Here is a 115343-nt window from a genome sequence, read left to right as displayed (position 1 = left end):
GGCGTCCAGACCGGCACCGCGCCGCAGGACACCTACGACGCCGACCACCTGGCCGCGTTCCGGCGGCTGAAGCAGCAACTGGTCTCGCTGGGCGCCACGGTGAAGGACTTCCCGGGCCTGGACGTCACGGTCGCCGCCAACGACCCGTACTTCTCCAGCACCGACGTGCTCGCGACCGTCGACGGCTCCCCGGTCTCGCCCTCCTCGGCGGTGCTCAGCCCCAACCGCTACGAGATCCGCTACTGGGACGCGGTCAGGGACTTCGCCGCGACCCGCCCCGCCGACCAGGCCGCCGCGCTGCTCGCGCAGTACGGCCGCAAGGCGCCGGGCGAGAGCGCGGCGTCCTTCGAGTCGGCGACCCGCTTCGCCGGGATGATCCCGGCGTCCGTGCGCGTCGAGGGCGAGAAGCGGCGGCGCGCCCTCCAGGCCAACTACCAGGCGGCGCTGGACGCGGCGGGCGTGGACTTCATGCTCGTGCTGTCGCTGGGCGCGCAGATCGGGCTGCGCAGCGGCGGCGGCTTCCCGGTCTACCGGGCGTACTACCAGCTCCCCAACGCCCTCGCCTGGCCGATGGTCTCCTTCCCCGTCGGCTACGACAGCACCGTCGGCCTGCCGATCTCCGCGCAGTTCTGGGGCCCGCGGTTCAGCGAACCGCAGATCGTGCAGGCCGCGATCGACTACCAGGAGCACTTCCCGCAGTACCACCAGGCCGCCCCGCCCGACCCGGTCGCCGGTGCGCCGAAGGCCGCGCCGCGCACGTTGCGCCCGGCCGAACCGGTGACCCCGCCCGAGCTGTCCAACGACCCGCTGGTCGCCGAGGAGGCCCTGCGATGAGCTTTCTGACGGTCGGCTGGGAGCCCGTGATCAACGCCGGGCTGCTGCCGCAGCACCCCGGGGACGACACCGAGCCCGTCGCCACGGTGGGCTGGCTGCCCAAGCTCGGCACCGCCTTCTACCCCTACCCGGACGACGACCCCGAGGCGCCGCCGCCCGGCCGATGAGCGGATGAGCGGATGACCGCACCCGGGCCGCCCGCGCCGTACGGGCCCGGGTGCGGTCGTCCCGGGCCGGCCTCCCCGGGCGCACCGCCCCGGCGCAGTACGATCTGGCGCGGACGTGGCGCGACGGACCGGCGGCCGGTTCCGGCTGCCACCGGCGGGCGGCGGGAGGACCGGTGCGACCCAGGCGGCGCGGGCGGGCCCGAACCGCCGGGCGGGAGCAGGTCGGCGCGCTCGGCACCGAACCGGTGGGACGGCTGCTGCTGCGCACCTGCGCGCAGACGACCATGTCGGTGGGCGTGTTCGGGATCTACGCGCTGACCAACGCCTGGTTCGTCGCGCGCGGGGTCGGCCCGGACGCGCTCGCCGCGGTCAACCTGCTGGCCCCGGTCCTGCTGGCCGTCGGGGCGGTGTCCACCGCGGTCGGCGTGGGCGGCGCCTCCCTGGTCTCCCGCAGCCTCGGCGCCGCCGACCCGGCCGGGGCCGCGCGGGCCGCGGGGAACGCCTTCGTCTTCTTCTGGGCCTGCGCCGCCGCCGTCGGCGCCACCGGCCTGCTCGCGCTCGACCCGCTGCTGACCGTGCTCGGCGCCACCGCCGGGACCCGCGGCTACGCGCACGACTACGGGCAGATCCTGTTCGCCGGAACGGTCATGTCGACCGGCTTCTCCAGCCTCATGCGGGCCGAGGGGCGGATGCGCTTCTCCACCCTCCAGTGGGTGCTGCCGGTCGTCACCCAGATGTGCCTGGACCCGCTGCTGATCTACGGCTGCGGTCTCGGCGTGCGCGGCGCCGCCCTGGGCACGGTCGGCGGCCAGACGGTCTCCGCGGCGACGAGCGTGTGGTTCTTCTTCCTCCAGCGTCCCCGCCCCTACCGCGTCACCCTCGCGGACCTGCGGCCGCACGGACCCACGCTGCGCCGCCTGCTGGCCGTCGGCGCACCGTCCTTCCTCGTCGGCTTCGGCGCCACCGTGGTCGCCGCTCTGGCCAACACGCGGCTGGTCGCCCTCGGCGGACCGCTCGCGGTGGCGGCCTTCGCGCTGTGCGGCCGGGTGGGGACGTTCGCCGCCATGCCCCAGACCGGGATCGCCCAGGGACTCCAGCCGCTGGTCGGCTACAACGCGGGCCGCGGCCTGGCCGCGCGCGCCGAGCGGGCCACCGGCCTGGCGCTGCGCGCCACCGTGGGCTACGGCTGCGCGGTGTGCGTGGTCCTGCTGTGCGCGGCGGACCCGGTCGTCTCCCTCTTCACCGGCGATCCAGCGCTGCACGCGCAGGCGGTGGCCGCGCTGCGGCTGTTCGCCCTGGTCCCGCCCTGCGCCGGACTGGCCCCGCTGGTCTGCGCCCGCTTCCAGGCGCTCGGGCAGCCTCGCCCGGCCTACCTGATCTCCGTCGTCGCGGTCGTGGCGGTGCGCGTCCCCCTGCTGTTCGCCCTCGGCCGCTTCGGCACCCGGGGCGTGCTGGCCAGCTTTCCGCTGGCCGAACTGGTCACGGCCGTGCTGGCGCTGCTCGTCCTGCACCGCAGCCGGGCACCCGCCGCCGCGGGAACGGAGCCGCGTGGCGGTCAGCAGGGCGCGCAGGCCCCGGGGTGACGCGGGCCCCGCTGCGCGCGCGCCCTCCTGACCGCCGCGCGGGCGGAATCGGGGCGGCGGCGCGGGCGTTCCCCCTCCCGGAGCGAGCGGGCCCCGCGCCCGCCAGGCCCCGGCCAGGACCCCGTCCCCGAGGAGCGAGATGAGCCAGCCGAATCCCGACAAGCCCGCCGACACGACGCTCGACCTGCTGCGCACCCGGCGCACCGGCGTCCTGGTCACCCTCAAGCGCGACGGCCGGCCGCAGCTGTCGAACGTGGCCTTCACCTACGACGACGCGACGCGGCTGATCCGCATCTCGGCCACCGACGGCCGCGCCAAGACCCGCAACCTGCGCCGCGACCCGCGCGCGAGCTTCTACGTCACCACCGCCGACCTGAGGTCGTACCTGGTCGTCGAGGGCGACGCCGTGATCACGTCGGTCGCCGCGGACCCGCACGACGCGACGGTCGACGAGCTGGTCGAGGTCTACCGGGCCATCGCGGGCGAGCACCCGGACTGGGACGACTACCGCGCCGCGATGGTCGCCGACGGGCGGCTCGTGATCAGCCTGCGCGCCGACCGCGGCTACGGGCTGACGCCCGAGGGCCCGTCGAGCGGCCCGCTGGACTGACCGCCGGTGCGGCCACGGCGCCGCCCCCGCCGGTCAGTTCTTGAGCGCCTCGGCGACGGCGTCGGCGAGGGTGCCGGTCGGGCGGCCGATCAGCCGGGCCAGGTCGCCGCTGCCGCCTTCGAGCAGGCCGGTGCGGATGCCGTTCACATCGACGTCGACGAGGATCTCGGCGTAGGGGGCGGGCAGGCCCGCGCCGGTCAGCACCTCCTGGAGCTGCTGGGGCTCCAGGTCGTGGTGGTCGACCCGCTCACCGCTCTGCCGCGCCAGCTCGGCGGCGTACTCGGCCAGGGTGAAGGCGTCGTCGCCGCTCAGCTCGTACGCGGCGCCGTCGTGCCCACCGGTGGTCAGGACCACGGCGGCGGCCTCGGCGTAGTCGGCGCGCGGGGCGGCGCCTATGCGGCCCGAACCGGCGGCCCCGGCGACCCCGTGGGCCAGCTGCACGGGGATCTGCGCGGTGTAGTTCTCGGTGTACCAGCCGTTGCGCAGGAAGGTGTGGACCAGGCCGGAGTCCACGATGAGCTGCTCGGTCGCCTTGTGCTCGTCGGCGAGGACGAAGTCGGCGGCGGGGCCGCCGAGGATGCCGGTGTAGACCAGGCGCGCCACGCCCGCGGCCTTGGCGGCCTCGATCACGGCGGTGTGCTGGGCCACGCGCCTGCCGACCGCGTCGCCGGAGATCAGGAGCACGGTGTCGCCGGCGTGGAAGGCCTCCGCCAGCGTGCCGGGGCGGTCGTAGTCGGCGAGGCGGACCTCGACGCCCAGGCCGGACGCCTTCTGCGGGTCGCGCACGGCGGCGACGACCTGGTCGGCCGGGACGCGCCGCAGCAGCGCGGCGGTCACGAGGCGGCCCAGCTGTCCGGTGGCACCGGTGACGACAATGCTCATGAAAAGCTCCTTTTATCCCTTTTGATCGACTACCTCACTTACTTTAAGTGGGGTTCCTGCCCCTGTGGAAGTACGCACTTTTAGGTAAGCTAGGTGATATGACCACGACCTCGGCCTCCGCCCGCGCGGGCACACCGCTGCCCTTCGACGCGCTGTCCGCCGACTGCCCGTCCCGCTCCGTGGTGGACCGGCTGACCAGCCGCTGGGGCGTGCTCGTGCTGGCCGCCCTGCGACGCGGTCAGGTGATGCGCTTCAGCGAACTGCGCCGCACGGTCGAGGGGGTGAGCGAGAAGATGCTCGCCCAGACCCTGCAGGGCCTGGAACGCGAGGGCCTGGTGCACCGCGAGGCCCGCCCCGTGGTGCCGCCGCACGTGGAATACACCCTCACGCCCTCCGGCGAGGAGGCGGCCGAACTCGTCGTCGGCCTGGTCACCTGGGCGGAGGCCAACGCCGAGGCGATCGTGCGCGCCCGCGCCTCGTACGACGGCCGCCGTACGGCCTGAGCGCGGCAGGGAATCCCGGACGCACCGCCGAGGCCTGCCGTACCGTCCGAAAACCCGTACGGGCGGCGGCCCGTGCCCCGGCACAATGGCGCGCATGCCGGCCCCTTCCCACGACCCGCGTACCGCCGTCGACGAACTGCTCGCGCGGCTCGACCCCCTCGCCCACCCCGCCCGGATGCGGGCGGTCGCCGCATGGGCGCGCGAGCGCCGTCACGGCGGCGGGCCGGGCGCGCTGCCGGCCGAGCTGGAGACGCGGGGGACGTACGGGCGGCGGCTCGCCGCCGTCGCCGCGAGCGCGGCCCGGGACACGGAGCACCTCGCGGCCCGGCTCGCCGACCCCGACCCGTTCGTGCGCGGGCACGCGCTGCGGGCCGCGCACCACCTGCCGATCGGCGACGACGCCCTGGAGCGGGCGATGGCGGACGCCCCGCGCGTGGTGCGGGCCGCGGTGGAGGACACGGTCGTCGCGAGCGGGCGGACCGCGCTCGCCGAGCGGCTGATCGGACCCGTCCGCGAGCGGTGGGGGGACGCCGAGGCGGTCCGGCTGCTGCCCGGCTGCGGCGCCGAGACGGTACGGGCCCTGCTGCCGGATCTCTTCCCGGCGGTGACGCACTGGCGGCGGCTCGCCCGCCGCCACCCGGACGCGGTGCTCGACGAGGCCGCCCGGCAGCTCGCCGGACTGCCCGAACAGGCCCGCGCCGACTGGTGGGTACGCAACGGCGACCTCTTCCCCGCGGTCGCCGAGATCCGCCCGCTGCGCGTCCTGGACACACTGGAGGAGCACTGCCCGCCCCACCCGCCGGTCGCGGTGCACGCGTGCCTGGCACCGCTGCTCCGGGCCGCCCCGGGCCGGACGATCGGCCTGCTCACCGCCCCGGAGCGGGCCGCCCGGCCCGCACCCGGCCTGGTCTCCCGCACCGCGCTGGGCCGGATCGCGCGGCTCGGGCCGCCGGAGCTGGCCGACCTCGGCCGGGCGTGGAGCCGCACCCCGCAGCAGTACGCGCTGCTGCTGCGCGCCCTGCCGCCCTCGGCCCGCGAGGCCTTCCACGACACCGTGACCGCGGGCCGGGACATGAGCCGTGCCGCCCTCGCCGACTGCGTGCTGGAGGCGCTGCCGCGCCGCCGCGCCCACGCCGAGGCCCGGCGGACCGCGGCGCAGGCCGCAGAGCGCGGCGAACCGTGGTCCACGGTGCTGGCCGCCGTCGCCCACCTGCCGGTGGCCGAGGCGCGCGAGCGGCTGCTCGCCGCGACCCGCCGCCCGGCGGCGGACGACCGCGCCACCGCCTACCCGCTGCTGGTCCGCAACGCGGCCCGCTCCGGCGACCCGGCCGCCCTCGCCGTCCTCCTGAGCGACCTCCAGCGGCTGCGCAACGAGCAGGAACCGGTGCGCGGGCCCGCCCTCGTCGCTCTCGCCGAGGTGCCGCCGCGGCTCTTCCGGGACACCGACACCGCCCTCCTGGAGCGGATCACGACCGACGCCGTCGAGGCCCGCGACAGCTCCGGGCGCACCCGGCACGCCCTCTCCGCGCTGGCCGCCGCGGTGCTGCGCGAGCACGCGGTGAGCGGCGAACAGGGCCTGCTGGCCTGGGCACTGGCGACCATGGCGCTGCTGTCCGGACCGACCCGCGGCGACGCCCTGGGACCTCTCGGCAGCAGGCTGCGCAAGGGCCAGGAGTTCCAGATCCTCGACGCGCTGCGGCCGTGGCTGGCGGCGGGCGCGGACAAGGCCGACCACTCGCTCACCTTCGCGCTGGCCCGCGCGCTCGGCCGCCGCGCCCACCACATGCCGGAGCTGCGCGAACTGCTGTGGGAGGCGGTCCGGTACGGCAACGACACCACCGTGCGGCAGGCTGTCGACCTGCTGCTCGACGACCGCGCGCGGCGCGACGAGGACACCGCGCGGATCCTCGGCCTCGAACCGTCGGCGGCCGTGCTCCCGTCCGTCCTGCACGTCCTGACGCACCGCAGGACGGACCTGCTCGACGCCGTCCTCGCCGACACCCCGCCGTACGGGCGCTTCCTGACCCCGCGCACCCCGTGGCTGCCCCCCGTGGACGGCGTCCGCGCCTGGCTGCCCCGCCAGCAGGCCGCGGCCGCGCGGCTGCTGGTCCGGGCCGCCGCGGACGCCGCGCTCCCGGAGCGGACCAGGGCCGGGCACATACGCGCCCTGGCCGAGATCCCCGAGCACGGCTTCCCCGCCGTGCGCCGCTGGACCGGCTCCCCGGCCACCGTGCTCGCCGAGGCCGCCCTCGCCGCCCTGGCGTGGACCGACCGCCCCGCCGACGCGCTGCCGCTGCTGCTGGAGCACGCCGGCGACGACCGGGCGCGCGTCGCCGTGTACGCCGCGCACCGGGTGAGCCTGCGCATCGCCCCGTCCGCGCTGGAGGCGGCGCTGCGCACCGCGCTGCTGCCCGGCGCGGACGGCGCCCCCGCCGCGGCGGCCAAGGTCACCAGCCGCAAGGAACTCGTCCGGCTCGCCGCCGAAGGGCTGCCCGTCCGCACCGCGACCGCCGTGCTCGCCGACACCTTCCACCTCCCCGGCCAGCATCCCGACGTGCGGGCGGCCTGCGTGTCCGCCGCCGCCGGGCTGCTGCCCGACCCCGCCGCGTGGGAGCTGCTGGAGGCCGCCGCCGACGGCCCGCCCGTCACCCGGACCGCGCTGCTGCGGGTGCGTCCCTACGAGCTGCGGGCGTCCGAACGGCCGCGCTGCGCAGCGCTGGTGGGCCGGGTCGCGCACAGCGAGGACCGGGAGACCGCCGACCTCGCGGCGGGCCTGCTCCCGGTGTGGGCACCCTGGTACCCGCAGGCCGGGGCGGTGCTGGCCGCCCGTACCGCCGACCTCGGCAACCGGACGTCCTGGCGCGCCGCGGCCGACGGCCTCGTGGCCCTCGCCGCCACGCCGGACGGGGACGGGCCGCTGCTGGACGCCCTCGCCCGGCTCGCCGCTGTGCCCGCCGACGACCGGGACGCCGGAGCGGACCGCGACCGGCCCGCCCGCCGGCGCCTCGCCCACCTCGTGACCGGGCTCGCGGCGGCGGCCGCCCCGCGCCCCGCCGCGGCCCACCGCGCGGCCGCCCGGCGCGCCGCCGGGCTCCTCGCCGCCACACCCGGCTTCCGGCCGGCGGCGGCGCGGCTCGCCGCCGTCGCCCTGGACCTGGACGCACCCGCGCCGCACCTGCTCGGCGGGCTGGACGACCTGGCCGCCCTGCACGCGGACCGCCCCGTGCTCGCCGACCGCACCGCGAGCACCCTGCGCGGGCGCCTCGGCGGCGCCCCACACCCCGGCGACCCCCTCGTCCTGCTTGCGGCCGCCGAACGCCTCACCCTGGTCGGCACCCACGCCGCCGGGCTGCTGGCCCTCGCCGTCACCGCGGCACTGGGCGCGCGCACCTCCTGGCAGCAGGAGTGGCGGGAACGGCTGCGGGCGCTGCGCCGCCACCCCTGTCCGGACGTCCGGGACGCGGCGCTGGCGGTGGCCACCGCGGCGGAGTGAACCGGGGCCCGGCCGACGGGGGCCGTTGACAGGCGGCGGGCCCCGCGGGTGGACTGGCAGCGATCAGCCCACCCTGGAGGAGCCCATGAGCACCCACGCCGGACGCCCGCTGCCCCGCAGCACCCCGGCCGCCGAGGGGGTGGACGCGCGCGGCGTGCAGGCCTTCCTCGACGCGCTGGAGGCCGCGCCCGGCATCGACCCGCACGGCGTCATGCTGCTGCGGCACGGGCGGCTGGTCGCCGAGGGCTGGTGGGCGCCGCGCACCGCGGACCGGCCGCAGCTGCTGTACTCGCTGAGCAAGAGCTTCACCTCGGCCGCCGCGGGACTGGCCGTCGCCGACGGCCTGCTCGACCTGGACGCGCCGGTGGTCTCCTACTTCCCGGAGTTCGCGGCGGAGATCACCGATCCGCGCAGCCGGTCGATGCTGGTGCGGCACATCGCGTCCATGGCCAGCGGGCACACGTCCGAGACCTGGGAGCGCGTGTCCCGGGCCGACCGGGCCGAGCCCGTCCGCGGGTTCCTGTCCCTCCCGCCGGACCGCGAGCCCGGCACGGTCTTCGCCTACAACCAGTCCTGCACGTACACCCTGGGCGCCATCGTGCAGGGCGTGACGGGCCGGAACCTGACGGCCTTTCTGCGCGAGCGGCTGTTCGACCCGCTGGGCATCGCCGAGACGGTCTGGGAGCAGTTCCCGGCCGGGCGCGACCTGGGCTTCAGCGGGATGTACGCCACGACCGACGCGGTCGCCCGCCTCGGGCAGCTGCACCTCCAGGGCGGGGTCTGGGAGGGCAGGCAGCTGCTGCCCGCCGCGTGGGTCGCCGAGGCCACCCGGGCGCACGTGCCCAACGGCGACGGGACGGCCGAGGGAGCCGCCACCTCCGACTGGCAGCAGGGCTACGGCTTCCAGTTCTGGATGTCCCGGCACGGCTACCGGGGCGACGGGGCCTACGGCCAGTACTGCGTGGTGCTGCCGGAGCACGACGCGGTGCTCGCCGTGACCTCGCAGACCCAGGACATGCAGGAGGTGCTGGACGCGGCGTGGCGGCACCTGCTGCCCGCCTTCGGCGACGCCCCGCTGCCCGGCCGCGCGGCGGACGACGCGTCGCTGCGCGAGCGCCTGGCCCAGCTCGCGCTGCCCGCGGTGCCGGGCGCCGCCGCACCCCCGGCCGGGTCGGGGGAGTGGGACGGCGCGCGGTTCGCACCGGAGGGCGGCACATGCGCGCAGCAGCCGACGCTGACCGAGCTGACGCTGCGGCGCGGCAGCGCGGACGCCGAGTGGGTGCTCACCCTCGCCGAGGGGGAGCAGAGCTTCGCCCTCGGCTTCGCCCCCGGCGGCTGGACCACGACCGAGGGCGGCCCCGGCACCCCGCCGTGCGCGGTCGGCGCCGCCTGGGCGGACGGCGACACGCTCACGGCCGCCGTCCACTTCCTGGAGGCCCCGCACAGCCTGGACCTGCGGTGCGACCTGTCCGCCGGCACCTTCACCGCGGCCTGGCGCACCCGGCCGCTGCACCCGCGCCCGCTGCTGCACCGCATGCACGGGCCGCGCCGCTGACACCCGCGCGGCGGACCGGCCGCGCCGTCAGCGGCCGGGGACGGGCTGGGTGAGGTTCACCGCGTTGCCGTCGGGGTCCGTGACGTGGGCGACGTGCTGCCCCCACGGCATGTCGTTGGGGCCGCCGTTCACCGCGCCGCCCAACGCGGCCACCCGGCCGAGCGTCGCCTCGACGTCCTCGACGGCGATGCTGAGCACGACCCGGGGCGGCGCCTGCGTCGGCGCGTCCGGCCTGGTCACCAGCCCGAGGTCGGAGTCGCCGATGCGCAGGCCGACGTAGAAGGCCGGGCCCTGCGCAGGCTCCCGGAAGAACTCCTCGGCGCCGAACAGCTCGGTGTAGAAGCCGAGCAGGACGTCGAGGTCGGTGGTGACGATCACCGGCTGGATCGTGGACATGGCACTCCTGTCGCGAACGGTCGTCTCAGGGGACAGACCGTCCGGGGACGCCCGACTCATCGGCGGGACCGGACTCGTCCCGCGATCCGCCGCGCCGCGCCGCGGTCAGCGCGGGGGAACGGGCAGCGGCGGGTGTCCGGCGGGCACCGGGCCGGGCTGCCAGGTCCAGCGGCGGGGCGGGGCGGAGGGCGAGCGGAAGCGGTCGAAGTGGCGGCGGTAGGCGCCGAAGCGCGCGGCGGTCAGCTCGGCCCCGCCGACCGACGTCCCGCCGTCCACCTCGATCTCGGAGAACCAGAAGTCGCCGCCGGCCTCCAGGAAGTCCACGCACACGTACGGCAGGCCGATCGTCCGGGCCACCGCGCGGGCCGGGCCGAGCAGCGCCGCGGGCGGTTCGGCGAGGGCGGCGCTGCCGCCCTGGGTGACGTTGCCCGCGGCGGCGCCCGCCGCCAGGCGGCGCACCGAGCTGCGGGCGGGCTCGCCGTCGAAGCAGTAGACGCGGTGGTCCCGGGTGTCGGGGCCGAGCCAGGGCTGCACCACCATCGTCCGCTCGGAGGCGCTCGCCAGGACCAGCACCTCGTGCAGCCGGCGGGGGCCGTCCGCCACGAAGACGGCGTTGCCGCCGCCCCAGTCGGAGGGCTTGACCACGGCCGGGTAGCCGATGCCCAGCGCCTGGAGGTCGTACTGCCCCGGGTAGTAGGCGCGCGTCGGCAGGCGCAGCGTCGGCAGCGGCCGGACACCGGGGCCGAAGTCCTGGAGCCCCGCGAGGAGTTTGTCGTTGTTGACCATGCTGTGCAGAGCCGGGACCGTGACGCAGAACCCGGCCTCCTCCAGCACCGCGTACGTCGTCAGATGCCGCCAGATGTCCACGGCGTTCGCGGGCCACGACATCAGCTTGGTGTGGAAGAAGGCCTCGTGCGGCGAGACCGGTGTGCCGTGCACCCGCACCGACGGCTCACCGCGGTCGCAGGCCACCACGATGTCGTCGACCGTGGCGGACCGCAGGTCCATGCCGTGCCGCTCGGCGGCGGCCGCGCAGCGGCGCAGGATCCGGTCGCCGTGCGGGTCGGGCGCGCCCGCGGCGCGCTCCGAGCGGATCCAGTAGAGGGCGATCGGGCTGTCCATCGCGTCCGTCCTTTCCGGGGCGCGCGCCGGCCCCGCGGGTGAGGTCTGCCGGGGCGTCATACGGGCCCGTCCTGCCCGGTGGTGACCCGGCCGTAGCGCGCAGCGGCGTCGTCCGGCCCGCCCACCCGGGCGAATCCCGGGGGCAGCAGCAGGGCGGCCCCGGTCCACAGCGCCCCGCCCAGCGCGAGGACCGCGGCGAGCCCCGTCCGGCTGCCCCACAGCGCGGTGCCGGCCGTCGCCAGCCCGCCGCCGAGCAGTCCGGCCAGCGGAACCGCCGAGGAGGTGAGGGTCCGCACCGTGGCGGAGACCCGGCCGAGCACGGGCGGGTCGGTGAGGTACTGGCGCAGGCTGACGCTGGTGACGTTCCACACCGGGATGAAGAACGAGGACGCCGCGATGATCGCGGCCATCGCCGGGAGCGGCGCACCGAGCAGCGCCAGCGGCGTGAGCAGCCACGGCGCCCCCTTGCACACCCCGGCCAGCAGCAGGGTGCGGCCCACGCCCAGCCGCTCGGCCAGCGCCCGGCACACGGTGGCGCCCGCGAGCGCGGCGACGCTGCCCGCGGCCAGCACCAGACCCACCGTCACCGGGCGCAGTCCCAGGCCCCGGTAAGCGAACAGCAGGAACAGCTCCAGGGCCAGGCCGCGGCCGATGTTGGCCACCGCCGTGGCCGCGGTGAGCCGGCGCAGCAGCGGGTGCCGCCGGACCAGGACCAGGCCCTCCCGCACGTCGGGCAGCAGGTTGCGGCGCCGCCGCGCGGGGACCGCCTCCTCGGTGCGGATCAGGGCCAGGCTGAGCACCGACAGCCCGTACGAGGCGGCGTCGACGACCATGGCGCACGCCGAGCCCAGCGCCCCGATCAGCACGCCCGCCAGGGAGGGCCCGGCCACCTGGGCGGAGGAGTTGCTGATCTCCATCAGCGCGTTGCCGCCCGCGATGTCGGCCTTCGGCGTCACGCTCGGCAGGTACGCCTGGTAGGCGGCCGAGAAGAAGCAGGTGGCCGTGCCGGAGACCAGGCTGGAGACGAAGAGCAGCGGCACGCTGAGGGTGCCCGTCGCCGCCGCGACGGGCACGGCGCCGACCGCGGCCAGCCGCACCGCGTCGGCCCCCATGAGCACCCGCCGCCGCGACCGCCGGTCCACCCATGCCCCGGCGAACAGCCCGGCCACCGGGTAGGCGATGTACCCCACCACCGACAGCAGCCCGAAGGTCCACGCGGACACGTGCAGCGCGACGACCGCGATGGTGGGCAGCGCGATCAGGCTGACCTGGTCGCCGAAGCTGCTGATCGACTGCCCGGCCCAGAACCGCCGGAAGTCCGGGTTGCGCCGGATCAGCCAGTCGCGCGTCCCCGGCCCGGCCTTCTTCGCGGGCGGGGTGCCGCTGACCGCCGTCATACGCCGCCCCGTCCCGCCGCGGACAGGGCGCCCGGACCGCGCCACAGCCGGTGCGGCCGCACCGCGATCCGGGCCGGGGACAGATCGTCGAACTCCTCGGCGGTCATGCCGCGCCGCGCGATCCACCCGGCATACTTGTCGGCGTAGCCCGGCTCCGCGCTCGGCCGCGCCGGGCCGCCCACCCGCGCGGTGCCGCTCACGACCAGCACCCCGCCGCCCGCCGGCGAGCAGTTGAGATGGAAGGCGACGCCCGGACGGCGGCCGATGTTGGCGACCTTGCGGGCGGTGGGCGAGGTGAAGACCACGAGCGTCCCGTCGGCGGCGACCACGAACCAGACCGGCGTCGGCGAGGGCAGCCCGGCGTCCGTCACCGTGGTCAGCCAGCCGACCCGGTCGTCCGCCGCCCGCCGCAGCGCCTCCGCCATGACGGGGGACGGCATCAGGCCCGCTCGTAGACGGAGATGTGGCGGCGGCAGCCGTCGTGGAAGGGCTCGCCGGTCCAGCCCGCGTACCGGGTGCGCAGCCGCAGCCCCGCGAGCCGGGCCATCAGGTCCAGTTCGGACGGCCACACGTAGCGGAAGGACAGCGGCTGGAGCCGGATGCCGCTGTCGTCGATGATCAGCTGCTGGCGGTCGATGCGCTGGTTGACGGGGTCGCGCAGGGTCAGGTCGAGCGCGACGGAACCGGCCGTCATCCGGGCCGGTTCCACCGAGCGGGCCTTGGCGAGCGTGCCGACGCTCGGCACGGAGCCCTCGACGACGAAGGTCCCGTCGGCGGACAGGCGCCGGGCGACGTTCTCGCAGCAGCGGACCTGGTCGTCCTGCGAGAGCAGCATCCAGAAGGTGTTGAAGGTGACGAACACCAGCCCGTACTCGCCCTCGACGGCCACGTCGGCGAAGTCCCCCAGCGAGGTGGTCACCAGCTCGGCGCCGGGTTTCGCGCGCAGCCGGTCGATCATGGCGCGCGACGACTCGATGCCGTGCACCGGCAGCCCGGAGGCCGCCAGCGGCAGCGCGAACCGGCCGGTGCCGACGCCCAGTTCGAGGGCCGGGCCGCTGCCGGCGAGCTTGCCGAGCAGCGTGACCGCGTCGTCCACCTCGTCGGTGACGGGGTGCCAGTCGTCGTACAGGTCGGCGAAGCGCTCGCCGTAGGTCGCCGCGTCGTAGTCCCGCATGGCTGTCCTCTCAAGGGGTGTCGCGTGCAGCGTGGTCCGCGCACCGAGTCCGGTGCGCCGTCGGCCGGTCCGGGCTCAGCCGGGCGCGGCCACCAGCAGGGTCAGGTTGGTGCCGTCCAGCGGGCGCCGGGCGAGCAGCGGCAGTCCGGCGGTGCGCAGCAGCGCCGCGTACGCCGCCGCGCTGCGGTCCCGCCCGCCGGAGACGAGCCGGAAGTGCAGGTCGAACATGGGGTTGGGCGGCAGCCGCGGGTCGTCGGTGAGCCGGGCGGCGATCAGCAGCCGGGCGCCGGGGCCCATCGCGGCCCGGCAGTTGCGCAGGATGCGCAGGGCCTCGGCGTCCGCCCAGTCGCACAGCACCCGGCACAGCAGGTAGACGTCGCCGCCCGCGGGCACCCCGGACAGGAAGCTGCCCGGCCGCACCGTGCAGCGCTCCAGCACACCCGCCGCGCGCAGCCGCGCCGCCGCCTCCGCCACCACGGGGGAGTTGTCGTACAGGACGCCGGTCAGGGCCGGGTGCGCGCGCAGGACCGCGGTGAGCACCGCGCCCGTGCCGCCGCCGACGTCCACGACCGTGCCGGGCCCGCGCGCCGGGAACTCCCCGCTGCCGGCTATCGCGTCCGCGCCCGCCGCGGACGACGCCACCATGGCCTCGTCGAAGGAGCGGGCCTTGTGCGGGTGCCGTGCCAGATGGGCCCAGAACGGCTGTCCGTAGGCGTGCTCGAAGCCGGAGCGCCCGGAGCGCAGCGCCGCCAGGCTCTCGCCCCAGGCGCGGTACTGCTCCTCGGCCACGTGCACCGCCCAGCCGCGCGGGCCGCTGTCCGTGCCGTCGCGCAGCCTGGCGCCCAGCGGCGTCAGCCGGTAGGCGGTGCCCAGCGGTCCGGGCGGCGCCGCGGGGCCGGTGGCGGCGGGGGCCAGCAGGCCCTCGTCGGCCAGCACGCGCAGCAGGTCGGCGAGCGTCTCCGGGTCCGCCCCCGCCCGGCGGGCCAGGTCGGCGGCGGTGCGCGGCCCGTCGGCCAGCGCGTCGGCGATGCCGAGCCGCACCATCAGATGGATGAGCTGCGTCTGCCGGTAGCCGTAGAGCCGGGCGTGCAGCACCCGGTCCAGCGCGGCGTCCTGCTCAGACGGCACGGGCGGCCTCCTTCGGCTCCCGGCGGCCCAGCCACCTGCCGAAGTCCGCGCGGTAGGCGGCGAACCGGGCGCGCAGGATCTCCTCGGCCCCCGCCAGCCGCAGCGTCGAGGGCGACACGCAGGCGTCCGTCTCCACCTCCGACAGGTAGTACCGGCCGCGGTGCCGCAGGAAGTCCACCGCCAGCCACGGCACGTCGAGCCGCCGCGCGACCGCTCGGGCCCGGTCGCGCAGCTCCACCGGCACCGCGGTGATCTCCGCGCGGCCCCCGGAGGTCACGTTGGCCGCCGCGCCGCCCCGGGCCGGGGTGCGGCGCAGTGCTCCCACCGGGCCGCGGTCCACGCAGTAGACGCGGACGTCGGCGAAGTCCTCGGCCGCGCCCAGGTCCGGCTGCACCACCATGGTCAGTTCGGCGGCGGCGGCCAGCCGCAGCGCCTGGAGCAGCTGCGTCTCGTCGGCGGCGCGCGCCAGCCCCATGCCCGCCCCCCAGCTCGCGGGCTTGACCACCACCGGATAGACGATGCCGGCCTGCGCGAGCCCCGTCCGCAGGCCGGTGAAGTCCCGGGTCGGCACGGTGAGGGTGGGCAGCCAGCCGCCGTCCGTGCCGGCGAGATGGGTGAACGTGAGCCCCTTGTCGTTGGCGATCAGGTTGAGCGGCTGGGGGATGAGCGTGCAGTGCCCCGACCGGGTCAGCACCTCGAACAGCGCCAGGTGGCGCCAGGTGTCCGCGACGAACGCGGGCCAGGTGTACAGCTTGTTGTGGAAGACCGAGCGCGCCGGGTCCACCTCCTGGCCGCGCACCAGGACCCGGGTGCCGCCCGGCGTCGTCACGACGTCCACGTCGTCGACCGTGACGACGTCCAGCACCATCCCGGCGGCCTCGGCGGCCGCCGCGTAGCCCGTCCACACCGTCAGGTCGTCGTGCAGCGTGGCCAGACGGCCCCGCTCGGGCCAGAAGTAGTACAGAGTGAGCATCACAGTCCCTTCCGCGGCGTGCCCGCCGCCTGTCCGGCGACGGGCGCCAGGTCCATCTGGGCCCGCACCGCCGCGAGCGCCGCCGCCGGGTCGGCGGCCAGCGCCCGCGCGCGGGCCAGCTGCTCGGCGGGCACGTCCGGGCCGCCCACCGCCCGGACCGTGCGCTGCCACCCGGCGTCCAGCAGCGCGTCCCGGCGGGCGGTCAGGCCCGTGTGCAGCCCCGGGACCGCCGCGCCGCCCGCCGCGGCGACCCGGTCGCGCAGCAGCGTCACGGCCGTCAGCGCGCCCCGCGTGCCGAGCGCCGTCAGCGGGTCCAGGAAGTAGCCGCTGTCGCCGACCAGGCACCACCCCGGGCCCGCCATCGGGCGGCGCAGCAGCCGCAGCTTCCCGGCGCCGCCCACCCGGGAGAGCGGCTCCGCCGCCGACACCGCCGGTCCCACCAGCGGATCGCGCCGCACGACCTCGGCGAAGGTGCGCACCGCGGCGGCCCCCGACCGCTCGATCAGCTGCCGGTGCAGGCTGGCCGACACACACCAGGAGTCCGGCCCGCAGGGGACGACGACCACCATCGCGCCGGGCTGCCGCGAGTAGTAGCCGCGCCCGGCGTCCAGGTCCAGCGGCCCGCAGTAGTGGAGCAGCGACGTCCACGGCGACGGCACGGTGGCGTAGGGGGCGGCGCCGAGGCGGTCGGCGTTGCGGGAGACCCGCCCGTCGGCCAGCACCACCAGGTCGCAGAGCGCCTGACGCGTCGTCCGCCCGTCCCGGTACTCGACCCCGGCGACCCGGCCGCCCTCGTACAGCAGGCCGGTGACGGTGGCGGGGCGGCGCAGCTCGACGTTGCCGCGGCCGAGCGCGGCCGACAGCAGCGCCGGGTCCAGTACCTCGCGGGCCACGCTCATCCGGTAGCAGTGCTCGTCCTCGCGCGGGTAGCGGTACTCGACCTCCGTCCCCAGCGTGCGGAAGACATGCCCGGTGAGCTTCGGGGCGCCGCAGCCGAGCACCGTGTCCAGCAGCCCCAGCTCCTGCCACAGCAGCGTGCACGAGCGGTCCCAGCTCGCGGCCTGCGGCCAGAAGGCGCCGGGCGCGGCCCGCTCCAGCACCAGCACGTCGCGGACGTACGGCGCCAGCGCCCACGCCGCGGCCGCCCCCGCGATCCGGCCGCCCACGACGACGACGCCGAACCGCTCCCGTCCGCGGGCGGCGGACACCGAGACGGCCCGCACACCCCTTGCCCGCAGGCCCGCGGACCCGCGCGCCCCGGCGGCGGGCGGGCCTTCGCCCCGCGGGCCGCCCACGGCCGGGCCCCCGCTCCGCGCGGCGCTCACGGCCGGACCTTCGCCCGGCGGGCCGCGACGGCACGGCACGCCGTCAGCAGCGGCCGTACCGCGCCCTGGATCAGGCCGGTGCTGTGCGCGTCGGTGAACTCGCCCGCCGTGTCCAGCCGCTGGCCGGCGCGGTCCAGGGCCACGGCGGGCGCCGCGAGCCGGGCGCCGCAGCGGGAGAGCACACCGCGCAGCCGCGCCTGGGCGTTCGCGCCGCCGCCCGAGCCGGGGGAGGCGCTGATCGTCGCCACGGGCAGCCCCAGCAGCGGCCCCGTCGCCAGGTCGCGGGAGAGCCAGTCGAGCGCGTTGAGCAGCAGGCCGGGCGGGTTGCCGTTGTACTCCGGGGTGGCGACCAGCAGGCCGTCGGCCGCCCGCAGCGCCGCCGTCACCCGGGCGACCTCGTGGACCGTGCCGGGCCCGGCGGCATCCTGCCGGGCGACGGCGTCCGCGAGGTCGGCGTCGAAGAACGGCAGCCGGTCGATCAGCAGCGGCTCGATCCGCGCGGTGCCGTCGGCGGCGGCCAGCAGCCGGGAGGCGGCGCGCAGCGCCGCGGCGTTGAGGGAGCCGGCCCGGACGCTGCCCGACAGCACCAGCAGCCGCACCCCCGGGGCCCGTTCAGACATAGCGCCACCGCCCGCTCGTCCCGGGGTCGGCCAGGAAGCGTTCGAAGCGCGTCCGGTAGGCGCCGAAGCGGGCCCGGGTCAGCTCGGGCCCGCCGGTGCCGGTGCCGCCGTCCAGTTCGAGTTCGGAGAACCAGTACCGCCCGCCCACGGTGAGGAAGTCCGCGCACACGTACGGCAGTCCGACCGCTCGGGCGATCCGCCGGGCCGGGCCGTCCAGGGCCTCCGGCACCTCCGTCATCTCCCCGCGGCCGCCCTGGGCCACGTTCCCCGCCGCGCCCGGCGCGACGGCGGTACGTGACAGGGCCGCGTACGGCTCGCCGTCCACGCAGTACACCCGTACGTCCACCACGCCGGGCCCCAGCCACGGCTGGAGCACCACCGTCAGCTCGCCCGCACCGGCCAGCTGCAGGACGGCGGCCAGCTCCGCGCGGCCGTGCACCACGAACACCGCCATCCCGCCGCCCCAGCTCGACGGCTTGACGACCAGCGGGAAGTCCAGGCCCCACACCGCGGGATCCAGGCCGCGGGCGTCGATCCCGCGGGTGCACAGCCGCACCGTCGGCACGGCCGGGACCCCGCAGCCGCGCCGGCCCAGCACCGACAGCAGCTTGTCGTTGCCGAGGATGCTGTGCAGCGCGGGCACAGTGACGCAGAAGCCCGCGGCCTCCAGCACCTCGTACGTCGTCAGGTGCCGCCAGGCGTCCGTCTCGTACGCGGGCCAGCTGACGAACTTGGTGTGGAAGAAGGCCGACCGCGGGCTGATCCGGCGGCCCTCGACGACCACCGCGCGGTCGCCGCCGCGCTGCGCCACGACCACGTCGTCGACGCTCACCACGCGCAGCTCCATGCCCACCGCCGCGCACGCGTCCCGGCAGCGGCCCAGCACCTGCCGCTCGTAGACGTCCGTGTGCGGATACGGATCGCGGTACGACTGGATCCAGTACAGCGTCACGCCGGACGGGCCGGGGGCGGGGCTCAGCACGGCAGTTCCAGGTCGGCGTCGCCCTGCGCGGTGGCCACGCGCACCGCCAGCACGCCCTCCCGGCCCGCCTGCCGCCACTCCACCGGCAGCGGCGCGCCGCCGCACCAGGCGCTCAGCCCCGGATCCGCCGGTCCGCAGACGGTCAGGGCGCGGTAGTGCAGCGGGGTGACCCGGTGCGCGGCCCGGACCAGGTCGCCGGGCACCCGCTCGCGGCGGGCCGGCCAGTTGCCGTACCGCAGGAAGAACGGGCGGGACGGGCGCTGCCCGGCGAGCGCGAACGCGGCCTCCGCCCACGGGAAACGGCGGCCGTCGGCACGTACCGACTCGCCCTGGAGCAGTTCCGCGTCGGCGCCGGTCAGCTCGGCGACCCGCGCCGCGTCCTTCTCGATCTCCTCCGCGTGCACCGCCCAGCCCAGGAACGCCGGGCCCTCCGCGGTGGCCTCCAGGAACCTCCGGCCGAAGGCGTCCTGGCCGAGCCGGGCGGTGTCGCCGGGCACCAGCACCTCCAGGTACTGCACGTGCGGGGTGTCGAACGGCACCAGCCAGCCCTGGGTGCCGTCCTCGTGCGCCGAGCCCTCGACCAGGCCGAAGCCGTGGACGTCCCAGAGCAGTTCGCGGATGTCGGTGAGCCGCCGCGAGCCGACGATCACATGGTCGATGCGCATGACTTCCCCTCGGTCGGGCAGAACGCCTCCGGCAGCGCGTCCCAGTTCCTGTGCAGAAGGCCCGCCGCCGCGCCGCGGGCCGTGTGCCGCGCGGTGAGCAGGCCGTGACCGGCGTGCCCGGAGGCCACATACGTACGGCGGCTGCCCGGGAGCAGGCCGACGACCGGACGGCCCGTCCCCGACACCGGGCGCAGCCCGGCGCGGGTCTCCCGCAGCGTGGCCGCCCCCAGCGCGGGCAGGGTGCGCACCGCGAACGCCAGCACCTGCGCGATCCCGGCGGCCGTGCACGACAGCGCGAACCCGGCGTCCTCCTCGGTGGCGCCCGCCACCGCGCCGCCGCCGGGCAGCGGGGCCAGGTACATCCGGGAGGAGACGATGCAGCGCAGCGGCTCCGGGCCGTCCAGCACGGCGAGCTGGCCGCGCTGCGGGCGGATCGGGGCCCGGCCGCCGCTGAGCCGCCCGGTCCAGGCACCGGCCGCGAGCACCACCCGGTCCGCCTCGGCCCGCCGCCCGTCGGCGCACCGTACGGTCACCGGACCGGCCGCCGCCCCCGTACCCGCCTCGGCGACCTCGGTGACCTCGGCCCCCTGCCACCACCGCGCCCCGGCCCGCAGCGCCTCCGCGCAGGCGGCCCGCAGATAGCCGGGGCCGTCCACCATCAGGCCCTCGGTCCGTACGGCCCGCCGGTCCGCGGGCAGCCGCGCGCCGGGGAGCAGCCCGGCCGCCTCCTCGTCCGTGACGGGCGTGCCGAGCGGCCGGTCCGCGCCGTGGGCCGCGTACGCGTCCAGATCCTGCGGGCGCAGCAGCCGCAGCAGCGGCCGGGCCACGGCGAACGGGGCGTGCCCGGCCTCGCCCAGCCGCCGCGCGTCGGCGCGCAGCGTCTCGTCCGCGGCCGACAGCCAGCCGTAGAACGCGGGGTCGGCCGCATACCGCAGCGGCGGCACCGCGACACCCGCGGCGCGCGCGGTGGCATGGCCGGGGGCGGGACCCGCGTCCAGCACCAGCACGCCCGCACCGCCCGCCGCCAGTTCCTCGGCCAGGCAGGCACCGACCAGGCCGCCGCCGACCACCAGCACGTCATACCTCTCGGACACCGATGTCGCCCTTCTCTCCGCCGACCAGGCACGCCGCAGGGGGGAGCAGCAGCGCGGGGGTGTGCACGCGGTCGCCCGCGCAGATCTCGGCCGCCCGCCCGTGCACGCCCCCGGCCGAGCGCAGCAGCGTCAGCGGGCGGCCGGTCAGCTCGACCCGGAACCACCCCGGGGCCCCGGGCAGCACGGCGAGGCAGACCAGCCGCATCCGGCCGTCGGGGAAGTAGCGGCGCAGCCCTTCCACGCACCACAGCAGGTCGATCCGGTCCGCCACCGCTTCCGCGGGAGCGGGCGGGCCGCCGAACACCAGCCGGCACCGCCGGTCCGCGACCAGCCGGGCCCGCTCGTGGTCCCACCGCGCCCGGCCGGGGACCAGCCCGCTGCCCGGATCGCGCGGCGGGATCGCCACCCGCCCGCCGTCCAGCAGCCGCAGCGGCCCCGCGGGCAGTCCCGCGTCGTCCGCCGCGCCGGCGGGCAGCCCCGGCACCTCGTCGACCAGGCCGAACCCGGGCAGCAGCCGCCGCCCGTCCAGCCGGGCCGCACGCGGGGACGCCAAAGCCATCCGGGCCCCGGCGACCACGGCCGCCGCCACCTGCGGCGCCAGCAGCAGCGGCCGCTCCCGCCAGTCCGGTGCCGGTGCCACCGGCTTCGGCGCCGCGGCGAAATCCACCCGGGCCGCGCGCAGTTGCGCCGCGCACGCGTCCCCGGCGGCGGGCCCCGCCGCGCCCAGCAGCAGCGGCCCCGCGGGGCTCTCGGCCCGTACCAGCAGCCACCCGGAGCCGGGCCCGGGTCCGGTCCCGGCCTCCGCCGCCGCACGGGCCGACTGGAGGACAAGCGGGCCCTCCCCGCCGCACACACCCGCCGCATGGTCGAACGCCGCCAACTCGGCCTGCACGGCGGGGACGACCCGGCTCCAGTCCGGCCACCCGCGCCCTCCCGGCAGCACCCGGGCGGACCCGACGACCCGCCCGCCCCGGCGCGTCAGCCGCACCACCTCGGACGTCACCCGCGGATACCACCCGGCGGGCCCGCGCGTCGCCGTCACCGACACCGTCCCGCGCCACTCCGTCCCCGCGCCCCCGTCCGGCCACCCGCCACCCGCTCCACCCGAGAGGCAGGCCGCGGGAGAGCTGGAGGGTCCCGAGGGGGACGTGGGAGGGGCGCCCGGTCCGCCGGCGGTGCGGGGTGCGGGGGGTTCCGGCGGTGGTGTGGGCGTGGGTCGCTCCCTCGGGGAGCTGGAGGGTGCTGGTGGCGGGGGTTGGCGGGGGGAGGCAGTGGTCGTGTGTGTGGGGTTTTTGGCGGTGCGGGGCGCGGGGGGCTCAGGCGGGGGTGTCGGCACGGAGCACCCCCTCGGGGAGCCACAGGGTGCTGTTGGCGAAGCTCACGGGCAGGGGGAACTGGTCGAGCTTGCCGCAGCCCTTGGTGGCGCGGGCGCCGCACGCGGCGGGGTGGGTGTCCGCCGGGCGGAGGGCCGCCAGGACGTGCAGGCCGGTGCCCGTCAGCCGCACGGGTCCGGTGCGCGCCGTCATGGCCCCGTCCTGGACGAGGATCGCGTCGGCGGCCGCGAACTCGAAGTCGCCGCTGAGGATGTTCATCCAGCGCAGTTGGAGGCCGCGCGGGTGCAGCCGGACCCCGGACGGCAGCGGGGCGGGCGGCCCCGCAGCGGGGCGGTTCGCCGAGGCGACGGTGTGCCGCATACGCGGCAGCACGCAGTGCCGGTAGTCCAGGCGGCGGCCGTGGCCGGAGCCCGGCGTGCCGAGCAGCGCGGCGGACGCGGTGTCGGTCAGCGGGTGCGCGACGCGTCCGGCGTCGATCAGCCGGGTCTGTCGGACCGCCGTGCCCTCGTCGTCGAAGCGGGCGCTGACACCGCCGCGGGCGCCGCCCTCGCCGTCGTCCACCGTGAACCACCCGGGAGCCACCCGCTCGCCCGGACGCCGGGCGAGGTAACTGGAGCGGCCGAGCACCGCGTCGGCCTCCAGCGGGTGGCCGACGAGTTCGTGGAAGAACGCCCCCGCGTGTCCGGCGTCCAGCACGACCGGGCACGGGCGGCGCGGCAGCGGACGGCCCGGCAGCGCGGCGGCCTCCCGCAGACGGGCCACCGCCGCGTCCAGCGCCGCGGCGCTCTCCTCGGGCCGCGAGACGTCCCACGGCACGGCGACGGAGAGCGCGGCGCCGCCCCGCGCGTCGTGAGATGCGGCGAGAAGCTGCACCTCCGCGGTGCACAGCGACCGCGTGTCGGCGCGCAGCAGTTCGGGCGGTCCGGCGGCGACCCGCTGCCAGTACCGCGACCAGACGATCCGTACGTCCCCCCGGGCCCTCTCCCGCAGCGCGCGGTCCGTGGCGGCGCACACCTCCGGGGGGAGGGCCGTCACCGCGCGGCGGGCCTCGGCGGCGGCCGGTGGCGACAGCCGCGGGACCGGCGCGCCGAGCAGCGCGGCGCCGTCGGCGAAGGCGTGCCGCATCCCGCCCGCCGCGGTGTGCGTCTCGACGCACATGCCGCGCCGCACCGTCCGCTCCTGCCGGACGGGCAGACCGGGGGCGTAGGCGCGCGAGGTGCGCGCCGCCGTCTCCGCGAAGACCACCGTCCGGGTGGCGCCCGCCGCCGTCACCGCTGCCGCCCTCCGTCCGGTTCCCAGCGCACCAGCACGGGCAGCCGTAGCTCCGCGGGCTGGGGCGCCGGTCGGCACCACCAGGTGTCGGTGAGCGCGGGCAGCACCTCGGTGCAGCCGACCGGGCCCGGGGCGAGGCGGCCGAGATCGGCCACGGCCAGCGCGTCCCCGAAGTCGACCAGCAGCGGCTTGGGTTCCCCGGGGTGCCGCAGGAAGACCTGGTCCGGCATGCCCCACGCCCGCTGCCACGCACGGGCGGCGCGCCAGCCCGCCACGCCGTCGCCCAGGGCGGGCAGCCCGATCCGCCACGTCCGCCGCTGGAGGACCAGCCCGCCGAGCACGACGCGCGGGGTGACCGGCCGCCCGGCCCCCACCGCCACCGGCGTCACGCACGGCAGGGACAGCGCGGCGAACAGCGGACCGGGCACATCCCCGGGATAGAGCTGGTGCCGGACGCCGCCGTGCACCACACGGGCGCCGTCCGCGGAGACCTCGACCTCCGCGGCGGGCACCACCCGCTCGCGCGGACCGGCCGCCACCCCCGACAACTCGATGCGCAGGCCCGGCAGTTCGGGCGTGATGTGGCGGCTGCGGCGGCGGCCCACGACGGTGGCCAGCCGGTTCGTGTCCAGCCAGACCCTGACGGCGTCGGCCAGTTCGGCGAACCGGCCCGCGGGCTGGACCCGCGCGGTGATGCCGCCGAGCGCGCTGCTGCTGTCGTCATGGCATTCGGAGAGCACCCATGTGCCCTCGCCCGGACCGCCGTTCGCGCACATCAGGTCGGCGCCGGGCAGACAGCCGAACTGGTCGTCGGGCAGTGGTTCGAGACCGCGCCAGAGGTCGGCCACGGCCGCCGCCACGGCCGGCGGATCCCAGCGGACCTCCGGGTCCGGAAGACAGTCGGAGCCGTCCGGGAGCAGCGCGTCCAGCCGTCGTGCCAGCTCGTCGGCGCGCCGCGTCACGGGGGCGGGCGGCCGCCGGGCCAGTTCCAGGAGGCCCGCCGTACGGCCACGGGTGTGCGCGCGCACCGCCTCGCGCGCGTCGGCCTGCCGCAGCAGCGCGCCGAGCACGAGCAGCGGCAGCCCGTCGCCCAGCGCCGCGGTCGCCGAGGCCAGCGCGGGGGCGCCCAGACGCATCCTGCCGCTCCAGCGGCCGGCCCGGTCCTCGGTGACCGCGTCGCGGTCCGCGTAGTGCCTGCCGCTCGCCCGCGAGGTCTCCAGCCCGGCGCCGCCCAGCACGGTACGGATACGTGTCCGCAGCGCCAGCGGATCGGCGTCCGGGGCGGCTTGCGCGGTGAGCGCGGCCAGCTCCGCGACGAGCGGGCGTCCGGGGAACGCGCGCTCCACCCAGCCCAGGCCGTCGTTGAGGGTGGCCGGGGGCTCGGGCCACGGCAGCAGCGCGGGCAGCAACAGGCGCAGGGCGGTGGCCACTTCGGCGGTGGCAAGCCCCGTCGCCGCCGTCAGCTCCCGGGGGCACGCGGGTTCCGCCAAGTGCGCCCAGACGACGGCCGCGGCCTCGTCCAGGGCGATCCGGCGACCGGTGAGCGGGGACGCCAGACCGGCCGCGCCGAGCCGCCACGACGGGTCGCGCCGCCACCCGCGCTCGGCCGCGGGCAGCTCCCGTCGCAGCCGGCGGGTGAGCTCCGCGGTGACCCAGTGGCTCAGCCCGAGCGCACACCGCTCCGCACCGGGCGCGCCCACGAGCAGGGCCGCGGGGGCGTCGCCGTCCCAGCTGACGGCGACGGTCGGACCGAAGAAGGCGTTCGTCTCGGTCTTGGCCAGCAGCCGCCGCACGTACCGGTGGCCGGTCCTGACCTGCCGCCTGCCACGCCCGTTGAGCGCGGCGTAGGGCGTCGCCGACACGAGCGGACGGCCGGGCCCGAAGGCGACCGCGTGGAAAACGGGGTTGGAGATGCCGACCGCCTGACGCAGCCGCTCCCGCCCGAGCAGTTCCCGCACCGTCCGCAGGCCCGCCTCCAACGCCTCGGCGTGCTCGCGGGCCACGTCCTCCGCGGAGGCGTCCGGCGCGTCGCGCAGCGGCGCCGGACGGTGCAGCGCGCCCAGCGGACGGACGTCGAACCCGGCGCCGCGCAACAGGGCGTGCCGGTGCAGCCGAAAGCGCAACTCCCCCCGGGGGAGCGCCACGACGGCGCCGCGGGGCGCCACCGGACCGGCAACGGGCTCGCGGGCGGCCGCGTTCCCGCCCGGGGCCGTACCCGGGGCCGTACCCGCGGCCGGGTCCGGGGAGGCCTGGTGGGCGGTTGCGTTGTCGTCCCGGGGAGCGTCCACTGCCGGGCCCGCGGGGCGTTGGTGTGCGGTCCGTACCGCATCCCCGGCCGCACCGATGGGCGTACCCGCCGCCGGGTTCGCGGAGGGCTGGTGCGGGGTCGTGTCGTCGTCCGGGGCCGCGCCTGTGGCTGGTTCTGCGGAGGGCAGGTGGGCGGTCGTGTTGCCGTCCGGGGCCGTAGCCGCCGCCGGGTCCGTGGAGGACCCGCTGGCGGTCGCGTTCTCGTCCAGGACGGCACCTACCGCCGGGCCCGCGGAGGGCTGGTGCGGGGTCGCGTCGTCGTCCAGGGCCGCGCCTGTGGTCGGTGCTGCGGAGGGCGGGGGTACGGGTACGTTCCCGTCTGCGGTCGCATGCGTGGGCTCGCCCGCCGCCGGGCCGGTGAGGGGTCGGTGGGCGGTCGTGTTGCCGTTCGTGGTCGTACCCGCCGCCGGGTCCGCGGCGGACCCGTGGGCGGTCGCGTTCCCGTCTGGAACGGCACCTACCGCCGGGTTCGCGGAGGGCTGGTGCGGGGTCGCGTTGCCGTCCGGGGCGGCGCCCGCCGCCGGGTCCCCGGGGGGTCGGTGGGCGGCGCCCACCGGCGGGCCTACTACCGGGTTCGTGGGCGGTCGGTGTGCGGTCACGATCCCGCCTCCTGACGGTCGCGGCCGGTCATCTGCACGCGCAACTCGCACGTGTAGCGCCGTCCTTCGGCGTCGCGCAGCCACAGCGCGTCCGGTCCCGGCAGCATCTGTTCGAACGCCAGCGTCCGGGCGCGTCCGGCGACGTAGCCGAGCAGGTCCGCGGCGAGCACCGAGGCCAGGTCCACGAGGTACGGCTTGCGCTCCCGGTCGGTGCGGCAGAAGACGAACCGTCCCGCGCCCGGCGTGGCGGCGAACCGGCGCAGGGCCAGGAAGCGCGCGGCCGGGGAGGGCGCGGCGAACGGTTCGGCGGGCAGGGTCCACCGGGGCCGCTGGTAGACGACCCCGCCGACCCGTACCGGGGGAGTGCCCGCCGGGCCGGGCCCGGTCCCGTCGAACGCGGCGTGCGCCACCTGCGGTTCGGACAGGGCGGCGTACGGCGGGTACTTCACGTGGTCGCTGAGCGGGATGTACAGCGTCGCCGGGCTGCCGTCGGGGCGCCGGGCCGCCGGCCACCGCCCGGCGCCCGACAGTGTGACGGTCAGCTGCTCGGGCCACAGGACACCGGAGCCGTCCGTGTGCGAGGCGGGGCGCACGGGCACCCGCGTGCCGGGGAAGCGGTAGTAGCCCTTGTTGCGGCGGCCCACGTCGAGGCCCACCACGTGCGGGTGCCCGGCCAGCCACTCGGCGGCGGCGCGGCCGAACGCCTCCCGGTCCGGGGCCATGGTCGCCAGCCAGCCGTCGGTCAGCAGATGGTGGTGGCACCGGCCGAGCACCAGCTCGGCACCGGCGAGGCCGTCGGTGTCCGCGGCCGCCGGGCACAGGTCGATCACCGCGTAGCGGTCACCGGGGAGGCGCTCCGCGGCGGCGACCATCTGCGCCACCAGCTTCTCCGCCCCGGCGGCCGGGTACCGGGGAACGTGGTCGGCGGCGAACCGGCTGCCGCCCGGGTCGAAGACGCCCGACAGCCGTTCGGCGTAGGCGCGGAAGGTCAGTTCGACGGGCCCGTCCGGCGTGTCCGCGCCGTCCGGGGACGCCCCGGCCGGGGACGCCCCGGCCGGGGACGCGCCGAGGGCCGCGGCGACCCGGCGGCGGGCAGCCGTCTGCACCTCGGCGCCGTGCGCGGTGGACAGCTCCAGGGCGGCGGCCAGCGCGCGCCCCCACCCGGCGGCGACCCCTTCGCCCACCTCCAGGGCGAACGGCGAGGAGCACTCCTCGTAGAAGACCGCGCGATCGGCGTAGACCGCCCCCGCGCCGCGCCGCGCGGGCTTCCCCGTCGCCGCGGTGAAGGCGTCCTCCAGCCGGGCGACCACGGCGCTCCTGGCCGGGAACGGGGTGTCCGCGACCTCGGCGAGCAGGTCGCGCAGTTCGCGCACGACGGCCGGCCAGGAGGTGCGGGAGGCCGCCTCCGGCATCCGGCCCAGGCCGTCCAGCATGGTGCCCAGCGGGTCGAGGTCGTACGGCCCGGCCGCGACGCCGAACTCCAGCGCCCCCTGGGCGACGAGCCTTCCCAGCCGGACGGCCGTCTCCCGCAGGGGCCTGCCCAGCGCGGCGGCGAGGGCGGGCAGCGCGGCGCCGTCCGCGGGCACCGCGCGCAGCGCCGCGGTGTCGTCAACCGTGGCCGCCGGGCGCCCGGTGGGCCGGAAGGGCAGGACGGTCCGCAGCCGCGGGTCGCCCGCGATCGCGGCGGCCAGCTCGCGGGCCGCCCACGAGGCGAGGAACACCTCCCGGCGGCGCGGCAGGCCGGTGCGCAGCACCACCCGGTCGCCGGGGACGGTCCGGCCGTAGCCCATCGGCCCGAAGAAGCTGACCGTCTCGTTCTTCGCGCAGAACCGCTGAAGGTAGGTGTACAGCTGGCGCCGGGCGCGGCGGCGGGCGGCGTTGAGCGGCCCGCCACGGGCGAGGAACGGCTCCAGCATGTTGCGGTGGACGTCGGGGTTGGACAGGTGGACCGCCTCCTGGACCTCCGGCCGGCGGAGCAGTGCGGCGAGCCCCGCCGTGGCCGCCTCCTGGGCGTCCTCGAAGGCGGCCAGATAGCGCCGCACCGCGCCGGACCAGCGGTCGGCCGCGGCTTCCCACCCGGCGGTCGTCCGGGGCAGCAGGGCGGGCTCCAGCCGCCGCACCGCCGCCTCGACGCCCTGCGGGACGCGCCCGCCTACGGCGGCGGCCGCGAGCAGCGCGTCCGCGCGGGCCAGCACCTCGTCGGCGGCCGTGAGCAGCGCGGGACCGGCGCCCAGCCCCTCCAGCCAGTCGAACGGCATCCCGGCGTGCCGCAGCACGAACACCGGGCCCAGGCTCCAGTCACGCCGCATCGGTGGGCCTCCCGTCGGGCAGCAGGGCCCCTGCCGTGCGCAGGGCGGCGAGCAGGGCCGCCCGCCGCGGGCCGGGCAGGCGCCGCAGCGCGCCGGAGGCGGCGGGGCCGCCGCGGCGCAGGGCGGTGGTCAGGGCGGCCAGCGGGACGCTCAGCCGGTTCATCCGGCCGGTGCGCAGGTCGACCAGGAAGTCGCCCGGTGCGGTGCCCGGCGGGGCGGCGTGCCGGGTGCGCACCTGGCGGACGACCGGGTTCCAGGACGTCCCGCCGTCCGCCGGGTGCCCGTCCGCCGCGAACAGCGCGGCGGCCAGCCGCCCGGGGAAGAGCGGGTGTTGCCGGGCCAGCCGGTCGAGGTAGGGGCCCGCGGCGGTGTCCGGCGCGGTGGCGGACGCGGCCCAGCGGGCGAGGTCGTGACCGGGCTCGGCGGCGGTGTGCACCGGGACACCGGCCCAGGCCCCGCCCGGGTGACCTGCGGCCAGCCGGAAGGGGCGGCAGCCCGCGATCCGTACGCCGCTGCCCGCCGCGAGGGCCACCGCGCGGTCGAGGTCCTCGTACGTCACCCCCGGCGCTCCGGCCAGCAGATCGAGGGCGACGGGCACCCGGCGGCCCAGCACGGCCACATGCCGCAGGTCGTACGGGCCGCCGGCGGCGTCCCACGCGCGGTCCCACTCGTCCAGCCGGGCGACGGTGACCACCAGGCCCACGCAGCGCTCCCGCCGACCCGGGTCAAGTCCCGCGGCCCCGGCGGCGTCCAGCCAGCCCGCCCACGGCCCGGCGGCCGGAACGGAATCCGCCTCGGTGACCCACACGGCGTCCCGCGACACGCCCCGCGACGCGTCCCGCCCGGCGGGGACGAGACCGCCGATCCGGGCGCCGGGCAGCTCGGGCGCCTCGGGGAGCAGCCGGGCCGCGGCCAGCGCGGGCACCCGGCGCAGGGCCGCCACGTGGTCGCGGATGAACGCGCCGGTGAGGACGGGCGCGCAGGCGGGCGCCCGGCCCAGGATGCCGAGGACGGCGGGGAGTTGCTGGTCGGCATGGACGATCACACGCACTCCGGGCCCCGCTGCCCGCAGTAGCGCCGCGCCCGCCTCGACCTCGGGCAGCATGAGGGTGCTGCGCGCGGCGGCCCGCGCCACGTCGGCGCTGGACTGGGTCGAGCCGGTCACCAGGTGGACGTCGTCCACCGCGACGGTCAGACCCGCGTCACCCGCGCCCCGCACCCGGGCGGCCGCGGCCAGCCCGAGCAGATGCGCCGCCGAACCGGCGGGCTCGCCCAGCGCGTCCGCCGCGGCCAGCGCCAGCAGGCACGCGGTACCGCGTTCCGGCCCCGCACCCGCCGCTCCCTCCTCGGCCTGCGGAGAATCCAGCCGGACCGCGTGTGCCAGGACCGCGCCGGGGGCGCACAGCCGTTGCCAGAAAGCGGTGTTGAGGTCGGCCGTCCGCTCGCCCGGCCGTCCGTCGAAGGTCAGCGTGGGGTCCAGCAGCGGCGGGATCACCTGGAGGGGCGGTGGGGGAGTGCTCATCGTCGTGCCTCCCGTTCCGGGTGGGCGCGGCGCGGTTGGGCCGTATGTGCCGGGACCGTGCCGGAGGTGCACGGCCGTTGCCGGAAGGCGGTGCTGGGGTCGGCCGTCTGCTGGCCCGGTCGTCGGTCGAAGGCGGGCGTCGGGAGGGGCGGTGCGGTCGTGCTCGTTGCCGCACCCGCTGCCGCGTGTGCCAGGACCGTGCCGGGGGCGCACGGCCGTTGCCGGAAAGTGGTGTTGGGGTCGGCCGTCCGCTGGCCCGGTCGTCGGTCGAAGGCCGGTGTCGGGAGGGGCGGTGCGGGCGTGCTGATTGCCGCACCCGCCGCCGCGTGTGCCGGGGCCGTGCCGGAGGTGCACGGTCGTCGCCGGAAGGCGGTGTTGGGGTCGGCCGTCCGCTGGCTCGGTCGTCGGTCGAAGGCGGGCGTCGGGAGGGGCGGTGCGGTCGTGCTCGTTGCCGCACCCGCCGCTGCGTGTGCCGGGGCCGTGCCGGAGGTGCACGGCCGTTGCCGGAAGGCGGTGTTGAGGTTGCCCGCCCGCTCGGCCGGCCTTCCGCCGAAGGCGGGCGTCGGGTCCAGGAGCGGCGGGATCACCGGAACGGGCGGTGCGGGCGTGTTCATCGCGGTGCCCCCCGCTCCAGGTAGACGCAGCGCAGTTCCGCCGCGTGCCGCCGTTGGCCGGACCGCAGCCACAGTGCGTCGGGGCCGGGCAGCACCTCCGTCGCGTACACCCGCTCGGCGCCGCGTGCCAGCCGCGCCAGACCGTCCACGAGCAGCGGGGCGGCGGTGTCGACGTAGACGGGCTTGCGTTCGTGCGGGGCCTTGGCGAAGAAGGCGCGGGGCATGCCCGCCGAGCGGGTCCGCTCGCGCAGCCGGGTGAGCCGCTCCACCGGGTCGGCCGCGCCGAGGGCCTCCCCGAGCACGTCCGCGTCGAGCCGCCAGCGGCGGCGGGCGAGGACCACGCTGCCGTGCCGCAGCCGCGGCAGGTACGGGACGTCGGGCAGCACCGGCGGCCGCAGCCGCGGCAGCGCCAGCGCGGTGTGCAGCGGGCTGTCCAGCTCGCCGTTGTGGAAGTGGAGTTCGCCGGGGACACCGCGGGCGCGCAGCCGGGCCCTGCGGCCGTCGCTGACGACGAACAGCTCGTCCAGGCAGACCCGTTCGCCCGGACCGCGGACCGCGCCGAGCTCCAGCAGCCTGCCGGGGAAGCGCAGCGGTGGCAGGCCGGTGCTGCGCCGGGCCACCACGCTGAGCGCCTGCACCGGCCCCAGCACGGCGGCCAGCGCGCGGTCCCGCTCGGCGACCACCTCGGCCCCGCGCGGGTGGAACTGGAGCGCCCACGGGGTGAGCAGCGGCGCGTCGTGCACGTCACCGACCACCAGGGGGGTGTTCCCCGGCCGGTAGCCGGCGAGGCTGGACGCGGCCACCATGACGTCCACCGAGCACAGCACCGGCAGGCAGTCCGCCGGGCTGCCCACGGGCAGGCGCGGCGCGGCGGCCAGGGCGGGCGCGAGGTCGATGTCGGCCGCTGCGGGGGATTCGGCGACGGCCGCCGCGACCACCTCGGTGAACCACGGGTCGGGGGTGACGGGGAAGGCGGAGTGCTCGCGCACCACCCGGGTCAGCGGGAAGGTGCCGCTGCCCAGCGAGCGCGCCAGCGCGCGGTTCGCGGCCTGCCGGGTGCGGCGCGCGGCCATCGCCAGCGCGTCGAGCGCGGCGGGCACCCGGGTGCGCAGGTCCTCGGCGAGTGCGCCGCCGACGGTGAGCCGCAGGCTTCCGACGGCCGCCTCGTGGACCGGCGAGCGGTCGTTGTAGAACTTGCCCCGGTCGGCGGCGGGCCCCCGCTCCGCCCCCGCGAGGGCGGGGAGTTCGGCCAGCAGCGCGGCCTTGTCGCCGGGCGCGGCGGCGGGGAAGCGGTCCAGCAGCTCGGCGACGGCGCGCAGTCCCGGATCCCGGGGGGAGCGGGCGAGCAGCGCGCGGACCGGGTCGGGGTCGGTGTCGGCGGGCAGCGCGTCGCAGCCGAGCACACCGCGCTCCAGCGCCACGGCCAGGGCGCGCGCGGCCTCGGACGGACTCAGCCCCGCCGCCCGGCCGATCTCGCCGAGAGTGCGCCGGCCGTCCGCCGCCTCGTGCACCCGCAGCGCGGCGGGCTCGCCGCGCAGCGCCGCCTCGGCCCGGCGCAGCGTCTTGCGGCGCGGCACCAGCCGCGCCGCCCGCTCGGGGTCGGCCAGATACCGGGTGCGCAGCGCGTCCCAGATCCACGCGGCCGGGTAGGCGCGGCGCTGCGGGCAGGTGCCGCCGCCTTCCCACTCCGGATCGGTGAGGGGCTGGGCGCGGTCGAGCAGCGCGTAGTTGACGGGACCGAAGAAGCTCATCGTCTCGCACTTGGCGGCGAACCGCTGGGCGTAGGCGGCGATCTGACGGCGCAGCCGGGTGCCGGGCTCCCGGCCGTCGGCGGCGCACAGATCCCGGTGGACCCCGGGGTGGGAGCACACGACGGCGTCGCGGAAGCGCGGGTCGGCGGTGAGGGTGCGCAGCGCCCCGGCGGCTCCGGCCGTGTCCGCCTCCCGGGCTGCGACCAGCTCTTCTTCGGCGGCGGCGAGCCGTCCCGCCAGCCCGTTCCAGGCGGCCAGCCAGTCGGCGGCCAGCGGGGCGTCGGGGCCGAGCGGCCGCAGGTTGCGGAGCCGGGCGGTCTGGCCGCGGGAGAGCCGGCCGGTCGGCAGCGCCTGCGCCGCCAGCTCCCGCAGGGCCTCCCGCGCGGCGCACACCTCCTCCACCGCGCAGGCGGTGCGCGGCCACACCAGCGTGTCCAGCAGATCCCAGGGGAATCCGGCGGAGCGCACCACCAGCGTCGGGAGCAGCACCCACGAGCCCGCCCCCGCGTCCCCGGTGCCGGCGGGCCCTCGCGCCAGGCCGCCGCTCATCGCGTACCCGCCCTGGTGAGCGCGATCCGCAGTTCGGAGGTGGTGGGACGGCCCTGCCGGCGCAGCCACAGGGCGCCGGGCTCGGGCAGCATCTCGGTGAGGGCGACCGGCTCGTCGCCCGCCGCCGCGGCCAGCGTCACCAGCACCTCGACGGCGAGCGGGGCGTCCAGGTCCAGGCAGACGGGTTTCGGTTCGGAGCTGATCCGCGCGTAGACCCAGCGGGGCAGGCCGCGGGTGGCGCGCAGCTCCTGGACCCGCAGATAGGCCGCGGCGGCCGAGGGCGTGCCGCCGGGCGGGGCGATCAGCCGGGCGGGCAGCCAGCGGCAGGCGCGCTGCACGACGAGCTCGCCGACCACCACCCGCGGTGCCTCGTCCCCGAACCGGACCAGGGGCAGGCGCAGGGCGGGCGGCGGGGCGAAGGCGGCCAGGTGCGGGTGGTCGTTCTCGCCCGCGTACAGCACCAGTTCGCGGTCGCCCTCCAGCAGCCGCACCCGGCCGGAGGCGTCGCGCTCCACGTGCAGCGCGGTGACGGGCACGCTCCGGCCCGCCGCGCCGGACCGGGCGGTGACCTCGACGAAGCGCCCCGGGAAGGCGGCCGAGACCAGCCCCTTGTGGGCCCGGCGGCGCAGCACGGTGGCCATCGCCGCCCGGCCGCCCCACGGTTCCAGGTCGGCGGCGCAGTCCCGCTGCAGGCCCTCCGGGTCGGGGCTGAACCGGCCCTGGGAGCCCCACGCGAACATGTACGGGTGGACCTCGCCGAGCACCAGGGCGGGGCCGCCGTGGTCACCGCCCCCGTCGGTCTCCCCCCGGAGCAGGATGTCGGGGCTGGCGAAGCGGGGCCGCCGGTCCGGCGCGCCGAGCGCGCGCAGCTCCTGCGGGGCGAGGACCGCGACGCCGTCCCGCGTCCGGTCGCGTACCAGGGCGGCCAGCCGGTCGTGCAGGTCACGGGCCGCCGCCAGATGGGGGGCGAGCCCGCCCGCGGCGGCGCTCGCGCCGATGGCGCGGACGAAGGCGTCGTACGGCATGCGCGGCACACCGGCCGCCTCCAGCACCTCCGATGCCAGCCGCTGGTGCGCCCGGTGCAGTTGCTCGCCGAACAGCGCGCCGAGGTCGAGGACCGGGGCCAGTTCGGCGGTGATCCGCTCCGCGAGGTCGGCGCCCAGGCGGACGGGGCCGAGGTCGCCCTCGCAGTCGAGGTAGGCGACCATGCGGTCGGCGTACATCCGGCCGCCGGAGCGGCGTGGCGGCACGGCCGCGATGTCGGTGAACATCCGCTCCAGCGCGTCGAGTTCGGCGCGGCGCGCGGCCGGGTCAGGCGCCCGGCCGTACCGCTCCAGCCGGTCGTGGAGGGCGCGCAGCCGCTCCGGCCAGCCGGTACCGGCGGCGTGGACGTCGGCGAAGGCGAGCAGTTCGCCGAAGGGCAGCGGCGCGGTCGAGGCGGGCTCGGGCCGGACGCGCACCGCGCCGAGCCGCTCCAGCGTGGCCAGCAGCCGGTCGGTCTCGGCCACCGGCAGCTCCGCGGCGCGCGCGAGGTCCCCGGCGCAGGCGGTCCCGTCCACGCACGCGGCCAGCCGCGCCAGGGCCGGTGTCAGCCGCACCCGCTTGCCGGTGGGCAGCCCCAGCACCTCGCCGTCCACCCGTACGGCGGCGACCCGTTCGACGGGGATCCGCGGACGGACCAGCGGATCGGCCGCGATCCGCCGGGCGAGCGCGTCGACCGCCCAGAACGCCAGGAAGGCCTCGGTGCGGCGCACCCCGCCGGGGGCCTGCGGCCCGAACCGCACGCCGCTGTCCTCCGGTACGACGACGCCGTGCACCAGCGGGCCGAAGAAGCTGGTGGTCTCGTTCTTCGCGGCGAGCCGCTGGAGGTAGAGGTAGAGGCGGCGCAGCAGGGCCCCTTCACGGGCGCCGCCGGTCGCGTGCTGCTGGTCGGCCCAGCGGACGAGGCTGTCGTAGAAGGACGGGGCGAGCTGGAGCACCGCGTCCAGGACCGGGGTGTCCAGGCAGCCGCGCAGCCGGGCGGGCCGTGCGTCCCGTTCGTCGCCCAGCGCGGCGGTGAGCCGGTCCGCCGCCCGTCCGCGCTCCGCCAGGGCGAGCGTGTAGCCGTCGACAGCGGCGGTCAGTTCCGCCGGGAAGGGCCGCTCCAGGAGGGCCGCCTTGCCGCCCGGCTGGCGGCGGCGGCCCGCGGCCGAGCGCAGCGCGGACAGCGCCCGCAGCGCCGTCCCGTCCTCGGCGGCCCGCGCCGCGGCGACGGCGGCCGGCAGCCGGCGGCGCAGCAGCTCCTGACGCGCCGTCTCGCACCCGCGCACGGCCGCCCGGTAGGCGGTTGCCGCGTCCGCCACGCGCGCGTCGCCCACCGGCTCCAGCAGGTCGAACCCGAATCCGGCCCGGCGCAGCAGGAAGCGCGGGACCAGCCGCCAGGGCGGGGGCTCGCCGGGGGCCATCAGAAGTTCACCAGGTCGAAGGGGCGGTTGAGCTTGGTGCGTACGGCCGGCAGCAGGGCGCGTGCCCGGTCGGTGCTCCCCGCCCGTACGCATGCGGCCAGGGCCTCGGCGCGGGAGGCGTTGGTGCTGCTGCGCAGAGCCAGTTCCCCGAGCGCGGCGGCGGGCGGGCGCCCGGCGGCGAGCGCGCGGCCGGTGCGGGCCAGCGCGGTGCGGTAGGGGTCGCCGAGGGCGGTCGCGGCGCTGTTCGCCTCCTCGAAGTACCCGGCGGCGGCCGCGGTGTCGCCCCGGCCGAGCAGCAGGGCGCCCAGTTCGGCGGAGACCTCGAAGACATGGAAGTCGTCGGTCATGTCCCGGCACCGGTCCAGCGTCTGCCGCAGCAGCGCGGTGCCGCCGTCCGCGTCGCCGACGGCGAGAGAGAGCCCTCCGGCGCGGTAGGCGTGGTGCTTGACGAACTTCGTGTCCGTGGTGAAGCCGGAGCCGCCGAACCGCTGCCAGGTGCGCAGGGCCTGGGCGTGCTTGCCCGCCTTCTCCTGGAGCACGCTGATGTTGGAGACGAGGTTCACCCGCAGATGCACCGAGCTGGGGTCGGTCAGGCCTTGCAGGCTCGCCCAGGCCTCCTGCTCGTGCCGCAGCGCCCCGACCAGGTCGCGCTGCACGGTCAGGGTGAGCCCGCGCAGATTGTGCAGCCAGCCGCGCTCCCGGCGGACGGAGTCGGGTTCGCCCGGCGCGGCCGGCAGCGCCGCCAGCCCCGCCTCCACCTCGCCCACCGCCTCGGTGAGGGCGTTGCGGCGTTTGACGAGGGTCAGCGCGGCCAGCAGGTGCGACTGGCCCAGGGCTTCGGGGGAGAGCGGCCCGTCCGTGGCGCGCATGGCGCGGAACCAGACCACCGCGTCGTCGTGCCGCTCACGGAAGGTGGCCTGGATGCCGAGTGCCTTGAGCAGGAAGGCGCGGACGTCGGCGGGGTGCCGGAAGATCTCCGGCTCCAGCTCGAACGCCTGGGTGCCGTGCGCCGTCAGACCGTCCGCGAGCCGGGCGGTGGCACCCGGCGGCAGCGTGTCGGTCAGCGGAAGGCATCCGGCGGCGACCAGCGCCGCGCCCTCCCAGTTGGCGCTCGTGAAGGCGAGCAGGAGGTACTGCACGGCCGCCCGCAGCCGGTCCACCGCGTCGGCGGAGGTGTCGAGGGCCTGGTGGAAGAGCCGGCCCTCGGCCGTGGCGGCGGCCGCCGGGGGCGTCCCTGCGGCCCGGGGCCTGCTGCCCGGGGGGAGCGGCGCGGCGCCCGCGAGCCGCAGGCAGCGGGTCCGTTCGGCGCGGAAGTCGAGCGGCCCGCCGTCCGCCGGGCCCGCCCCGGTGTCCTCCGCCGGGGCGATCGTGAGGGTGCCGACGCCGGTGGCCCGCTGGTACTCGGCGGTGCGGATCAGGCCGCGCAGCGTCGGCAGATCGGTGGTGCCGGTGCCGCGCAGGAGCACGGGGCGGCCCACTTCCTGTGATCCCCGGCAGAGGGCCACGGCCGCTGCCGACAGCACCCGGAAGGTGTGCTCCGACTCGCGGTGCAGCCGCCGTTCGGAGGCGGGGATCGTCGTCTCGTCCAGCAGGCCCGGCGGCTGCCCGCCGCCGGACGTTCCGCACGGGGGTGCCAGGACCTCCCATTCGCCCGGCCGCAGCCGGCTCAGCGGTCCAAAGTCGGCGCCCGCGTCCCGCAGCGCGCCGATCGCCCGCCGCAGCCCCGCGAACCCCTCGGACGGACCCGTCCCGAGGTCGATCTCCAGCGCTGACGTCTCCCCTGCCACCTGCCACCCCCGTGTGGATTACCGGCGTTCGCTGCCCGCGCCCCGCGCGCCCGTCCGTCAGACGGTCGCGAGCGCGAGCGGCGCGATCTTGCTCTCGACTTCCTCGAACACGAAGTCCACGTCGTCCAGTTCGGCCACGTCGTCGAGCTCGTCCAGCTCGTCCAGCTCGTCGGGCTCGTCCGTGGCGTCCGGACCGTCGGTCACTGCCTCGTCCTTGACGTCTTCCATCTGCATCCCCTGTGTGTCGGACATCGGTCGGGAGGTGCCGAACGCGAAGGCCGAGCCCGTACGCCCGGTTTGCACCCGCTCACACCCAACTGAGTACCCCTCACTCACCGCATCTACTCGGATGCTCTGCGCAATCACCCGCAGCTCGCGCCGTGTTGACGCCCACTGCCCCCGCCCGTCCGCCGGCGCTCACCGCCGCCCCGCCCGCGCGCCCTCGCGCCCCCGCGCTCGGCACCGCCGCCGCGCCGGGCGGCGTTCAGGTGGCGGCGGGCGGGCGGCCGTAACCCCGGGCCGGCCACCGCGTTCCACCGGGCGGCGGACCCCGGCCGTACGGGGCGGCGCTCGTCCGCCCGTGCGGAAGGGAGCGGTGGACGTGGCGAACCGAGTGCTGGTGGGGCGGCCGCCCGCGCAAGGCGCGGTGGCGGACGCGTACGACGCCGTGGTGGTCGGGTCCGGAGTCGGCGGGCTGACCACCGCGGTGTGCCTGGCCCGGCAGGGGCGCCGTGTCGCGGTCTTCGAGCAGCACTACACCGCGGGCGGCTACACCCACGCCTACCGGCGGCGCGGCTGGGAGTGGGACGTCGGGATCCACTACGTGGGCCAGCTGGGGCGGCGCGAGCCGGTCCGGGTGCTCTCGGACTACCTGACCGGCGGCGCCCTGCGGTGGGCCCCGCTCGGCGACCCGTACGAGGAGTACTGGCTGGCGGGCGAGGTCCACCGCGCGCCCGTCGGGTTCGACGCCCACCGGGAGGCGCTGGTCGCCCGCTTCCCCGCCGAACGGGCCGGGATCGAGGCGCTGTTCGCACTCGTCGGACGGTGCCGCACGGTGCTCCCCGCGCTCGCGCTGGGCCGTCTGTCGGGCCCGCTGGCGCGGCGGCTGGGACGGCTCGTCCGGGCGGCGGCCGTACCGGCGGAGGCGATGCGGCCGGCCCGGCAGGTGGTGGAGGAGCTGATCGGCGACGGGCGGCTGCGGCAGGCACTGCTGACCCGCAGCGCGCTGCTGCTGGCCGACTCCACCGCCCGGCTGCCGTTCTTCCTCCTGGCGGTGATGTTCGAGCACTTCCGGACCGGGGCCTGGTACCCGGTGGGCGGCAGCACCGCCATCGCCCGCGCGATGCTGGAGCCGATCCGTACCGCGGGCGGCGAGGTCTTCGTACGGGCGCCGGTCGCCCGGATCGACCTGGAAGGGCGGCGGGCGACCGGTGTGACGCTCGCGGACGGCACCCGGGTGCGCGCACCGGTGGTCGTCAGCGCGGCGGGCGCGCACCACACCTACCGCACCCTGCTGCCGCGTATCCCCGACGGCCGCGCCGACCGCCTGGACGGCATGCGGCGCGGATCCCCGTTCGTGCTGCTCTTCCTCGGCCTCGACGGCGATCCCGCCGAACTCGGCCTGCCCCGGCACAATCTGCTGGTCACCGAGGAGGACTGCGACGCCTTCTTCGACGGCGCGGGCGGGCGCACCAGCGGCTGCTTCCTCTCCTTCGCCTGCGCCAAGGACCCCACCTGGAGCGCGCGCCACCCGGGCCGCTCGACCGGCGAGATCCTCGCCTACGTGCGCCCCGAGCTGTTCGCGCCCTTCCACGGCTCCCGGTGGCACCACCGCGACCCGGCCTACCTCGCCCTCAAGGCCGACCTCACCGCACAGCTCCTCGGCCTGCTCCACCGCCGCCTGCCCCGCACCAGGGGCCGGGTGGCCCACCACGAACTCGGCACCCCGCTGACCGCCGAGCACTTCACCGGCTGGCCCGGCGGCAGCCTCTACGGCCTCGCGAAGGACGTGGCCTCCTTCGGCGACGGGCGCACCCCGGGAACGGCCGACTGGATCCGCCCGCGCACCGGTATCGACGGCCTCTTCCTGTCCGGCCAGGACTGCCTGGCCGGGGGCTTCGTCGGCTCGGTCACCGGCGGCCTCCTCGCCGCCCACGAGGCCCTCGACCGCACCGGCCGCGCCCGCCTGTGGGCGGGCCTGCTCGGGACCGCCGCCCGGCCGCCGAAGGCCCCGCCGCTCCCGGCCCGCCCGGACGTGCCCGCCGCCGGAACACCGCGGCGGGCCGCGCGCTAGCGGGCGCGGCGACACCGGCCGGGGCCAGGGGCGGACCGCCCCGGGCGCCTCGTTCACCTCTACTCCACCGGCGCCCCGGACGCGTTCACCCCGCCGCCACCGGGCGCGGCGCCATGCTGCGCCCATGGGAGATATCTGGGTTGTGATCGGGATCGCCGGTTTCGTCGCCGCGATGCTCGGCCTGACGTGGTGCTTGGAGCGGGTGTGAGCGCGACGGACGTGGTGTTGCTGGTGTTGTCGGTCGTCATGTTCGGCTATCTGGGCGTGGCACTGTTCAAAGCGGAGCGTTTCTGATGGCGTTCGCATGGACCGTCGTGGTGATGGTCGCCGTGCTGGGATTGTGCTGGCGCTTTCTGGGCGCCTACATGGTCGCGGTGTACGAAGGGCGTTCCCGCTGGCTGAGATGGCTGGAAAGGCCGGTCTACCGGTCGCTGGGGGTGTCGCAGGACGCGGAGCAGACATGGCAGCGCTATGCCGCGTCGGTGGTCGGTTTCAGCGCGGTGGCGCTGCTCGTCACCTACGGGATATTCCGGCTCCAGGGGTCCCTGCCGTTCAATCCGCAGCATTTCGGCGCGGTACGGCCGGACACCGCGTGGAACACCTCGGTGTCGTTCGTGACGAACACGAACTGGCAGTCGTATTCCGGTGAGACGACGATGTCCTATCTGTCGCAGATGGGCTCGCTGGCGGTGCAGAACTTCCTTTCCGCCTCGGTGGGAATGGCGGTGGCCATCGCGCTCGTGCGCGGCTTCGCCCGCAAGGACTCGGCCACGATCGGCAACTTCTGGGTGGACCTCGTCCGCGGCACCCTCTACGTGCTGCTGCCGATCGCGTTCGTGGCGGCGATCGTCTTCATCGGGCAGGGCGCGGTGCAGACCATGGCCGGCGCGGTGCCGGTCCACGACTCGCTGAACGGGGCGCACCAGCTGCTGGGCCGCGGTCCGATGGCCTCGCAGGAGGTCATCAAGCAACTCGGCACGAACGGCGGCGGATTCTTCAACGCCAACGGTGCCAACCCGCTGGAGAACCCCACCGGGCTGACCAACCTGATGTCCGTCCTGCTGATCCTGTGCATCCCGGTGGCGTTCACCTACGTGTTCGGCAAGATGGTCTTCAGCACCCGCCAGGGCCTGGCGATCCTCGCCGTGATGACCGTGCTCTTCGCGGGCTGGCTGACGATGGCGACGGTCGCCGAGCACCAGGGCAGCCCGGCCATGGCGTCCACGAGCGTCAGCGACAGCGGCACCGGCAACATGGAGGGCAAGGAGAGCCGGTTCGGCGTCCCGTCCTCCGCGCTGTACAACGTGACGTCGACCCAGACGTCCACGGGCTCCGTGGACTCGGCGGCGGACTCGTACACGCCCGTCGGCGGTTTCGCGATGCTGACCGGCATGATGCTGGGCGAGGTCAGCCCCGGCGGCGTCGGCACGGGCCTGTACGGGATCCTGCTGTTCGCGGTGATCACGGTGTTCATCGGCGGGCTGATGGTCGGGCGGACACCGGAGTACCTGGGCAAGAAGATCCAGGCCAGAGAGGTGAAACTCGCCGCTCTCGGGGTCCTGGTCATGCCGGTCACGGTGCTGGTGCTGACCGCGGTGGCCGCCGCGGTCGGCGCGGGCAGGGCGGGACCGCTCAACGGGGGGCCGCACGGCTTCTCGGAGATCCTCTACGCCTACACGTCGCAGACCAACAACAACGGCTCCGGGTTCGGCGGCCTGAGCGCGAACACCCCGTTCTACAACATCACCGGCACGATCGGGCTGCTGCTCGGCCGGTTCGGGATGATCATCCCGGTGCTGGCGCTGGCCGGCGGCCTGGCGGCGAAGAAGCCCGTCGCGGCCGGGCTGGGCACCTTCCGCACCGACAAGCCGATGTTCGTCGGCCTGCTCACCGGCGTGGTCCTGATCGTGGGCGCGCTGACCTTCTTCCCGGCGCTGGCCCTCGGGCCGCTGGTCGAACAGGTCAGCCACGGACTCTTCCCGGGTGCGTGAGCCGGTGCCCGCCGAACGCCGAACACCCCTGTCAACGCGGTCGTCGCGTGTGTGGAAAGGAAAACTGTGATGTCGGACGTCTCTGTCCTCGACACGCCGGACGTGGGGCCCGACGCACCACGAGGACCGCGCGGTGTGGTGAACGGGCGCGGCCTGTTCGACCCGCACATCCTGCGGCAGGCCGCGGTGGACGCGGTCCGCAAGCTGGACCCGCGGACGCAGATCAGGAACCCGGTCATGTTCGTGGTGCTGATCGGCACCGTGGTGACCCTGGTCGAGGCGGTCGCGCACCCCAGCGTGTTCACCTGGCTGGTCACGGTGTGGCTGGCGCTGACGGTGCTGTTCGCCAACTTCGCCGAGGCGATGGCCGAGGGCCGGGGCAAGGCGCAGGCGGACACCCTGCGCCGTACCCGCACCGAGACGCAGGCCCGGCTGCTGGTGCCGGGCGACGGCACCGAGCGGCTCGTCGCGGCGGCCGAACTGGGCGTCGGGGACGTCGTGGTCTGCGAGGCGGGGGACGTCGTCCCCTCCGACGGCGACGTCGTCGAGGGCGCGGCGTCGGTCGACGAGTCCGCGATCACCGGTGAGTCCGCGCCGGTGATCCGCGAGTCCGGCGGCGACCGCTCCGCGGTCACCGGAGGCACCCGGGTGCTCTCGGACCGGATCCTCGTCCGGATCACCGCGGAACCGGGGCAGACCTTCCTCGACCGGATGATCCGCCTCGTCGAGGGCGCCAAGCGGCAGAAGACGCCGAACGAGATCGCACTGTCGATCCTGCTCGCCGCCCTCACGCTCATCTTCGTCCCCGTCGTCGTCACCCTGCAGCCGATGGCGAGCGTCTTCGGCGCGCACATATCCGTGGTCGTCCTGGTCGCGCTGCTGGTCTGCCTGATCCCGACGACCATCGGGGCGCTGCTGTCGGCGATCGGGATCGCGGGCATGGACCGGCTGGTGCAGCGCAACGTGCTCGCGATGAGCGGGCGCGCGGTCGAGGCCGCGGGCGACGTGCAGACGCTGCTGCTGGACAAGACCGGCACCATCACCCTCGGCAACCGGATGGCCTCGGCGTTCCACCCGGTCGGCGGGCACGGCGAGGACGACCTCGCCGCCGCCGCCCAACTGGCGTCACTGGCCGACGAGACCCCGGAGGGGCGGTCCGTCGTCGTCCTGGCGAAGGAGCGCTGCGGGCTGCGCGAGCGCGAGCTGGGCCCCTCCCACACCTTCGTCCCGTTCACCGCGACCACCCGCATGTCGGGGCTGGACACCGCGGACCGGCGTATCCGCAAAGGCGCGGCGGACGCCGTCAAGCGCTGGGTCGTCGAGCAGGGCGGGAAGCCGCCCGCGGAGCTGGACCCGATCGTGGAGCAGGTCGCGCGGGCCGGCGCCACCCCCCTGGTGGTCGCCGACGGACCGCGGGTGCTCGGCGTGATCGAGCTGAAGGACGTGGTCAAGCAGGGCATCGCGGAGCGGTTCGCCGAGCTGCGGGCCATCGGCATCCGCACGGTGATGATCACCGGCGACAACCCGCTGACCGCTGCCGCGATCGCCCAGGAGGCGGGGGTGGACGACTTCCTGGCCGAGGCGACCCCCGAACGCAAGCTGCAGCTGATCAAGGCCGAACAGGACGGCGGCAAGCTGGTCGCGATGACCGGGGACGGCACCAACGACGCCCCCGCGCTCGCCCAGGCCGACGTGGGGGTGGCCATGAACACCGGCACCACCGCCGCGAAGGAGGCCGGCAACATGGTCGACCTCGACTCCAACCCCACCAAGCTCATCGAGATCGTCGAGATCGGCAAGCAGCTGCTGATGACCCGCGGGGCGCTCACCACCTTCTCGATCGCCAACGACGTCGCCAAGTACTTCGCCATCATCCCGGCGCTGTTCCTGACGACCTTCCCGCAGATGCACACCTACAACGTCATGCGGCTGCACAGCCCGACGTCCGCGGTGCTGTCCGCGGTCGTCTTCAACGCCCTGGTCATCGTCGCGCTGATCCCGCTCGCCCTGCGCGGCGTCCGCTTCCGCGCCTCGGGCGCGACGGCGATCCTGCGCCGCAACGTCCTGATCTACGGCGTCGGCGGGCTGGTCATCCCCTTCGCCGGGATCAAGCTCGTGGACCTCCTGCTCACCGCCGTGCATGCCTACTGACCGCCCGGCCGGAGAACGGCCGCACCGCCCGCGCCGCGCGGGACCGGACCGGAACATCACCATGGAGTCGTCATGTTGTGGGTGAATCTGCGGCGGGGAGTGACCGTCTCGGCCATCTTCTTCGTCCTTCTCGGACTGGCCTATCCGCTGGCCGAGACCGGCATCGGCCATCTGCTGTTCCGCCACCAGGCCGACGGGTCGCTCGGGCCGCACGGTTCGACGCTGGTCGGGCAGCAGTGGAAGGGGCCGCAGTGGTTCCAGGGCCGTCCCGACGGCGACGACCCGACCGCGACCGGCGGTTCCAACCTCGGACCGCGCTCCCAGGTGCTGGTCGACACCTACCGCAAGCGCATAGCCGACCTGCGCGAGCAGGGCATCACCCCCACCGCCGACCTGGTCGCCGCCTCCGGCAGCGGCATCGACCCCGGCATCAGCGCCGCTGCCGCCTACGCGCAGGTCGCCGCGGTCGCCAGGGCGAGGCACCTTCCCGAGCAGCGGGTCCGCGCACTCGTCGCCGGCCATGTGCACGGACGGCAGTGGGGCTTCCTCGGCAACCCCTACGTCAACGTCCTCGAACTCAACGAGGCACTGGCCGGGGAGCGATAGCACACCGCCACTCCCGCGCGGCTGCGACCAGGACCGGGCCCCCGGCCTGGGCGCGGCCGCGCGGGATGCCCGTGCGATGCTGGCAGATCCCGGCCCGGACCCCCGTGCCGCAGGAAGGGAACCCGCATGACCGACGCGACCCGCCGCAACCTGGTCGGCTCGCTCGCCGCGCTGGGCTGCATCGCCGCCCTGACCGCCGCCATGCTGCCGCTGCGGGACCACCTGAGCATCACCACCATGGCGCTGGTCCTCGTCGTGCCGGTCGTGGTCGGTGTCGCCGCCGGCGGCTTCCTCGCCGGGGTGCTCAGCGTCGTCGCCGGTTTCCTGGTCTACGACTTCTTCTTCATACCGCCCTACCTGACCCTGGACGTGGGCGCGGGCGAGAACTGGGCGGCGCTGGGCGTCTACGCGGTGGTCATGCTCCCCGTCGCCCGGGTCGTGGACGGCATGAACAGGGCCAGGGCCGCCGCCCGGCAGCGGGGCCTGCAACTGCGCCGCCTGTTCGACCTGTCGACCCAGCTCGTCCAGGACCGGCCGCTGCACGAGCTGATCAGCGTCGTCGTGACCAGCCTGGCCGACACCCTCGACGCCCGCCATGTCGCGCTGCTGCTGCCCGACGGCGACGGGCAGCTCCGGCTCGCCGCGACCTGCGGCGACGACCCCGGCGGCACCGGCCCGCAGCGGGCGTTCCCCGCCGCGGGGCAGGTGACGAACCTCGACCTGCTCGCCACACCCGCCGGGCAGGCGGCGCCCGGTGACCCGGTGCAGCTCGCCCTGGTGGCGGCGGGCCGCCCCATCGGGATGCTGTCCATCTCCGGGGTCACGCTCACCGCCCAGCTGCGGGAGCCGCTGCTGCTGTTCGCCCACCAGATCGCCCTCGCGGTCGAGCGGGCCCAACTGCGCGAGGAGGTGCTCCACGCCCGGCTCACCGAGGAGGTCGAGCACCTGGCCCGCGTACTGGTCGCCGCCGTGTCGCACGACCTGCGCGGCCCGCTGGCCTCGATCAAGGCGTCGTCCTCGGTGCTGGCCGACGACGACCTCGCGCCCGCGCTGACGGACGCGGCCCGTACCGAACTCGCCCGGCTCGTCGACGCGCAGACCGACCGCCTGGCGGCGCTGGTCACCAATCTGCTCGACATGAGCCGCGTCCAGGCCGGTGTCCTGCGGCCGCGTACCAGCCTGACCACCGCCGCCGAACTCGTCGCCACCGTGCTGCGCGACCTGCCCGGCCCGCCGCCGCGGCCCGTCGTCACCGACATCGAGCCGGACCTGCCGGTCCTCGACATCGACACCGTCCTCATCGGCCGGGTGCTGACCAACCTGGTCGACAACGCCTTCCGCTACGCACCGAGGGAGACCCCCGTCACCGTCCGCGCCTACCGCGACGCGGACACCGACGCCGTCACGGTCTCGGTCAGCGACCGGGGCCCCGGCGTCCCGCCGGGCCTGCGCGACGACGTCTTCGGCTTCTTCTTCCGGCGCGAGGCGGACTCCGGCACGGGGCTCGGACTGGCCATCGCCAAGATCTTCGTCGAGGCCCACCAGCAGCGCATCTGGGCCGGGCAGGCGCCCGGCGGCGGTGCCTGCTTCACCTTCACCCTGCCGACCGCGGCCGGCCTGCCCGAGGAGAACACCCCGTGTCCACCGTCCTCGTCGTCGACGACGACATCGCGCTGCTCGCCGCCTGCCGGGTGGGCCTCGAAGCCCTCGGCCACGAGGTCCGCACCGCCGAGACCGGCAAGGACGGACTCGCCGCGGCGGCCGTCGGCGTACCCGACGTGATCGTGCTCGACCTCGGCCTGCCCGACGTGGACGGGCTGAGCGTCTGCACCCGCATCCGCGCCTGGACCGACCTGCCCATCATCATCCTGTCCGCCGACAGCTCCGAGGACCGCAAGGTCGACGCCCTGGACAACGGCGCCGACGACTACATGACCAAGCCGTTCGGGATGCGGGAACTGGACGCCCGGCTCCGGGTGGCCCTGCGCCACCGCACCGGCGACGCCGACCACCTCACCGAACTCACCGTCGGCCCGCTCACCCTGGACCTCGTCCACTGCGAGGCCACCTACCACGGCAGGCCGCTGGACCTCACGCTCAAGGAGTTCGACGTGCTGGCGTTCCTCGCCCGCCACGTGGGGAAGGTGTGCACCCGCCGGATGATCCTGGAGAACGTCTGGGGTCCCGCCTACGCCGGCGAGACGCACTACCTCAAGGTCTACGCGTACCGCATACGCAGGAAACTGCACGATGAATCCGGGCATTTCCTGCAGAACGACCCGTCCGTCGGCTACCGGCTCGCCGCCCGGCCGCCCGCCGCCGAGGCGGGCCGGTGACCCGCATCCTCGTCGTGGACGACGAAGCGCCCGTGCTCAGGTCCCTGGAGATCGGCCTCACCACCAGCCACTACACGGTGGACCTCGCCGACGACGGCCGGCAGGCCCTGCTGGAGGCCGTCAGGAATCCGCCCGACCTCGTGATCCTCGACCTCGGCCTGCCGCAGATCGACGGCCACCAGGTGATCAGGTCGCTGCGCGCGTGGAGCCAGGTGCCCATCATGGTCCTGTCGGGGCGGACCGGCGCCGACGACAAGGTGACCGCGCTCGACGAGGGGGCCGACGACTTCCTCACCAAACCGTTCGCGATGAAGGAACTCCTCGCGCGGGTGCGGGCACTGCTGCGCAGGCCCGCCGCCGCCCAGCAGCGTTCCCCCGTCACGGTCATCGGCGAGTGGACGCTCGACCTGAGCGCCTGCACCGTGCGGCGCACCGGCGACGGCGACGCCCCGGCGCCGCATCTGACCCCGACGGAGTGGCGGCTGCTCAAGGTCCTCATCCACCACAGCGGCGAGCTGGTGACCAGCCAGGAGATCCTGCGGCAGGCCTGGGGCCCCGAGCACGCGGACAACACGAACTACCTGCGCGCCTACTTCCTCGCCCTGCGGCAGAAGCTGGAGCCCGACCCCGCGCACCCCCGCCACCTGCTCAACCACCGGGGCGTCGGATACCGCCTCCAGCCCTGACCGCGCGGCGGGCCGGTGTCACCACGGCGCCCCCGCCGTGGTGACGTCCTCGTGCGAAGCCGCCGGACGACCGCCGCGCGGTGCGGGCGGACCGCCTGTCACGCCGCCGAGCGCGACCCCAGGGGGCGGTCCAGCCCGCGCATCAGCTCGGACGGCGGGACGGCGAGCACGTCGCAGCGCGCGTGCGCCAGGCAGTAGCGGGCCACCCCGCCGTGGAAGAGCCGGGCGAGGCCGCCCTGGCGGCCGGTACTGACCACGAGCAGGTCGTCGGGCCGGTCGGCCAGCTGGGTGAGGGCGGTCCCGGGCTCACCGCGCGCGGTCACCATCCGCAGCGGGACACCGCGCGGGTGACCGCCGAAGGCGTTCCGGAAGGCGTTCTCCAGGCGTGCCGCCGCCGCGTCCTCCCAGGCCGCGAGCAGCGGTGTGCACGGCGCCCGGCGGTAGGCGCCCTCACCGCCCGCGGGCGTCCACGCGAGCACCGCCACGAGGACACCGCCCCGGTCCCGGGCCTCCGCCACGCCCCTGTGCAGGGCTCCCAGGCTCAGCAGCGACCCGCTGACGCCGACGACGACCCGCCCGTTCCGTGCCACCGCGCGCCGCCTCCTTCCTCGTCCGTGTGCCCCGCGACGGCGGTGCCCCGTCCGTCGCGCCCCCCAGGAAACCGCCGCCCGGCCCCGGCGGGCCCGTCCCTGACGCGATCCCTACGAGCCGCCGCCCCCTCCTGACGGCCTTCTGACGCCCCGACGCGCCGCGCCCCGGCGGCCCGACGCCTCGTCAGGGATACGTCAAGACGCCCGGCCCCGACGTCAGCGCGGCGTCAACGGCCGCGCCGCGGCCCCGGGCGCGGCACGAGGCTGGCGGACCTACGGGGGACGCACGGGCCTTCGACCGAGCGAGGGGGAGGCCCGCCCATGGCCGGGGCGCCGGTGACCGCGACGACCGAAGGCGAAGGCGACGGCGGTCCACCGCAGCCGCCCGCTCCCGAACTGCTGCCGCTGCGGGCACGGTGGCGGATCCGGCCGCGCACCACCGTGCCCCGCGAGGTGCGGCTGCTGCGCGCCGGGGTCCTCGTCCTGACCGCCGCCGTGGGGGCGCTGCTGCTGGTCACGGGGCTTGCCGCGTCCGGGACGTGGGACCGCGTCGACCACCGTGCCGCGCCCCGGGTCACCGGGGCCGACGACCTGTACTTCGCGCTCAACGACATGGACGCCCAGGCCGCGAACCTCCTGCTGTCCAGCGGCGGCCGGGGCCTCGCCCCGATGCCGGCCCAGCACTCCGCCGCTCTGAAGCTGTACGGCAGCGCCCGGCACGCGGTCGGGGTGGACCTCCAGACCCTGGCCGCCGCCGCCCAGGGCGACCCGAAGGCCACCGCCACCGTCGTCGGCTTCGACGACGACTTCGCCCGCTACCAGGAACTCGTCGGCCGGGTGCTGGAGAACGACCTCCACCCGGCGGAGAAGGCCGCCGCCCTCGGCAACTACCGCACGGCGACCGACCTCCTGCGCCAGTCCCTGCTGCCCGCCGCCCAGCGGCTGGGCCAGAACAACGACGGCGCCTTCGAGGACGTCTACACCGGTGCGCGCGGGGCGACCCGGGTCCGGCTCGCGCTCCTCGCGGCGCTCGGCGGCGCGCTGCTCCTCGTCCTCGTCCTCACCCAGGTCCGCCTCGCCCGCCGGTTCCACCGGACAGTCAACCCGGGGCTCGCCGCCGCCACCTTGTGCGTGGCCGCGGCCTGCGGGCTCGGCTGGTCGGTGACGGCCGCGCAGGCCCACGACCTCAAGGTCGCCCGCCGGGACGCCTTCGACTCCGTCGTCGCCCTGTCCCGCGCCCGCGCGATGTCGTACGACGCCAACGCCGACGAGAGCCGCTACCTGCTGGACCCGGACCGGCGCGGGACGTACGAGCAGGCCTTCCAGGACACCTCGCAGCTCCTGCTCACCCTGCCCGCGGCAACCCTCGGCACCTACGACGCCCGGCTCGCCGACGCCCTGGCCGCCTACCGCGCCCGTCACACCGACCTGCGCTTCACCGGTGCCTACGGCGACGAGTTCCGCAACATCACCTTCCCCGGGGAGCGCGCGGCGGCCGAGGCCACGGTACGGGCGTACGCCGTCTACGAGAAGGACGACCGGACGTTCCGCTCGCTCGTGCGGCAGGGACGGCTCCAGCAGGCCGTGGAATTCTGCATCGGCTACGACAAGGGGGCGTCCAACTACCACTTCGAGCAGTACGACACGGCCCTGCGCACCCTGATCGGCATCAACGCGGACGCCTACACCGCGGCGGTGTCCGACGGCCGCGCGGCGCTGACCACCCGTCTGCCGGGAGCAGGGGCCGCCCTGTCCGCCGCCGCCGCGCTGACCGTCCTGGGGCTGCGGCCGCGGCTCGCCGAGTTCCGCTGACGCGCCCACGGCCGGACCGTCCTCCCGCGCCGGGGGAGCGGTCCGGCCGCGGGCGCCACGCGGGGGAGCCGTCAGATCCCGACGTCGCGGGCGCGCAGGTCGGCCGCCGACTCCCGGCGCACCAGCAGCCGGGCCCGGCCGTCGGCGACCGCGACCACCGGGGGGCGGCCGACCATGGTGTAGCTGGAGGCCATGGACAGTTGGTACGCCCCGGCGACCGGCACCGCCAGCAGGTCACCGGGGCGTACGTCCGCGGGCAGCGGCACGTCCTCGGCGAGCACGTCGCCCGCCTCGCAGTACCTGCCCACGACCGTGACCCGCGCGGGACCGGCGGCCGAGGCCCGGCCGACGAGCGCGGGCGCGTACCGGACCCCGTACAGCGCGGGCCGCGGGTTGTCGCCCATGCCGCCGTCCACGGCGACCAGGATCCGGCCACCGGTGTGCTTGACGGCCAGCACACGGTAGACGGCGACCGCGGCGGGGCCGACGACCGCCCGGCCCGGCTCGACGGTCACCCGGGGGACGGGCAGGCCGCTGCGGCGGCAGCCGTCGGCGAGTTCGGCCCTGGTGCGCGCGGCCAGCGCGGTGATGTCGAGGGCCCTGTCGCCGGGCCGGTGGGCCACGGCGTGGCCGCCGCCGAGGTCGAGCTGCGGCAGGACGACGCCGTGCTGGTCGCGGATGCGCGCCAGCAGGCCGATCAGCCGCCGCAGCGCCGCCAGGTACGGCCGGATCTCCGTCACCTGGGAGCCGATGTGGCAGTGCAGGCCGACCAGCTCCAGCCGGGGCTGCCCGAGGATCCGCTCGACCGTGTGCTGCGCGGAGCCGTCGGCGATGGACACGCCGAACTTCTGGTCCTCGGTGCCGGTGCGCAGCGCCTTGTGCCCGCCGGCGACCACGCCGGGCACCACCCGCAGCAGGACCTTCTGCCGGTCGTGCGGGGCGACGAGCGTGGCCAGCCGGGCGATCTCGGTGGGGGTGTCGATCACGATCCGCCCGACGCCGAGCCGGACGGCCGCGCGCAGGTCCTCCGGTGTCTTCGCGTTGCCGTGCATCACGATGCGGTCCGGCGGGAAGCCGGTGGCGACCGCCAGCTCCAGCTCACCGGCCGAGCAGACGTCCAGCCCCAGCCCCTCGGTGCGCACCCACGTCGCGACGGCCCGGCACAAGAACGCCTTGGCCGCGTAGACGACGTCGGCCTCCGGGAAGGCGGCGGTGTACGTACGGCAGCGGCCGCGGAACTCGCCCTCGTCCAGCACGTACAGCGGGGTGCCGAAGCGGTCGGCGGCCTCGCCCAGCGGGACACCGGCGACCGCCAGGTCGCCCTCGGGAGTGCGCGCGGCCGACGCCGGCCACACCGAGAGGTCGTCCGGTCCGGCGGTGGGCACAAGGCTCGTGGTCAGGGATACGGACACGGGTCGCCTCCTAGCCGACGAGCAGGTGATGAGAGGCCTTCGGGACGGACGGCCCCGGGGCCGGCGCCGACAGCCGCGGGTCGATGCGCAGTTCGGTGATGCCGAGCGGACCGGCCAGCGCGCGCAGGGCCGGTGCCGACAGCCGCGCCCAGCGCTGGTCGGGACCGAGCGTCCGGACCAGGGACCGCTCGCTGGTGAACGCGACAGCGACGCGCCCGCCGAGGGCGTCGCGGAAGAAGCGGGTGGTACAGCCCAGGGATCCCGGCCGGACGGGGACGAACAGCGCGTGCCCGGCCGGGCCCCGTTCGAGGGGCTCTGCTGCCTCCGGTGTGCTGGGTGCCTGCATGGCGGACTCCTCGTGGTGTCGGTGGCCGCGGGCGTTCAGGACCCGCGGCACTCCACGACGCTATCCCCGCCCCGGCGGGCGGCGTCGCCCCTCCTGACGTGCGCTTGACGCCGCGGGCCCGGACTTGACGCACCCCTGACGGCTGCCCCCGGCCACGGTGTCGCGGCGCCCGGGGAACGCCCGGGACGCGGTATATCGTCCGCTTTGGTGCAGTGACCCGGATCGCGAAGCACGTATGGAGGAGGACCACCATGGCCGATCGTCCACCGGGAGGGACGCCCGGCGACGGCCCGCCCCCCGCGCCCGGCGTCCGGGGCCCGGAATCCGCCGCGCGCGCGGCGGCCCGGCCGGCGCTGGTGATCGGGGCGCTCGGCGTGGTCTTCGGCGACCTCGGGACGAGCCCGCTCTACACCCTCCAGACCCTGTTCGACCCGGCCGACCCGCATCCCGTCCCGGTGTCGGCCCAGAACGTCTACGGGGTGGTGTCCCTGGTGTTCTGGTCCGTCACGGTCATCGTCTCGGTCACCTATGTGCTCCTGGCGATGCACGCCGACAACGACGGCGAGGGCGGCATCATGGCGCTGATCACCCTGCTGCAGCGGTGGAGGGCGCTACCGGGGCGGCGGGTGGCCGCCGTGCTGACCGGGCTCGGGATCTTCGGCGCGTCCCTGTTCTTCGGCGACAGCATGATCACCCCGGCGATCTCGGTGCTGTCGGCCGTCGAGGGGCTCAAGGTCGTCCAGCCGTCCCTGCACAGTGCGGTCGTACCGATCACGGTGGCGATCATCGTGGCGCTCTTCCTGGTCCAGCGCCGGGGAACGGCGGCGGTGGGCCGCGTGTTCGGGCCCGTGATGGTGGTGTGGTTCACGGTCATCGCGGCCTGCGGGATCTCCGGCATCGCCGACCACCCGGGCATCCTGCGCGCGCTGTCGCCCGGCTACGCGCTGGGCTTCCTGTTCGGCCACTTCGGCACGGCATTCTTCTCGCTGGCCGCCGTCGTGCTCGCCGTCACCGGAGCCGAGGCGCTGTACGCGGACATGGGCCACTTCGGCCGCCGGCCGATCACCCGGGCCTGGGTCTTCCTGGTCTTCCCGGCGTGCGTGCTGAGCTACTTCGGCCAGGGCGCCCTCATCCTCGCCGACCCGCACAACATCAGCAGCCCGTTCTTCCTGCTCGTGCCGCACTGGGGGCGGCTGCCGATGGTGTTCCTCGCCACGGCGGCCACCGTGATCGCCTCCCAGGCGGTCATCACCGGCGCGTACTCGGTCGCCTCGCAGGCCGCCCGGCTCGGCTACCTGCCGCGGCTGCGGATCGCCCACACCTCCGAGTCCGCCATCGGCCAGATCTACGTGCCGTGGATCAACTGGCTGCTGATGGCCTCGGTTCTCACCCTGGTCCTCGCCTTCCGCAGCGCGACCGCCCTGGCCTTCGCCTTCGGCATGGCGGTGACCGGCACGATCACCATCACCACGCTGCTGTTCTTCTACGTGGCCCGCGCCAGGTGGCACACCCCCGTGTGGCTGCTGTCCGCGGGCGCGGGCCTCCTGCTCGCCGTCGACCTGCTGTTCGTGGCGGCGAACCTGACCAAGCTCGTCCACGGCGCGTGGCTGCCCCTGCTGATCGGCGTCACCGCGTTCACCGTCATGACCACCTGGCAGCGCGGCCGCGAGATCGTCACCGCCGACCGGGCCCGGCGCGAGGGCCCGCTGCGGGAGTTCGTCGACGACCTGCGCGACCCGCGCTCACCGGTGCGCCAGGTCCCCGGCACCGCCGTCTTCCTCAACCGGGACCCGCGGACCACCCCGCTGGCCATGCGCGCCAACGTCGAGCACAACCACGTGCGGCACGCGCAGGTGGTGATCCTGTGCATCGAGACCGAGCCCGTGCCCCGGGTCACCCCCGACGAGCGGGTGCTCATCGACGACCTCGGCTACACCGACGACGGCATCATCCATGTCACCGCCCGGTACGGCTACATGGAGCGGCCCGACGTGCCCGGCGCGCTCGCGGTGCTCGACCCGGCCAGGACCGAAGGGCCGCTCGACCTCGACGGCGCCTCCTACTTCCTCTCCACGATCGAGCTGCACCGCGGCACGGCGCCCACCATGAGCCCGTGGCGCAAACGGCTGTTCATCGCCACGTCCTACATCACCGCCGACGCCGCCGGGCACTTCGGCCTGCCCCGCGACCGCACGGTGATCATGGGCGCCAACATCGACGTCTGACCGGCCCTCACCGCGTCCGCCCGGCACCGGACTTGACCTTCGAGCCGGGTGGAAGGTCTACCGTCGCGGCATGGACGCGATGCGGATCTCCCAGCTGGCGCGGCGCTCCGGCGTCCCCACCACCACACTGCGGTTCTACGAGCGCGAAGGCCTGCTGCCCGCCGAGCGCACCGACGCCGGCTACCGGCTCTACCGCCAGGACGCGCTGGAGCGGCTGGCGTTCATCGGCGCCGCCAAGCAACTGGGCCTGCCTCTGGGGGAGATCGCCGAACTGCTCGCGGTGCGGGCGGGCGGCCGCTGCCGGGAGGTGAAGGCGGACCTGCGGCCGCGGATCGCCGCCCGGCTGGCCGCGGCCGAACGCGCCGCGGCCGGGCTGCGCGACCTCGACGCGGCCCTGCGGGCGGCGATCGGGCACCTGGACGCGCTGCCGGACCGGGACGGCGGCTGCGACCCGCGGTGCGGTTTCCCCGCACCCGCGCGCCGCAAGCCGCCCGCGCCGGTGGCCGTGCGGCTGACGCCGTCGTCGCCGCGCGCCGGGGCCACGGGCGCGGGCGCGCGGGAGCACGCCGGGGACCGGCGGACCGCCCCGGTCGCGTGCTCGCTGTCCGGCGGCGGCATGGCCGCGCGCGTCACCCGGTGGCGCCGCCTGCTCGCCGGGGCCGCCCGCGCCCCGCTGCCGGAGGGCCTGCGGCTGACCGTTCCCGCCGGACGGGCCGCCGCGCTCACCCGCCTGGCCGCGGCGGAACAGCGGTGCTGCCCCTTCTTCGACTTCCGCCTGCACCTGGACGGACCCCGGGCGCATCTGGAGGTCCGCGCCCCGGCCGAGGGCGCCGGTCTGCTCGCGGAGATCTTCGCCCCCGCCGGCTGAGGGAGCGGCCCCGGCCGGGGCAGCTCCCTCGTCGGGGTCAGCTGCCGTAGCGCAGGTAGAGGGTGTCGCCGAGGTGGACGGTGGCGCCGCGGGACGCTGCGGCGGGGGTTCCGCCGTCGACCGACGCCTTCCAGGTGGACGTACCCGTGTTGGCGGTGCCGTTGAGGGCGGTGACGGTGCCGGTGCCGGTCGACGGGGTCACCGACGTGACGCAGCCGGACGGGGACGCGGACGTGGCGGCGGCGTCGAGCACGGCGCCGAGCGTGGTCGTGGCGCCGGTCGTGGTGACGGGGACGGAGCAGACCTTCAGCGCCCCGGTGCCGTTGTCGACGACGAGGGCGAGCTTGCCCGCCGTACCGGGTGTGAAGGCGGTGGTGGCGGCCCAGGTGGGCTCGCCGGGCGTGCCGGGGGCGGGCGGGGTGGCGGTGAAGCCGCCGTGGGCGACCGCGCGCAGGGCGTCGATGGAGGAGTACGCGGACGGGGAGGTGTCGGTGGGCTGGTAGCGGAAGCCGCCGCCGGGGCTGAACTGCTGGGCGATCAGGAAGTCGACCGGTGTCTTGTGCGCGGCGGTGGTGAAGTCGGGCCCCTGCGGGTCGATGCCGCAGGCGTCGAGTCCGGAGACCGCCCAGCCGTTGGAGTCGCTGTTGACGCCGAACATCGCGTCGAAGGCCCCGGTGGCGCTGATCAGCTTGCCCTTGAGGAAGTTCTTGCCCGCGACGACCGCGGGGTCGGTGGCGGGCACCCCCGAGGAGCACAGCGAGGCGAGCGCGGCGCCGGTCATGTCGATGTCGCTGGTGGCGGCGAGCTGGGTGGGGTTCCCGGCGGCCTGGGAGTAGTTCCAGCCGCCGTCGTCGTGCTCGTTGGCGCGGACGACGGCGACCGACGCGTTCAGCAGCGCCTGCGGGACGCGCTGCGCCCCTCCTTGCGTCTTCGCGCCGGACAGGGCGAGCAGGGCGAAGACGGTGCCGTTGAAGTTGGCGGGCGGACCGAAGTAGCCGGGGGTCGCGGTCTGCCAGTAGGAGGCGATGTCGGCGAGGAGGTTGCGGCCGGGGCCGACCCGGGCGGGGTCGATGCCCGCGGCGTAGGCGTTGAGCGTGCCGCGCTCGTAGTCGGTGACGACCGGCGCGGCGGACGGCCACGCGGTCGTCGCGAGCAGGGCGCGGTAGACGGCTCGGGCGTTCTTGCCCGTGTCCGTGCCCGGGTGGACGTCGGCGGCCGCGGTGCCGGCCGCCGCGAAGGCGCTGAACGCCCATTCGTTGGACAGGCCGCCGCCGGCGTAGGAGCCGTCGGCCGCCTGAAGCGTCTTCAGGTACGCCACGCCGCTGCTCGTGGACGCGGCGATCTGCGCGGGCGTGGAGGTCGCACCGGCCGGGCCCGCGGTGGCGAGCAGCATCGTGCCCGCGGCGAGCGGGAGGGCGACGAGGGCGGTACGGGACCGGTGCGCGAGAGTGCGCATGCTCATGCGAAGTGCTCCTGGGGGTGGGGGCGCCGCACGCCCCGGCCCGAGGGCCCGTCACGGCCGCCCGGAGCAGAGGCGGTCGCCGCCCGGTCGCGTGGTCGGGCTTCCGCAGGTACAGCGTCGCCGGGCGGGTGATCGGGCTCGGGCGGACCCTGCGGCCCACCCCTACCGTTGCGCGTCAGCCCCGGGTTCCGACCGGGTTCCCCCTGCGCGGCGACTCCCGGAGGATAGGCCGACGGCGCCGCCCGGCAGAAGAGGGCGTCCGGGCGCCGGGCACGTGGCGAAGGCAACGGTGCGCGACGTTGACGTCACAGCACCTCGCGTGATGCCATGAAACGCATTTCCGATTCAGCAGCCAGGGGAAGCCGGTCCGAGTCCGGCGCTGACCCGCAACCGTAGGCCCTCTCCGGAGGGCGAGCCGGAACACCTGCGCTGGACGAACGTCAGAACGCCGTCGAGGACTGCGGCACGGACGACCGGGCCGGCGCGCGCGAGTGTGCCGTCGCCCGCGCCTTCCGCGGTCCGCCGTCCTCGCCGGGCCGACCTGGGGGGCCACCCGTGCTTCACAACCTCCGGCGACGCGGCAGTGGACTGCCGCGTGCCGCCGTCCTGTCCACCGCCGCGGTGGCGCTGTTCGGCGCCGCCGGCCTCGTCCCGTTCGCGGGCACCGCGCAGGCCGACCCGATCGGCGACTGCACGCCGACGACCGGCGCGATCGTCGCGGTCGACTACGGGCACTGGGACGGCCCGGTGCTGCGCGGGTGCGACGCACACCCCACCACGGGCATGAACCTGCTGCACAACGCCGGATTCACCACCACCGGCACGGTGCACGACGGCCCCGGCTTCATCTGCCGGATCGGCAACGACGGCTTCGACAGCGGCACCCCCTACCCCACCCCCGCCGACGAGGCGTGCGTGCTGACGCCCCCCGCCAACGCGTACTGGTCCTTCTGGATCGCCCCCGCCGGGCAGGACACCTGGGCGTACAGCCCGCTCGGCGCGCTCAGCGACCACCCGGCGGACGGCGAGGTCGAGGCCTGGGTCTTCGGCCCCACCGACATCGGCGGCACCACCGGCGGACCCTCCTTCACCCCGGACTCGGTACGCGCGCAGGGCGGCAGCAGCCCGACGACCACCACCGCGACCGGCGCGCCGCCCACCACCCCCGCCCGGCCCGCCGACGTACCGGCCGCTGCCTCCTGGCTCGTGGGCCGGCTCACCGACGGCGACCACGTCTTCGACGACTGGGGCACCGTCGACTACGCCGCCACCGCGCAGACCGGGCTCGCGCTCGCCGCGACCGGCGGGCAGGACGACACGCTGCGGGCGATCGACGCCTACCTGGCCGCGCACGCCGACGCCTACCTGCTGCCCGACGCCGGCGACACCATGCCGCGCCCGACCGCCGTCGCCAACCTCGCGCTGCTCACCGAGGTCCTGGGCGGCGACCCGACCCACGTCGGGGGCCGCGACCTGCTCGCCGACCTCACCGACCACGTGTGCACGGCCGTCGCGGGAAGCCTCGGCAACTGCACCGCCCCCGGCGACTTCTACGGCGCCTCCTCTCCCGACACCCAGGCCCTCGCGCTGCTCGCGCTGTCGCGCGGCGGCGTCACCCCGCCCGCCGCGGCCGTGGACCGGCTCACCGGCATGCAGTGCGCGGACGGCGGTTTCTCCGGCTCGATGCTGGCGGCGGGCGGCCGCTGCGACTCCAACCCCGCCACCACCGCCGAGGCCGTCCTCGCCCTCAAGGGCCTGACCGGCACCGCGGACGCCGTCGCCGCCGCCTCGGCGTACCTGGTCAAGGCGCAGTCCGCGGACGGCAGTTACCCCGCCTACGACGGCGCCCCGGCCGGTGACACCTCGACCACCGCCGCCGCCGCCCAGGCGCTGGGCCTGCTCGGCCGCACCGACGAGGCCGCCGCCGCGCGCGGCTGGCTGGCGGCCCGGCAGACCGACGCCGGCGGCTTCACCGGCGACCCCTCCGGCACCGACCCGGACCTCTACCCCTCCACCGCCGCCGCCCTCGCCGTGACCGGCAGCGACCTGGCGACGCTGACCCACCACCTCACCACGGCCACGCCCACCACCACGTCGCCGACCCCCTCGGCGAGCACCACGGGCACCCCGAGCGCCACCCCCACGGTGACGCAGAGCCCGGCCCCGGCCCGGCCCGACCTGGCCAAGGGCGTCGCCTACCTCGTCAACCGCGACAACCTCGTCGACGGCCACTACTACGAGTCCGCCCCCGGCAGCGGCTTCGCCGACTTCGGCCTCACCATCGACGGCCTGTTCGCGCTGTCCGCCGCGGGCGGCGCCGACGACACCCTCGCCGGTCTCACCGACTTCCTCCAGCACGGCAAGGACGGCACCGGGCGCGACATCGACGGCTGGACGCTCATCGGCACGGCCTACGCGCAGGGCGGCTCGCTCGCCAAGGAGGCCGTCGCCGCCGAGGTCACCGGCTCCGACCCGCGCTCCTTCGGCGGCCACGACCTGATCGCCGCCCTGGACGGCACGGTCTGCGCCGCCGCCGACACCTCCGCGGGCTGCGCGGACAAGGGCAACTACGCCTACGCCACGTCCGTCTTCTCGCAGTCCCTCGGCGTCATCGCCCAGTTGCGGGCCGGGGACACCGCCGCCGCGGCCGGGCCGGTCGCCTACCTGGAGAGCCTGCAGAACGCGGACGGCTCCTGGCCCAGCCTCATCCCGGGCAAGGGCGACAAGGAGGTCGACAGCACGGCGATGGCCATGATGGCGCTCGACCTCGCGCCGGGGAAGGACGCGGCCGACGCGGTGGCCAAGGCCGCGTCCTGGCTGGCCGCCGGGCAGCTCGCGGACGGCGGCTTCCACGGCGCCGCGGGCGACTCCGTCAACTCCGCGGCCCTCGCGATCCAGGGCCTGGCCCTGGAGGGCACCCGGTACACCGAGCAGATCGCCGCGGCCCGCGCCTTCCTGGCCGGTCAGCAGAACGCGGACGGCGGCTTCCGGGTCGCCGCCGACAGCGACCAGAAGGACTCCGACGTACGCGCCTCCACCCAGGCGGTGGGCGGCTCCGTGGGGACGTCCTTCGGCCGGCTGCTGCGTGACGTCGGCGACCAGAAGGCCGCGGCGGCCGGGTCGGCGTACCTGGTGGCGCAGCTCAAGGGCGGCGACCACCTCGCCAACGACTACGGCCCCGACTACGGCCAGACCGCCGACCTCGCCTTCGCCCTCGCCTCCACCGGCGGCCAGGACAAGGCCCTGACCGCGGTCACCGGCTACCTCGCCGGGCACGTCGCCGACTACGCCGACCCGGCGGGCACGTCCGCCTACCCGGGCCCGTACAGCGGCGCGGCCGCCAAACTCGCCCTGCTCGCCGAGGTCATGGGCCAGGACCCGCACGCGTTCGGCGGCTTCGACCTGCTCACCACGCTCACCGCCCACCTGTGCACCGCGGCGGCCTCGGACGGCAGCTGCACCGCGCCCGGCGACTTCGGCCAGGCCTACTCCACGGTCTCGCAGGCCCTCGGTGTGATCGCCCTCTCCCGCGGCAGCGTCACCGTGCCGTCCGCGGCGGTGGACCGGCTGCTCCAGCTCCAGTGCGCGGACGGCGGCTTCTCCTCGCCGCTCATCGCACCCGGCGCCGAGTGCACCTCCGACGTGGACACCACCGGCTACGCGGCCCAGGCCCTCGCCCTGCTGCCCGACCACGCCGACGCCCTCGCCAAGGCGCGTGCCTACCTCGTCAAGGCGCAGCAGAAGAACGGCGGTTACCAGGGCGCCGCGGGCCTGAGCAGCAACTCCACGGCGCTCGCCGTGCAGGCGCTGCTCGCCACCGACAAGGTCCGGCCCGAACAGGCCCGCACCGGGCAGGAGTTCCTGCTCGGCGCGCAGAACAAGGACGGCGGCTTCCGCATCACCGACGCCGCCGGGGACTCCGACGTCCGCTCCACCACCCAGGCGGTCCCGGCCCTGGCCGGCACCCCGCTGACCACCCTCACCCACGCGCTCGCGCACATCACCCCGTCGGGCGGCGGCGACCACGCCTCCGGCGGCGCGGACGGCGGTACCGACGGCGGCACGCAGGCCGACGGCTCCGGCGGCGGCTCCCTCGCCGCGACCGGTACGAGCGTGCTCGCGGCGGCGGGCCTGGCCGCGCTGCTGCTCGCGGCGGGCGGTGTGCTCACCGGCGTGCGGCGCAGGAACGCGGCGGCGCGTCAGCCGGGGAGCCACCGATGAGCCCGGCACAGCGGACCCGCACCCTCGTGCCGCGCCTGCTCGCCGTCCTCGGTCTGCTCGCCGCCCTCGTCGGCGGCGGGCTGACCGTGGGCGCGGCCCCCGCGTCCGCCACCGCGCAGCCCATGAGCGCGTGCACGACCACCAAGGGCGTCGTCCTCGCGGTGGACTTCCGCAAGTGGGGCGGCCCGCTGCTGCGTTCGTGCGGCACCACGCCCACCACCGGCTACACCCTGCTCAACCAGGGCGGTTGGGCCACCACCGGTACGCAGCACGACGGCCCGGCCTTCATCTGCCGTATCGGCTACGCCGGTTACAAGGGCGGCACGCAGTATCCGACGGCCAAGGACGAGGCCTGCGTGCTGACCCCGCCGGCCACCGCGTACTGGTCCTACTGGCACGCCGACCCGGGGCAGAACACCTGGTCCTACAGCCACCTGGGCGCCATGAGCTACCACCCCGAGCCCGGCAGCGTCGACCTGTGGATCTTCGGGGCCACCAACATCGCGGGCACGCAGGGCCGGCCGGCCTTCTCGCCGGACACGGTACGGGCCCACAACACCACGCCGGGCGGCACGAAGACCTCCGCCCCGGCCAAGCCGAAGCCGAAGCCGAAGCCGACGTCCCCGCCCGCGGCCACCACCCCCGCGGACAGCGACCCGTCGCCCACCGTCAGCGGCACCACCGTGGCGACGTCCATGACCCCCTCGCCCTCCGGTGACGCCGTGCCCGGCACCACACCGCCCGCCGACACCGGCACCGGCACCGACACCGGCACCGGCACCGGCGCGGACGCGGCGGACCAGCCCCAGGCACAGGACGCGGAACCGACCGCGGCGGCCCACCACTCCTCCGGCTCGATCCTCCCGGTCGCGATCACCGTCGCCGTCGTCGCCCTCATCGGCGCCGTCATCGGCATCCGGCTGCGGCAGCGGCGGAACGCCGGATGACCGCCGCCACCGGGGGCGGCGCGCGAAGCGGCGGCCGGCGGCTGCCGCGCACGCTGCACCCCGGGGCGTGGTGGCTGTGGGGCCTGGGGCTGGCCACCGCGGCGAGCCGCACGACCAACCCGCTGCTGCTCGGCCTGGTCCTCGCCGTGCTCGCGCTCGTCGTCAGCGAGCGCCGCACCGACGCGCCCTGGGCCCGCGGCTTCCGGTACTACCTGTGGCTCGCCCTGGTCGTCATCGCGATCCGGGTCGTCTTCCGCTGCGTCTTCGCCAGCGGCATCACGCCCACCGACCACATCCTCTTCTCCCTCCCGCACATCCCCACGCCCGACTGGTACGCGGGCATCCAGCTCGGCGGCCCCGTCTCGCTGGAGGCCACCCTCTCGGCCGCCATCGACGGGCTGCGGCTGGCGTGCCTGCTGTGCTGCATCGGCGCCGCCAACACCCTCGCCAACCCCAAGCGGGCGCTGCGGGTGCTGCCGGGCGCGCTGTACGAACTCGGCGTCGCCGTCACGGTGTCCATGAGCGTCGCCCCCCAGCTCGTCGAGAGCGTCCAGCGGGTGACGAAGGCCCGGCGGCTGCGCGCCGACCGCGCCACCGGCCTGCGGGCGCTGCGCAGCATCCTCATCCCCGTGCTCGAGGACGCCCTCGAACGCTCCCTGTACCTGGCCGCCGCCATGGACTCGCGCGGCTACGGCCGCTCCGGCACCGCCACCCGCACCGCCCGGCGGACCACCGCCGCCCTGATGCTCGCCGGCATGCTCGGCCTGTGCACCGGCGTCTACGGGCTGCTCGACGGGACGACGCCGAAGGCGCTGGGCCTGCCCGCGCTGCTCGGGGGCTCCCTGCTGTGCTGCGCCGGGCTCGCGGTCGGCGGGCGCCGGGTGCGCCGCACCAGCTACCGGCCCGACCCGTGGCGCGGGCCCGAGTGGGCGGTCGCGGGCTGCGGGGTCGTCACCGCGGCGCTGCTCTTCCTGACCGTCGGCTACAGCGGCAACGACCTCAACCCGAGCCTGTACCCGCTGCGCTGGCCGTCCCTGCCGTGGCTGCCGGCCGTCGCGATCCTGCTGGCCGGAACCGCCGCCGTCACCGCCCCGCCGCCGCCCGCGGCCGCGGCGAAGAACACGGCGGCGCCGGCACGTACCGCACAGACCACGAGCGAGGCCCTGCTGTGATCCGCTTCGAGAACGTCAGCGTCACTTACGGCGACGCCGACCGGCCCGTGCTGCGGGACGTGGACCTCACCGTCGAGGAGGGCGAACTCTGCCTGGTGGTCGGGCGCACCGGGGCGGGCAAGTCCACCCTGCTGGGCACGATCAACGGGCTCGTGCCGCACTTCACCGGCGGCACCCTCGCCGGACGCGTCACCGTCGACGGCCGCGACACCGCCCAGCACCCGCCGCGCGAACTCGCCGACGTCGTCGGGGTGGTGGGCCAGGACCCGCTGGCCGGTTTCGTCACCGACACGGTCGAGGAGGAACTGGCCTACGCCATGGAGCAGCTGGCCGTTCCCGCCGACGTCATGCGCAAGCGCGTCGAGGAGACCCTCGACCTGCTGGGACTGGCCGACCTGCGGCACCGGGCGCTCGCCGAACTGTCTGGCGGCCAGCAGCAGCGGGTCGCGATCGGCTCGGTGCTCACCGCCCACCCGCGCGTGCTGGTGCTCGACGAGCCGACGTCCGCGCTCGACCCGACGGCCGCCGAGGAGGTGCTGGCCGCGGTGACCCGGCTGGTGCACGACCTCGGCGTCACCGTCGTACTGGCCGAGCACCGGCTGGAGCGCGTCGTGCAGTACGCCGACCGCGTCGTCCACCTCACGGGCGACGGCACCGTCACCGACGCCCTGCCCGCCGAGGCCTTCCGCACCGCGTCCGTCGCCCCGCCCGTGGTGGACCTCGGGCGGCTGGCCGGCTGGGACCCGCTGCCGCTGTCCGTACGCGACGCCCGCCGCAACGCCGCCGCCCTGCGCCGCCGGCTCGCCGACGCCCCCGCCGTGCCCCCGGCCCGCACCCCCGCCCCGCCGGGCCCGGCGCTGCTCACCGCCCGCGGCGTGCTCGTGCGCTACGGGGACACCGTCGCCGTCCGCGAAGCCGATCTCGACCTACGCGCGGGGGAGGTCACCGCGCTCATGGGACGCAACGGATCCGGCAAGTCCTCCCTGCTGTGGGCCCTGCATGGCGCGGGCCCCCGGCAGGCGGGGACGGTCCGGACGCAGTCCGCGGACACATCCGCCGCCCCCGGCACGGCGGCCCCGGCGTCCGCGGCGCGCCGACGGCTGTTCGCCGGCCGCCGGGCGGAGCGCGCCGCCGCCGTCCGCCACCGGGTCGGCCTCGTCCCGCAGACCCCGACCGACCTGCTCTACCTGGAGACCGTCGGCGACGAACTCGCCCAGGCCGACCGGGAGTCCGGCGCGGCCGCCGCCCGCTCGCTGCTGGACAGGTTCGCGCCCGGCATCCCCGACGGCATCCACCCCCGCGACCTCTCCGAGGGCCAGAAACTCGCCCTGGTCCTCGCCATCCAGCTCACCGCCGCGCCCTCGGTCGTCCTCCTCGACGAGCCGACCCGGGGCCTGGACTACCAGGCCAAGCGGGCGCTGATCGGCATCGTGGACGCGCTGGCCGCCGAAGGCCGCGCCGTCGTGATCTCCACGCACGACGTGGAGTTCGTGGCGGCGGGCGCGGACCGGGTCGTCGTCATGGCGGAGGGCGACATCGTGGCGGACGGCCCCACGGCGGACGTCATCGTGGCCTCGCCGTCCTTCGCCCCGCAGGCCGCGAAGATCCTCGCGCCGCTGCCCTACCTGACCGTCGGCCAGGTCGCGGACGCGCTGACGGCGACGGGAGCCGCGTCATGACCGCCACCGCCGTACGGGAGGCGGGCCGCCGCCACGCCACGGCCGTCCGGATGCACGCCACCGCGGTCGTCACGGTCGTGCTGGCCGCGTTCATCGGCCTGGTGGCCTTCTTCTGGCCGTTCGTCGTCGCGCCGGGCCACTTCGGCAGCTCCTACGCGCCGCCGCTGATCTTCGGGGTGCTGCTCCTCCTGGTCCTGGCGGTGGTCTTCGCCCAGATCGCGGACGGCGGTATCGACTCCAAGGCGCTCGCCATGCTGGGCGTGCTGTCCGCCGTCAACGCAGGCCTGCGCCCGCTCGGCGCCGGGACCGCCGGCATCGAGACCGTCTTCTTCGTGCTGGTCCTCGCCGGGCGCGTGTACGGCCCCGGCTTCGGCTTCACCCTCGGCTGCACGTCGCTGTTCGCGTCCGCGCTGCTCACCGGCGGGGTAGGGCCCTGGATGCCGTACCAGATGTTCGGCTGCGCCTTCGTCGGCATGCTCGCCGGGATCCTGCCGCGCGCCCGCGGGAAGGCCGAGATCCTGCTCCTGGCCTGCTACGGCTCGGTCTCCGGCTATCTCTTCGGCTTCCTGCTCAACCTCTCCTTCTGGCCCTTCTCCACCGACCCCAGCAGCTCCATCGCCTACCTCCCCGGCCTGCCCTTCACCGAGCAGTGGCACCGCTACCTGGTCTTCGACGCCACCACGTCCCTCGGCTGGGACACCGGCCGCGCGGTCACCAACTTCGTCGCCATCCTGCTGGCCGGTCCCGCCGCCCTGACCACCTTCCGCCGGGCCGCCCGCCGCGCCAACTTCACCGGTCCGCGCCGTTTCGTGCCGCCCCCGTCCGGGGCCGCCGCCGACGCCGAACGCTCGCCGTAGGAGCGTCCGGCGGGTCAGCCCGCGGCGAGCAGGCCGCGCCCCAGCCAGTCGTGCGTGTCGCGGACGCCGGGCAGGACGTAGAAGTAGCCGCCGCCGACGGGGGATATGTAGTCGACCAGCGGTTCGTCGATCAGCCGGGTCTGCGTCGCCTCGAACTGCCGCACGACGTCCTGCTGGTAGCAGCAGAAGACCAGGCCCATGTCGAGGTTGCCGACCTCGTCGACGCCGCGGTCGAAGTTGAAGCCGCGGCGCAGGATGCGGGAGTCGTCGGTCTTGGCGGTGCGCGGGTTGGCCATGCGGATGTGGGCGTCCAGTGGGATGGCGTTGCCGTCGGGGTCCTTGGGGTAGTTCGGCGCGTCGGTCTCCAGCGCGCCGTCCAGCGGGGCGCCGGTGTCCTTGCGGCGGCCGAACATCTTCTCCTGCTCGGTGAGGGAGACGCGGTCCCAGAACTCCACCAGCATCCGGATGATCCGGACGACCTGGTAGCTGCCGCCGGTGGCCCACGAGGGCTCGCCGAGGCCGTCGGTGACCCACACCAGCCGGTCCATCTCCCGGGAGGAGGACACGTCGGGGTTGACGATGCCGTCCTTGAAACCGAGCAGGTTGCGCTGCGAGCCGGTGGGGCGCGGGGCGTTCTGGAAGCCGTCGACGCGCCACTTGATCTGCATCGCGCCGCGGGTGTGCCGGGCGATGTCGCGCAGCGCGTGCAGCACGGTGTCGGTGCTGCCGCCGCAGATCTGCAGCGAGAGGTCGCCGTGGCACTGGGCGGCCGCGAGGTTGTCGTTGGGGAAGGTCCGCATCGGGCCGAGCCGGCGCGGCCTGGCGGCGGCCAGGCCGTAGCGGTCGTCGAAGAGGGACGCGCCGACCCCGGCGGTCACGGTGAGGGCGTCGGCGGGGACGGTCGGGCCGAGGATGCCGTTGTCGGAGGGCGGGGCGCCGACGCCGAGGTCGGCCGGGGTGCCGCCGGCGGTCAGGAAACGCGCCCGGTCGGTGAGGGTACGCAGCAGGTCCGCGAGTTCCGCCCGGCTGTCGGCGATGACGTCGAACGACACGAAGGTGGCCGCGGCCGGTGCGGGAGTGGTGACGCCCGCCTGGTGCACGCCGTGGAACGGCACGGCGGGGGCGCGGCCCGGCTCGGCGGAGTCCGACGCGTGCGCGGTGCCGCCGCCCGCCGCCGAGGTCAGGGCGAAGCCGCCGCCGGCCAGCGCGGCCGCGCCGGCCCCCGCGCCGAACGCGGTCTTCACGAAGGACCGGCGTCCGGCGCCCATCGGGCAGCTGCCCTGCGGTGTCGCGGGTGCCTTCGGGCCCTCGGGGCGGGGGGATTCGGCGGGCATCGGGGGGTTCCCTTCGGGATGCGGGCGGTCGTTGGGGTCTTCGGCGTGCGGGCGGTCGGTGGGGCTTTGAGGGTGCGCGCGGGCGGATCCGCCGGGCACGGGGTCCGGCGGCGCGGTGCCCGTCACGCGGACTTCCGGATCTCCAGGAGGTCCGGCACGGGCGCCAGGTCCTCCAGCAGCTGGCCGGTCACGCCGTTGATCTTCTGCCGGGCCATCGGGTCCAGCCGCCCGACCGGCGTCCAGGCGGCCCCGTGGTGCGCGGCGTCCAGCAGGCCCTGGAGGCGGGTGATGCCGGCGTCGATGGCGGTGAGCTGCTGCGGTGCCCGGCGGCTGATCAGCGGGCGCAGCACGGCGAGCAGCTCGCGGGTGCCGGCCAGGTTGGCGTCGGCGGTGGCCAGGCTGCTGCCGCTGCCCTGGTCGGTGTCGCCGGTCAGCTCGAACTGGAGGGTGTTCTCCAGGATCTCGTGGCTGCGCAGCGGCAGGTCGGACGGGTCGAAGTCCTGCGTCGGGAACGCCGTGCGCAGCCCGGTCACGTCGCTTGTGAGCCGGTCGGCGAAGGGGCGCAGGGCGGCGGCGGACTGCCCGTGCCACAGGCCGTACTCGATGCGGTGGAAGCCGGTGAAGTCCGGGTCGGCGACACCGCCGGGCAGGCCGTCCTTGCGGCCGTTGATCTTCGCGTCGAAGTCGGCGAAGGTGCCGTAGGCCGCGCCGAGCGAGGAGTACGTGAGGTGCGCGGTGAGCCAGTCGGTACGGGCCGCGCCGAGGTCCCCGGTCCGGAGGTCGGCGGCGAGCTTCGCGGTCTGCGTCTGGAGCCTGCCGAGTCCGGCGTCCACGTAGCCGCGGTACGCGGCGAGCGGCGGTTCCAGCTCCGCGGCGGCGAGCGGCAGCACGGGCTTGGCGGAACCGCCGCCGTCGACCCGTACCGTCGCGGAGGTCACGGCCTTGCCGCCGGTCGGCACGCAGCGCCAGGCGTACGCGCCGCTGCCGACGGTGGCGACCAGGTCGCGGGTGGTGCCGGGGGCCAGGCCCTCGATCTCGCCGTAGACCGCGTTGCTGGCCGGGTCGATGAGATAGACCTCGGACGCCTTGCTGCCGGTGTTGTGCATCCGGAACGTCTGGCGGCCCGGGTGCGGGGCCGTGAAGCCCTTGCCGCAGTCCGTCTCCGACACGCTCACGGTCGAGGCCGCGGCCTTCTTCCCGCCGGACGCCGCGATGACGAGGCCGGCGACCACGGCCGGAACGGCGAGCACGGCGACCGGCACGGTCCAGCGCGGCACCCGCCGGGCGGTGGCCACGGGCGTGTCGGTGGCCCCCTCCGCAGCGGCGGCCGCGGGAGCGGCGGGCGGCACCCGCAGTCCCCGGACGAACACCGACATGACCACGGCCAGGTATCCCGCGTACGCCACGACCTGGAGCCACGTCATCTGCGTCGTGAGGTTGAGCACCCCCTGCACGAGCTGCGCGTACCACGAGGTCGCGTCGATGTGCGCCGAGACGTCCACCAGGTACGAGCCGCCGCCCGGCAGGACCTTGCCCTCCTGGAGGTCGCGCAGGCCGTACCCGAGCACGCCCGCCGCGATGACGATCAGCCCGAAGCCGGTCCAGGTGAAGAACCGGGTCAGATTGATCTTGAGGACGCGCGTGTAGAGCCCCCGGCACAGGCCGGCCGCCACCACGAGGCCGATCGCCCCGCCGAGCAGCGGCCCGGCGCTGGAGCCGTGCGCGGTCTGCGCGTTGGTCCACAGGAAGAGGGCGGTCTCCAGCCCTTCGCGGCCGACCGCGAGGAAGCTCGTGACGACGAGCGCGCCGGCCCCCATCGTGAGCGCGGCGGCCACCTTCTCCTTGATCTCACCGGAGAGGTTGCGCGCGTTGCGGCGCATCCAGAAGATCATCACGGTGACGAAGGCCACCGCGACGACCGAGAGGAAGCCGCCGAAGGCCTCCTGGGCGGTGGTGGGCATCTGCTGCGAGCTGAACGTCAGCACCGCGCCGAAGCTGAGCGACAGCCCGACGGCGGCGGCCACGCCCGTCCACACCTGCGGGAGCCGCTCCCGGTTGTCGCCGCGGACCAGGGTGGCCACGAGGATCGAGACCACGAGGCCGGCCTCCAGGCCTTCTCGCAGGCCTATGAGGAAGTTGGGGAACATGTTGTCCCACATGAAGGTGCCCTCCCGGGACCGCCTCGGCCGACTGCCGAGTCGTTAGCTTAGGCAAACCTTAGCAGCTTGGTCTACAGCTGTGTAGACAAAGACCCGGCGGGAGGGCCCGTTCATCCTGCGTCGGTCACTCCGCGTCGATCACCTGCCCGTCGAACTCCCCGCCGTGGCACGTCAGCGCCCCGCCCTCCGCGACGGGGTGGCCGCCCCCGACGAGGCAGTCCTCCATCCAGATCCCGGCGACGGGGGCGGGGGCGGGGGACGTGGCCGCTGCGACGGCGAGCGGCGCGGTGGTCAGCAGTGCGGTGGTGAACAGCGCGGTGGTGAGCAGGACGGTGGTGACGGCGCGTCGCATCGGCGGCACTCCTTCGAAGGGGACGTATCCGAGCACCTCGTGCATTTCCTTCCCCTTGCGGGAATATGCCGCCGTCACCTGAAGGATGCGCTCACGAGGACCCGCCGCCCGCGGGCACGTCCAGGGCCACCCTTTCGGCGAAGTCGGCGTACGCGGGTGCGTAGGTCCGTGCCGCGACCAGGAACATGGCACGGTCGGTGAGGGCGCGGGCCAGGCGTGCGGGGCTGCCCGGCAGGCGGCGGGCGAGGGCCACCCCCTCGTCGAAGTACGGCGCGAACCGCTCCCCGAACCGGTGCGGACTGTCGCCCTCGCAGACCGCCGCGCGGATGACGATCCTGCGCCGGACGTCGGCCAGTTCGGGCAGCCGGCCGGCCTCGCGCAGCCGCGCCGCCTCCGCTTCGAGGTCGGGCAGCATGCCGAGGAAGCCGTCCCGTGCCTGGCGCGACCATCCGAACTCCGCGCCGAACGGCGGCATCGGCGCTGCGCGGCTCGGGGCGGGTTCGGCCGCCCGCCCCGACAGCAGGAAGAGCGATCTCCACCACGCGAGGATGCAACTCGGGTTCCCCACCTCGCCCGTGGTCGCGAGCTGCTCCAGGACGCCCAGGGCCTCGCGCCGGGCGTCCGCCGCGCCCGCCCGGTCCCCGGCGGCCTCCCGCACCCGGGAGAGGTGGACCAGCTCCCAGGTGAGGATCGCCCGCAGGGTGCGCCGCCCGTCCGTGTTGCGCCGGGCCTTCCGGAGGTGTTCGCCGAGGACGGCCGACGCCGCGTCGTAGCGCCCGGCGGCCTCCAGGTTCGCCGCCCGCCGCACCGCCTCCCAGAAGGAGATGTCCGGGTTCCCGGTGCGGGCGGCTTCCTCGTCGACCTCCGCGGCCTCCCCGAAGCGCCCCTCCTCGGCCAGCGCGCTCGCCAGGGGCGCGCTCCAGCCCGCCTCGGCCAGCTCCGCGCAGACCGCGAGCCCTTCCGCCCTGCGGCCCAGGGCGAACAGCGAGGCCTGCTGGGCGTTGAGGGCCTGTCGCAACCGCCCCGCCCGGTTCGGTTCCCCGGCCGGTGTCCCGCGCGCGGCCCGGACGGCCTCGGCGGCCAGTGCGAGGTCCACCTGCGGATCCCGGCTGTCGTAGCGCAGTTCGAGCAGGGCGTCGACGAGCCTCGGCCGGTACGCCCGCGGGCTCACCTCGGCCAGGACCCGGTACGCGCCCACCAGTTCGGCCCGGCTCGGCCGGCCGGACCGGAGCAGCACCGCGCGGGCGCGCAGCACCGCGTCGTGATCGATCGTCACCGTTCCCCCTGTCTCCTGATGACGTACGAAGGAGATTGTGGGAGGCGGGGAACGGATCGGACAAGCCGCGCGAACTGTGCGTTCCGTCCTACGAAATACGGCGCCGGCCTGTCATGATGGACATGCTTTCGCCCCTGTTCCGCGGACGCGGACGCGCCCTGTGGTGAGCGCGCGGGGCGGGGCACCCGGGCGTGGCCCGGATGCCCCGGAGAACTCAGGACCGGCGCCAGATCTGGTTGGCGCTTCCCGCGCAGTCCCAGATCTGCACCTGGGTGCCCGGAGTGGTGGACCGGTCGGTGTCGTCCAGGCACCTGCCCGACCCGGTGTTGCGCAGGGTGCCGTCGGCCTGCGGCTGCCAGCTCTGCGCTCCGGTGCCGTTGCAGGTGTAGAGCTGCACCTTGGTGCCGTTGGCGGTCCCGGCGGCGGTCACGTCCAGGCACTTGCCGAGCGCCCGCACCGTCCCGTCGGTGCCCACCGTCCACTGCTGGGCGGTGGTGCCGTTGCAGGTGTAGACGTCGACCTTCGTGCCGTCGGCGGAGTTCGCGCCCGCCACGTCCAGGCACAGCCCCTGGTAGCCGACGAGCTGGCCGGAGAGGGCGGCGTCCGCCGGGACCACCGTCCACAGGAAGGACGCCGAGGCGGTGGCGCCGGCCGCGTCCCGCGCGGTGACCGTCACGGTGCTGGTGCCCGCGGCGGTCGGGGTGCCGGTGACGGCGCCCGAGGACGAGATCGAGACCCCCGCGGGCAGCCCGGTCGCGGTGAACACCGGGGTCTGGCCCGCCGTGGTGTCGTGCGCGGCCATCTGCACGGAGACCGCCGCGCCCGTCAGGCCCTCCTGCGCGCCGGGGTTCGTCAGCGTCAGCGGGGTGCCGAGCTGGGCGGCGGCCACGTCGAGCGTGCCGGTCAGCGGCAGGCCGCGCGAGGAGTCGCCCACAAAGATGCCGTAGCCGCCGGTCGCGGTCTTCCACGCGCCGGACGCCGCGTCGTACGCCTGGAGGTCGCTCTGGCCGACCTGGAAGGTGACCGTCCGGCTCGCGCCGGGCTGGAGCGTGACCCGGCTGAAGCCGCGCAGCTCGCGCGGCGCGTCACCGGCCGCCGACGGCTTGCCGACGTACAGCTGCGCGACGTCCGAGCCCGCCCGCGAGCCGGTGTTGGTGACGGTGGCGGTCACCGTGGCCGTCCCCCCGGCCGTCAGCGTGCCCACGTGCAGGTCGCTGAAGGCGAAGGAGGTGTACGACAGGCCGTAGCCGAACGGGAAGAGCGGGGTGAGGTTGTTCGCGTCGTAGTAGCGGTAGCCGACGTCCACGCCCTCGGAGTACTGCACCTGCCCGTTGCTGCCCGGCCACTGCGCGGTGGTGTGCGCGGGGACCTGGGAAAGGGAGGCGGGGAAGGTCACCGGGAGGTGGCCGGACGGGTTGGTGTCGCCGAACAGCAGCGACGCGATGGCCGTGCCGTCGTTCTGGCCCGGATACCACGCCTCCAGGACACCCTTGACGGAGTTCAGCCACGGCATGGTCACCGCGGAGCCGGTGTTGAGCACCACGACGGTGTTCGGGTTGGCGGCCGCGACCGCCGAGACCAGGCTGTTCGCCGAGGACGGCAGGTCGATTCCGCCCAGGTCGCTGCCCTCGGACTCGAAGTCGCTGACGAACACCACCGCGGCCGACGAGGAGGCCGCGAGCGACGCGGCCGAGGAGGTGTTCGACCCGCTGTCGTACTTCACGCTGACGCCGCTGCCGGCCCGCGCGGTGATGCCCTGCAAGGGGGTGACGGTGCCGCTGGAGCCGACCGCCGCGCTGCCGCCGCCCGCGGTCTGCGGGCTGCCGGAGGCGTCGGCGCCGATCACCGCGATCGAGGAGGTGCCCGAGCCGAACGGCAGCACATTGCCGCTGTTCTTGAGCAGCACGGTGCCCTCGGCGGACAGCTGCGTGGCCGTGTCCTTGTTCGCCGCGCTGGTGGCGACCGCGCCCGGTGAGCCGGTGGGCGCCTTGTCGAACAGCCCGAAGGCGAACATCTCGGTGAGGATGCGGCCGGTCATCGTGTTGAGGGTGGCCTGGCTGACCGAGCCGCCGTTGACCGCGTTCGTCAGCGCGCTGCCGAAGAAGCCGTCGTTGCCCGGCATGTCCTGGTCCATACCGGAGTTCGCCGAGGGGGCCGTGGAGTGGGTGGCGCCCCAGTCGGAGGTGACGAAGCCCTGGAAGCCGTACTGCTGGCGCAGCACGGTGTTCAGCAGGTACGGGTTCTGGCAGGCGTAGGTGCCGTTGACGGTGCTGTAGGAGCACATCACGGACGAGGCCGCGCCCTGCCCCACCGCGTCACGGAAGGCGGGCAGATAGATCTCCTGCATGGCCTTGTCGCTGATCACCGCGTTGTCCGAGGGGGTGTTGCGGCTGGTCTCCTGGTTGTAGACGGCCAGATGCTTGACCTGCGCCATCACCCCGGTGGACTGCACGCCGCGGATGTTCGCCGCGCCCATCTGCCCGTTGAGGTACGGGTCCTCGCCGATCGACTCGAACGCCCGGCCCCAGCGCGGGTCCCGGTCGATGTTGATGGTCGGGCCGAGGTCCACCGTGGTGCCCTTGGCGGCCTGTTCGGCGCCGATGACATGGCCGTACGACTGCTCGGCGGCGGTGTCCCAGGTGGCGGCGACGGCGACCGGGGCCGGGAGCTGGGTGACGTTCGTCATCCCGTCGGCGACGCCCGCCGGTCCGTCCTCCAGGTTCATCGCCGGGATGCACAGCGACGGGATCGCCGCGGTGAAGCCCACGTAGCTGGAGCCGCCGCTGCCGGTGGCCAGGCTCACCTTCTGGGCGGTGGTCATCTGGGCGAGGACCTGGGAGACCCGGTCCGGGATCGGAGCGGTGGAGTGCACCCAGGGACAGGCGCTCGCCGCCGCGGGGGCGGCGCCGGTGCCGGGTGCGGCGGCCCGCGCCGCGGGGGCGGTGACGGCGCCCGCCGCTCCGGCGCTGGCGGCGGCCAGGAGCAGGGCGGCGAGATACGGCGTCCGCCGCCGCGCCGGTTTCTTGCGGAACGTGTGCACGATGCCTCCAAGCATCTGCCGAGGGGGAGTTCCGGTGGGGGGACTTCGGGCGGGGCGTGTTCCGGCGGTGCCGGTGGGGGATCGGGAGCGGGCGGTTGTGGGGACGGGCGCGGTCCTCCTCGGGGTACGTTTCGGGACATGGAGACAAGCCCGTGGTGGCGGCCACCGCCCGGGAACGTCCTGCCGGGCACGTGCGGTGGGGGCGGAGCGCTCTCGTGGAGCCGTCCGTCCCCGCGGCCCGTCGCGGGACCGGCGACCGGTTTGCCGGGCTGCGGCCGGTTGTGTGCCCGTGGTGCGGGTGTGATTGAACTCGCATGACAGGTCCGGGTCAAGGTCTGGACCACGATCAGGACCAGCCTTTGACCCGCGGCCCGGCGTCCGGGGTGTCCGTTCACAAGGTGAAGCCATGGTTCGCGCATCCCGGCGGGGTAAACGGTTCACGCTTCAACCTCGGAAGGGTGCGTGACCGTCCGGCGTCCCGGTGCATCCGTTTCCCCGCCTGCCGCGTCCTTCCCAACGTCGCCGCCACCGCCCGGACTACCGGACGGCGGCACCCGGGCCCCGCGAGGGCCGCGGAGGCGAGCAGGCCGACCGGCGCGCGGGGCGCGCGAGGAGAACACGGAAGGACAGGGGCGGGCGATGGGGATGCGGGCGAAGGTGATCACGGGGGCCGTCGTGCTCGCCGCGGCGGCGGTCACGGGGTGCGGCGGCGGTGGCACCGCGGACCCCGCGGCGGCCAGTGACCCGCTGCGCACCGAGCTGGGCAGGATCACCGACACGGCCGGGCACCGCGCCTGGGTCGACTTCGGCGACCTCGCCGCCCAGCGCAAGGCCGGCCTGACGGGCTCGGACCCGGCGGCCTCGCAGCTCAGCGGGCACGGATGGGAGGAGGTGGCGCCCTACGTCCAGCTCACGCAGGAGAGTTTCGGCTTCGACGGCCGCAAGGCGGACCTCGCCGTCGAGGCGGGCAACCCGCCCGACACCGGCGGCCGGCTCGACGGCGGCATCGACCCGGCCGCGGTGACACCCAAGATCGAGGGACTCGGCGGCAAGTCGGAGAAGGACGGCCCGGCGGGGAAGACCTGGCGCCTCCAGCAGGACCACAAGATCTCCATGACCGGCCCGCTCGCGAGCACGTTCACCGGCGCGGCGCTCGGGCAGTTCAACCTCGTGCGCACCGGCGGCTCGTCGCTCGTCCACGCGCCCGCGCTGGCCGCGCTCGACGGCGTCGACGCCGACGGCGGGCACACCCTGGGCGGCGACCCCGCCTTCACCGCGGTCGCGGAGTGCCTCGACGACCCGCTGGCCGCCGAGCTGACCGACCGCGGGACCGGCGACCTCAAGTCCGGGGCGGGCGGCGCGGTGCTCGGCGTCGGCACCCGCGGCGACTCGGCGGGGAGCCTGACGAACGAGCTGTGCCGCACGAACTCCTCCGCGTCCGCCGCGCAGGCGCTCGCGGCGCGGCTGCGCACCCAGCTCGCCTCGGGCACCTCGCGCTCCGCCGACCAGCCGTGGTCGCAACTGCTGACGGGTGCGAAGGTCACGGTCGACGGCGGCCCGCAGCACGTCGTCCGGCTCACGGGCCGTCCTGCCGACGGCCGCGGTGACGTGCTGATGCGCGCGCTGACCACGGGCGATCTCGCGGGGCTCCTCGGCGGCTGAGCCGCACCGCGCCGGGGGACGCGGGCGCGTGCCCCGGCACGATACGGACGGCCTGCGGCCGGTACCGCGCGCGGCCGTCCGGGGTGCGGCCGGTCGGGGGAGGCGGGTGGGCGTGTCGTTCCCGGTGGCCGGACCGGTGCGTTTGAGTGGGGTCGGGCAGCGGGACCGGGGCGGTGTGCGCGGGGTTCGTTCGGGTCCTGTCCGGCGCGGGCCGCCGCGGCCGGGATCCGGGGGCTGCCGTGGTGCCGGCCGGCCGCAGGCCCGTCCGATCCCGAACCGAGAGGTCCATGGTGCACTTCGATCACGAGCCCGAGACGAACGCGCTGCCCACGAACACGGACCCGGCCGCGGAGGGCTGCCCGGTACAGGTGGCCGCCGCGGACCCCATGAAGGGGGACGGCATCCGCCAGTGGTGGCCCAACCGCCTCAACCTCGACGTGCTGCGCAAGCACGAGCGCTCCCGCGGGCAGTACGGTGACGGCTTCGACTACGCTGGGGCGTTCGGCTCGCTGGACCTCGGCGCCGTCAAACGGGACATCGAGCAGGTGCTGACCACCTCGCAGGACTGGTGGCCCGCGGACTTCGGACACTACGGCCCGTTCCTCATCCGGATGTCCTGGCACCTGTCCGGCACCTACCGCGTCAGCGACGGGCGGGGCGGCGCGGGCGCGGGACTCCAGCGCTTCGCCCCGGTCAACAGCTGGCCCGACAACGTCAACCTCGACAAGGCCCGGCGGCTGCTGTGGCCGGTGAAGCAGAAGTACGGGCGCGCGCTGTCGTGGGCCGACCTGATGGTGCTGTCCGGCAATGTGGCGCTGGAGTCGATGGGCGTGCGGACCTTCGGGTTCGGCGGCGGCCGCGAGGAGGCCTGGGGTCCGGACGAGTCGGTGTACTGGGGACCAGAGACCGTCTGGCTGACCGACGAGCGGCACGAGGACGACGGCGAACTGGAGACGCCGCTGGCCAACAGCACCATGGGCCTGATCTACGTCAATCCCGAGGGCCCCAAGGGCAACCCCGACCCGATGGCGTCGGCGATCGACATCCGGCAGACCTTCGCGCGGATGGCGATGGACGACAAGGAGACGGTGGCGCTGTGCGCGGGCGGCCACACGTTCGGCAAGACGCACGGGGCCGCGGCGTCGGACCGGCTCGGCCCTGAGCCGGAGGCCGCCGCGCTGGAGGAGCAGGGCCTGGGGTGGAAGAGCAGTTTCGGCAGCGGCAAGGGCAACGACACGGTCACCAGTGGTATCGAGGTGATCTGGACCGACACGCCGACGGTATGGGACAACCGCTACTTCGAGATCCTGCTCGGCTACGAGTGGGAGCTCACGCAGAGCCCGGGTGGCGCGCACCAGTGGAAGCCCAAGGGCGGCGCGGGCGAGGGCACCGCTCCCGACCCGCACGACCCGTCGAAGCGGCGCACCCCCAACATGCTCACCACCGATGTGGCCATGCGCGTCGATCCCGACTACGCCCGGATCTGCCGCCATTTCCTGGAGCATCCGGACGATTTCGCCGATTCCTTCGCGCGTGCCTGGTTCAAGCTGACCCACCGCGACATGGGTCCGGTCAGCCGCTACCTGGGGCCCGAGGTGCCGGCCGAGTACCTGCTGTGGCAGGACCCGCTGCCCGAGCCCGAGCACGCCCCGCTCGACGAGGCCGCCGTCGCCGAGCTGAAGGAGAAGATCCTCGGCTGCGGCCTCGGTGTCGCCGACCTGGTGTGGGTCGCGTGGGCGTCGGCCGCCACCTTCCGGCGCAGCGACAAGCGCGGCGGCGCCAACGGCGCCCGTATCCGGCTGGCGCCGCAGAAGGACTGGGAGGCCAACGAGCCCTCGCGGCTCGCCGGCGTCCTTGACCGGCTCGACGGGGTACGCGAGGCGTTCAACTCCTCCCGGCCCGCGGGCGGCGGCGTCTCCGTCGCCGACCTCGTCGTCCTGGCCGGGTGCGCCGGGGTGGAGAAGGCGGCACGCGACGCCGGCCACCCCGTCCGGGTGCCCTTCACCCCCGGCCGGGTCGACGCCGCCCAGGACCAGACCGACGTCGAAGGGTTCGCCCCCCTGGAACCGGTCGCCGACGGCTTCCGCAACCACCTCAGCAAGGACGACAGCCTGCCCGCCGAGTACCGCCTCGTCGACCAGGCCGATCTGCTCATGCTCGGCCCGCGCGAGATGACCGTGCTGCTCGGCGGGCTGCGCGTCCTCGGGGCGACCTACCAGGGCACCTCCATGGGCGTTCTCACCGCCGCCCCCGGCACCCTGACCAACGATTTCTTCGTCCACCTGCTCGACCAGAACCTCGCCTGGAGCCCGGCCGCGCACGACACGGACGTCTTCGAGGGCCGTGACGCCACGACCGGCGAGCACCGCTTCACCGGCAGCCGCACCGATCTGGTCTTCGGCTCCAACGCCGAACTGCGCGCCCTCGCCGAGATCTACGCCAGCGCGGACGGCCGGGAGACCTTCGTCGAGGACTTCGTCGCCGCCTGGACGAAGGTGATGGAACTCGACCGCTTCGACCTGCACCGCCCGGCCGCCTGAAACCCCCGCCCCCGGGCGGCGATCCGCTCGGGGGCCGTCACCGGCCGCTGAGCGGCCGGTGCGTGCTGCCGGTGCCCGCCGCGGGGGAGAACGGGCCGTCGAGGGCGGCCCACTGCAGGAGCAGGACGGTCTTGCCGTCCGCGATCCGTCCGTCGCGGACCATGGCGAGGGCTTCGGCGAACGGCAGTTCCAGCACGTCGATGTCCTCGCCCTCCTCCTCCAGCCCGCCACCGCCCCCGGTGCGGTCGGCCGCCGTGTAGGGGGCGGCGTAGAAGTGCAGGCGCTCGGTGACCGAGCCGGGGCTCATGTACGCGTCGAGGACATGGGTGAGCGGGCCGAGAACGACGCCGAGTTCCTCCGCGCTCTCGCGCCGGACGGCCACGAGCGGGTCGTCGCCGTCGAGCAGCCCGGCCGCGGCCTCGACGAGCATGCCGTCGGGATGGCCGTTGACGTAGGCCGGGTAGCGGAACTGACGGGTGAGCAGCACGCAGCCCCGCCCGGCGTCGAAGGGCAGGACGACCGCGCCGTTGCCGCGGTCGTAGGTCTCCCGCTGCTGGGTGACCCAGCGTCCGTCGCGGCGGCGGTAGTCGAAGGTGGTCCGGCGCAGGACGTGCCACCCCTGGGACGTCAGCTCCACGTCGCGGACGACGACGCCGGGGTTGCGGTCCAGACCGCGCCCGGCCCGGTCCAGCCCGGTACGGCCGCGGTGGTCCGGGACGTCGACGCCGGGGCGGGCGTTCACACGGTCTCCCCGGCCGCCTGGAGCCGCCGCGGGATCTCGTCCACCGAGTGGTAGACGGGCAGGCCGCGGCCGCGGGCGACGGCGACGTCCTGATCGGCTCCGGTGGACTCGCCGGGGAGCCGCAGCACCGCGTCGCAGTGGGCGAGCAGGCGCTCGGCGGTCGGGTAGAGCACCTGGTCGGCGAGCGGATCGGTGGGGCCCGCGCCGGCCGCGCGCAGCACCGGCAGCGCGACCCATTCCCCGATCACGGGGAGGTGACCGGCGGCGAAGACCGGCCACGCCGCCGATTCGAGACGGGCGAGGTTGGCCGCCATGGCCCGCGGGTCGCCATGGGTGCCGGAGCGGTAGGGCCCGGCGATGAGGATGAGCATCGGCTTGTCGGTCATGACGCGCTACGATACACGCAGAAACGTGCAAGAACGGGAGGGAACAAGGATGCTGGCTGCCGAGCGGCGCGATCACCTGCTGGGCCTGCTCGCCCGGACGGGCAAGGTCGTCGCCAAGGACGTCGCGGCCGAACTGGGCATCTCCGAGGACAGCGTGCGCCGCGACCTGCGCGATCTCGCCGCCGAGGGGCTGTGTCAGCGGGTCTACGGAGGCGCGCTGCCGGTGTCGCCGGCGGTCGCGGACCTCACCGCCCGGCAGGCGGTCGCCCCCGACGGCAAGAAGAAGGTCGCCGCGGTGGCCGCCGCCCTGGTGCGGCCCGGCAGCGCCCTGATCCTGGACGGCGGCACCAGCGCCCTCGCCGTCGCGCGGGCGCTCCCCGCGGACCTGGCCTGCACCGTGATCACCCACAGTCCGACGGTCACGGTCGCGCTGCTGGACCGTCCGCGGGTGGAGGTCTTCCTGCTCGGCGGCCGCGTCTTCAAGCACTCCGCGGTGGCCTGCGGCGCGGCCGCGGTCGAGGCGGCCCGGAACGTCTCCGCCGATCTGTTCCTGCTCGGCGTCACCGGTGTCCACCCGGAGGCGGGACTGACCACCGGCGACGCCGAGGAGGCCGCGATGAAACGCGCCCTGGCCGCGAGATCCGCGGAGACCTACGTCCTCGCCTCGTCCGAGAAGATCGGCGCGGCCTCGCGGTTCCGGGTCCTGCCCTGGGAGGAGATCAGCGGACTGGTCACCGACGCCGACGCCCGGCACGAGGTCCTCGGACAGCTCGCGGCGCGCGGCGTGGAGATCCTGACCCCCGACCGCTGACCGCCGGGACCGCGGCGGTCACGGGAGCACCCGGGCGTCATCGGAAGGGATGCCCGGCGAGGTCGCGCAGCAGGACGTCGAGCTGCTTCTCCTGCTCGGCGGCCGGGGCCGGGGCGATGCTGCCGTGGTCGATCGCGAAGGTCTTGAGGACCTCGTCCATCTGGTCGTCGAGCAGGGTCCAGGTCGCGCTGTCCACCGCCTGGAGCGAGGTGGCGTCCGCGTCCCAGGTGTCGCGCAGCGTCTGCACGGTGGTACGGGAGGCCGTGGTGGCTCCCGCCCGGTCCTGGGCGGCGGCCGTCCGCGCGAGCTGCTCGTACCCCGCCACCGCCGCGGCCTTCTGGTGCGCGGTCATGGGGGCCCGCGGGCAGGCCGGCAGGGTCTCGCTGCGGCCGGTCGGGTCGCACGTGGTGTGCGGCCGGCCGTGGGCCCACAGCAGCAGGGCGACGGTCGCCACGGCGAGCGCGCCGAAGCCGCCCAGCGCGATCCGCTCCCTGCGCGTAGCTGCGCCGCCCGGTGCCTCGCGGGGCGTCTCGCGGGTCCCGGTGACGTCGCGGCGGCTGATCGCCAGGTAGACCACCGTGGCCAGGATGGCGCCGAGGAAGATCAGGCTCGTGGCGAAGGTGCCCAGGCCGAGTCCGACGGGCTCGCCGGGACCGGCGGCGGTCTTCGGGGAGGCGAGCCAGTCGCCGATGTTGGCGCCGAGCGGGCGGGTGAGGATGTAGGCCAGCCAGAAGGAGAGCACCGGGTCGGCGCCGAACCGCCACAGTCCGGTGATCGCCGCGATGAGGCCGAGCGGCAGCAGCACCGACGTGGCGGGTGTCCAGCCGGTCAGTTCGAGCGTCCAGTCGCCGGTGGCCGTGCCCAGCGCGAAGGTCACCAGCACGGTCAGCCAGTAGAAGGCCTCGCGCGGGAAGGTCGTGATGCCGTGGATCGACAGGGTCCGCTCGCGCAGCCACCAGATCCCGAAGACGAGGGCCAGCAGCACCGAGAACACCGTGGAGCTGATCCACAGCGGCACGTTGCGCTGATCGGTCAGCATGTCGGTGCAGAGGGTGCCGGTGACACTGACCACGACCACGGTGAGCCAGTAGGGGAAGGGGCGGTAGCGATCGGTGCGGAACTGGACGGTCAGCACGACGGCGAAGACCGCGGTGAACAGCAGCGTGGTGCCGGTCAGGCCGAAGCCCAGCGTGGTGTTGACGTAGTCGGCGAAGCTCTCGCCGACCGTCGTGCAGAGGATCTTGATGATCCAGAACCAGACCGTGACCTCGGGCACCTTGTTCAGCGCGCCGCGTCCCGTCGCACCGCGCCGGGGCGGGGACGTCGCGGTGGCCGTGGGAGTCGTGGGTGTCGTCATGCCGCGACGTTAACGACTACAGGCGTGTAGTCGTCAAAGCCGTGGCGCGGCCCGTGCGCGCGTCCCCGGCGCGCGGTGGGGCAGCGGGCCCCGCTCCTCCTGCCGGATCCCACCGGCGGCGGGGCGTCCGTGCAGGTCGCAGCCCTGCACGGGTGACCGGCCGCGCCGGGCGGCGGAGGTGTACGGCGCGGGGCTGCGCAGTCAGGTTCTTTTCAGGCGGCGCGTGCCACGCTCGGCTCATGACGGCGACCGCGTCCCCGCCCCCGGCGAGGAGCACCCCCACGAGGTGGCCCCGGCAAGGCGCCGGGATCGGTGACAATCGTCGGGTGACCTCTCACCGTGTCCTGGTCGTGGAGGACGACCCGGGCCTTCGCGCGGTACTCGCCCGCGGCCTGCGGGAGGAGGACTTCGACGTCCTCACCGCCGGCGACGGCGCGGGCGCGCTGCGGGCGGTCCGGTCGCAGGCGCGGGTGGACGCCGTCGTGCTCGACATCGGGCTGCCCGACTCCGACGGACGGGACGTGTGCCAGGCGATGCGGGCGGCCGGTCTCGACGTGCCCGTGGTGTTCCTGACCGCGCACAACACGCTGCCGGATCGGCTGTCCGGATTCACCGCCGGGGGCGACGACTTCCTCGCCAAGCCGTTCCACCTGGTGGAACTGGCCGCCAGGGTCCGGGCGGTGCTGCGCAGGACGGGCCGGGCGGCGGTGGTGGAGTCCTCCGGCGTCCGGCTCGACCCGCTGGGGCACGTCCTGCGGGTGCAGGGGCGGGAGGTACCGCTGACGCCCACCGAATTCCGGCTGATGGCCTGCGTGATGGCCGCCGCGCCGGACACCGTGGTGCGCCGCCGGGTGCTGGTCCGGGCGGCGTGGCCCGAGGGCGCCCGGGTCAGCGACAACACCCTCGACCAGTACATGGCCCGACTGCGGCGCAAGCTGCGCGAGGCCGGCGGCGGTCAGACGATCAGCACCGTACGGGGTGTCGGGTACCGGTTCTCATGAGGCACCTCCTCCGGCCGGCGGACGCGCGCACCCCGCGGCGGCGGCCGTCCCTGTCCGCGCTGCGGCCGCGTACCCTGCGCGGGCGGCTGGCCCTGCTGGCGCTGGCCGTCACGGCGGTGTGGGTGACGGTCCTCACGGTCGCCGCCAACTTGGTGCTGGGCGCCCAACTGCGCGGTCAGGCCGACGACCTGCTGCGTACCCGGTCCGCCGCGGTGGCGGCCACGATCGAGGCGCGCGCCGACGGCCGGATCGTCGTCCACGAGCCCGGCGACGACCGGGCCCTGGACATCGGCGTGTGGGTCTACCAGGGCGGCACCGCCGTGGAACGCCCCGCCGCCCCCGAGGCGCTGCAGCGTGCGGCGGACCGGCTGGCCGGCCGGTCCGCGGTGTTCGCCGACACCGCCGAACCGGTCGCCAACCGGCTGTACGCCCTGCCCGTCATGGCCCCGGCGGGCGGCCGGCAGGTGGGCACGGTGGTGGCGACGGTCGCGCTCGACCCCTACCGGTCCACCGCCAGGTACGTCCTCCTCAGCTCGACGGGGCTCGCACTCGCACTGCTGGCCTGCGTCTACCCGGTGGCGCGGTCGGTCGCCGGACGCGCGCTCCAGCCCGTGGGGGCGATGAGCGCCCAGGCGGCGGAGTGGAGCGAGCACGGCGTCTCCCGGCGCTTCGGCACCCACCGCCGCCCGCGGGAACTCGCCCACCTCGCCGGCAACCTCGACGGTCTGCTGGACCGGCTGGCCGCTCTGGTCCGCCACGAGCAGCAGCTCACCGCCGAGCTGTCCCACGAGCTGCGCACGCCCCTGGCCCGGATCACCGCCGAGGCCGAATGGCTGACCGCGCGGCCGCGCAGCCGGGCCGAACAGGCGGCCTCCCACGAGGCCATCGCGGCGAGCGCCGCGGCGATGGCGCAGATCTGCCAGGCACTGCTCGCCGACGCCCGTGCGGGCACGGCCGACCCGGGCCGCTGCGCCCCGGCCGAGGTCGCCGCGTCCCTGGCCCGGCGGCGCGCCGAGGCCGCGCCGGGCGCGGTCCCGGTCACCGTCACCGGCGGGCCGGTCACCGCGGACGTCCCGGCGGCCCTGGTGGAACGCATCCTCACCCCGCTGCTCGACAACGCCGCCCGCTACAGCTCGCGGGAGATCCTCGTGGAGTGCGTGCCGGCGCAGGGCGGGGCGCGGGTCCACGTGAGCGACGACGGCCCCGGGGTGTCCGCCGCCCTGGGCCCCGCGGCCTTCGAGGCCGGACGCCGGGCCGATCCCGGCGACGGTCACGACGGTGCGGGTCTCGGCCTGGCCCTGGCCCGCCGCCTGGCCAGGAACGCGGGCGGCGACATCACCCTGGCCGCCTCTCCCGGCCCGCTGGGAGGCGCGCACTTCGTCGTCACCCTCCCCGGCGCCTGACCCGCGTACGGACCCCGGCACGGGCCGCGGGCTCAGCCGGTGTGCGGGCGGGCCAGGCCGTGGTCGTAGGCGAAGATCACGGCCTGGACGCGGTCGCGCGCGCCGATCTTGGCGAGGACCCTGCCGACGTGCGTCTTCACCGTGGACTCGGACAGCACGAAACGCGACGCGATCTCGGCGTTGTTCCAGCCCTGGCCGACCGCGACGAGGATCTCCCGCTCGCGGTCGGTGAGCGCCTCCAGCCCCCGCCCGGCGGCCGGGCCCGCGGTGCGGGGCGGTGCCAGGTGGGCGAACTCGCGCAGCAGGCGGCGGGTGAGGGCGGGGGCGATCACGGCGTCCCCGGCGGCGACGGCGCGGATCCCGGAGAGCAGTTCCTCGGGGCGGGCGTCCTTGAGGAGGAAGCCGCTCGCCCCGGCGCGCAGGGCCGCGTGGACGTACTCGTCGAGGTCGAAGGTGGTCAGCACCAGGACGCGGGAGCGGTCGCCGGTGGCGGTGATCCGGCGGGTGGCCTCGATGCCGTCCATACCGGGCATGCGGACGTCCATCAGGACGACGTCGGGGCGCAGTTCCGCCGCCAGGCGGACGGCCTCGGCGCCGTGCGCGGCCTCGCCCACGACCTCCGTGCCGGGAACGGAGCCGAGCAGGAGGCGGAAGCCGTAGCGCTGGAGGGGCTGGTCGTCCACGACGAGCACGGTCGTCATCCGGCACCGCCCGGCGGGGTGAGGTCGAGCACGGCCTCGACGCTCCAGCCCGGCCCGTCCGGGCCCGCCCTGAGACTTCCCCGGTAGAGGGCGGCGCGCTCGCGCATGCCCACCAGGCCGTGGCCGTCCTCGTTCACCGGGCCGCGCGTACGGGAGTCGCCGGTCGGGCCGGTGTCCTGGACCCTGACGACCAGCCGGGTGGGTCCGGCGACGATCTCCAGGTTCACCCGGGTGCCGGTACCGGCGTGCCTGAGGGAGTTCGTCAGGGCCTCCTGGACGATGCGGTAGACCGTCAGCTGCACCCCGCTGTCGAGGGCTTCGACGGGGCCGCAGGTGCGGTAGACGACCTCGGGGCCCGCGGCGCGTACGCCCTCGCACAGCGCGCCGATGTCGCCGAGACCGGGCTGCGGGCGCAGTTCCGGGCCGTCCTGCGGGCTGCTCGCGGCCTCCCGCAGGACACCGAGGACGCGGCGCAGCTCGCCGAGCGCCTGGCGGCCGGTCTCGCCGATGAGATGCAGGGCTTCTCTGCCGCGTTCGGGAGCGGCGGCGCCCGCGTAGCCCCCGGCGTCGGCGAGGGTGATGATGACGGCCAGGTTGTGGCCGACGATGTCGTGCATGTCGCGGGCCACCCGGGCGCGTTCGGCCGCGGCGGCGAGCCGGCCGCGCTGGTCCCGCTCGACCTCCAGCCGGGCCGCGCGCTCGCGCAGCCCGGCGAGCTGGGCCCGCCGCACCCGCACCATGAGGCCGAGCGCGAGGGCCGCGGTCGCCGTGCTGAACAGGAAGAACAGCGCGTCCCCGACCGATACCGCGGCCGACGCCCGCACCGCGACCAGCACCATGGCGGCGGCCGTGGCCCCGCAGGCCCACGGCAGCTGCCGCAGCCGCCCGTGCAGGGCGAGGCTGTACAGGGCGATGAACAGCGCGATGTCCGCGCGCAGCGCCGCGCCCAGCCAGAACTGGAGGACGAAGGCGCCGGTCACGGCGCCGAAGGCCACCGCGGGACGGCGCCGCCGCCACAGCAGCGGGACGACGAGCCCGGCCTGGAGGGCGAGCATCCCGGCGACGGGCAGCCGGGCGAACGCCAGCCGGAAGCGGCGCGGCCCGTCGCCGTCCTCGCCGTGCAGCAGGTCGGGGAGGCAGAACGCCAGGAAGACCAGCGCCAGGAGCGCGGTGTCCAGCACCCGCGGGTGCGCCCGGTCGGCCTGCCGCAGCCGCTGCGCGGCCCGGGAGAGCCGGGCGGCCAGCGGCCCCGCCAGGCCCGTGTCCGCGCCGGTGTCCGCCGCGGAGCTCACGGAAGGGACGGGGGCCGGGGCGGCAGCGGCCGGGGAGGCCGCTGCCGCGGGCGCACCGGGGGAGGTCATGGGGGGCACCTCCTCATCGTGCGGGCCGTCACACGTCGCTGCGCAGCAGCCGGTAGGCGGCGCCGGCCAGGGCGAGGGCCGTCCAGCCGAGGAGGACGAGCAGTCCGGCGCCGGGCGACAGGCTGGTGCTGTCGTGGGTCAGGGCGAACATCGACTCGCCCGCGTTGCTCGGCAGGTAGCGGGTGACGTCGTCCCGCCACGAGGACGGCAGCAGCGAGGCCAGGCCGGGCACGAGCATGAGCGCGGCGACGAGCACGGAGATGCCCCCGGCCACCGACCGCAGCAGCGAGCCCAGCGCCGTGCCGATCACTCCGACCAGGCCCAGGTAGAGCGCGGCGCCCAGCAGACTGCGGACGACACCGGGGTGCGAGAAGCCCATGGCCGCCGGCGTGCCCGAGACGATCCGGCTGCCGAAGAAGAAGGCGACGAACACGCCCACCAGGGCGACGGCCAGCGCGACGAGGCCGAACACCGCGGCCTTGGACCACAGCACCGGCAGCCGGCGCGGCACCGCCGCGAGCGAGGAGCGGATCATCCCGGTCGAGTACTCGCCCGCGGTGACCAGCACGCCGAGGACGCCGAGGGCCAGCTGGGCGAAGTTGGTGCCGAAGAGCGACAGGCTCACGGCCGTCGAGGTGGCGAAGTCGTGGTCCATGTGCGGGGAGCCGTACGTCGACTCGTACCGCCCGGACGCGATCAGCCCGAACGCGACCAGGAAGAGCAGGCCGAGGCCGAGGGTGATCCAGGTCGAGCGCAGGGACCAGAGCTTCTCCCACTCCGAGGCCAGCACCCGCCGCCCGGTCACCCGGTAGACGGGACGGGCGGGGGCCGCGGGCGGCGGCGTCTGCTCCGTGGCGGTGAGGGTGCTCATGCCGTCCTCCCGAGGGGTTCGGTGGTCGTGCCGCTGCCGGCGGTGGAGCCGTGGTACTCGACGGCGTCCCTGGTCAGATCCATGAAGGCCTGCTCCAGCGACACCTGGCGGGTGCTCAGCTCGAACAGCGCGATCCCGTGCTCGGCGGCCTTCAGGCCGATCTCGCGCGCGGTCAGCCCCGTCACCTGCAGCTCCTCGGAGCCGATCAGCCCGGTGACGTCCACGCCCGGCCCGGCCAGCACGTCCCGCAGCCGGGCCGGGTCCTGCGTGGCCACCGTCACGGTGTCGCCGCCCCCGGCGCGGACGAGGTCGCGCACGGTCGTGTCGGCCAGCAGCCGCCCGCGGCCCACGACGATGAGGTGGTCGGCCACCAGCGCGACCTCGCTCATCAGGTGCGAGGAGACGAAGACGGTGCGGCCCTCGGCGGCGAGCGAGGTCAGCAGGTTGCGGATCCACAGGACGCCCTCGGGGTCGAGTCCGTTGACGGGCTCGTCCAGCATCACCGTCTGCGGGTCGCCCAGCAGGGCCGCGGCGATGCCGAGCCGCTGGCCCATGCCGAGCGAGAAGGCCCCGGCCCGCTTTTTGGCCACGCTGCCGAGCCCGGCGATCTCGATGACCTCGTCGACCCGGCGCAGCGGGATGCCATGGGTCAGCGCCAGCGCCTTGAGGTGGCGGTACGCCGAGCGGCCCGGGTGGACCGACTTCGCCTCCAGCAGGGCGCCGACCTCCTGGAGCGGCGCGCGGTGCTGCGCGTAGGGCCGGCCGTTCACCGTGACGGAGCCGCCGCTAGGGGCGTCGAGGCCGACGATCATGCGCATCGTGGTGGACTTGCCCGCGCCGTTGGGCCCGAGGAAGCCGGTCACCGTGCCGGGCCTGACGGTGAAGTCCAGGCCGTCCACGGCGGTCTTCTCGCCGTAGCGCTTGGTCAGCTGCCGTGCGTCGATCATGGGCGCGCTCTTCCTGTCGGGGGTTCGGCGTCCGCGGATCCGGCGCCTCACCTGCAACGCTAGGTCCCGGCCGCGGCGATTCGGTGGTACCGGAGGCTGAACCGTGCGGCGCCCGTGGTACCGCGGTACTACACGGCGCGCGGCCCGTTCGCGGCCATCTCCTACGAGTTGTAGTATCACGGCGGACCGCGTGATCGTCGGCGGCCCCCTCCGTCGCCGCGCCCCGCAAGGAATCCCCGTGACGTCCTCCGCACGCCACTCCCGCCCCGGCCTCACCACCGCCGGCGCCCTGCGCGTCCCGCAGATCACCGCCGTGTTCTGGCTGGTCAAGGGACTTTCGACGGCGATGGGCGAGTCCGTCTCGGACTACCTGGTGGGCGCGATGGCCCCGCCGCTCGCCGTCCTGCTGGGGTTCGCCGGATTCCTCGCCGCCCTGGCGGCCCAGTTCCGGACCGCGCGCTACCGGGCGTGGACGTACTGGTCGGCGGTGGCCGGTGTCGGTGTGTTCGGCACGATGGCCGCCGACGTCGTCCATGTCGCGATCGGCGTCCCGTACGCCGTCTCCAGCCTGTTCTACGCGATCGTGCTGGCCGCCGTCTTCGTGTCGTGGCGGGCGACCGAGAAGACCCTGTCCGTGCACAGCATCGACACACCGCGCCGCGAGGCGTTCTACTGGGCGGCCGTCATGGCCACCTTCGCCATGGGCACGGCGCTCGGCGACCTCACCGCCGTCACCGCGCACCTCGGCTACGGCTCCTCGGCCCTCCTGTTCGCCGTCCTCATCGCGATCCCGGCGGCCGGGCGGTACTGGCTGCGCTGGGACGCGGTCCTGACGTTCTGGACCGCCTACGTCATCACCCGGCCGCTCGGCGCCTCGGTCGCCGACGGGCTCGCCAAGCCCCGCGGCAGCAGCGGGCTCGGCCTGGGTGACGGCCCGGTGGCGCTGGTGCTCGCGCTGCTCATCGCCGCCCTGGTCGCCTACCTCGCGGTCAGCCGCTCCGACGTGCAGCCCGAGCCCGCCGAGCAGCTGGAGACGGTACGCAGCTGACGCGGCCCGCTCCCGGGGCGGGCCCGCCCCGGGCCGCCCGGCACGTCCGCCGAAGCGGGCAGGTGCCGGGCGGCGGCCGGGCGGGACGGCGAGCCGGCCCCGTCGAACAGGGCGTCGACGTCCTGGGCGGCGAGGGCGGTGCTGGCGCAGCAGACCGTCATGAGGGCGGCGAGGCCCACGGCCAGCGGACGGCGGGCCGGGCGGCGCGGCGCCAGCAGGGCCGTGACGCGCTGCGGCACCGGCCCCGAGGTGGCCGCGAGCGCCCGCTCCGGCGGGCGTCCGGCGGCGAGGGCCGCCCGCGCGATGGCCCGCGCGACGAGCGGGCGGCCCCCCACGACATCGGCCGCCTCCTCGTCGGCCCACCGCTCCAGCGTGAAGGCGCCCGCCTTCGCCAGCGGGCGCAGCAGCGGGTTCACCGCCGCGCAGACCTGGAGGACGAGCAGGAAGACATGGTGGCGGTGCCGCAGATGGGCGCGCTCGTGCGCCAGCAGCGCCTGCCGCTCGTCCCGGGACAGCGCGCGGAGCATCCCGGAGGAGACCACGACCCTGCCGGGCGCCCCGGGCAGGGCGAAGGCGGCCGGCGCCGGGTCGTCCACCACCGTCAGATCCCCGGTGGCGGGCAGGTCACGGCACTCGCGCCACATCCCGACGAGCACGGTGACCCGGCGCCACGAGGCCACGACCAGCGCGGCGCCGCAGCCGATCAGCGCCAGCGCGCACGCGGCGCCCACCGGCCGGTCGAAGGGCGAGCGTGCGGCCAGCAGATGCGGTGACCAGCGCCCGGCCTCGGCCACTTCGGGGATCTGCCCGACGATCGTGGAGCCGATCATGGCCAGGCCCGCGACCCACACCCCGGTCGAGACGACCGCGGCCGACAGCAGCAGCCACGCCGCGGTCCTGGGCGGCAGCAGATCGCGGAAACGCGGCGCCGCCAGCGCCAGGAGCGTGCCGACCAGCAAGGGCGCGCACAGGCCGACCCCGATGCCGCTCACCCCCGCACCGCCCGCGCCCGTACCGTGCTCCTCCGCGTGCCGGCCGCGCCCGGGGGGCGGCCGCGGCGCCGTCCCGGATCGCGCGGGAATCGCGCGGGCCCGCCCGTGTGCCGCACGGTCAGTCCCGTGCGCCGGGGGAGCGGGTGGCGCCGTCGTCGGGGCCGGTCATGTGGTCGCGCAGCAACTGCTCCAGCAGCTTCTCGTCCTCGGCCGGCAGTTCGGAGACGAAGCGGGCCAGCACCGCGGCGCGGTCCCCGCCGTGCTCCAGCAGATTCCGCATCCCGGCGGCCGCGTGCCCGGCCTCGTCGCGCACGGGCGAGTAGAGGTAGCTGCGCCCCGCGCGCTTCCTGGTGACCAGCCCCTTGTCGTACAGCCGGGTCAGGATCGTGAGCACGGTGGTGTAGGCGGGGTCGCCCGCGACCTGCTCGCGCACGGCGCCCGCGCCGACCGGCTCGCCGGCCGCCCACAGCGCCGCGAGCACCTCGCTCTCCAGCTCGCCCGGTGCGCGCCGCCCGGCCGCCGCGCCCTGCTGCCTGCTCACATCGCCGCCCCTCGTAGAGGGACCAGACTACTACCGGGCGGGGCAGCCGCCGCGGCTGCGGCCGCCCGCCCAGCCCGCCACCGGCAGCGCGCCGTGGCCGCGCAGCGGACCGACGCTGAGGCCGCGCTCCCGGCAGTGGTCCAGCAGCCCGGGAAGCGCCGCCAGGGTGGTGCGCCACGAGCCGGTGGCGGAGGTGCAGTCGGAGTCGTGCAGCAGCACGGTGCCGCCGCCGCGCAGATCGGCCAGCACCGTGTCCAGCACGCTCTGCGGGGTGGCCCGGCGGCGCCAGTCCTCGCCCCACGCGGTCCAGAGCACCGGGGTCAGCTCCAGGCGGCGGCAGGCCGCGTACGTACCGGCGGTCATGATCCCGTACGGCGGCCGGTAGAGCCGGGGCGGGCGGCCGGTGAGGCGGCCGAGCAGATCCCGCGCGCGGGCCAGTTCGTCGTAGGCCGCCCGCGGGCGGTGCAGCAGCGCGGGCCGGTGGGACCAGCCGTGCACGGCGATCTCGTGCCCCGCCCCGGCCATCTCCGTCACCAGGCCGGGGGAGCGGACGGCCATCGAGCCGAGCAGGAAGAAGGTGGCCCGGACCCCGCGGGCGTCGAGCAGCCGCAGGAAGTGCGGTGTCGACAGGTGGTCGGGCCCGTCGTCGAAGGTGAGCGCCACGTCGTCGGGCCGGCCCCGCCCGGACAGCCGCGGCATGAGCCGGTTGCGCAGCGGCCCGAACGTCGACAGGGCCGGTCCCGCGTGCACGGCCAGGAGCGCGGAGGCGGCCACCGCCCCGGTGCGCAGGGCGGTACGGGTCACGGAGGTGCGGGTGGTCACTTGCTGTCCCCTTCGAGGAGGTGGGTGATCGCGCCGAAGCTCTGCGGCGAGTCGGCGTACGCCTCGACGACCGGTGCGCCGATGCCGAGCCCCGCGACCACCGCGGTGGCGGCCATCGCGAGGGCGAGCCGCGGACGGCGGCGCACCCGCGCCCCGGCCGGTACGGCGGGGGCCGGTGCGCGCTCCCCGGCGGCGGCTACGGCGGCCACCGCAGCTACCGCAGCCACCGGGTCACGGCCGGGAGCGAACAGCTCCAGGCCGAGGGCGCGCTGCCGCGCCCCGAGCGGGCCGTACAGCACGTCCCGCAGCCCGGCGGCGAGTTCCGGCGCCCGGCGGATCCACAGCGCGAGGCCCGCTTCCTGGAGCGCGGCGGCGTTGGCCCGTCCGTGCCCGGGTATGCAGCGGTAGCTGGCCACCGGCAGTCCGGAGGCGAAGGCTTCCAGCGAGGTCAGGCCGCCCGCGTTCTGCACCAGGACGTCGCACGCCCGCATCAGCTCGGGCATCTCCCGCACCCAGCCGTGGACATGACCGACGCCCGCCGCGGTCAGCCGTGCGGCGAGCGCCCGGTTGTGTCCGCAGACCACCACGGGGACGGCCGCGCCGCTGCCGCGTATCTCGGCCGCCGCCCGCTCCACCGCGCCGACACCCCAGGAGCCGGACACCAGCAGCGCGAGCGGCGCCTGTTCGGGAAGGCCGAAGTGCCGCCGGGCCGCGCGCCGTTCACCGGGCGCGGCGGGCCGGAAGCCGGGGCGTACGACCGGTCCCGCCACCGTGACCGCCGTGGCGCCGCGCGCCCTCGCCTCCGCTCCCGGTATCGCGTGCACCGCCAGATGCAGGTCCACCCCGGGCGCCACCCACAGCGCGTGGACGGAGAAGTCGGTCAGGTACGTGACCGCGGGCACCCGGAGCGCGCCGCTGCGGCGCAGCGCCCCGAGCACCTGGCTCGCCCCCGGGTAGGTGGACACCACCGCGGCCGTGTCCGCGCCGACCGTCCGCACCGCGCGGCGGCCCGCGGCACGCAGCAGCGCGCGCACCGCGGCACCGGGCCGGGGCGCCTGCTCCGTCGCGGCGTAGATCCGGCGGTAGCCGGCGGGCGCCCAGGTCAGAAGCTGGTGGTAGGTGCCGCGCAGCAGTCGGCCGAGTCCTGCCGGGAGCATGTCCAGGAAGTCGTACCGGTCGACCCCGAACCCCCGCTCCTCCAGGCGGCGTTGCAGCCCGTCGGCGGCCCCGTCGTGTCCCGCGCCCATGCCCGCGGAGATGATGACGATCCGGCGCCGTCCCGCACCGGCGGGTGCCGCCCGGGACCCGGCCGGCTCGGTGTTCGCGCTCATGTGGTCGCCCTTCTCGGCGGGCGCGCACACGCGCCGTACGTGCGATGGCGGTCCGGTCCCTGGGCACACCGGACACGCGGCCCCACGACGGCCGGACCGTGCGGGCCGGGGGCGGGGGGCCGCGCGTCAATCTACTACATGCTGTAGAAGCAGCGGTCCTGGGTGCGCGCGGGACCCGGTGGGGGAGCCTGCGGCCCGTCGGCGGTCGCGACGGCGCGGATCGTCCGGCGCCGCCGCCGGGCGGGTCGGGGGCGGGGTCGGGAGGCCGGTCGTCCGGGCCGCCGGGCCGGGGTCCGCCGGTGCCGCGCGGGGCGCCCGGGTCCGTCCGCATGGGCCTGCGCACGGGTCGCGGGGCCGACTGCGGTCGGCAGAGGGTCTCTTGACAGGCCGTCGCCCACCTGATCATCCTGTAGTGAATGTCGTTTCCATTTGACTTCGGCGACCGAGGAGCTACCGGCATTGGTCCAGCCGCTCTACCTCAGACCACGCGTCGAGGAGCCGCTCGCCTCGCTGCTGGCGGACGGGACCCTGCTGCACTCCCTGGCGGACGGCCTCGGGTCCCCCCTCAACGTCCTGCTCCCGCACCGCGCGGTGGAGAACGCCGGGGCCTTCCTGGCGGTCCACCGCCGCCACCGCCTCGGCGGCCGGGTGTACTTCGCCCACAAGGCGAACCGTTCCAGCGCGCTGCTGCGCGAGCTGGCGGCCGCCGAGTCCCGTATCGGCGTGGACGTGGCCTCCGTGGCGGAGCTGTCGCACGCGCTGGGGTGCGGTTTCACCGCCGACCGGATCATGGCGACGGGTCCCAAGGACGCGCCGTTCCTGTGGCTGGCGGCCCGGGTCGGTGCCACCGTCAACGTCGACTCGCCCGGTGAGCTGGAGCGGCTGGCCGCGGTGGTCCGTACGCGACGTCTCGCCCGCGTCCCCGTGCTGCTGCGGCTCGGCGCCTTCGAGGACGGCGAGGGCGGCGGGGTGCGGGTGCTGGCCCGGCGCAGCCGCTTCGGCACCGCGCTGCGGGAGGCCGACGCCCTGCTGGAGGCGGCGGCGCGGCACCGCGACGCCGTCGAACTGACCGGCGTCGGCTACCACCTGGACACCGTCGGCCTCGACGAGAAGGCGCGCGCCCTCGCCCGCTGCGTCCAGGTGATGGACTCCTGTCTCGCGCACGGCCTCAGCCCCCGCGCGGTGGACGTCGGCGGCGGCTTCGGCGTCGGCTACGTCGAGGACGCGGGGGAGTGGGACCGCTGGACCGGCGCCCTCACCGACGCCGTCCGGGGCGTCCGGCCGCCGCTGGCCTGGCGCAACCACGGCTACGGGCTGCGGTACGAGAACGGCACCGTCCGCGGGTCGGCCGCGCTCTATCCGGCGCACCGTGCCCTCTCGGGCCCCGGCTACCTCGACGAACTGCTGCGCCTGCCCGCCCCGCCCTACGGGCGCCCCGCGGCCACGGTGCTGCTGGAACACCTGCACGAGCTGCACATCGAGCCGGGCCGCGCGCTGGTCGACCAGTGCGGGCTGTCGCTGGCCCGGGTCGTGGAGGTACGCGCCGCACCGGGGGACGCCGGGGAGCACATCGTGCGGGTCGCGGCCAACGCCGCCGACATCAGCCTGGAGGAGCACGGGGTGCTGGTCGACCCGGTGCTCGTACCGCGCGGGCCCGGCGACGGGCCGTCCGGCGAGCCCGCGGGGGTCTACCTGGCGGGCAACCTGTGCCTGGAGTCCGATCTGCTGACCCGCCGCAAGGTCTTCCTGCCGAGGCTGCCCCGCCCGGGAGACCTCCTGGCCTTCGTCAACACGGCCGGGTACGCCATGGACTTCCGGGCCCACCGGGCGCAGATGCAGCCCGCGGCCCGCACCGTCGCGGTCCGGCGGCATGGCGACGGCTGGCGGTGGTGCCCGGACGAGGACCACTGGCCGGCGGGCGGCCGGGAAGCGGACGGCTCGGCGGCGCCGGAGCGGCGGCCGGAAGGGGAGAGGGTATGAGGTACGACAGCGTCATCGAGGCCATCGGCAACACCCCGCTGGTGCGCATCGACCCGGCGGTGCACGGCCTGCGGCACATCGACCTGTACGCGAAGCTGGAGATGCTCAACCCGTTCGGCTCGGTCAAGGACCGGCCCGCCTGGCACATGGTGCGCCCGCTGCTGGCCGAGGCCGCCGCGGCGGAACCCGGGGAGCGCCGCACGGTGGTCGAACTCTCCAGCGGCAACACCGCGAAGGCGCTCGCCCTGCTGGCCGGTGTGCACGGACTGGGCTTCAAGAGCATCACCAACCGGATGAGGGTGCCCGAGATCAAGGACCTCCTGCTGCTGCTGGGGGCGGAGATCGAGGAACTGCCGGGCCGCAGCGAGTGCCTGGACCCGACGGACACCGAGGACCCGCTCACCCGCTTCCACCAGGCGCTGTCCGAGCCCGGGAGCAGCTATTTGCACACCGACCAGTACTACAACCCGCTCAACGTGGAGGCGCACGCGTCCGGCACCGGTCCGGAGATCATCGAGGACCTGGACGGCAGGGCACCGGACTGGTTCGTGGCCTGCGTCGGCACGGCGGGCTCCTCCACCGGCGTGGCGAAGGTGCTGCGCGAACGGGACCCCGCGGTACGCGTGCTGGGCCTGGTCGCCGACAAGTCCGACTTCGTGCCCGGCATCCGCACCATCGAGGAGGTGCACCAGGTCGGCCTGTTCGACCCGGCGACCTACGACGTGATCGAGCCCGTGACCTCGCAGGAGGCCATCGACGGCATGCTCACCCTCATCCGCCGCTGCGGCCTGCTGTCCGGGCCGACCGGGGGCGCCGCCTACCACGGAGCGGTGCGGCGGCTGCGCGAGGTGGACGCCGGACTCGGCGGCGGCGAGCGCCAGGTCGCCGTCTTCGTCGTCTGCGACCGGGCGGAGAGCTACCTCAGCTACGTCCGCGCCAGGCGCCCGGAACTGCTGGGCGCACCGGCCCGCGCCGCCGCGCCGGTCGCCTCGGTCGACGACACGCAGGCGCGCGAGTCGGCGAAGGTCGTCGAGGTGGCCGAAGCCGTCGAGTGGCTGGACGGCCCAGGACCCCGGCCGCTCGTCGTCGATCTGCGCGGCCCGCACGCCTACGCCGCCCTGCACATCGAGGGCTCGGTGAACATCGTGGACGAACTCTTCGACGAACTGCTGCGCGGCGGCCTGCCCTTCAGCAAGAGCCGCCCCGTGCTGCTGGCCTGCCCGGTCGGCGAGAAGTCGGTGCGGTACGCGGCCCTGCTCACCCGGATGGGCCATCCGGACGTCCGCAGTCTGGCGGGCGGCATCGTCGGCTGGCGCGACGCGGGCGCGCCGCTGGTGCACGAGTGAGCGCCCCGGAGCCCGCCCCGGGCGGGCGGCACGAGGAGTTACGGCGCTGGCAGCAGGAGCTGCGGCGGCAGTTCCCCATCGTCACGGGGCATCCCGGCCTGGCCTATCTGGACAGCGCCGCCACCGCGCAGAAGCCGCAGGCCGTCCTCGACGCCGTGACCGCGTACCTGACCACCTCCAACGCGAACGCCGGACGCGGCACGTACCCGTGGGCCAACGAGACCACCCGGATGGTGGAACGCACCCGCCGCCGGGTCAAGGACTTCCTCGGCGACCCCGACCCGGACCGCTCCACCGTCCACTTCACCAGCGGGACGACGGAGGCCCTGCGGACCGTCGCCCGCGACTGGCTCCCCGGCGTACTCCGCGACGGCGACGAGATCCTGGTGCCGCACTCCGACCACCGCGCCAACCTCGACCCCTGGCTGGAGGCGCAGGCGCTGCTGGCCGCGCGCGGTGTCCGCACCCGGGTGCGGGCGCTGCCCGTGCAGGACGGCTCCGGCGACTACGACCACCGCGCCCTGGCCGCCGTGGTCGGGCCGCGTACCCGGTTCGTCGCGGCCACGCACGTCCACCACGTCTACGGCGCCGACATGAACGTCCGGCGCATCCGTGCCGCGGTCGGCCCCGACGTGCCGATCTGCCTGGACGCCGCACAGAGCGTCGGACACCTGCCGGTCCGGCTGGGGGAGGGCGGCCTCGACGTCGACTTCGTCGCCTTCTCCGGGCACAAGGCGCTGGCGCTGCCCGGTACGGGGGCGCTCTGGGCCCGCGGTGTCCGCGGGCCGCGACTGCGCCCGACCGGCTGGCAGGGCACCCCCAACACCGTGGGGATCGCCTCCCTGGAAGCCGCCCTCGACTGGCTCGACGCGGCCGGGCCGGAGCGCGTCGACCGCTGGACGACCGGGCTGGCGACCCGGCTGACCGACGCGCTGCGGCACCTTCCCGCCTACGAGGTCCTGGGCTGCGCGTCGAGCCTCGCCGCGGAATCCGTCCAGCCGCACGAGCAGCGCCGCCGCGGCATCGTCTCCCTGCGCCACCGGGACATCCCCTCCGACGACCTGGGGTTCGTGCTGTTCAGCCACGGGTTCATGGTGCGCGCCGACAGCCTGTGCCAGGCGGGTGCGGACGAGGAGCGTGCGGTGGTGCGGGTGAGCCTGCACATATACAACACGGAGGAGGAGATCGACCGGCTGGTCGCGGTGCTCACCGGTCTCGGGTGAGGCGCGCCCGTCGCATTGGAATGAAAACCGTTTTCGGATGTAGATTCGTCCCCGGGCCCACGTGGTGTGACGGACGGAAGAGGTGAAGCCCTCCCATGGGTGTGAGCACGGCCGCGGCCAGGACCTGGGTGGAGCGCTGGGAGCGCCAGCAGCAGCACTACGCGGTGGATCGCGAGGAGCGCTTCACCGTCATCGCCGACGTCGTCGAGCACGTGGTCGCCGACGTCGCGGCGCCCCTGCTGCTCGACCTGGGATGCGGCCCCGGATCGCTGGCCGCCCGGCTCTCCGCGCGCCTGCCGGGCGCCGAGATCGTCGGCGTCGACATGGACCCGGTGCTGCTCGAACTCGGCCGCGCCCACCACGCGCGGGCCGCCCGCTACGTCGACGCCGTGATCGGCGAGCCCGGCTGGACCGACGCGCTGGACCTCGCCCGGCCGCTCGACGCGGCGGTCTCCACGACCGCGCTGCACTACCTCCCCGCACCGGCCCTGCTGCACACCTACCGGCAGCTGGCCGGGCTGCTGCGCGCGGGCGGAGTGGTGGTCAACGGCGACCACTTCCCGCCCCGTTCGGCCTCCTGCTCCCGGCTCACCGCGCACGTCGGACGGCGCCGCGCCGAGCGCTCCGGCTCCCGTACGGCCGAGGACTGGCACGGCTGGTGGCGGGCCGCCGCGCAGGACCCGCAGCTCGCGCCCCTGTTCGTGCAGCGCGACCAGCGCGAGAGGGCCCGCCGCGGCCACCCCGCGGGCTGGCGGCTGACCGCGCAGGACCACGCCCGGCTGATGCGCCGGGCGGGCTTCCGCGACGTCACGCCGGTCTGGCAGGTGGGGGACAGCTGTGTGCTGGTCGGCGTGAAGGGCTGAGGACCCGGGCGCCGCCGCCGACGCACCCGGCCGCCGTTCGCACGGTGCTGCCCGAGCGGGCTCCCGCCGCCGCTGCGGCCGGCCCGGACGATCCGTGGTCGGCGACTCCCGTCCGGCCGGGGCGCGTTCGCGCCACCGGGCGGGAACCCGGATCCGCGGCTGGGATGATCGGACCGTGGAGCTCCCCCCCGCCCGACCGGCACTCCCTCGGTCACGCACACGCCCACGGTCACGCCCACGGTCCCGTACCGCCGGTGTCGCGGCACCTGCGCAAGGTGATCGCCGCCATCCTCGTGCCCTTCGCCGCCGCGGTGGTCGTCGGCCTGTGCGTGCTGTGGCCGGGCGGCGCGCCCGGCCACGCGCGCACCGGAATCGGCTTCGACCAGCAGACCCGCAGCGGCAAGGTCGCGCAACTGGCCGACGTGTCCTGCAAGGCCGTCGACCCCACCCCGGACCAGCCGCCCGGCGGGGGCAAGGTGAGCGACGCCTGCCAGAAGGCGACGATCGAGGTCACCTCGGGCCCCGACAAGGGCACCACGTTCACCCAGATCCTCCACCCGGACGAGACCCGCCGCTTCACCGAGGGGCAGGGGCTCGTCCTGGCCTACGCGCCCAACGCCCCGCAGGGCCTGCGCTACTCGGTCAGCGACGTGGAACGCGGCTTCCCGATGACCGTCCTGGCGCTCGTCTTCGCCGCGGTGGTGGTGCTCGTCGGCCGGCTGCGCGGGGTGATGGCGCTCGTCGCCCTGGTCGTGTCGTTCGCCGTGCTGACGCTGTTCATCCTCCCGGCGATCCTGCGCGGCCACGATCCGCTGCTGGTCGCGGTGATCGGCGGCTCCGCGATCCTGCTGTCCTCGCTGTACCTGTGCCACGGGCTCAACGCGCGCACGTCGGTCGCCGTCATCGGCACCCTGTGCTCGCTCTTCCTGATCGCCGCCCTCGGGTCGGGCTTCATCTCCTGGTCCCACCTGACCGGCAACACCTCCGACGAGACGGGCGTCGTCCACACGCTCTACCCGCACATCCAGCTCAAGGGGATCCTGCTGGCCGGTATCGTCATCGGCTCGCTCGGGGTGCTCAACGACGTCACCGTCACCCAGACCTCGGCCGTGTGGGAGCTGAAGGCCGCCGACCCGGGCGCGAACTGGCGCACGCTCTACGCCGCCGGGATGCGCATCGGCCGCGACCACATCGCCTCCGCCGTGAACACCCTGGTCATGGCGTACGCCGGAGCGGCCCTGCCGCTGCTGCTGCTGTTCTCCATCGCCCGCGCAGGCGTCGGCCAGGTCGCCGGCAGCGAACTCGTCGCCGAGGAGATCGTCCGCACCCTCGTCGGCAGCATCGGCCTGGTCGCCTCCGTCCCCCTCACCACGCTGCTGGCCGCCCTGGTCGTCAACGCCGACCGCCCCCCGGCGGACACCCCCGCCCCGGTCACGGGCCCTCCCCCCAGACACCGCCACCGCAAGTGACCGCCGCCCCACGCCCCGCCCTGACGCCCGGGTGCGGTCGGCCGCACCCGGGCGCGGCGGTGACGTCCCGTCAGGCGCGGACGAGCCGCAGGGTCGCCAGGGCGTAGGGAGCCAGGTGGAGTTCGGGACCCACCGGCTCCGCCCCGGCAAGGGCGGACTCGTCGAGCCGTACCAGCCGGGCCGTCGTGCCGGGCGGGGTCGTCAGGCGCGCGGTGACGGGCTCGCGGGTGGGGTTGGAGACGCGCAGGATCAGACCCTCCCCGTCCTCCGCCCGCTTGAGCGCGGTGACCGGGGCGCCGGTGACGGTGAGCGGCTGCGGCGACCGGGGCGCGGGCGCGGCGCCGGGGCGCAGCGGCACCGCGTACAGCGCGGACTTCACCTCGGTGGCCAGCCGGACGAGACCGGCGTCGTCCGCGACCCGGTGCCCGGCACCGACCAGCAGCCGGAAGTGCTGCGGGCCGCGGCACTGCGCCTGCGGCGTCGCGAGCATCGGGCCGGCCCCGGTGGTGCGGGCCGCCAGGTCGAAGCGGGAGAGCCAGCCGACCGACCGCAGCAGGGTGACGGCGAGTTCGTCGGTGCCGGACGCGGTGTGCGCGGCGGCGAGGCCGGTCCGCTCGTGCAGGCCGCAGGCGCCGACGGCCACCCGCGCGGCGGCCTCGCCCAGTGCGCTGACGGTCTGCACCGGCACCGCGCCGTACTCCGCCTCGTGCGCCGGTTCGGAGGGCAGCGGGCCCATGTCCGGGCCGGTGGGGTGGTCGAGCAGGCTGAAGTGGGTGTCGGCGGTCCAGGTGCCCGAGGGGTACGGGGCCGGGAAGTGGACGCGCAGCCGGTGGTCGTCTGCGGTGTTGTCGAACCGGATGTCCCATTCCAGGGGCGCGTCGGCGTCGTGCCACGCGGTGACGGTGACACGGACGGGGACGGTCGTCGTCTCGGTGCTGCGGGCGCCGCGGCCCGCGTCGAGGCCGCGTGGCAGCGCGAGTTCGGCGTCCAGCTCCAGCCGCGCGCGCACCGGCGAGGTGCGGCGGCGCACCGAGCGCAGGGTGGCGGTGACGGGCGCGTCACCGGGCACGGGGTCGAAGTTGTACGTGTCGCCGCGGTCGCCCTCGTCCACGAGCCGCCCGAGGCCGGGCAGTTCGGTACCGTCCGGGAGGCGCAGCGTCAGCGTGGCGTCCCCGGCGGCGGTCAGGGTGCCGCCCCCGGCCAGCGGCAGGACACCCGCGTCCGGTTCGGTGCGCGGGAGTGCCTCCTCGGCCGGACGGTCGGCGAGACGCACGGTGTAGACGGCGTGCCCGAGCGCGGGGACGCCGCGGGTGAGCAGGGCCAGGCGGTGCCGGAGCGCCGGCCGCGAGTCGGGCATGAGGTCGATGTCCGCCTCGAAGGCGGTCTCCGGCCCGAGCGGCGCGCATTCGAACGGGATCTCCGCGCCGTCCGGATCGAGCACGGCGACCGGGTGGGCGCCCGGCGCGGTGAGGATCTCGACGGTGACCGGCCCGCCGGCCTCCTGCGGGCGGGGGTTGAGGACGGCGAAGCGCAGTTCGCGGTCGGCGGGCGCGCCGTACTGGCGGGTGTCGAGGCCCGCGGCGTGCAGGGCGCGCAGCACCACGTGGCCGCCCGCCTCCCGGACCCGCTCGAAGCGCGTGAGGTTCTCCCGGTGCACCTCGTCCACGCTGCACCCGCAGATGGAGTCGTGCGGGGAGTTGCGCAGCAGCAGCTCCCAGGCGTGGCCGAGTTCGGCGGCGAGCGCGGGGTCGTCCGGGGCGTGCAGGGCGAGCAGCGGTTCGGCGCGCTGCTCCAGGAGCGTCTGCGCCTCGGCGTTGGCCTGCTTGAGGTACGTGCGGGCGGACAGCGTGCCCGGCAGGATGAACGTCAGCCGGCCGGGCCGGTGCCGCAGCGGCCCCTCGACGAGCGGCAGGCGGTCCTCGTCGGCGGCGGCCCGCGCGGCGGCGAAGAACTCCTCCAGGGTGCTGTGCCGCAGCTCGACGTGCTCCTGCGCGGCCGCCCCGGCGGTGTCCCGCAGCGCGCCCACCGGATCGGAGGGCGCCAGGTGGTCGCCGCCGTTCATCAGCAGCCACGGGCCTTCGGGAAGCCGGTCCCGTTCGGTCCGTGCGAACTCCTTCAGCCGCAGGACGCGGCCCTGCGCACCGTCCGGCTCCGGCCACAGCACCTCGGCCGCGTGGTAGCCCTGGTTCACCGCGAAGACTTCCGACCCGTCGGGGGAGCGCCACCGGAAGCGTGCCGTGCCGTCGGGCGCGCCGCGCCACACCAGGGCGGTGTCCATGCCGAAGCCGCTGAGGATGCGCGGCAGATCGGCGGGGTGGCCGAAGGTGTCCGGGCAGTAGCCGACCGGGGACAGGCCCGCGGCCGTCGCACCCCAGCGGCGGGCGGTGAGCAGGTTGCGGATCAGGTTCTCGCCGGAGACCAGCTGGTTGTCGGCCAGCACGTGCCAGGGCCCGAGCGTGAGCCGGCCGGCTCGGGCGTGGTCGCGCAGCCGCGCCGCGAGGTCGGGGCGCAGCGCCTGCACGTCCGACAGCACGATCGTCTGGCCGTCGAGGTGGAAGGAGGCCATGCGGCCGTCGTCCAGCTCGTCGCAGACCCGCTCGGCGAGTTCGGCCAGCCGGGCGCGGAACGCCTCGAAGGGGCGGTACCACTCGCGGTCCCAGTGCACATGGGTGAGGACATGGCAGGTGACGGCGGGCGTGCCGGGGCGGGTGTCGGTGGTGCTCATACGGGGCTCTCCGTGCGATGGGCGGCCAGCGCGGTGACGAACCGCCGGGTCAGGTCCGCGGGTCGGGTGATGGCGCCGCCGACGACGACGCAGTGGGCGCCGGCCGCGAGGACGGCGGCGGCCTGTTCAGGGGTGGCGATACGGCCCTCGGCGACGACCGGGGTCCCGGTCCGCGCAGCCAGCGACGCGACGAGATCCAGGTCCGGTCCCGCGGCGGCGGAGCGGTGCGCGCTCGCCTCGGTGTAGCCGGACAGCGTCGTGGCCACCAGGTCGGCGCCCGCCGCGGCGGCCGCGAGCCCTTCCTCCAGCGTGGAGACGTCCGCCATGACCAGCACCCCGGCCGCGTGCAGCGCCGCGAACGTGGCGGCGATGTCCAGGCCGTCGCCGCGCGGACGGCCGGTCGCGTCCAGCGCGACGATGTCGGCACCCGCCTCCGCGACGGCCAGCGCGTGGCGCAGCGTCGGGGTGATGTAGACGCCCTCCGCACCGTCCTTCCACAGGCCGATGACCGGCACGCCCACCGCGCCGCGCACCGCGGCCACGTCCTCGGGGCCGTTCACGCGCACGGCCGCCGCGCCGCCCATGACCGCCGACCGGGCCATGGCCGACATGTGGACCGGGCCGTACAGCGGCTCACCCGGCAGAGCCTGGCAGGACACCACCAGCCTGCCGGCGAGGTCCGGCACCGGCGACTGCCGGGCCGGGGCCAGGGGGTGGGGCGGTGATCCTTCGTTGGGGTGCACAGATTGCCTTTCTCAGCGTGCGGTGCTGACGTCGAGTGCGCGGTGGACCGCCGTGCCCAGCGCGGTCACCGCGTCCGGCCACGCGGAGCCCACGGCCACCGCGGGCGGCTCAAGGCCGGGTACGAGCCGCCGGGCGGCGCCCGTCAGGGCCGCGGCGTCGGCCTCGTCCACGGGCCGTCCGAGCTGGGCTTCGAGGGTTTCCAGCCGCTCGCCCGCGAGGCCTCCGGCGGCGGCGAGCAGATGGGCGTGCGCGAACGCGGGGTGCTCCGGCGGCACGTCCAGCAGCCAGACCAGCGGGACCCCGGCGCTTACCAGGTCCTGCTGGACGCCGACACGCGCGGCCGGGTCGGTGGCCGCCCGAAGCGGCGTCAGGCCGCGGCGGACGGCGTGGGCGGCGAGCGTGCCGGCGGCCTCGCCGACCGCCCACTCACCGTGGTGGACGCGGTAGGCCGCGGCGGCGACCTGGGTGGCGGCCAGGTTCTTCGCCGCCGCCACCAGGTTGACCGGCTGCGAGCCGACCAGCGCGGACAGCGGGATCTGGAAGGGCGCGGTGGGCGCGTAGGCCGAGCCGGGATGACCGACCCGGGCGTGCAGGTCCATGTGGTAGGAGGCCAGCCCGCAGGAGTCGGGCATGTTCGCCGCGCGCGCCCGTCCGGGCTCCGGCAGCAGGTCCTGCTCGCGCACCGGCCGGGCGGAGGCCAGCCGCCGCGATTCGCGGACGTACGGCTCGGCCGCCAGGCCGTCCGGGGTGCCGGCGGCCTCGGGGGAGAGCCGCAGACCGGGGTAGCCGAAGCCGCTGCCGTCGTCGCGCGGGCACTCGGTCTGGAGCCAGTGCAGGAACGCCAGCGACAGGGCGCGGGCCTCCTCCGTCGCCCGCCGCGGTTCGTGGACGAGCGAGGTGTCGGCGTAGTCGTTGCCGGACCAGTTGATCAGGGCGATGTCCGGGCCGCCGAGCACGCCGCCGTCATGCAGCCGCCGGTAGGTCCAGAACGGCGGGTGGCCGTCCGGCCCCTCGGTGAACATCCGGTAGCGGTGCCTGCGGTCGTCCCACCCGGCGATCTCCAGGGTGAACGGCTGGCCGTCCCGCCAGCGCTCGTACCCGTCGGGCCGGGGCACGGTGTGGTCCTCGCCGGGCCGGTGCTCCACGGTGAAGCCCACCGTGCACGACTGGACGGCGTGCGGGCGCGGCCCGCCCGGCAGCGCCAGGCTCTCGCCGTGGGCGTCGCGCCCCTCGGAGCCGACCACCCAGTCCGCTCCGGCCTGCGGCAGCAGCGCCCCGGTCTCGGTGGCGTCGCAGAACACCTCGGCGGCCACGGTGACGTCGTGCCCTAGACCCTGCACCGCCTCCAGCCGCACCTCGGCGACCACGTCCGCCTCGCGCACCACCGCGGCGGGGCGAAGGCCCGTCAGCACCGTCAGCCGCCCCGCCCGTATGTGCGGTGCGAGCAGGTCCGCGAGGACGGCCCGCGCGGCGGCGGGCACGAAGCACAGCCGGCTGACCCAGCCGCCGCCGGGGTTGGCGACACCGCCGTACCGCGCGCGCAGCGCCTCGCGGAGCCCGCGGTAGGAGGCCGAGATCCCGCCGCGCTCGACATGCGGGTGCTCGTCGAGCGCGGGGACGAGCTGGGAGGTGATCTGCCCGCCGAGCACGTCCTGGTCGGTGGTGAGGACGACGGTGCGGCCGGCGGCGCAGGCCGCCAGGGCGGCCGCCACCCCGCCGAGGCCGCCGCCGATCACGGCGACGTCGGCGTGGACGCGCGGGGGAGAGGAAGAGGTCATCGCTGGGGCTCCTGCGGCGGTTCGCCGGGGACGAGGGAGAAGTCGATCTCGAAGGTGCGGTGCCAGGGCAGGCGCACCGAGGCCTGATCGACGGTCAGGCCGCCGAAGGCGGGCAGCCGGTCGCGCAGCGCGGCCAGTTCGGCGGCCGCCGCGCGCAGCGCCGGATGGCCGGCGGGGACGTGGTCGTGGCGGGCCGGGTCGCTGCCCAGGGCGGCGCGGGTGCGCCCGCGCACGTGGGACATCCAGCCCCAGTCCTCCACCAGCCGGTGCAGCAGCAGCCGCTGGTGGGCCGGCACGTCCAGCCGCCCGGCGCGTTCGGCCGAGACGGCCGCGACCAGGTGCGCGGACACGGTGCCGAGGGTGTTCCCCGCGGTGTTCCACCCCGCGTAGGCCGTCAGGCGCTCCAGCACGCCCGCCTCGCCGAGCGCGGCGACCAGGGCCGGGTCGGCGCCGTTGGGCTGGGCGCAGTCCGCGACCGCGACCCGCGCCCCGGCGTTCAGCAGCGCCACCGCGCGGTCGGCGACCGCACGGGCGGCCCGCTCGTCCGTGCTGCCCGGCGGGCTGACGGCCCAGTCGCCGCCGGGCACCGGGGTGTGGACCAGCAGGACGGCGTCCCGGACGCCGGCCGGTGCCCCCGGCGGCAGCGGCACCGCGCCCGCGGCGTGCAGCTGCCCGGCGGCGGTGGCCGCGACGGGCACGTTCTCGTAGGCGGCCACCCGGTCCAGCCCGGCGGGGTCGGCCGCCTCGACGGCGACCCGCACCGGTCCGGTGCCGAGCAGGTCGCGTACGGTGCGGGCGACCAGCACCGTGCACGCCTCGTCCGCCCCCGGCCGTACCGAGACCCGGTCGGCCAGGCCCGCGACCGACGTCCAGCGCCTCAGGTGCTCCAGCTCCCATGTGGCGAGCGCGTGCGGGGCGGTGTCGTCGGCCCCGACCACCAGGGAGCGGGCGGTGCCGTCGGCGGCAAGTTCCAGGGCGGCGAGGTTGAGCGTGTGGTTGCGGAGCCGGCGGGTGAGGAAGTCGGCCCGCACCTCGTCGGGGACACCGGCGTCTTCCCGTGGCCCTCCGTCACCCGCGAGGCCCCGGTGGAGGTCCGCGGAGAGCCGGTGCAGGGCGGGGCCGTGGGGGTCCCAGTAGTCCGGCTCCTCCATCGCGTCGGCGGAGTCGGGGGTGCGGGTGACCAGCGTGACGGCGTGCACCGGGGTGCCCCGGCGGCCCAGCTCGCGCAGCGGCTGCCAGCGTGCCGCGACCGTACCGGCGTCGGCCGGTGAGGTCCGGGAGGCGATCAGGCCGCCGTAGCCGAGCATCTCCAGCGACACCACCGCCGCGTCGGCGCGCTGCCCGGCGAGCCACCCGCCCAGCGCGGCCGGGTCGCCCGGCTCGCGGACGGAGGGCAGGATCCCGGCGGGCGGCAGCAGGAGGTCGACACCCGCGACGGCGGCGACCATGCGGGGCAGTGACGTGCACGCGGGGCGCTCGTCCAGGGGCAGCAGGGCGACGCGCGGGCGCGTGCCGCCGGGGGCGGGGGTCATGAGCGTCCTCCTGCGGACGGGGTGAGGGTCCGGTCCGGTCCGGCGGCCGTCCGGCGCGCCTCGGCGGCGGCCCCGACCAGGACGGCCGTGCCGCCGAGTACGGAGGTCGCGACCCGTACCCCGGCCAGCGACGGCAGCGTGCGCGTCCGGACCGCCTCGCGGACGGCCCGCGGGTACCAGGGGCCGGACGCCAGGACGCCGCCGCCCAGGACCACCACGTCCGGGTCGAGGACCGACACGACTCCGGCCAGCGCGCCGCCCAGCGCGGCCCCGCCCGCCGTCAGAACCTCGCGCGCCTCCGGTACGCCCCCGCGGGCGAGGGCCGCCACGTCCGACAGGTCGGCCAGGTCACGGCCCGGCAGCAGCGCCCGGCCCCGTGCGGTCATCGCGGGACCGGAGGCGACCGCCTCGACATGGCCGGTGGCGCCGCACGGGCAGACCAGCCCGGCCGCGGCCTCGACGCCCACATGCCCCAGGTGGCCCGCGGCGCCGTGCGTGCCGCGCACCACCGCGCCCCCGACCGCGACGGCGCCGCCCACGCCGGTCCCGGCCATGGCGGCCACCGCGCTCCGGCAGCCGCGGGCCGCCCCCGCCGCCATCTCACCGGCGAGGAACGCCTGCACGTCGCCCAGCACGGTGGCCGGGGCCCCGAACTCCTCCTCGAAGGCGTCCGCGACACGCGTTCCCGCCCAGCCGGGCAGCGCCGACGTGGCGGCCGTGACCGTCCGCCCGCCGGCGTCCACGACGCCCGCGGTGCCGACGCCCACGCCCGCCGGACCCGCGGCGGCGGCCTGCGCCAGCGCCCGCCGGGCCAGCCGCAGCGCCGAGGCGAGGACGGCCGGGCCGCCGTCGCCCGCCGGGGTCGGCTCCGTCACCGAAGCGACGACGCGATACCCGGCGGTCACCACGGCGGCGGTCGTCTTGGTGCCGCCGATGTCCACGGCCAGCACGTCCGTGCCGCCGGGGGAGGGCGGGTGAGGGGATGTCATGGATGCCGTTCCCGGGTGATGGTGAAGTGGAAGTCGTACCGGTCGGCCCGGTACAGGCTGACGGCACGTTCGACCGCCCGGCCGCGGGCGTCGCGCGTGAGCCGTTCGACATGCAGGGCGGGGAACTGCGGCGGCACCTTCAGCAGCCGGGCCTGCGCCGCGTCGACGACCGTGGCCCGTACCGTCTGGTCGGCCGCCTCCGGCGCCGCGCCCTGCCGGTCGAGCACGTCGTACAGCGAGTCGGGCGCGCCCTCGTCCAGCAGACCGGGCACCAGGTGCTCGGGCAGCCACACGTTCTCCAGGCACATCGGCACCCCGTCGGCGGTCCGCAGCCGCTCCAGGTGCACCAGCGGCGCCCCCGGCTCGACGAACAGGTCCCGCGCGTTGTCGACGTCGGCCGGCACCCGCTCCATGACCAGCAGGGTGCCCGCGGGCACCATGCGGCGGGCCCGGATGTCCTCGGAGAAGGACGTCAGCCGCAGCGACTTGCTGATCGTCTCCGCCTCCGCGACGAAGGTGCCCGCGCCCTGCACGCGGTAGATCCGCCCCTCCTGCGTCAGGCGCTCGACGGCACGGCGCACGGTGACCCGGCTGACGTCGTAACGCTGCATCAGTTCGCGTTCGCTCGGCAGCATCTGGTGTGCCTGCGCCGCCTCGACCAGGTCCAGCAGCCGTCGGCGCAGCACCTCGTGCTTCGGCTCGCGGACCGTGCGCACCTGCGTCCCCGCGGAAGCGGAGGTGGTGGCGAGCTCCCGCTCGGTGTTCCCTGTCATTCCTTGACCGCTCCTTCGCCCACGCCCCGGAAGAAGAACCGCTGCAGCGCGAAGAAGAGCACCAGCAGTGGTACGACGGCCATCATGGTGCCTGCCGCGACCACCCGCTGGTCGTCGGTGAACGTGCCGGACAGGTACTGGATGCCGACCGTCAGCGTGTACTTCGCCGGATCGGACAGGACCACCAGCGGCCACAGGAAGTCGTCCCAGGCGAAGACGAAGCTGAAGATCGCGACCGCCGCCAGGCTTCCGCCCACCGAGGGGAGCGCCACGCGGAAGAACCGCTGCATCTCGCCCGCCCCGTCCAGCAGCGCGGCCTCCTCGACCTCCCGGGGGAGCCGGCTGAAGGCGTTGCGCATCAGGAGCACCGACAGGCCGGAGGCGGCCAGCGGCAGCATCACCCCGAGGAGGCTGTTGGTGAGGTGCAGGTCCCTGGCCACCAGGAACTCCGAGACCATGATGCTCTCGAAGGGGATGATCATGGTGGCGAGGAAGACGCCGACGGCGATGCCGCGCCCGCGGAACCGCATCCGGGCCAGCGCGTATCCGGCCATCGAGCCGAACAGGCAGTTGGTGACCACCGAACCGAGCGCCACCAGCAGCGAGTTGCCCGCGTAGCGGAGCACCGGCACGGTGTCCAGGACCTCGGAGTAGTGGTGCAGGGTGGGGTGGTGCGGCAGGAGCTGCGGCGGATAGCCGAAGACCCGTTCCCCGGCACCCTTCAGCGACGTGGACAGCTGCCACAGGAACGGACCCACCGTCAGGGCGAGCACGCAGCACAGCAGCAGGTAGCGTGCCGCGAGCCCGGCGGCGCGGCGCCTGCGCCGCGCCGCGTCCGCCGCGGCCGGCCGCTTCGGGGCGCCGCCGGAGCCGCGCCGCGGACCGGCCGGGGAGCGGCGGGCCGTGGGGGTGTCGAGCGAGGTCATGCCCGGTCCTCCCGGGTGTTGAGTCGGGTGACGGCGACCGAGAGACCGAGGGTGCCCAGGAAGAGCACCAGGCTCATGGCCGAGGCGTACCCGGCCTCGCCGCCGAGGCCGAGACCCGTCTCGCGGATGGTGTAGACGAGGGTGCGGGCCTGGCCGCCGGGGCCCGCGCTGCCGTCGCTCAGGGTGAAGACCTCGGCGAAGACCTTCGCGCACGCGATCGCCGACAGCGTCGCCACCAGCACCATGGTGGGCCGCACGAGCGGGAGGGTGACACTGCGGAAGCGCCGTACCGCGCCCGCCCCGTCCACCTGCGCGGCCTCCAGGAGGGAGGCGGGCACGTTGGCGAGGGCCGCGAGGTAGATGACCATGTAGTAGCCGAGGCCCTTCCAGACGGTCATCGCCATGGAGCTGAACAGCAGCCAGTGCGAGTCGGTGAGGAAGGGCACCGGCTCCGACACCAGGTGCAGGCCGCGCAGTGCCGCGTTGACCAGGCCGTCGCTCGACAGCAGCCACGACCAGATGAGTCCGGCGACCACCATGGAGGCGACCACGGGCGAGTAGAACACCGCGCGGAAGAAGCCGATACCGGCGACCCGCCGCTGGACGAGGACGGCCAGCAGCAGCGGCAGCACCACCATGCACGGCACGACCACCACGATGTACAGCGCGGTGTTGCGCACCGACTGCCAGAACTGCGGGTCGTGCCACAGCCGGTGGTAGTTGGCGAACCCGGTGAAGTGGCCGCCGCCCAGGGTGCTGGCGTCGGTGAACGACAGCACGACGGTGTTGGCGAAGGGGACCAGGAAGAAGGCCACAGCGATGGCCAGCGCCGGGGCGAGGAACAGCCAGGGGACGTACCAGCGGCGGCCGGTCACGCGGGCCTCCTTGTCGGGCTTGTCGGGCTTGTCGGTTCGGGCCGTGCGCGCACGGTGTCGTCGGGAGGGCGCCCGTGCGCGGCCGGGGGGCGGACGCGCACGGGCGGCGTGTCAGCGGGCGGCAGAGGTGATGGCGTCGGCGGCGGCCACGGCCTGGTCCAGCGCGTCCTTGGCGGACAGCTTGCCCTGGAGCGCGAGCTGGACCTTGCCGATGACGGCGGCGGTGACGCGGGCGTCGTACTGGACGGGGACGAGGTTCTTGGCCTTGGCGATCTGGGCGGCCGAGATCTTGCGCGCCTTGGCGTCCACGGAGCCGTCACCGTCCGAGGTGAAGTACGGGTCCTTCAGGGACGACAGGGTGCTGGGCAGGATCGTCACGATCTTGCTGAAGGCCAGCTGGTTCTCGGCGTTGCCCAGGTACTCGGCGAAGTTCAGCGCGGTCGTCCGGTTCTTGCTGCTCTTGGGGACCAGCAGGCCCATCACCGACATGTTGGTGGTGCCGTCGGCGCCGGTGATCTGCGGGCCGACTCCGGTCTGGGCGGCCACGGCCGGCGCGTTCTGCTTGACCACGGTCAGGAAGTTGGGCCCGGAGGGGAACAGGCCGATACGGCCGGCCTGGTAGGCCTCGGTCTCCTTGCTGTGGTCCTGCGTCAGCGAGTCCTTCGGGTAGACGCCGTCCTTGTAGGCGTCCACGAGCTTCTGCAGATAGGCCACGGCCGCGGGGGTGTTGAACGTCCACTTGGTACCGGTGCTGTCGAGCAGCGGGACACCCTGCTTGGCCAGGTCGGTGACGAAGCGGTTCTCCAGCGCGGGGTGCAGCCCGTAGGACGACCCGTGCCCGGCCGCGGAGAGCTTGCGGCCGTCGGCGAGCAGCTCGTCGAACGTCGACGGCGGCGAGTTCGGGTCGAGCCCCGCCTTGCTGAACAGCTGCTTGTTGTACATGGTGACCTCGGAGGTCAGGTACCACGGGATCGCGTACGCACCGGACGTGCCGGGAACGGTGAAGGCGCTCCACGCCCCGGGGACGTAGTCGGACTTGACGCCGGCCGCGGCCGCGTCCATGTCGACGAACAGGCCCTTGGCCTCCAGGGCCTGCGCGAACTGCGGGTTGAGGTTCACCACGTCGGGCAGCGCGCCGGCCGTCGCGTCGGTCGTGAGCTTCTCCTGGGCGCCCTGGAACGGGATGTCCACCCACTTGACCTTGGTGCCCGGGTGGGACTTCTCGTAGGCGGCGATCACCTTGTTCATGTAGTCGGTGAAGGTCGGCTTCAGCTGCAGCGTCTCCAGCGTGATCGTGCCGGAGACCTTGCCGCTGCCCGCGGCCGGACCGGAGTTCTGCGACGAAGAGCCCGACCCCAGGCCGCAGGCCGTGGCGGTCAGTGCCACGACGGTCCCGATGGCGGCAAGGTGCAGGCGTCTGCTGCTGGGCATGTCTCTCCTCGGACAGTGGAGACCACAAGGTCCACGGTCATGTCGCTCCAACTGGTAGCGACCACTTGCCGCACGTTTTCATCGAAACTCCCAGCTAGTCAAGGGCAAAGCTGTGGTGAAGGGCAGATTGCTCCCTACCACTGTCGGTAGCGCGGGAAGCCTGGTATCCAAGTGGACTGATGGGCGCGCCCGTTGCCCGGACTACTCGTTCACCAGGAGCATCATGGAACCCTTGAGCAATATCAGCCCCTCACGCAGGGCGCTGCTGGGCCGTGCGGCAGGCGTGCTGATGGCCGGAACGGCCCTTCCGCTGGTGGCGGCCGGGACCAGTGCGGCGCGCAGTGGTACTGACCACTCGTCGTCGCATCGAGGCGGCCGTGCGGGCCACTGCCTGGCCGACGGCCAGGAGGTCACGACCACGATCGGCTCCGACGCCTGGACCTCAGCAGTGCCGTCCGCGCCCGGCCCCACCGTGCCCCGCGACCAGCTCCGGCAGCTGCCCGGCGCCGCCGGCGGCCCGCAGATGTTCGTCTCCAACAACCCGGAGACGTTCACCGGCACCGGCTGGCTGGCGCAGTGCGGCCGCACCACCGCCAACCGCGGAGGCGCCGCCCACCCGCTGACCGGCACCTTCCCGGTCTACCTCTACCACCAGAACGGAACCGGGCGGACGGCGTACGTGCACGTCCTGGTCTCCAACCCCGGCCCGTCGCCGGTGACGGTGTCCGCGCGCGGCTCGGTGTGGACCAACGGGGACAAGCCGCTGGTCCAGGACCCGACCCAGCGCGCCGGGACCGGCCCCTGCTACGCGACCTCCCAGGACTGGGCCACCGGCAACCTGCGGACCTACCTGCCCGCCACCGTCCTCGCCCCCGGCGCCATGGCGCAGGTCGCGGTCGTCCCGCTTAGCTCGTCCATCGTCGACGGCCTGCTGGAGGTCACCGCGACCGGTGGCGGCGTCTACGTCTACACCGCGGCCACCGCCGACGGCGACACCGCCACCGCGATCAACTCGACGCAGCACGACGAGATGGCGGCCGCCGGCAACACCGCCCCGCAGACCGACACCACCTACGGACGCGAGGCCGGTGTCTACGCCGCCTCGGCCTGGGACACCGGCGTGGTCGGCGTGGACATCCCCGCGGCCGGCAGCTTCCTCGGCCTGGCGGTGAACACCACCCAGCGCCAGGTCGCCGCGCTGGACCAGACCGTCCCGGCGGTGGCCGCGCTCTCCGACTCCTCGCAGCGCAGCTGGGGCAACTACGGGATGCGGTACGCCGTCCGGCTCCAGCTCGCCAACCCCTCGCAGAGCGCGCGCACCGTGGCCCTGACCTTCGGCTCCAACGTCACGGCCGCCACCGACGTGCCCGGCGACACCTGGAACGGCGCCGCGACCCTCACCGTCGACGGCGGCACCCCGCAGCTCACCACCGTCTACGTCCGCCCCACCGCCCCCCGCTGCCCGCTGGGCACCTTCCTGCTCCCGCCGGGCGGCCGGACCCTGGTGGAGCTGGACTTCGAGGTCCCCGGCCTCATCACCGCGGGCTCGCAACTGCTGCTCGAAAGCGTGTGACCCACCGCCCCCGTGACCTCCCGCGGTGCCCCCGCGGGAGGTCACGGGGGCCGGGCACGGGACCGGGGCGCGTCCCGTGCGACGGGCTACCGGCGCGTGGCGGCGGGGGTGTGGTCGACGATCGAGGTCGGCAGGATCGCCCTGGCCGGCGGGGCGGCGTCCTCCGTACCGGCGCGCTTCTCGTCGAGACGGCCGAACAGCAGGGCCGCTGCCTGCCGTCCCAGCGCCTCGGGGACGTAGGAGACGACCCGCAGCGGCATGTCCAGCATGTCGGCGGCCTCGAAGTCGTCGAACCCGACGACCGCGGTGGCGGCCGCGCGCCGCTTCAGCGCCCGGACCGCCCCCAGGGTGTTCCTGCTGTTGGCGCAGAAGAACGCGGTGGGCGGGGCGGGCAGGTCCAGCATCACCTCAGCCGCCGCCTGCGCCGCGGCGATGTCGCGCTGGGCGCAGCCGACGAGGTCGCCGTCGGCGGCGATCCCCGAGGACTCCAGGACGCTGCGGAATCCGCGCAGCCGCTCGGCGCTGGTCCACGCCGCGGGCGGCCCGAGAAAACCGATGCGCCGGTGGCCGTCGGCGACGAGCAGCGAGGTGGCCTCCCGCGCGCCGCCGAAGTCGTCGAGCAGCGCACAGTCCACCGCGATGCCCGCGGGCGGCCGGGCGGCGAGCACGACGGGCGTGCCGCCCAACCGCGCGGGAGCGAGGTGTCCCTGCTCCGTACCGGCGGGCACCACCACGATCCCGTCCACCCGGCGGGCGGCGAGATCGTCGACGATCTCGCGCTCCCGGTCGATCCGGTCCGCGGTGTTGCTGACGACCAGCTTCATCCCGTGTTCCGCGGCGACCGCCTCCACCCCGAGCGCGAGCCGGGAGTAGAAGGGGTTGGCGAGGTTGGTGACGACGAGCCCGATCATTCCCGCGCTGCGGCCGAGCCGCAGCCCCCTGGCCAGCTCGTTGCGCCGGTAGCCGAGTTCGGCCGCCGCGGCGCGCACCCGTTCCGTGGTCCGGGCCGAGACGCGCGGGTCGCCGCGCAGCGCGCGGGAGACGGTCATGGCGCTGACCCCGGCGCGGAGGCCGACCTCGTGCAGGGTCGCGGGCGCTCCTTCCCGCGGGCCGCCGGGAGCTGCCGCGGGCCCCGGGCGCGGGGCGGCCGGGGATCCGGCGGCCGGAGGGTGCTCGGTCATCCGTCTGCTCATCCGTTCCGGGGGCCGACACGGGACGCGCACGGCTGCCGTGCATGGAGGGCGGCGCCCAGCAGCGGCGCCTCGGCCGGGTGCGCCGCCCTGCGCGGGACGATACCGGTGCCGGGCACCGCCCGCGCCATCCCGTCCCTCAGGGCCGGTTCCACCAGATCCCAGGCCCCGGCGATCGAACCGCCCACGACGAGGGCCCCGGCCCGGAAAGCGGCCAGCCAGGGGGCCGTCGCGGCGCCCAGCGCCTGGAAGGTCTGCCGCATCGTCCGGGAGGCGGCGCCCTCGCCCGCGCGGGCGCGCTCGGCCACGTCGCGGACGTCCACGCCCGGCTGCGGACCGCCGCGCTCGGCGGCGTAGCGGCGCAGGATCGCCCGGCGCGAGACCGTGTCCTCCAGCGGGTGCCCGCCGACCGACAGCAGGTGCAGATACCCGCCGGGCGGTACCTCAGGGCCGGTGTCGACCAGGCGGCCGGACGCGAGGAAGGCCGAACCGACACCCGTGCCGAGCGTGAGGCCCACCGTCCGGTCGTGGCCGCGGGCCGCTCCGGCCGCCCACTCGCCGAGGGCGAAGGCGTGGGCGTCGTTGAGGAAGCGGAAGTCCCCGGCCGTGCCGCCCAGCGCGGCGGCCAGGACCTGCCCGAGGTCGATCCCGTTCAGCGAGTCGAACTTGCCGACGCCGCTGAAGCGCGCGATGCCCCGCGCGTAGTCGAAGGGACCCGGCACCGCCACGCCCCAGCGTGCCGCGCGTGGTGCGTCCAGGCCGCGGGCGCATTCCGTCAGGGCGGTGAGGAGCCGGTCGGCGGGATCGGCGGGGCCGAGCGCCGCGTGCCGCACGCTGCCACCGAGCACGGACCCCCGCGCGGGGTCCACGAGGGCGGCGGTGACATGGGTGCCGCCGATCTCCAGGACGGGAACGGGGGCGCCGTCCGCCGGTGCGGGCCGCCCGGTCACCGGCGGACCAGCGACTTCACCAGGCGGACCGGCGTGCCGCCGATGCCGGAGAGGGTGTAGCGGCCCACCGAGGCCGGGACGACCAGGGTCTCGGCGTACGCCAGGCGGTGCCGGTCTCCGCTCTCCGTCGTGATCACCACGCCCTCGCCCTCGACGACGTTCAGGATGTGGAAGCGCCCCGCGGTGTCGTCCTCGGCCGGACCGCCGCCCTCGATCACCAGCCGGCGCACCTCGAAGAACATCTCCGGCAGCGCGCCGAGCAGTTCCTCGCGCCACCCGCGGCCGGTGCGCAGCGTGCGCGGCGCGGGCACCAGTTCGGCCGGCACCGCTTCCCCGGTACGGCCGGTGGCCAGGTTGTCGAAGGCGTGCGTGAGATGGACGGGCCGCTGGCGCCCCTCGGCGTCGCGGCGCAGCCAGTCGTAGAAGCGCAGCGAGTACAGGTACGGCGTGGCGCTCACCTCCAGCACGACGTTGCCGGCGCCGCTGCCGTGCGGGGTGCCCGCCGGGATGACGAACAGCTGGTGCGGTTCGGCCGGATGCGTCTGCACGTACCGCTCGATGTCGAACGGCTTCTCGTGGTGGTGGGCCTCCTGGGCGTCGTGCCGGAAGGCGTCGAGGTCGGCGTCGCCGCGCAGGCCCAGGTAGACGGTGTTGTGCTCCCCGCCGACCATCACGTAGTACGTCTCGTGCTGCGTGTACGGCCAGCCGAAGACGTCCCGCATGTAGTCCGACCGCGGATGGCAGTGCACGGACAGGCTGCCCCCGCCCGCGGTGTCGAGGTAGTCGAAGCGCACCGGGAAGGACGTGCCGAAGACCTCGTGGACCTCGGCGCCCAGTATCTCGCCCGGGTGCAGGGCGACGAGCAGCTGGAAGGGGATCTCGGCCGCCGCGTCCGCGGCCCCGACGAGGACACCGCTCTCCGGGGCGATCAGCTCGTAGCCGAGCGCGGTGTTCCGCGCGTCCGGGTTCATGCCCAGTTCCCGCTGCGCCCAGTGCCCGCCCCAGGAGGTGGTGTTGAAGGTCGGACGGGTGCGGAAGGGGCGGTGCGCGAGTGCGCGGGCGGTGGCGCGCAGCGCCTCGCCGGTCACCGCGGCCGGGGCGGCGAGGTCCTGGCAGTCGATCCAGCAGTCGATGTCCTCGGCGAGGGTGTCCCGGTGCCGGTCGAGCAGCGGCCAGTCGACGTAGAAGAGCCGCTTGGTGGTGGGCCGCCCGGCTCCCGGCCGGCGGCCGAGGTTGGGCGCGGTTCCGGCGACGACGCTGGCCTCGGCGAACCGCTTGGGGGCGTCGGCGTACCAGAGCACGTCGTGCGGGACCAGTGCGGCGCCGGGCCCGTACACCAGGGCCACGCCGCCCGCGGGCGGCTCGGGAGCGGGCAGCTCGTCGAAGAGGTCCGCGAGCGTGCCCGCGGCGAGCCGGTCGAAGTCCGGGTCGTCGGCGAGGGCGGGGGAGCCTGTGCGCTCCACGATCGACTGCCAGTCCGCGAGGTGGTCGCGGACGTCGGTCGGGACGACCGCCGGGCCGCGCGCGGTCAGCGCGGCGGTCAGCAGGCCCGCGGCGGCGCCCCAGTCGAAGGCGGCGGGACCGTCGACCGCCAGGACCAGGGGTTCGTCCGGCAGCAGCGCGGCCAGCGCCTCCCATCCGGACAGGACGTCCC

General features: G+C 75.7%; 89 protein-coding genes and 1 riboswitch (2 of these 90 only partly in view). Of the genes, 35 read left to right on the top strand and 54 right to left on the bottom strand.

The features are described from left to right. The 4 genes from ACWERV_RS04920 to ACWERV_RS04905 form a co-directional block, all read left to right on the top strand. Nucleotides 1-834, top strand: the final stretch of a protein-coding gene (locus tag ACWERV_RS04920; RefSeq protein ID WP_452928855.1) for an amidase. The gene continues 1098 nt to the left of window position 1, outside the view; 834 of the gene's 1932 nt are visible here — the last part of the coding sequence; its start codon lies beyond the left edge, outside the window; it ends in the stop codon at nucleotides 832-834. Beyond that, nucleotides 831-1001, top strand: coding sequence for a hypothetical protein (locus ACWERV_RS04915; RefSeq protein WP_398189285.1), 171 nt, complete (start codon nucleotides 831-833; stop codon nucleotides 999-1001). Before ACWERV_RS04920 ends, ACWERV_RS04915 begins: the two co-directional genes overlap by 4 nt. Before the next feature lie 173 nt (nucleotides 1002-1174). Continuing rightward, the gene (locus ACWERV_RS04910; RefSeq protein WP_452928851.1) at nucleotides 1175-2584 is read left to right on the top strand and encodes an MATE family efflux transporter; all 1410 of its coding nucleotides are present in this window, start codon (nucleotides 1175-1177) and stop codon (nucleotides 2582-2584) included. Between the two features lie 139 nt (nucleotides 2585-2723). Beyond that, nucleotides 2724-3194 (top strand): PPOX class F420-dependent oxidoreductase, encoded by a 471-nt coding sequence (locus tag ACWERV_RS04905; RefSeq protein ID WP_452928847.1) that lies wholly within the window; start codon nucleotides 2724-2726, stop codon nucleotides 3192-3194. Nucleotides 3195-3227: 33 nt separating this feature from the next. On the opposite strand, the gene ACWERV_RS04900 is transcribed toward ACWERV_RS04905, so the two are convergent. Next, nucleotides 3228-4076 carry an SDR family oxidoreductase gene (locus ACWERV_RS04900; RefSeq protein ID WP_452928844.1) on the bottom strand — a complete coding sequence of 283 codons (849 nt, stop codon included), beginning with the start codon at nucleotides 4074-4076 and terminating at the stop codon, nucleotides 3228-3230. Nucleotides 4077-4174: 98 nt separating this feature from the next. On the opposite strand from ACWERV_RS04900, the gene ACWERV_RS04895 reads away from it, so the two are divergent. The 3 genes from ACWERV_RS04895 (at nucleotide 4175) to ACWERV_RS04885 (ending at nucleotide 9627) form a co-directional block, all read left to right on the top strand. Continuing rightward, nucleotides 4175-4579, top strand: a complete 405-nt coding sequence (locus ACWERV_RS04895; RefSeq protein WP_452928841.1) for a winged helix-turn-helix transcriptional regulator — start codon at nucleotides 4175-4177, stop codon at nucleotides 4577-4579. Nucleotides 4580-4673: 94 nt separating this feature from the next. Continuing rightward, nucleotides 4674-8072 (top strand): hypothetical protein, encoded by a 3399-nt coding sequence (locus ACWERV_RS04890; protein ID WP_452928839.1) that lies wholly within the window; start codon nucleotides 4674-4676, stop codon nucleotides 8070-8072. Nucleotides 8073-8157: 85 nt separating this feature from the next. Then, the gene (locus tag ACWERV_RS04885) at nucleotides 8158-9627 is read left to right on the top strand and encodes a serine hydrolase domain-containing protein (RefSeq protein ID WP_452928836.1); all 1470 of its coding nucleotides are present in this window, start codon (nucleotides 8158-8160) and stop codon (nucleotides 9625-9627) included. A gap of 27 nt (nucleotides 9628-9654) precedes the next feature. Here the strand turns inward: ACWERV_RS04885 and ACWERV_RS04880 are convergent, their stop codons facing one another. The 21 genes from ACWERV_RS04880 to ACWERV_RS04780 all read right to left on the bottom strand — a co-directional run bounded on the left by ACWERV_RS04880 (nucleotide 9655) and on the right by ACWERV_RS04780 (nucleotide 37243). Continuing rightward, complete coding sequence (locus ACWERV_RS04880) at nucleotides 9655-10023, bottom strand: VOC family protein (RefSeq protein ID WP_452928833.1); 369 nt, start codon at nucleotides 10021-10023, stop codon at nucleotides 9655-9657. A 105-nt stretch (nucleotides 10024-10128) separates the two neighbouring features. Further along, complete coding sequence (locus ACWERV_RS04875; protein WP_452928830.1) at nucleotides 10129-11145, bottom strand: ATP-grasp domain-containing protein; 1017 nt, start codon at nucleotides 11143-11145, stop codon at nucleotides 10129-10131. Nucleotides 11146-11201: 56 nt separating this feature from the next. Continuing rightward, complete coding sequence (locus ACWERV_RS04870) at nucleotides 11202-12542, bottom strand: MFS transporter (protein ID WP_452928827.1); 1341 nt, start codon at nucleotides 12540-12542, stop codon at nucleotides 11202-11204. Continuing rightward, complete coding sequence (locus ACWERV_RS04865) at nucleotides 12539-12982, bottom strand: pyridoxamine 5'-phosphate oxidase family protein (protein WP_452928824.1); 444 nt, start codon at nucleotides 12980-12982, stop codon at nucleotides 12539-12541. The genes ACWERV_RS04870 and ACWERV_RS04865 overlap by 4 nt, the downstream gene beginning before the upstream one ends. Next, on the bottom strand, nucleotides 12982-13716 hold the full coding sequence (locus tag ACWERV_RS04860; RefSeq protein ID WP_452928821.1) for a methyltransferase domain-containing protein: 735 nt from the start codon (nucleotides 13714-13716) through the stop codon (nucleotides 12982-12984). Before ACWERV_RS04860 ends, ACWERV_RS04865 begins: the two co-directional genes overlap by 1 nt. Before the next feature lie 75 nt (nucleotides 13717-13791). After that, on the bottom strand, nucleotides 13792-14844 hold the full coding sequence (locus tag ACWERV_RS04855) for a methyltransferase (RefSeq protein ID WP_452928818.1): 1053 nt from the start codon (nucleotides 14842-14844) through the stop codon (nucleotides 13792-13794). Further along, nucleotides 14834-15817 carry an ATP-grasp domain-containing protein gene (locus ACWERV_RS04850; protein ID WP_452928815.1) on the bottom strand — a complete coding sequence of 328 codons (984 nt, stop codon included), beginning with the start codon at nucleotides 15815-15817 and terminating at the stop codon, nucleotides 14834-14836. Before ACWERV_RS04850 ends, ACWERV_RS04855 begins: the two co-directional genes overlap by 11 nt. Continuing rightward, nucleotides 15817-17142 (bottom strand): NAD(P)/FAD-dependent oxidoreductase, encoded by a 1326-nt coding sequence (locus tag ACWERV_RS04845; protein WP_452928812.1) that lies wholly within the window; start codon nucleotides 17140-17142, stop codon nucleotides 15817-15819. Before ACWERV_RS04845 ends, ACWERV_RS04850 begins: the two co-directional genes overlap by 1 nt. After that, nucleotides 17139-17762 carry an NADPH-dependent FMN reductase gene (locus ACWERV_RS04840; RefSeq protein WP_452928809.1) on the bottom strand — a complete coding sequence of 208 codons (624 nt, stop codon included), beginning with the start codon at nucleotides 17760-17762 and terminating at the stop codon, nucleotides 17139-17141. The genes ACWERV_RS04845 and ACWERV_RS04840 overlap by 4 nt, the downstream gene beginning before the upstream one ends. Next, nucleotides 17755-18744 carry an ATP-grasp domain-containing protein gene (locus tag ACWERV_RS04835; protein WP_452928807.1) on the bottom strand — a complete coding sequence of 330 codons (990 nt, stop codon included), beginning with the start codon at nucleotides 18742-18744 and terminating at the stop codon, nucleotides 17755-17757. The genes ACWERV_RS04840 and ACWERV_RS04835 overlap by 8 nt, the downstream gene beginning before the upstream one ends. Beyond that, entirely contained in the window at nucleotides 18738-19409 is a 672-nt protein-coding gene (locus tag ACWERV_RS04830; RefSeq protein WP_452928804.1) for a VOC family protein, read from the bottom strand. The genes ACWERV_RS04835 and ACWERV_RS04830 overlap by 7 nt, the downstream gene beginning before the upstream one ends. Then, on the bottom strand, nucleotides 19391-20503 hold the full coding sequence (locus ACWERV_RS04825) for an NAD(P)/FAD-dependent oxidoreductase (RefSeq protein WP_452928802.1): 1113 nt from the start codon (nucleotides 20501-20503) through the stop codon (nucleotides 19391-19393). Before ACWERV_RS04825 ends, ACWERV_RS04830 begins: the two co-directional genes overlap by 19 nt. Then, entirely contained in the window at nucleotides 20487-21506 is a 1020-nt protein-coding gene (locus tag ACWERV_RS04820) for a hypothetical protein (RefSeq protein ID WP_452928799.1), read from the bottom strand. The genes ACWERV_RS04825 and ACWERV_RS04820 overlap by 17 nt, the downstream gene beginning before the upstream one ends. A gap of 313 nt (nucleotides 21507-21819) precedes the next feature. Then, nucleotides 21820-23109, bottom strand: a complete 1290-nt coding sequence (locus tag ACWERV_RS04815) for a metallopeptidase TldD-related protein (RefSeq protein WP_452928796.1) — start codon at nucleotides 23107-23109, stop codon at nucleotides 21820-21822. Beyond that, nucleotides 23106-26015 carry a hypothetical protein gene (locus ACWERV_RS04810; RefSeq protein ID WP_452928793.1) on the bottom strand — a complete coding sequence of 970 codons (2910 nt, stop codon included), beginning with the start codon at nucleotides 26013-26015 and terminating at the stop codon, nucleotides 23106-23108. Before ACWERV_RS04810 ends, ACWERV_RS04815 begins: the two co-directional genes overlap by 4 nt. Continuing rightward, the gene (locus ACWERV_RS04805) at nucleotides 26012-28324 is read right to left on the bottom strand and encodes a lantibiotic dehydratase (RefSeq protein ID WP_452928790.1); all 2313 of its coding nucleotides are present in this window, start codon (nucleotides 28322-28324) and stop codon (nucleotides 26012-26014) included. Before ACWERV_RS04805 ends, ACWERV_RS04810 begins: the two co-directional genes overlap by 4 nt. After that, a complete protein-coding gene (locus ACWERV_RS04800) occupies nucleotides 28314-29846 on the bottom strand; it encodes a hypothetical protein (RefSeq protein ID WP_452928787.1) in 1533 nt (510 codons plus the stop codon). The genes ACWERV_RS04805 and ACWERV_RS04800 overlap by 11 nt, the downstream gene beginning before the upstream one ends. A 610-nt stretch (nucleotides 29847-30456) precedes the next feature. Then, nucleotides 30457-32760, bottom strand: a complete 2304-nt coding sequence (locus ACWERV_RS04795; protein ID WP_452928784.1) for a lantibiotic dehydratase — start codon at nucleotides 32758-32760, stop codon at nucleotides 30457-30459. Then, nucleotides 32757-35204 carry a lantibiotic dehydratase gene (locus ACWERV_RS04790; RefSeq protein WP_452928781.1) on the bottom strand — a complete coding sequence of 816 codons (2448 nt, stop codon included), beginning with the start codon at nucleotides 35202-35204 and terminating at the stop codon, nucleotides 32757-32759. Before ACWERV_RS04790 ends, ACWERV_RS04795 begins: the two co-directional genes overlap by 4 nt. Beyond that, nucleotides 35204-36991 (bottom strand): hypothetical protein, encoded by a 1788-nt coding sequence (locus tag ACWERV_RS04785; RefSeq protein ID WP_452928778.1) that lies wholly within the window; start codon nucleotides 36989-36991, stop codon nucleotides 35204-35206. Before ACWERV_RS04785 ends, ACWERV_RS04790 begins: the two co-directional genes overlap by 1 nt. Nucleotides 36992-37048: 57 nt before the next feature. Next, nucleotides 37049-37243 (bottom strand): ammosamide/lymphostin RiPP family protein, encoded by a 195-nt coding sequence (locus ACWERV_RS04780; RefSeq protein ID WP_452928776.1) that lies wholly within the window; start codon nucleotides 37241-37243, stop codon nucleotides 37049-37051. 349 nt (nucleotides 37244-37592) lie between these two features. Between ACWERV_RS04780 and ACWERV_RS04775 the strand changes: the two genes are divergently transcribed. The 8 genes from ACWERV_RS04775 to ACWERV_RS04740 all read left to right on the top strand — a co-directional run bounded on the left by ACWERV_RS04775 (nucleotide 37593) and on the right by ACWERV_RS04740 (nucleotide 47054). Continuing rightward, on the top strand, nucleotides 37593-39284 hold the full coding sequence (locus ACWERV_RS04775; protein ID WP_452928774.1) for a phytoene desaturase family protein: 1692 nt from the start codon (nucleotides 37593-37595) through the stop codon (nucleotides 39282-39284). A gap of 204 nt (nucleotides 39285-39488) precedes the next feature. Then, nucleotides 39489-39578: a K(+)-transporting ATPase subunit F gene (gene kdpF, locus ACWERV_RS04770; protein ID WP_452928771.1), complete on the top strand. Its 90-nt coding sequence runs from the start codon at nucleotides 39489-39491 to the stop codon at nucleotides 39576-39578. Further along, a complete protein-coding gene (gene kdpA, locus ACWERV_RS04765) occupies nucleotides 39578-41275 on the top strand; it encodes a potassium-transporting ATPase subunit KdpA (RefSeq protein WP_452928769.1) in 1698 nt (565 codons plus the stop codon). Before kdpF ends, kdpA begins: the two co-directional genes overlap by 1 nt. Before the next feature lie 69 nt (nucleotides 41276-41344). Then, nucleotides 41345-43426, top strand: a complete 2082-nt coding sequence (kdpB, locus tag ACWERV_RS04760; protein ID WP_452928767.1) for a potassium-transporting ATPase subunit KdpB — start codon at nucleotides 41345-41347, stop codon at nucleotides 43424-43426. Between the two features lie 72 nt (nucleotides 43427-43498). Beyond that, nucleotides 43499-44032 carry a potassium-transporting ATPase subunit C gene (locus tag ACWERV_RS04755; RefSeq protein ID WP_452928764.1) on the top strand — a complete coding sequence of 178 codons (534 nt, stop codon included), beginning with the start codon at nucleotides 43499-43501 and terminating at the stop codon, nucleotides 44030-44032. 126 nt (nucleotides 44033-44158) lie between these two features. Continuing rightward, on the top strand, nucleotides 44159-45814 hold the full coding sequence (locus ACWERV_RS04750; RefSeq protein ID WP_452928762.1) for an ATP-binding protein: 1656 nt from the start codon (nucleotides 44159-44161) through the stop codon (nucleotides 45812-45814). Beyond that, the gene (locus ACWERV_RS04745; RefSeq protein ID WP_452928945.1) at nucleotides 45724-46368 is read left to right on the top strand and encodes a response regulator transcription factor; all 645 of its coding nucleotides are present in this window, start codon (nucleotides 45724-45726) and stop codon (nucleotides 46366-46368) included. Before ACWERV_RS04750 ends, ACWERV_RS04745 begins: the two co-directional genes overlap by 91 nt. Beyond that, entirely contained in the window at nucleotides 46365-47054 is a 690-nt protein-coding gene (locus ACWERV_RS04740) for a response regulator (RefSeq protein WP_452928759.1), read from the top strand. Before ACWERV_RS04745 ends, ACWERV_RS04740 begins: the two co-directional genes overlap by 4 nt. Before the next feature lie 98 nt (nucleotides 47055-47152). Here the strand turns inward: ACWERV_RS04740 and ACWERV_RS04735 are convergent, their stop codons facing one another. Further along, entirely contained in the window at nucleotides 47153-47644 is a 492-nt protein-coding gene (locus ACWERV_RS04735; protein ID WP_452928756.1) for a universal stress protein, read from the bottom strand. Nucleotides 47645-47965: 321 nt separating this feature from the next. Here ACWERV_RS04735 and ACWERV_RS04730 point away from each other — a divergent pair, with 321 nt between their 5' ends. Further along, the gene (locus tag ACWERV_RS04730) at nucleotides 47966-49456 is read left to right on the top strand and encodes a hypothetical protein (protein WP_452928753.1); all 1491 of its coding nucleotides are present in this window, start codon (nucleotides 47966-47968) and stop codon (nucleotides 49454-49456) included. Between the two features lie 71 nt (nucleotides 49457-49527). Here ACWERV_RS04730 and lysA read toward each other — a convergent pair whose 3' ends face one another. Further along, nucleotides 49528-50868, bottom strand: a complete 1341-nt coding sequence (gene lysA, locus ACWERV_RS04725) for a diaminopimelate decarboxylase (RefSeq protein WP_452928750.1) — start codon at nucleotides 50866-50868, stop codon at nucleotides 49528-49530. A 10-nt stretch (nucleotides 50869-50878) separates the two neighbouring features. After that, nucleotides 50879-51214 carry an SAV_915 family protein gene (locus ACWERV_RS04720; protein WP_398189370.1) on the bottom strand — a complete coding sequence of 112 codons (336 nt, stop codon included), beginning with the start codon at nucleotides 51212-51214 and terminating at the stop codon, nucleotides 50879-50881. A 251-nt stretch (nucleotides 51215-51465) separates the two neighbouring features. Between ACWERV_RS04720 and ACWERV_RS04715 the strand changes: the two genes are divergently transcribed. Both ACWERV_RS04715 and ACWERV_RS04710 read left to right on the top strand, forming a co-directional pair. Then, nucleotides 51466-53439, top strand: a complete 1974-nt coding sequence (locus tag ACWERV_RS04715) for a potassium transporter Kup (RefSeq protein WP_452928747.1) — start codon at nucleotides 51466-51468, stop codon at nucleotides 53437-53439. Between the two features lie 70 nt (nucleotides 53440-53509). Continuing rightward, entirely contained in the window at nucleotides 53510-54307 is a 798-nt protein-coding gene (locus ACWERV_RS04710; RefSeq protein ID WP_452928745.1) for a MerR family transcriptional regulator, read from the top strand. A 37-nt stretch (nucleotides 54308-54344) separates the two neighbouring features. On the opposite strand, the gene ACWERV_RS04705 is transcribed toward ACWERV_RS04710, so the two are convergent. After that, the gene (locus ACWERV_RS04705) at nucleotides 54345-55769 is read right to left on the bottom strand and encodes a hypothetical protein (protein ID WP_452928743.1); all 1425 of its coding nucleotides are present in this window, start codon (nucleotides 55767-55769) and stop codon (nucleotides 54345-54347) included. Between the two features lie 300 nt (nucleotides 55770-56069). Next, a riboswitch (cobalamin riboswitch) is annotated at nucleotides 56070-56215 on the top strand. A gap of 109 nt (nucleotides 56216-56324) precedes the next feature. Between ACWERV_RS04705 and ACWERV_RS04700 the strand changes: the two genes are divergently transcribed. The 5 genes from ACWERV_RS04700 to ACWERV_RS04680 are packed head-to-tail and all read left to right on the top strand — an operon-like array spanning nucleotide 56325 to nucleotide 64645. Next, complete coding sequence (locus ACWERV_RS04700; RefSeq protein WP_452928740.1) at nucleotides 56325-59990, top strand: prenyltransferase/squalene oxidase repeat-containing protein; 3666 nt, start codon at nucleotides 56325-56327, stop codon at nucleotides 59988-59990. Continuing rightward, nucleotides 59987-60937, top strand: coding sequence for a hypothetical protein (locus ACWERV_RS04695; protein WP_452928738.1), 951 nt, complete (start codon nucleotides 59987-59989; stop codon nucleotides 60935-60937). The genes ACWERV_RS04700 and ACWERV_RS04695 overlap by 4 nt, the downstream gene beginning before the upstream one ends. After that, on the top strand, nucleotides 60934-62109 hold the full coding sequence (locus tag ACWERV_RS04690; RefSeq protein ID WP_452928735.1) for a CbiQ family ECF transporter T component: 1176 nt from the start codon (nucleotides 60934-60936) through the stop codon (nucleotides 62107-62109). The genes ACWERV_RS04695 and ACWERV_RS04690 overlap by 4 nt, the downstream gene beginning before the upstream one ends. Beyond that, nucleotides 62106-63788: an ABC transporter ATP-binding protein gene (locus tag ACWERV_RS04685; protein WP_452928732.1), complete on the top strand. Its 1683-nt coding sequence runs from the start codon at nucleotides 62106-62108 to the stop codon at nucleotides 63786-63788. The genes ACWERV_RS04690 and ACWERV_RS04685 overlap by 4 nt, the downstream gene beginning before the upstream one ends. A 50-nt stretch (nucleotides 63789-63838) precedes the next feature. Continuing rightward, complete coding sequence (locus ACWERV_RS04680) at nucleotides 63839-64645, top strand: ECF transporter S component (RefSeq protein WP_452928942.1); 807 nt, start codon at nucleotides 63839-63841, stop codon at nucleotides 64643-64645. Between the two features lie 14 nt (nucleotides 64646-64659). Here ACWERV_RS04680 and efeB read toward each other — a convergent pair whose 3' ends face one another. The 5 genes from efeB to ACWERV_RS04655 all read right to left on the bottom strand — a co-directional run bounded on the left by efeB (nucleotide 64660) and on the right by ACWERV_RS04655 (nucleotide 72806). Next, complete coding sequence (gene efeB, locus ACWERV_RS04675; RefSeq protein ID WP_452928730.1) at nucleotides 64660-65979, bottom strand: iron uptake transporter deferrochelatase/peroxidase subunit; 1320 nt, start codon at nucleotides 65977-65979, stop codon at nucleotides 64660-64662. Nucleotides 65980-66101: 122 nt separating this feature from the next. Next, nucleotides 66102-68138 carry an iron uptake transporter permease EfeU gene (gene efeU, locus ACWERV_RS04670; protein ID WP_452928727.1) on the bottom strand — a complete coding sequence of 679 codons (2037 nt, stop codon included), beginning with the start codon at nucleotides 68136-68138 and terminating at the stop codon, nucleotides 66102-66104. Nucleotides 68139-68262: 124 nt separating this feature from the next. Beyond that, nucleotides 68263-68535 carry a hypothetical protein gene (locus ACWERV_RS04665; protein ID WP_452928724.1) on the bottom strand — a complete coding sequence of 91 codons (273 nt, stop codon included), beginning with the start codon at nucleotides 68533-68535 and terminating at the stop codon, nucleotides 68263-68265. 46 nt (nucleotides 68536-68581) lie between these two features. Next, nucleotides 68582-69766 carry a hypothetical protein gene (locus ACWERV_RS04660; RefSeq protein WP_452928721.1) on the bottom strand — a complete coding sequence of 395 codons (1185 nt, stop codon included), beginning with the start codon at nucleotides 69764-69766 and terminating at the stop codon, nucleotides 68582-68584. Between the two features lie 214 nt (nucleotides 69767-69980). Then, a complete protein-coding gene (locus tag ACWERV_RS04655; RefSeq protein ID WP_452928719.1) occupies nucleotides 69981-72806 on the bottom strand; it encodes a glycoside hydrolase family 3 C-terminal domain-containing protein in 2826 nt (941 codons plus the stop codon). A gap of 639 nt (nucleotides 72807-73445) precedes the next feature. Here ACWERV_RS04655 and ACWERV_RS04650 point away from each other — a divergent pair. Continuing rightward, nucleotides 73446-74468, top strand: coding sequence for a hypothetical protein (locus tag ACWERV_RS04650; RefSeq protein WP_452928716.1), 1023 nt, complete (start codon nucleotides 73446-73448; stop codon nucleotides 74466-74468). Between the two features lie 287 nt (nucleotides 74469-74755). Beyond that, the gene (katG, locus tag ACWERV_RS04645; protein WP_452928713.1) at nucleotides 74756-77008 is read left to right on the top strand and encodes a catalase/peroxidase HPI; all 2253 of its coding nucleotides are present in this window, start codon (nucleotides 74756-74758) and stop codon (nucleotides 77006-77008) included. A gap of 37 nt (nucleotides 77009-77045) precedes the next feature. On the opposite strand, the gene ACWERV_RS04640 is transcribed toward katG, so the two are convergent. Continuing rightward, nucleotides 77046-77750: an NUDIX domain-containing protein gene (locus ACWERV_RS04640; RefSeq protein WP_452928711.1), complete on the bottom strand. Its 705-nt coding sequence runs from the start codon at nucleotides 77748-77750 to the stop codon at nucleotides 77046-77048. Then, nucleotides 77747-78136 carry a DUF4406 domain-containing protein gene (locus ACWERV_RS04635; protein WP_452928709.1) on the bottom strand — a complete coding sequence of 130 codons (390 nt, stop codon included), beginning with the start codon at nucleotides 78134-78136 and terminating at the stop codon, nucleotides 77747-77749. Before ACWERV_RS04635 ends, ACWERV_RS04640 begins: the two co-directional genes overlap by 4 nt. Before the next feature lie 49 nt (nucleotides 78137-78185). On the opposite strand from ACWERV_RS04635, the gene ACWERV_RS04630 reads away from it, so the two are divergent. Then, entirely contained in the window at nucleotides 78186-78947 is a 762-nt protein-coding gene (locus ACWERV_RS04630; protein ID WP_452928706.1) for a DeoR/GlpR family DNA-binding transcription regulator, read from the top strand. A gap of 37 nt (nucleotides 78948-78984) precedes the next feature. On the opposite strand, the gene ACWERV_RS04625 is transcribed toward ACWERV_RS04630, so the two are convergent. After that, nucleotides 78985-80304, bottom strand: a complete 1320-nt coding sequence (locus tag ACWERV_RS04625) for a COG4705 family protein (RefSeq protein ID WP_452928704.1) — start codon at nucleotides 80302-80304, stop codon at nucleotides 78985-78987. Nucleotides 80305-80630: 326 nt separating this feature from the next. Here ACWERV_RS04625 and ACWERV_RS04620 point away from each other — a divergent pair, with 326 nt between their 5' ends. Further along, entirely contained in the window at nucleotides 80631-81305 is a 675-nt protein-coding gene (locus ACWERV_RS04620) for a response regulator transcription factor (RefSeq protein ID WP_452928702.1), read from the top strand. Beyond that, entirely contained in the window at nucleotides 81302-82708 is a 1407-nt protein-coding gene (locus ACWERV_RS04615) for a sensor histidine kinase (RefSeq protein WP_452928699.1), read from the top strand. Before ACWERV_RS04620 ends, ACWERV_RS04615 begins: the two co-directional genes overlap by 4 nt. Nucleotides 82709-82740: 32 nt before the next feature. Here ACWERV_RS04615 and ACWERV_RS04610 read toward each other — a convergent pair whose 3' ends face one another. From ACWERV_RS04610 to ACWERV_RS04595, 4 genes are read right to left on the bottom strand one after another with little or no spacing between them, the layout of a single operon-like run. After that, complete coding sequence (locus ACWERV_RS04610) at nucleotides 82741-83409, bottom strand: response regulator (RefSeq protein ID WP_452928697.1); 669 nt, start codon at nucleotides 83407-83409, stop codon at nucleotides 82741-82743. Beyond that, nucleotides 83406-84770: a sensor histidine kinase gene (locus tag ACWERV_RS04605; protein WP_452928695.1), complete on the bottom strand. Its 1365-nt coding sequence runs from the start codon at nucleotides 84768-84770 to the stop codon at nucleotides 83406-83408. Before ACWERV_RS04605 ends, ACWERV_RS04610 begins: the two co-directional genes overlap by 4 nt. Nucleotides 84771-84798: 28 nt before the next feature. Beyond that, nucleotides 84799-85641 (bottom strand): ABC-2 transporter permease, encoded by an 843-nt coding sequence (locus ACWERV_RS04600; protein ID WP_398189419.1) that lies wholly within the window; start codon nucleotides 85639-85641, stop codon nucleotides 84799-84801. Further along, entirely contained in the window at nucleotides 85638-86588 is a 951-nt protein-coding gene (locus ACWERV_RS04595) for an ABC transporter ATP-binding protein (RefSeq protein ID WP_452928692.1), read from the bottom strand. Before ACWERV_RS04595 ends, ACWERV_RS04600 begins: the two co-directional genes overlap by 4 nt. 238 nt (nucleotides 86589-86826) lie before the next feature. Between ACWERV_RS04595 and ACWERV_RS04590 the strand changes: the two genes are divergently transcribed. Next, the gene (locus tag ACWERV_RS04590) at nucleotides 86827-87636 is read left to right on the top strand and encodes a COG4705 family protein (protein ID WP_452928689.1); all 810 of its coding nucleotides are present in this window, start codon (nucleotides 86827-86829) and stop codon (nucleotides 87634-87636) included. Here ACWERV_RS04590 and ACWERV_RS04585 read toward each other — a convergent pair. From ACWERV_RS04585 to ACWERV_RS04570, 4 genes are all read right to left on the bottom strand, one after another. Then, entirely contained in the window at nucleotides 87567-88628 is a 1062-nt protein-coding gene (locus ACWERV_RS04585; RefSeq protein ID WP_452928687.1) for a M56 family metallopeptidase, read from the bottom strand. The genes ACWERV_RS04590 and ACWERV_RS04585 overlap by 70 nt on opposite strands. 118 nt (nucleotides 88629-88746) lie before the next feature. Continuing rightward, nucleotides 88747-89169, bottom strand: a complete 423-nt coding sequence (locus ACWERV_RS04580; RefSeq protein ID WP_452928684.1) for a BlaI/MecI/CopY family transcriptional regulator — start codon at nucleotides 89167-89169, stop codon at nucleotides 88747-88749. Nucleotides 89170-89199: 30 nt separating this feature from the next. Continuing rightward, nucleotides 89200-89958, bottom strand: coding sequence for a polysaccharide deacetylase family protein (locus ACWERV_RS04575; protein WP_452928939.1), 759 nt, complete (start codon nucleotides 89956-89958; stop codon nucleotides 89200-89202). Nucleotides 89959-89987: 29 nt separating this feature from the next. After that, entirely contained in the window at nucleotides 89988-91322 is a 1335-nt protein-coding gene (locus ACWERV_RS04570) for an MGDG synthase family glycosyltransferase (RefSeq protein ID WP_452928682.1), read from the bottom strand. Between the two features lie 459 nt (nucleotides 91323-91781). Between ACWERV_RS04570 and ACWERV_RS04565 the strand changes: the two genes are divergently transcribed. From ACWERV_RS04565 to ACWERV_RS04545, 5 genes are all read left to right on the top strand, one after another. Beyond that, nucleotides 91782-93302: a Y4yA family PLP-dependent enzyme gene (locus ACWERV_RS04565; protein WP_452928680.1), complete on the top strand. Its 1521-nt coding sequence runs from the start codon at nucleotides 91782-91784 to the stop codon at nucleotides 93300-93302. Beyond that, nucleotides 93299-94648: a pyridoxal-phosphate dependent enzyme gene (locus tag ACWERV_RS04560; RefSeq protein ID WP_452928678.1), complete on the top strand. Its 1350-nt coding sequence runs from the start codon at nucleotides 93299-93301 to the stop codon at nucleotides 94646-94648. Before ACWERV_RS04565 ends, ACWERV_RS04560 begins: the two co-directional genes overlap by 4 nt. Next, entirely contained in the window at nucleotides 94645-95871 is a 1227-nt protein-coding gene (locus ACWERV_RS04555) for an aminotransferase class V-fold PLP-dependent enzyme (protein ID WP_452928676.1), read from the top strand. The genes ACWERV_RS04560 and ACWERV_RS04555 overlap by 4 nt, the downstream gene beginning before the upstream one ends. 95 nt (nucleotides 95872-95966) lie before the next feature. Beyond that, nucleotides 95967-96734 (top strand): class I SAM-dependent methyltransferase, encoded by a 768-nt coding sequence (locus tag ACWERV_RS04550; RefSeq protein ID WP_452928673.1) that lies wholly within the window; start codon nucleotides 95967-95969, stop codon nucleotides 96732-96734. A 164-nt stretch (nucleotides 96735-96898) separates the two neighbouring features. Beyond that, on the top strand, nucleotides 96899-98203 hold the full coding sequence (locus ACWERV_RS04545) for a YibE/F family protein (protein ID WP_452928670.1): 1305 nt from the start codon (nucleotides 96899-96901) through the stop codon (nucleotides 98201-98203). A 70-nt stretch (nucleotides 98204-98273) separates the two neighbouring features. Here the strand turns inward: ACWERV_RS04545 and ACWERV_RS04540 are convergent, their stop codons facing one another. The 9 genes from ACWERV_RS04540 to ACWERV_RS04500 form a co-directional block, all read right to left on the bottom strand. Further along, nucleotides 98274-100928, bottom strand: a complete 2655-nt coding sequence (locus tag ACWERV_RS04540; protein WP_452928668.1) for a glycoside hydrolase family 38 N-terminal domain-containing protein — start codon at nucleotides 100926-100928, stop codon at nucleotides 98274-98276. Beyond that, entirely contained in the window at nucleotides 100925-101638 is a 714-nt protein-coding gene (locus ACWERV_RS04535) for an N-acetylmannosamine-6-phosphate 2-epimerase (RefSeq protein WP_452928937.1), read from the bottom strand. The genes ACWERV_RS04540 and ACWERV_RS04535 overlap by 4 nt, the downstream gene beginning before the upstream one ends. Nucleotides 101639-101683: 45 nt before the next feature. Then, entirely contained in the window at nucleotides 101684-103450 is a 1767-nt protein-coding gene (locus tag ACWERV_RS04530; protein ID WP_452928665.1) for an FAD-dependent oxidoreductase, read from the bottom strand. Further along, nucleotides 103447-104982 (bottom strand): DUF4127 family protein, encoded by a 1536-nt coding sequence (locus ACWERV_RS04525; RefSeq protein WP_452928663.1) that lies wholly within the window; start codon nucleotides 104980-104982, stop codon nucleotides 103447-103449. Before ACWERV_RS04525 ends, ACWERV_RS04530 begins: the two co-directional genes overlap by 4 nt. Continuing rightward, nucleotides 104979-105971 carry an ROK family protein gene (locus ACWERV_RS04520; RefSeq protein WP_452928661.1) on the bottom strand — a complete coding sequence of 331 codons (993 nt, stop codon included), beginning with the start codon at nucleotides 105969-105971 and terminating at the stop codon, nucleotides 104979-104981. Before ACWERV_RS04520 ends, ACWERV_RS04525 begins: the two co-directional genes overlap by 4 nt. Continuing rightward, nucleotides 105968-106744, bottom strand: a complete 777-nt coding sequence (locus tag ACWERV_RS04515) for a GntR family transcriptional regulator (RefSeq protein WP_452928659.1) — start codon at nucleotides 106742-106744, stop codon at nucleotides 105968-105970. The genes ACWERV_RS04520 and ACWERV_RS04515 overlap by 4 nt, the downstream gene beginning before the upstream one ends. Then, nucleotides 106741-107670 (bottom strand): carbohydrate ABC transporter permease, encoded by a 930-nt coding sequence (locus ACWERV_RS04510; RefSeq protein WP_452928656.1) that lies wholly within the window; start codon nucleotides 107668-107670, stop codon nucleotides 106741-106743. Before ACWERV_RS04510 ends, ACWERV_RS04515 begins: the two co-directional genes overlap by 4 nt. Continuing rightward, nucleotides 107667-108545 (bottom strand): carbohydrate ABC transporter permease, encoded by an 879-nt coding sequence (locus tag ACWERV_RS04505; RefSeq protein ID WP_398192371.1) that lies wholly within the window; start codon nucleotides 108543-108545, stop codon nucleotides 107667-107669. The genes ACWERV_RS04510 and ACWERV_RS04505 overlap by 4 nt, the downstream gene beginning before the upstream one ends. Before the next feature lie 111 nt (nucleotides 108546-108656). Beyond that, nucleotides 108657-109976 (bottom strand): ABC transporter substrate-binding protein, encoded by a 1320-nt coding sequence (locus tag ACWERV_RS04500; protein WP_452928653.1) that lies wholly within the window; start codon nucleotides 109974-109976, stop codon nucleotides 108657-108659. Nucleotides 109977-110208: 232 nt separating this feature from the next. Here ACWERV_RS04500 and ACWERV_RS04495 point away from each other — a divergent pair, with 232 nt between their 5' ends. Continuing rightward, nucleotides 110209-111549 (top strand): DUF3370 family protein, encoded by a 1341-nt coding sequence (locus tag ACWERV_RS04495; protein ID WP_452928650.1) that lies wholly within the window; start codon nucleotides 110209-110211, stop codon nucleotides 111547-111549. 86 nt (nucleotides 111550-111635) lie between these two features. Here ACWERV_RS04495 and ACWERV_RS04490 read toward each other — a convergent pair whose 3' ends face one another. The 3 genes in view from ACWERV_RS04490 to ACWERV_RS04480 are tightly spaced (at most 8 nt apart) and all read right to left on the bottom strand, a layout consistent with a single transcriptional unit that may run on beyond the window. After that, on the bottom strand, nucleotides 111636-112730 hold the full coding sequence (locus ACWERV_RS04490) for a LacI family DNA-binding transcriptional regulator (RefSeq protein WP_452928648.1): 1095 nt from the start codon (nucleotides 112728-112730) through the stop codon (nucleotides 111636-111638). A gap of 8 nt (nucleotides 112731-112738) precedes the next feature. Continuing rightward, nucleotides 112739-113689 (bottom strand): ROK family protein, encoded by a 951-nt coding sequence (locus tag ACWERV_RS04485; protein WP_452928645.1) that lies wholly within the window; start codon nucleotides 113687-113689, stop codon nucleotides 112739-112741. Then, on the bottom strand, nucleotides 113686-115343 hold the 3' portion of the coding sequence (locus tag ACWERV_RS04480) for a class I mannose-6-phosphate isomerase (RefSeq protein ID WP_452928642.1). It continues 49 nt past the right edge of the window; the window shows 1658 of its 1707 coding nt (coding positions 50-1707); its start codon lies off the right edge, out of view; it ends in the stop codon at nucleotides 113686-113688. The genes ACWERV_RS04485 and ACWERV_RS04480 overlap by 4 nt, the downstream gene beginning before the upstream one ends.

The organism is Streptomyces sp. NPDC004031 (assembly GCF_053604375.1).
Note: the sequence above shows the minus strand (reverse complement) of the source record. Positions and strands in the feature narration are given on the sequence as shown.

Coding starts and splice junctions, on each gene's coding strand:
- ACWERV_RS04680 (WP_452928942.1), top strand. CDS start 63,839: ATGCACGCCACCGCGGTCGTCACGGTCGTGCTGGCCGCGTTCATCGGC.
- ACWERV_RS04600 (WP_398189419.1), bottom strand. CDS start 85,641: ATGAGCACCCTCACCGCCACGGAGCAGACGCCGCCGCCCGCGGCCCCC.
- ACWERV_RS04605 (WP_452928695.1), bottom strand. CDS start 84,770: ATGACCTCCCCCGGTGCGCCCGCGGCAGCGGCCTCCCCGGCCGCTGCC.
- ACWERV_RS04635 (WP_452928709.1), bottom strand. CDS start 78,136: ATGACCGACAAGCCGATGCTCATCCTCATCGCCGGGCCCTACCGCTCC.
- ACWERV_RS04915 (WP_398189285.1), top strand. CDS start 831: ATGAGCTTTCTGACGGTCGGCTGGGAGCCCGTGATCAACGCCGGGCTG.
- ACWERV_RS04805 (WP_452928790.1), bottom strand. CDS start 28,324: ATGCGGCGTGACTGGAGCCTGGGCCCGGTGTTCGTGCTGCGGCACGCC.
- ACWERV_RS04610 (WP_452928697.1), bottom strand. CDS start 83,409: ATGACGACCGTGCTCGTCGTGGACGACCAGCCCCTCCAGCGCTACGGC.
- ACWERV_RS04830 (WP_452928804.1), bottom strand. CDS start 19,409: ATGCGCATCGACCATGTGATCGTCGGCTCGCGGCGGCTCACCGACATC.
- ACWERV_RS04875 (WP_452928830.1), bottom strand. CDS start 11,145: ATGGACAGCCCGATCGCCCTCTACTGGATCCGCTCGGAGCGCGCCGCG.
- ACWERV_RS04515 (WP_452928659.1), bottom strand. CDS start 106,744: ATGACAGGGAACACCGAGCGGGAGCTCGCCACCACCTCCGCTTCCGCG.
- ACWERV_RS04530 (WP_452928665.1), bottom strand. CDS start 103,450: ATGACCTCTTCCTCTCCCCCGCGCGTCCACGCCGACGTCGCCGTGATC.
- ACWERV_RS04615 (WP_452928699.1), top strand. CDS start 81,302: ATGAGGCACCTCCTCCGGCCGGCGGACGCGCGCACCCCGCGGCGGCGG.
- ACWERV_RS04840 (WP_452928809.1), bottom strand. CDS start 17,762: ATGTCTGAACGGGCCCCGGGGGTGCGGCTGCTGGTGCTGTCGGGCAGC.
- ACWERV_RS04550 (WP_452928673.1), top strand. CDS start 95,967: ATGGGTGTGAGCACGGCCGCGGCCAGGACCTGGGTGGAGCGCTGGGAG.
- ACWERV_RS04540 (WP_452928668.1), bottom strand. CDS start 100,928: ATGAGCACCACCGACACCCGCCCCGGCACGCCCGCCGTCACCTGCCAT.
- ACWERV_RS04790 (WP_452928781.1), bottom strand. CDS start 35,204: ATGGCCCCCGGCGAGCCCCCGCCCTGGCGGCTGGTCCCGCGCTTCCTG.
- ACWERV_RS04755 (WP_452928764.1), top strand. CDS start 43,499: ATGTTGTGGGTGAATCTGCGGCGGGGAGTGACCGTCTCGGCCATCTTC.
- kdpA (WP_452928769.1), top strand. CDS start 39,578: ATGGCGTTCGCATGGACCGTCGTGGTGATGGTCGCCGTGCTGGGATTG.
- efeU (WP_452928727.1), bottom strand. CDS start 68,138: ATGTGGGACAACATGTTCCCCAACTTCCTCATAGGCCTGCGAGAAGGC.
- ACWERV_RS04890 (WP_452928839.1), top strand. CDS start 4,674: ATGCCGGCCCCTTCCCACGACCCGCGTACCGCCGTCGACGAACTGCTC.
- ACWERV_RS04710 (WP_452928745.1), top strand. CDS start 53,510: ATGGACGCGATGCGGATCTCCCAGCTGGCGCGGCGCTCCGGCGTCCCC.
- ACWERV_RS04520 (WP_452928661.1), bottom strand. CDS start 105,971: ATGACATCCCCTCACCCGCCCTCCCCCGGCGGCACGGACGTGCTGGCC.
- ACWERV_RS04650 (WP_452928716.1), top strand. CDS start 73,446: ATGGGGATGCGGGCGAAGGTGATCACGGGGGCCGTCGTGCTCGCCGCG.
- ACWERV_RS04560 (WP_452928678.1), top strand. CDS start 93,299: ATGAGGTACGACAGCGTCATCGAGGCCATCGGCAACACCCCGCTGGTG.
- ACWERV_RS04510 (WP_452928656.1), bottom strand. CDS start 107,670: ATGACCTCGCTCGACACCCCCACGGCCCGCCGCTCCCCGGCCGGTCCG.
- ACWERV_RS04525 (WP_452928663.1), bottom strand. CDS start 104,982: ATGACCCCCGCCCCCGGCGGCACGCGCCCGCGCGTCGCCCTGCTGCCC.
- ACWERV_RS04690 (WP_452928735.1), top strand. CDS start 60,934: ATGACCGCCGCCACCGGGGGCGGCGCGCGAAGCGGCGGCCGGCGGCTG.
- ACWERV_RS04705 (WP_452928743.1), bottom strand. CDS start 55,769: ATGAGCATGCGCACTCTCGCGCACCGGTCCCGTACCGCCCTCGTCGCC.
- ACWERV_RS04730 (WP_452928753.1), top strand. CDS start 47,966: ATGGCCGGGGCGCCGGTGACCGCGACGACCGAAGGCGAAGGCGACGGC.
- ACWERV_RS04900 (WP_452928844.1), bottom strand. CDS start 4,076: ATGAGCATTGTCGTCACCGGTGCCACCGGACAGCTGGGCCGCCTCGTG.
- ACWERV_RS04870 (WP_452928827.1), bottom strand. CDS start 12,542: ATGACGGCGGTCAGCGGCACCCCGCCCGCGAAGAAGGCCGGGCCGGGG.
- ACWERV_RS04490 (WP_452928648.1), bottom strand. CDS start 112,730: ATGACCGAGCACCCTCCGGCCGCCGGATCCCCGGCCGCCCCGCGCCCG.
- ACWERV_RS04750 (WP_452928762.1), top strand. CDS start 44,159: ATGACCGACGCGACCCGCCGCAACCTGGTCGGCTCGCTCGCCGCGCTG.
- ACWERV_RS04880 (WP_452928833.1), bottom strand. CDS start 10,023: ATGTCCACGATCCAGCCGGTGATCGTCACCACCGACCTCGACGTCCTG.
- ACWERV_RS04570 (WP_452928682.1), bottom strand. CDS start 91,322: ATGAGCGCGAACACCGAGCCGGCCGGGTCCCGGGCGGCACCCGCCGGT.
- katG (WP_452928713.1), top strand. CDS start 74,756: ATGGTGCACTTCGATCACGAGCCCGAGACGAACGCGCTGCCCACGAAC.
- ACWERV_RS04905 (WP_452928847.1), top strand. CDS start 2,724: ATGAGCCAGCCGAATCCCGACAAGCCCGCCGACACGACGCTCGACCTG.
- ACWERV_RS04720 (WP_398189370.1), bottom strand. CDS start 51,214: ATGCAGGCACCCAGCACACCGGAGGCAGCAGAGCCCCTCGAACGGGGC.
- ACWERV_RS04865 (WP_452928824.1), bottom strand. CDS start 12,982: ATGCCGTCCCCCGTCATGGCGGAGGCGCTGCGGCGGGCGGCGGACGAC.
- ACWERV_RS04595 (WP_452928692.1), bottom strand. CDS start 86,588: ATGATCGACGCACGGCAGCTGACCAAGCGCTACGGCGAGAAGACCGCC.
- ACWERV_RS04545 (WP_452928670.1), top strand. CDS start 96,899: ATGATCGGACCGTGGAGCTCCCCCCCGCCCGACCGGCACTCCCTCGGT.
- ACWERV_RS04885 (WP_452928836.1), top strand. CDS start 8,158: ATGAGCACCCACGCCGGACGCCCGCTGCCCCGCAGCACCCCGGCCGCC.
- ACWERV_RS04895 (WP_452928841.1), top strand. CDS start 4,175: ATGACCACGACCTCGGCCTCCGCCCGCGCGGGCACACCGCTGCCCTTC.
- ACWERV_RS04500 (WP_452928653.1), bottom strand. CDS start 109,976: ATGCCCAGCAGCAGACGCCTGCACCTTGCCGCCATCGGGACCGTCGTG.
- ACWERV_RS04630 (WP_452928706.1), top strand. CDS start 78,186: ATGCTGGCTGCCGAGCGGCGCGATCACCTGCTGGGCCTGCTCGCCCGG.
- ACWERV_RS04665 (WP_452928724.1), bottom strand. CDS start 68,535: ATGCACGAGGTGCTCGGATACGTCCCCTTCGAAGGAGTGCCGCCGATG.
- ACWERV_RS04850 (WP_452928815.1), bottom strand. CDS start 15,817: ATGCTCACTCTGTACTACTTCTGGCCCGAGCGGGGCCGTCTGGCCACG.
- ACWERV_RS04860 (WP_452928821.1), bottom strand. CDS start 13,716: ATGCGGGACTACGACGCGGCGACCTACGGCGAGCGCTTCGCCGACCTG.
- ACWERV_RS04625 (WP_452928704.1), bottom strand. CDS start 80,304: ATGACGACACCCACGACTCCCACGGCCACCGCGACGTCCCCGCCCCGG.
- ACWERV_RS04695 (WP_452928738.1), top strand. CDS start 59,987: ATGAGCCCGGCACAGCGGACCCGCACCCTCGTGCCGCGCCTGCTCGCC.
- ACWERV_RS04780 (WP_452928776.1), bottom strand. CDS start 37,243: ATGTCCGACACACAGGGGATGCAGATGGAAGACGTCAAGGACGAGGCA.
- kdpB (WP_452928767.1), top strand. CDS start 41,345: ATGTCGGACGTCTCTGTCCTCGACACGCCGGACGTGGGGCCCGACGCA.
- ACWERV_RS04800 (WP_452928787.1), bottom strand. CDS start 29,846: ATGAGCACTCCCCCACCGCCCCTCCAGGTGATCCCGCCGCTGCTGGAC.
- efeB (WP_452928730.1), bottom strand. CDS start 65,979: ATGCCCGCCGAATCCCCCCGCCCCGAGGGCCCGAAGGCACCCGCGACA.
- ACWERV_RS04795 (WP_452928784.1), bottom strand. CDS start 32,760: ATGAGCGGCGGCCTGGCGCGAGGGCCCGCCGGCACCGGGGACGCGGGG.
- ACWERV_RS04715 (WP_452928747.1), top strand. CDS start 51,466: ATGGCCGATCGTCCACCGGGAGGGACGCCCGGCGACGGCCCGCCCCCC.